This is a genomic window from Burkholderia sp. F1 (assembly GCF_050813845.1).
In the GTDB taxonomy this organism is placed as follows: domain Bacteria; phylum Pseudomonadota; class Gammaproteobacteria; order Burkholderiales; family Burkholderiaceae; genus Burkholderia; species Burkholderia ubonensis.
Genome location: NZ_CP172421.1, coordinates 57,672 through 170,846 on the forward strand (window position 1 = coordinate 57,672; position 113,175 = coordinate 170,846).

Sequence of the window (113,175 nt, forward strand, 5' to 3'; positions counted from 1 at the left end):
TTTGCTCAGGTGGTAGAAGATCGAGCCGTAGATCGTCTCCTTGAAGCCGTTGCCGACGCCGTTGGTCAGGCTGAACGCGCCGAGGTTCGCGTTCGGCGTGAAGCCGTCCGCGTTGTATGCGGCGTTCTTGATGCGCATCTGCTGGTAGCCGAGCTCGTAGTCGAGCGGGCCCTGCGGCGCGATCTTCATCGAGACGGTCCACGAGTCGTCGTGACGCTGGCCGAGCGCGCCCTGGTCGCCGTTGTAGCGGAAGTAGCCGGCATTCAGGCGCACGATGCTGAACGTGTAGTTGCCGCCGGCCGAGAACGTCTGGTTCCTGAAGCCGTTGTGGTTCACGTGGCTGTAGAAGCCCGACACGTTGAACGGCCCGCCGTTGTAGCCGAGCGCGACCTGGTACGCGGAGCCGGTCGCGAAGCTGGTCGAGTTGCTGAACTGGTAGCCCGCGCTCGCGAAGATGCCGTTGCTGAACAGCTTCTTCCACGCGAGGCCGTTGTTGTAGCGCGTGCCGGTCGGGCCGGCCGCGTAGAAGATCATCTGCTTGAAGTTGTTCGAGTTGGTCCAGCCGCCTTCCTCGGTCGTCAGCTGCGCGGTGCCGTACGCGTCGCCGTAGATCGCCGACGCGTCGCGCGCGATCGTGTTCTGGAAGCCGGCCGTCAGCTTGCCGAAGCGGTCGTCCTGGATGCCGACCCATGCGTCGCGGTCGAAGATCTGGCCCTCGTCTTCCATCTGGCCGTTCGCGACCACGAATTCGCTTTCGAGGCGGAAGATCACCTTGGTGCCGCCGCCGATGTCCTCGGCGCCGCGCAGGCCCCAGCGGCTGCCGCTGAACCACGGCTCGCCTTCGTTGCCCATGCCGATCACGTGATTGCCGTTGGCGTCGGCGTGCGTGCGGTAGGTCGGGAAGCTCAGGTCCATCAGGCCATAGAGCTGCACGCTCGATTGCGCATGAGCCTGCGTCGCGGCGCACAGCCCCGCCGCGATGGAAAGGGCCAGGTATTTTCGTTTCAAGATCGTCTCCTCCGAGCTGCCGCATTGAAATTCGGTTTTTGGCACTACGTAATGTATGCCGTCTCCTGCCGGCCTTAGCGAGAGGACCGACGCCTAGCATCGTAGGTCGGGCAACCCTTCGCGCCGCTTTCGCGGGCTTGTGGATCGGATCAGTGAAAACACCGAACGACAGCGGTGCACCGGAGTCCTGAAGGGCGCCGAGGTCCGCGGGACGGGGCAGAGCGGGATCGTCGCGCCGCGCAGGCAATCGCGGAGCGTGTGCGTGAATACAACAGTGAGCGGGTTGCGATCGGGCCGTGTTGGCCCGCGATCCGCGGGCGTGCGCAAGCGCTGCCGCTCATGCGGCAGGCCGTGCGGACGCGCGGCGTCAGCCCTGCGCGGTCTTCGCGCGCAGGATGTAGCCGAGCCCGCGCAGCGTGATGATCTCCGCCGTGCTGAGCGCGAGATGCTTGCGCAGCCGGTGGATGTAGATGTCGATCGCGTCCGCGCTCGGCTCGTCGTCGAGCGCGAACACGCTGTCCATCAGCCGCGCCTTCGATACGGTCTTGTTCTGCTGCAGCATCAGCGTCTCGAGGATCGCGTGCTCGCGGCGGCGCAGCGCGAGCGGCGCGTCGTTGCAGCGGAACTCGCGCGTGCCGAACGCGTAGACGAGATCGCCGCACACGAGCTGGGTCGCGCCGACGCCCGCCTGGCGGCGAATCAGCGCGCGAATCCGCGCGACCAGCTCGCGCGATTCGAACGGCTTGACGACGTAGTCGTCGGCGCCCGCGCCGAAGCAGTCGACCTTGTCGTCGACCGAGCCGTGCGCGGTCAGCATCAGCACCGGCACGTTGTCGTTGCGGCGCCGCAGGCGGCCGAGCACTTCCTTGCCGCTGATGCCCGGCAGCCGCATGTCGAGCAGCACCGCGTCGTAGCGCTCGGTCTTCAGCACCGCGTCCGCGCGTTCGCCGTCGCCGACGCTGTCCACCGCGAAATCCTCGCCGCGCAGCAGGTTCACGATCCAGTGCGCGAGCTCGGCGTTGTCTTCGACCAGCAGGAGTTTCATCAGACGTTCTCTTCAAACATACGCAGGCAGCCGCACCGTCACGACGATCCCGCGGTTGCCGGGTCCCGGCGCGAGCGACGCCATGCCGCCGTGCGCTTGCGCGATCTCGCGCACGATCGCGAGGCCGAGCCCCGATCCTTCAGTATCGCTCGACACGCGGTAGAAGCGCTTGAACACGTGCGGGCGCGCCTCCGCCGGAATGCCGGGGCCGTTGTCGATCACGTCGAGCACGACCGTGTCGCCGTCGCGGCGCGCGGCGACCGTCACGCAGCCGCCCGGCTGCGTATAGCGTACCGCGTTGTCGACGAGGTTCATCACGAGCGCGGTCAGCAGGCTGTCGCTGCCCGTCACGTCGAGATGCTCGCCGAGCTCCGCGCCGAGGTCGATGTTGCGCCGCTGCGCGAGCACGATCGTCTCCTCGAACACGCTCGACACCACCGCGGCCAGATCGACGCGATGCGTGAGCAGCGTCGACGGCGTCGCTTCCGCGTGCGCGAGCAGCAGCAGCTTGTCGGTCACGTCCGCCATCTTGCGGCTGCTGCGCTGCATGCTGTCGAGCATCGCGGTCAGCTCCGGATCGTCGCGCTCGCGCTGCTGCGCATACTGGATCTGCGTGTCGAGCACCGCGATCGGCGTGCGCAGCTGGTGCGCGGCGTCCGCGATGAAGCGCCGCTGCGTCGCGGTGTGCGTGTTCAGCCGCGCGATGCACTGGTTGATCGCGTCGACGATCGGCCGCAGCTCGTGCTGCAGCCGCTCGGGGCGGATCGGCTCCAGCTCCATCGGGCCGCGGTCGGCAACGTCGTCCTTCAGCTTCATCAGCGGCCGCAGCTCGAAGGTCAGGCCGAGGTACACGAGCACGACCGCGAGCAGCAGCATCAGCGACAGCCGCGCGAGCTGCGGCCGCCAGATCGTGTCGAGCATCGCGCCGCGCGAGCGCGGCGTCTTCGCGACCGCGACCGTCACCGTCTCGACCTGGCCTTCGTTGTACAGCTGGCGATCGTACGCGACCGCGCGCAGCCCGATGCCGTCGAGCGCCGTGTTGTAGAGCGTCGGCTCGGCGCCGTGCCGCGCGGGCACCTCGAGGTCGGGATTGCCCGCGAGCAGCCGGCCATGGCCGTCGATCACCTTGTAGAACACCGAATCGCGCGACGGCGACTCGAAGATCTCCAGCGCGGCGGGCGGCACGTCGGCCGCCAGATAGCCGTTGCGCCACTCGACGTCCTCGCCGATCGTGCGCGCGGACGCGACGAGCGCGCTGTCCTGCACGAGGTCGGCGGTGCGGCGCGCGGTGTCGTACGACATCGCGCCCGCGATCAGCACGAACACCGCGAGCGGCAGCAGCAGCCACCAGAGCAGCCGCCCGCGCAGGCTGTGCGTCATCCGTTCCCGCTCCTTCTCCTCAATGCCGAACCGCGCCGGGGCCGGGAAGGCCTCAGGCGCGGTCGGGTCCATCCTTGTCTTGCGGCGGCGCTCAGAACTGCGCCGGACGCCACTTCAGCAGCCGCTTCTCCAGCCAGGTCAGCAGGTAGTCGGCCGCGAGCGCGACCACGGCCAGCACGATCATCGCCGCGAACACGCCGCTCGCGTTGAACGCGCCCTGGGCCGTGGAGATTAGCAGGCCGATGCCCTGCTTGGAACCCAGGAATTCGCCGACCACGGCGCCGACCAGCGCGAAGCCGAAGCTCACGTGCAGGCTCGCGAGAATCCAGCTCAGCGCGGACGGGATCACGACCGACGTGGTGATCTGCCGGCGCGACGCGCCGAGGATCTGCGCGTTCGCGATCAGGTAGCGGTCCGCTTCGCGCACGCCCTGGAACGCGTTGCCGAACACCACGAAGAACACCATCACGACGGCGAGCGCGATCTTCGACGCCATCCCGAGGCCGAGCGCGATCACGAAGATCGAGCCGAGCACGACGCGCGGGATCGAGTTCGCGATCTGGATGTAGAGGCCGAACACGTCGGACATCAGCTTGTTGCGGCCGAGCACGATTCCGCAGAGCACGCCGGCGACCGAGCCGATCAGGAAGCCGATCGTGGTTTCCTCGAGCGTCACCCAGACCTGCGTGAGCAGCGGCCCTTGCGACGTGCCGTTGGCGAACCAGTCCTGGAGCTGCGCGAAGATCAGCGTCGGCTGCGAGAAGAAGAACGGATCGATCCACTTGAGCCGCGCGGCGAGTTCCCAGCCGCCCAGCACGACGACGAGCACGGCGATCCGCAGGCCGATGATCAGTTGCCGGCGGCGGCGCAGCCGGGCCTGTGCGGCGCGCGACTCGTCCTCGAGCGTCGTCGCCGGAATGGCGGTGGGGGGAAGCGTCATGTCGGTCATGCTCCTGTCCTTGCTTTGTCCTTGCTTGCGTCAGCCGATCTGCACTTCTTCGCGCAGGTCGTGCCAGATGTCCTTGGAAATCTCGATGAAGTGCGGGTGATAGCGAATCTCCGACGTGACGCGCGGGCGCGGCAGGTCGATCGGGTACACGCGCTTCAGCGTCGCCGGGCGCGCGGTCAGCACGAACACGCGGTCCGCGAGCGCGATCGCCTCCTCGAGGTCGTGCGTGACGAACACCACCGAGCCCTTGTTCGCGGACCAGAGCTGCAGCAGCTCGTCCTGCATCAGCGTGCGGGTCTGCATGTCGAGCGCGGAGAACGGCTCGTCCATCAGCAGGATTTCCGGCTGGTTGATGAAGGTCTGCGCGAGCGCGACGCGCTTCCTCATCCCGCCGGACAGCTGGTGCGGGTAGTGCTTCGTGAACTTGTCGAGGCCGACCTTGCGGATCCACTCCTCGGCCTGCGCATACGCGACGTCCTTCGAGCGGCCGCGGAACAAGGGGCCTGCGGCGACGTTGTCGATCACGTTGCGCCACGGGAACACCGCGTCGGCCTGGAACACGAAGCCGATGCGCGGGTCGATCCCGTCGACCGGGCGGCCCATCACGCGCACCTCGCCGGAGGCGGGCTTGAGCAGCCCGGTGATCAGGTTCAGCGTCGTCGACTTGCCGCAGCCGGTCGGCCCGACGATCGCGATGAACTCGCCGCGCGCGACGCTCATGCTGAAGTCGCGCAGCGCGACGGTTGCCTTGCCTTCCGGCGAAATGAAGCGGCACGACACGTTGCGAAACTCGATCGCCGGTGTGCTCGGTGAAACTGCCTGGGTCATCGCATTCGTCCTGCGGGTGGAGCGCCGCCTGTCGGGCGGCGCCGGGGCCGGTCAGCCGGGCCGGAACGGGGGAGCGGGGCGCGCGGGATCGTCCGCCGCCGCGCTTACTTCGCGCTCACGTAGTCGTTGGTGTAGGTGCGCGCCAGGTCGATGTGCTTGCCCTTCACCGACGGGTTGAACGCCGACAGCACCTTCAGCACGGTCGCCGGGCCGTCGGCCGGCATCTTCGCGTCGGCGGTGTACATCGGCAGCGACGCCTTCAGCGCGGACACGTACAGCGACTTGTCCTTCTGGTAGTCGGCCGGCATCTTCGCGGCGATCTCCTCGGCGCTGTGCGTATGGATGAACTGCATCGTCTTCGCGAACGCATGCGCGAGCTTCGTCGCCTGCGCCTTGTGCGCATCCGCCCACGCGGACTGCACGTACAGGCTCGCGGCCGGATACGTGCCGCCGAGCGCCGCGCGCGTGCCTTCGAGCGTGCGCAGGTCGACCAGCACCTTCGCGTCGCCCATCTTCTCGAGCGCGGACACGGTCGGCTCGGTCGTCATCCCGGCGTCGATCCGGCCCTGCTTGATCGCGGCGATGAAGCTCGCGTCGGCGCCGACCGGCAGCATCGTGTACTGCGTCGACTGCACGCCGTGCTGCAGCGCGAGGTATTGCGTGAGGAAGCTCGTCGACGAGCCGAGGCCCGTCACGCCGAGCGTCTTGCCCTTCGCGTCGGCCATCGACTTGAAGGTCGGCGCGGACTTGGTCGACACCATCTCGACCTCGCCCGGCACCTGGCCGAACACGGCGATCGCCTTCACGTCCTTGCCCTTGCTCTGCAGGTCGATCGTGTGGTCGTAGAAGCCGACGACGCCCTGCACGGCGCCCGCGAGCAGTTCGTTCTCGGCGTCGACGCCGGCCGGCTGCGACAGCAGCTCGACGTCGAGCCCTTCGTCCTTGAAGTAGCCGAGTTCCTGGGTCAGGCGCGCGGGCAGGTAGATCAGCTTCGCGATCCCGCCGACCATGATCGTGATCTTGCCGCCGTCGTCCGCGGCGAGGGCGGGATGCGCGGCGAGCGCACAGGTCAGGGTGGCTGCAACGGCGAGGGGGCGCAGGATGGGTCGCATCGGGGGTGTCTCCGTTCGTTGTCCGTGTGGCGCGATGCTTTCTTGCATCGTTGCAACGAGTATAGGGACCCGAAACCTTCCGCTACCTTTCGCGGGGCGGCAATTCCTTTAGGGGTTTTCCAGCAATCCGGCAGCCGGCCGGGACAGGCGGCCGTCCCGCCACGCACGCCGCGACTTCCGTCACATCCCGGAAGCAGTGCATTATTCAGGTATGCGTGATGCAGCGATCTCGCAGTTCGTCTATTTCGGAGAAGTCCGTGAGTCGTTTCGTTCTTGTTTTTGTTGTCAGGATAGTCAATGCGATGTTCTCGTGCATTGCCGTCCATTTCATCAATATCAAATTCGCGATCTTGCCGGCAGGGACGGCCTCGACGCTATTCACCACGGCAATAGGCGTCGCATTCAGCGAGACTTTTTTTTATGTTTCCCAAAAAAGGAGTTGACCGAAGTGACATATGCGATCAGTCGCAGCAATGATGTTCTCGTGTGATTCGCTCGATACGCGCGATGCCGTCGGAGGTCTTCGCGTGCTATCCGACGACGATGACTCAAGCCATACGAGAACCGGCTGCCGAACGCATCGCCGGCAGCGGGCCTGAACGGGAGCGCGTCAGCGCAGGCCCGTGACGACCCGGCCCATCGCATCGATCCCCATGTCGAACAGCCGCCCGAAGAACGGCACCATGTTCGGCACCAGCAGTTGCACGAGCAGCAGGCCGACCAGCATCGTGACCGGGAAGCCAACCTGGAAGATCCCGACCTGCGGCGCCGCACGGTTCAGGATGCCGAGCGCGAGGTTGGCGATCAACAGCGCCGCGACGACCGGCAGCGCGAGCAGCAGCCCCATCTGGAACACCGTCGCGCCGAACGCGGCGAGCGTGCGCCAGCCGGGCGCGTGCAGCAGTTCGGCCGACACCGGCAGCGCCTGGAACGACGCGGCGAGCGCCGCGAGCACCTGCAGGTGGCCGTCGAACGCGAGGAACGCGAGGATCGCGACCGCGTTCAGGAAGCGGCCCATCACCGGCGTCGCGCCGTTCGAGTGCGGATCGAAGAAGGTCGCGAAGCCGAGGCCCATCGACAGGCCGATCGCGTCGCCGGCAGCCTGGGCGGCGGCGAACACGATCTGCATCGTGAAGCCCATCGCCACGCCGATCAGGAACTGCGTGACGACGATCCAGATGCCCTGCGCGGAAAACACGGTGACGGCCGGCAACGGCCCGAGCGTCGGCGCGACGACCAGCGCCATGAACGCCGCGATGCCGATCTTCACGCGCCCCGGCACCGACGCGTGGCCGGTCACCGGCGCGACCGCGACGAGCGCGAGCATCCGCACGAACGGCCACAGGAACGCCGTGAGCCATGCGTTGAGCTGCGCGTAGGTAACCGAGAACATCGCCGGAGCCGCGAAGCGTGCGCCGCTCAGCCCACGCCGAGCGTCGCGACGTGCAGCAGGGTCTGCCGCAGGTAGTCGAGCACCGTCGTCATCATCCACGGGCCGGCGATCACGAGCGTGGCCAGCACCGCGAGCAGCTTCGGGATGAACGACAGCGTCGATTCGTTGATCTGCGTCGCGGCCTGGAACAGGCTCACGATCAGGCCGACCGCGAGCGCGACGAGCAGCAGGGGCGCCGAGACCAGCAGGCCGATCACCATCGCGTGGTGCGCGAGCGTCATCACTTGTTCGGGCGTCATCGCATGCTCTCCGGCGTGATCAGGTAAAGCTCTGCGCGAGCGAGCCGAGCAGCAGCTGCCAGCCGTCGACGACGACGAACAGCATCAGCTTGAACGGCAGCGACACGGTAGACGGCGACACCATCATCATCCCCATCGACATCAGCACGCTCGCGACGACCATGTCGATGATCAGGAACGGGATAAAGATCGTGAAGCCGATCTGGAAGCCCGTCTTCAGCTCGCTGGTGACGAACGCGGGCACCAGCAGCGACAGCGGCACGTCCTCCGGCCCCTGCATCGGCGCGGCCTTCGAGATCTTCGCGAACAGCGCGAGATCGGTCTCGCGGGTCTGCTTCAGCATGAAGCCCTTGAACGGCGCGACGCCGCGCTGCACCGCCTGCTCCATCGGCACGCTGCCGTCGGAGAACGGCTTGTAGCCGTCGGTGTACGCGCGGTCGAGCACCGGCGACATCACGAAGAAGGTGAGGAACATCGCGAGGCCGACCAGCACCTGGTTCGGCGGCGTCGACGACGTGCCGAGCGCCTGCCGCAGCAGCGACAGCACGATGATGATGCGCGTGAAGCTCGTCATCATCAGCAGCATCGCCGGCAGGAACGACAGCATCGTGAGCAGCAGCATCGTCTGCACGCTCAGCGAGTAGGTCGTGCCGCCGTTCGGGCCGGGGGCCGCGTTGAAGGCGGGCAGGCCCGCCGCCTGCGCGCACGCGAGCGCGGGGGCAAGGCCGAGGATCAGGGCGGGCGCGATGCGCGCCGCGCGGCGCAGGAAGACGTGTTTCATCGGAATGCGGTGAGTGAAAGGGCGCGCGAGCGCATCTCAGCGGTCCTTGCCGCGCCCGAATCGTTTCGCGGCCTCGCCCGCGAGCGCATCGCGAAAACGCTGGCCGAACGTGCCGGGCAAATCGCCGCCGGGCGCGGAGGCCGGCGGCGCATCGGCCGCGACGGCCGCACCGGCAGGCGCGGAGCCGGCCGGCAGCGTGTGCAGCAGCCGGACGTTGCCGGGCGCGACGCCGAGCACCAGCCACGTATCGCCGATCTCGACGATCGTCGCGCTTTCTTTCGTGCCGACCGCGACGCTCGACACGACCTTCAGCGGGCCGCCGCGCCGCGCCGGCTGGAAGCCGAAGCGGCGCGCGAGCCACGCGCAGCCGAACACGAGGCCGATCACGACCGCGAGCCCGACGAGCGTCTGCAGCACCGCGCCGACGCCGAGCGACGGCGCGGCCGAGCCGACCACCACGCTCGACGCGATCGCGCCGGCATGGTTCACCGCGTTCAGGTCGGCGGCCGCGGCCGCCTCGGCGACGAGCGCGCTGGCGGCCCCCGCCGCGGCGAACGCGGCCGCGCGGCGGCCGGACGGCGCGAATCTCATCGATTCAGTTTCCGGATGCGCTCGGACGGCGTGATGATGTCGGTCAGGCGGATGCCGAACTTGTCGTTCACGACCACCACTTCGCCCTGCGCGATCAGGCAGCCGTTGACCAGCACGTCCATCGGCTCGCCCGCGAGGCCGTCGAGCTCGACGACCGAGCCCTGCGCGAGCTGCAGCAGGTTGCGGATCGCGATCTTCGTGCGGCCGAGCTCCACGGTCATCTTGACCGGGATGTCGAGGATCATGTCGATGTCGTTGTGCGTCGACGTCGCCGCGGCCTTCGACAGCGGCTGGAACACGCCGGCGCCCGTCGCGCCCGGCTGGACCGCCGGCTGCTCGTTCTGCTCGGCGAGCGCGGCCGCCCAGTCGTCCAGCCCCTGCTCGTCATCGGCGTCGGCGGCAGCCGCGGGGGTCGCCGCGGGGGCCGCCTCCGCCAGCGCGGCATCGGCCAGTGCCTGCGCGTCGAGCTCGTCCGTCTGATTCAGCTCACTCATATCCACCTTCCTTCATCGTGTCGTTCGCGCTGATCATCTTCTGCACGCGCAACGCATATTGACCATTGAAAATCCCGTAACCGCATTCCATGACCGGCACGCCGTCGACCTTCGCGGTAATCGTGTCCTCGATCGCGAGCGGCAGCACGTCACCCGCGCGCAGGTTGAGGATCTGCTCGAAGGTCACCGGAATCTCGGCGAGATTCGCGGTCAGCTCGACCTCGGCCGTCTGGACCTGCTGCGACAGCACGCGCACCCAGCGGCGGTCGACTTCGAGCGCCTCGCCCTGGATCGGCGACGCGAGCACGTCGCGAATCGGCTCGACCATCGAATACGGCATGCAGATGTGCAGCGTGCCGCCCGTCGGCCCGAACTCGATCGAGAACTGCGTGACGATCACGATCTCGTTCGGCGTCGCGACGTTCGCGAACTGCGTGTGCATTTCCGAGCGCACGTATTCGAACTGCAGCGGCCGCACGCTCTTCCACGCGGTCGTGTAGTGCTCGAACACGAGGTTCAGCAGCTTGCCGATGATGCGCTGCTCGGTCGCGGTGAAGTCACGGCCCTCGACGCGCGTGTGGAAGCGCCCGTCGCCGCCGAACAGGTTGTCGACGACGAAGAACACGAGGTTCGGGTCGAACACGAACAGCGACGTGCCGCGCAGCGGCTTCACGTGCACGAGGTTCAGGTTCGTCGGGATCGGCAGGTTGCGGGTGAACTCGCTGTACTTCTGCACCTTCACCTGGCTGACGGAGATTTCCGCCGTGCGCCGCATGAAGTTGAAGATACCGATGCGCAACAGACGCGCGAAGCGGTCGTTGATGATCTCGAGGCCGGGCATCCGGCCGCGGACGATCCGCTCCTGCGTCGCGATGTTGTAGGGGCGGATGCCGGACGCGTCGCGCTTTTCGTCATCCGAGTCGGCTTCGCCCGTGACGCCCTTGAGGAGTGCATCGACCTCCTCCTGGGACATGAACTCCGAGTGGCCCATCTGCGTTCCTTTGTCGGCGAGTTACTGGACGACGAACTCGGTGAACAGCACGTCGTCGACCTTCGCGTGCTGGTTGCCCGGCTGCGTCGGCTGCTCGATCAGTTTCTTCAGCTCGCCGGAGAGCGCGCGCTTGCCGTCGGGCGTCGCGAGTTCCTCCGGGTGCTTGTTGCTCAGCGCGAGCAGGATGCGGCTGCGGATCTCCGGCATGCGCGCGGTCAGCTGCTCCTGCGCCTTCGCATCGGTGATCTTCAGCGACAGCCCGACGCGCAGGTAGTGCTGCACGCCATCGTCCGACTGGAGGTTCACGGTGAGCGGGTCGAGCGGGAAGAACACCGGCGCGGCGAGCGGCGGCGGTTCGACGGGGCCGCTCGCATGGCCGACGCCCTGCTTGCTCAGGAACACGTACATGCCGCCCGCGGCGGCGGCCGCGGCGCCGAGCGCGATGACGGCGAAAAGCGCGATGCGCTTGAGCTTGCCGGACGAAGCCGGCTTGTCGGCGGGCGGATTTGCGGTCGTGGAGGCCATGTGAATGCGTGCGTGGTGACTCGTAGCATGCATTGTTCGGCATCCGGCCCGAAGCCGATGGGCGGAAAAGAGGGGGGATTTGCGGTTATCTCAGGCGATTGTCGGGCGGGCGGGGCGGTGAGGCCCGGTGCGACGGGCGGCCGCGCCGGCGTGCCCGGCCGCCGCCGTCAGATCGGCAGCAGCGTCAGCAGCGGCGCGAGCAGCACCATCGCGACGCCCGCGATCATCATCGTCAGGCTCGACACGACGCCTTCCTCGCGGCCGATCTCGCGCGCCTTCGCGGTGCCCACGCCATGCGCGGCCGCGCCGAACAGCGCGCCGCGCGCGAGCCGCGTGCGCATCGGCACGAGCGCGAGCACGATCTCGCCGAGCAGCATCCCGCAGATGCCGGTCGCGATCACGAACAGCGCGGTCAGGTCCTTCGGCGCATGGATCTTGTCGGAGACGGCCAGCGCGAACGGCGTCGACACCGAGCGGGTCATCAGCGAGCGCTGCAGCTCCGGCGACAGGTGCAGCAGCTTCGCGAGCAGCAGCGACCCGCAGACCCCGGCGGCGATGCCGACCACGACGCCGACCGACAGCGACAGCCAGTGCCGGCGGATCAGGTCGCGGTAGTCGTAGATCGGCACCGCGAACGCGATGGTCGCCGGGCCGAGCAGCCACATCAGCCAGCGCGTGTCGCGGAAGTAGACCGAATACGGGATGCCCGTCAGCGCGACGAGCGTAACCAGCACGCCGGGCACGAACACGAGCGGCGAGAACAGCAGCGTCTTCTTGTACGCATAGAGCCGCTTCGACGCGAAGTACAGCGCGACCGTCAGCACGAAGCAGCCGACGGAGATCGCGGCGTTCGCCTGGTCGGCGGACAGGTTCGACAGCGGGGCAAACATGATCGGGCGCTCCGGCGGCAGGGGATCAGGGCGGAATCAGGCGCGCACGCGGCGGCGCCCGGCCAGCACGCGCTGCGCGGCGAGCTTGCGCTCGAGCTTCGCGGCAAGGTCGACCGCGACGGCCACCGCGACCATCACGAACGCGGTGCCGGCGACGACGACGAGCGCGAGCCGCCAGCCGTCCTCGCGGAACAGGCCGCCGTACTGCACGGCCGCGACCGCGGCCGGCACGAAAAACAGCAGCATGTCGGACAGCAGCCAGTTCGCGCCGTCCTTCACCCACGCCGGCGCGACGCCGCCGGAGAACAGCAGCACGAGCAGCACCGCGAGGCCGATCACGCCGGACGGGACCGGCAGCCCGACCGCGCGCACCGCCCAGTCGACCGCCATCCACAGCGCCGCGAGCGCGGTCGCCTGCAGCGCGATCCGCCCGGTGTGCGCGACACCGGCCGTGGACACGGGCCGGACGGCGGCAACGGCGATCGACTTGTTCATGGCGGGACTCCCATACAGATAATTCATTGATGGCGCAAGTATAGAATTCCCTCATCCATAAATAAAATGACTTGTCTCTATTCTTGTCATTCCATTTCGGAATTCACGGTAATTGCACCAATTTGGGGAGGTGCCGATGGAGTTGCGCGCACTGCGGTATTTCGTCGAGGTGGTTCGCCAGCAGAGCTTCACCGCGGCCGCCGACAAGCTGTTCGTGACCCAGCCGACCATCAGCAAGATGGTGAAGGCGCTCGAGGACGAGATCGGCTCGCCGCTGCTGCTGCGCGACGGCCGGCAGATGGTGCTCACCGATGCCGGGCGGATCGTGTTCCAGCGCGGGCAGGACGTGCTCGCCGCGCAGGCGCAGCTGCAGTCGGAGCTGAACGACCTCGGCACGCTCGGCCGCGGCGAGCTGACGATCGGCATCCCGCCGCTTGGCGGGTCGCTGTTCACGCCGATCATCGCCGCATACAAGCAGCGCTACCCGAACATCGAGCTGAAGCTGTTCGAGCAGGGCGCGCGGATGATCGAGGCCGCGCTGGTGGCGGGCGAGCTGGAGCTGGGCGGGCTGCTGGAGCCGGTCGATCCGGACACGTTCGACCGGCTGCCGATGGTGCGCGCGCCGCTGTGGCTTGTCGCGCCGCGCGAGTCGCGCTGGGAGGACCATCCGGCGGTGCAGCTCGCCGACCTCGCGCGCGAATCGTTCGTGTTCTACGCGGAAAGCCTCGCGCTGCACGACGCGGTGCTCGACGCGTGCCGGCAGGTCGGCTTCACGCCGTCGATCGTGAGCCGCAGCGGGCACTGGGATTTCATGGCCGCGCTCGTGCACGCGGGGGTCGGCATCGCGCTCCTGCCTGAGCCTTACTGCCGGCGGCTCGATCCCGACCAGTTTACGTGCCGGCCGATCGTCGAGCCGGAAATCACCTGGGCGATCGCGCTCGGCTGGCTGAAGAAGGGCTATCTGTCGCACGCGGCGCGCGCGTGGCTCGAGGTCGCGCGCGCAACGCTGCCGGGCGCGCCGGGCGACGATCTCGCGTTCGGCGGGTTGCGCTCGCGGTGACGGGGAGCTGCGTGCGACGCGCGATCAAACGTGCTGGATGGGCCCCGGATACCGGGCGACGGTGCGGTCGTGCGTGACCAGCGTGACCCCTTCGGTAATCGCCTGCGCGACCAGAAGGCGGTCGAACGGGTCGCGATGGATCGGCGGCAGTTGCTCGACCGCGAGCATATGCGCGCCCGTGACAGGCAGCTCGACGTAGCCGACATCAAGCAGATTGCGGCGAAGCACGTTCGGATCGACCTGGAAGTCCTCGCGATCGAGACCGCGCTTGATGACGATCTCCCAGATGCTCGCCACGCTGAAGAGCGGCGTGCAGGCGGGCTCCTCGATGAGCGCACGGGCGCGGTCCGGCAGTTCGGCCGCGCCTGCAGCCGCCCAGAGGATCAGGTGTGTGTCGAGCAGCAACTTCATGCGTCGCCCTCGAACAGCTTCCGGATTTCGTCACTGCCCATCGAGTCGAAATCGTCCGGGACACGGATCTGCCCCTTCATGAAGCCGATCCGGCTCGGCGGAGCAGGCTCGGGCGCATCGATCGGCACGACCTTGACGAGCGGCTTGCCGGCTTTCGCGATCACGAACGGCTCACCGGTGTGAACCGCTTCGTCGATCAGCCGTGACAAGTTCGTCTTCGCGTCATGCATGTTGTAGGTCTGCATCACATCCCTCAAATGAACTAAGTTCATTGAAATAGTTGGCTTAGTTTAATTTGGAAATGCGGGCAAGGCCGATCACGCCGACATCAATGCCCCATCGCCGGCCCCGCGCCCTTCCTTGGCTTGGTGACCCAGACAAGCGCCGCGAGCGCGATGAACATGATCGCCGACAGGTGGAAGAAGTCGTTGGTCGCCATCATGAAGCCCTGCTGCGTGACGATCTGGTTGAGCTGCGCGTTGGCCGTCTGCCCGACGATGCCGAGCTGCGACAGCGCGCCCTGGTAGTCGGTCGTGCTCTGCGCATAGACGCTCACCGATTCCGACAGCCGCGCATGGTGGTAGATCGCGTCGTTCTCCCAGAACGTCGAGCTGGCCGCGGTGCCGATCGCGCCGGACAGCGTGCGCAGGAAGTTCGACAGCCCCGACGCGCTCGCGAGCCGCTCGTCGGGCACGCTCGACAGCGTGATCGTCGTCATCGGCACGAAGAAGCACGCGACGCCGATCCCCTGCACGAGCCGCGGCAGGATCACGTGGTTGAACGGCACGTCGAGCGTGAACGTCGAGTTCCAGATCGACACGCCGGCGAACACCACGAACGCGAAGCTCGCGACCATCCGCAGGTCGAGCCGGTGCATGTTGCGGCCGATCAGCGGCGACAGCACGAGCGCGAGCAGCCCGACCGGCGCGGTCGCGAGGCCGGCCTTGCCGGCCGTGTAGCCCATCACCGTCTGCAGCCACAGCGGGAAGATCACGACCGAGCCGAAGAACGCCATGAAGCCGAACGAGATGATCATCGCGCCGAGCGCGAAGTTGCGGTCCTTGAACAGCGACAGGTCGACCACCGGCTCCTTCTCGGTCGCCTCCCACACGAGCATGAACGCGAGCGACACGACCGCGATCAGCGCGAGCGCGACGATGAACGTCGAGTTGAACCAGTCGCGGTCCTTGCCGAGGTCGAGCATCATCTGCAGGCACGACACGCCGATCACGAGCAGCGCGAGCCCGACCGCGTCGATCCGCTGCCTGGTCGTCTTCGTCTCGCGGCCGCGCAGCAGCACGAACGCGCAGATCGCGGAAAACACGCCGATCGGCAGGTTGATGTAGAAGATCCACGGCCACGTGTAGTTGTCGCTGATCCAGCCGCCCAGAAGCGGGCCGAAGATCGGCGCGACGATCACCGTCATCGCCCATAGCCCGAGCGCGAGGCCGCGCTTCGCGGGCGGGTAGCTGCGCATCAGGATCGTCTGCGACAGCGGCACCATCGGCCCCGACACGAGCCCCTGCAGCAGCCGGAACGCGATCAGCGTCTCGAAGTTGTTCGCGAGGCCGCACAGCGCGGACGCGATCGTGAACGCGAGCACCGACAGCGTGAAGAGGCGCACCTCGCCGACCCGCCGCGCGAGCCAGCCGGTGAGCGGCACCGCGATCGCGGACGCGACCGAGTACGACGAGATCACCCACGTGCCTTCGCTCGTCGCGACGCCGAGGCTGCCCGAGATCGTCGGCACCGCGACGTTCGCGATCGACGTGTCGAGCACTTCCATGAAGGTGCCGAGCGCGAGCCCGACGGTGAGCAGCGCGAGGGCGCCGCCGGACAGCGGCGCCGGTTCGGCGGCGGGGGACGCGGGCGAGCCCGCGGAGGCCGTGGTGGCGGACATCGGAATCTCCTAGGTGCGGCGCGCGCAAAGCGCATGTCGCGCGCGCCCGGCCGGGGGCGGGGGGAAGTACGTGGAGAGGAGCGTGTGACGCGTCATCTTCTGCCCAGACAGATAAATAAGCGAATGCTTAACCCAAATATTGACGCGTCGTGCGGCATCAGCAGTCCGGCTCGCCGGACGCCTCGCACCCGAGGGTGCCGGGGCTGTTCGCGATGAAGCGCTGCAACAGGCCCGTGAGCGTCGCGAGCTCGTCGGCCGAGAAGCCGGCAAGCTGCGCGTTCAGCGCGGTCGCGATCAACGACGGCAGTGCGCGGGCGGCATCCGCGCCGCGTTCGGTCAGCGTCAGCTCGATCACGCGGCGGTCCTGCTCGCTGCGCGCCCGCGCGATGAAGCCCTTGCGCTCGAGCCGGTCGAGCATCCGCGTCATCGAGCCGCTGTCATACGCCATCTTGCGCGACAGCTCGAACGGCGTGCGCACGTATCCGCGCGACAGCAGCAGGATCACGCCGACCTGCTGCGCGGTCAGGTCGAGCGGCTCCAGCGCGCGGTCCATCCGCTCGATGAGCGCCTGGCGCGCCTTCGTCAGGTAGTAGCCGAGGCTCGATTCCAGCTCGATGCCGTCGGGATCGTAGAGACCGCCGTTCATTCTCGATTGCGCGCGCAGCAATAGTGCCTTGTCGGAAAAACGCGACCAGTATCTTGAAAATTAATTGCTTAGTCAATATTATTTCAGGCAACCAGTTACGACGTGCGACCTGCACTGCCGGAGACGATGTTCTGACCTGCCTTGCCCGCGCTGCGGGCGCCCCGAGGATGTTCGCGATGCTGTTCCTGAAAAACGCCGCCGGCGCGCTGCGCCGCAACCTGACCGATACCGCTCACCATGTGTTCTCCGGGCCGCACCGCGGCTGGAAGCTCGCGCTGTACGTCGCGATGCTGGTGTTGCCGGGCGGCTCGCTCGCGGCGCTCGGGTTCGCGTGGTTCGATCATCGCCGGCAGCGCAACGCGAAGGGGGCACGCAATGGCGAACGCAAGGCGGCGGCCGCCGCGGAGCCGTCGTCATGGCGCGCGGCCGCCATCGAACCCGCACGCTGCCACTGACTGACCGGCCGGCAAGTGCCGACGATGGGCGCGCCCGCGTGTGCCATCCGCCGCAAGCGATCCGTAATGCCCGGTAAACCGGCCTGCCGCGCCGGTAACACATTCCCGCCGCCGCGCGCCTTACCCTAGCGGCTGCGCAGCTTCCCCGCCGTCAGTTACCATTTGTCCGCCTGCGGCCTACCGGCCGCATCGCGTGCCCGCGCGCCGGGCCGCGCCCAGACAGGAATCACACGCATGCCGTACGTCCCATCCCCGCGCGCCCGCCGCCCGCTCGCCGCTGCCGTCGCCTTCGCGACCGCCGTGCTGCTCGCCGGCTGCGCCGTCGGGCCCGACTATCATCGCCCCGACACGCCGATGCCCGCCGCGTTCAAGGAAGCGCCCGCCGGCTGGAAGATCGCGCAGCCGGCCGACGGCGCCGATCGCGGCGCTTGGTGGCGCGTCTACCGCGATCCGCAGCTCGACGCGCTGATCGACAGGCTCAATGCGTCGAACCAGACCATCGCGCAATCGGCGGCCGCGTACCGGCAGGCGCGCGCGCTCGTCGCCGAGGCGCGCGCTGCGTATTTCCCGACCCTCGGGCTCACCGCGTCGGGCTCGCGCGCCCGCACGCCGCGCGCGTCGCTGTCGTCCGGGTCGTCATCGAGTTTCAGCGGCGGCAGTTCCGGATCGATCAGCAACAGCTACAGCGTCGGCCTCGACGCGTCGTGGGAGCCCGACCTGTGGGGCAAGGTGAGCCGCACGGTCGGCGCGCAGCACGCGGGCGAAGCGGCGGCCGCCGCCGATCTGGCGAACGCGCGGCTGTCGCAGCAGGCGACGCTCGCGCAGACCTACTTCCAGTTGCGCACCGCCGACGCGCTGCAGAATCTGCTCGACGACACCGTCGCGTCGTACGCGCGCTCGCTGCAGCTCACGCAGAACCGGTACGCGCAGGGCGTCGCCGCGCGCTCGGACGTGATCCAGGCGCAGACGCAGCTGCAGAGCGCGCAGGCGGCCGCGATCGACAACGGCGTCGCGCGCGCGCAGTACGAGCACGCGATCGCGACGCTGATCGGCGAACCGGCGTCGACGTTCTCGCTGCCGCCGCTGCCGCTCGCCGCCGAGCCGCCCGTCACGCCGGTCGACGTGCCGTCGGCGCTGCTCGAGCGGCGGCCCGACATCGCGGCGGCCGAACGCCGCGCAGCCGCTGCCAACGAGCAGATCGGCGTCGCGATCTCGGCGTTCTTCCCGACGCTCACGCTGTCGGCGCAGGGCGGCGTGCAGAGTTCGGTGTGGTCGAACCTGTTCACGCTGCCGGCGCGCTTCTGGACGGTCGGCCCGCAGCTCGCGGCGACGCTGTTCGACGCGGGCCTGCGCGCCGCGCAGACCGAGGCCGCACGCGCGACCTACGACCAGGACGTCGCCGCGTACCGGCTCTCGGTCCTCACCGCGTTCCAGGACGTCGAGGACAACCTCGCGTCGCAGCGCATCCTCGCGCAGGAAATCGACGTGCAGCGGCAGGCGGTGGACAGCGCCGAACATGCGCTCGCGATCGTGACGAACCAGTACAAGGCCGGCACGGTCGGCTACCTGAACGTGCTGACCGCGCAGACGACCGCGTTCACCGCGCACCAGAAGCTCGCGACGATCGCGGGGCAGCGGATGGTGTCGTCGGTCGGGCTCGTGAAGGCGCTCGGCGGCGGCTGGAACGTGTCGCAGATCGCGCGCGAGACGGGCGGCGTGGCCGCGCCTGCGCCGGCAAGCGGCGCGGCGGCTGTGCCGGTCGCGCAGAAGTGAAATGCGCGCGGCGCGCGCGTCAGCGCGCCGCGTCTCCGTAGATCAGCGACACCGAGCCGTCGCCGACCGGGTGGCCGAGCAGGTTCAGCAGGCCCGCGAGGTTCGCCAGCTGCTCGGGCGCCGCATGCGCGGTGCCGCGGAACGACCCGCTGCCCGCGCCAAAGGCGCCGTGCCCGTCGAGAAACAGCGGCCCTTTCGTCGTCGCCAGGTCGAGATCCGCGCCCGAACCCTTCGCCTGCAGCACCGCGCGATACGAGCCGAGCGGCTTCACGCGCGACACGCGCGAGCTCATGTCATCGATCGTCACCGTCAGCTGGCCGAACGCGTTGCTGCCGATCAGCCGCCAGTCGCTCCAGCCGACCCGCACGTCGCCCTGCAGGTCGAGCGTGTTGAACGGCGTGCCGAGCCCGGTCAACAGCGACGCCGGCACCGCCATCCCGCCCGCGGACAGCACCGCGCCGCGCCACGTCGCGTCGAGCGTGACCGGCTCGGGCATCGCCTCGGTCTGACGCATCCGCATCTGCACGCGCCCGGTCAGGAGCGGCCAGAAGCCCGTCGTCCACTCGACTCGCCCCGGCAGCAGCGTCGCCGCGCTGCGGTCGGCGCCCGGCGCGAGCATCAGCGTGCCCGAGCCGTGCCACAGCGAGCCGTCCGGATCCACGAGGTTCACGTGGCCGCCCGTCGCCCGCGCGAATTGCGGCGCGATCCACGCGGCCGGCGCGAGCGCGATCAGCGTGACGCCGGTCGCGAGCCCGCCCGCCGCGAGCCACGGCAACGCGGCCAAGAGCCGTCTCGACCACGGCTTCATCGGCCGGCCGCCGCTTGCATCGTCCATTGCGTCATTTCCGCATCATTTCTGCGTCGACGGCTGCATCACGGCCGTCAGGTCGACCTGGCCGTCGTCCTTCAGCGCGGTGACGTGCGCCTCGCCGACCTGCACCTTGAACTGCTTGCGCGCGTCGTCGAGCCATTGGGTCCACGCCGGGAACGACGCGTTCTTCAACTGGATCTGCACGCCGTTGCCGACCACCTGGATCTGCCCGCCGGGCATCCCGTGGTCGGACAGCGATGCCGTCAGCGCATCCTTCAGCGCAGCGCCGGTCGGCGCGACGCCCTGCGCGGCCGCCGTGAGCGAGCGCGCCTCGTTCGCCTGCGCGGTCATCTTCGCGAGCTCCGCGCGCATCGCCGGCAGCGCGCGTGTGATCCGCGCACGGCCGTCCTGCGCGGGCGACCACAGCACCGAATAGGCGATCGCGACCGCCAGCACGGCGCCCCCCCAGCCGAGCAGATTTTTTTCCCGCGGAGTGCGCTCACCCCAGAATTGCGTGAGGGTCTGGTTCAGTTCAGCCTTCATGACCGGCTCCGGATCGTCCATTTGCCCGTGCTGCTGTCGACTTCGCCGGCCAGCCCGTTGCGCGCGAGGCGCTGCGTGAAGTCGGGATCGACCGTCACGCCCTGCTTGAAGCCGACGTCGAGCCGCCGGTCGTGATAATCGAGCGACGCGATGCCGTTCAGCGGCAGTGCGCCCATCGAGCGCGACAGCCCGCTCGCGAGCGCGAGGAAATCGTTCGGCGACAGCTCGCCCGCCGCGAGGCGCAGCTGGTCGAGCTGGCGCTGCATCTGCGCGGACGGATCGAGCACCGTCGTGGTCTTCGGGAACGCGGACAGCAGCGTCTCGGTGATCTGCGCGGACAGCGCATCGCGCTCGCGCGACAGCTTCCACCAGTGCACGTTCATCCCGATCACCGCGACGCCGAGCGTCGCCGCGACGAGCGCGACCGGGATCCGCAGCCGCTTGAGCGTCGCGCGGTCGAAGCGCCACGGCTGCGACTCGAATTCGAACTGGCACAGATCGAAGCGCTCGGCCAGCGCGCGGCGCGCGAACGTGTCGAACGGCAGCGGCGCCGCGCCCGGCAATGACGGCTCGACATCCGTGCGCTTGACCGACGCGAGCTGCGGTTCCGCGCCCGGCTCGCCGAGTTCGTACAGCTCGACCGGAGCGCCGCCCGCGAGCGCGGCGAGCGTGCCGGACGCGCGCTGCGCGGGCGCCGCGAAGCCTTCGCCCAGCGCGCCGCGCGCGACCGCCAGCTCGAGCCGCGGCGGGCCGGATGCGTCCGGCTGCGCGCCCGCCTCGACGAGCACGGGCTCGACCGACGCGGCGACGCCCAGCACCGCGGCGACCGCGGTCGGGCGCGACGGCGGGGCGGCGTCAGTCTCGGCTTCGGCGACGGCTTCACCGGCCGGCGCCGGATCGGCCGCAGCCGTGACCGCCGCGAGCGGCGACGGCAGGCAGCGCGTCGCGGGCACCGCGCGCAGATGCCGGTGGCCGGCCGCGGCAAACGCGTCGCAGATCGCGCGGAACCACGCGCGATCGACGACCGCGAGCACGCGGCGCCCGTCGGGCAGCGCGGCCGGATCGACCGCGACATGGCAGCCCTGCGGATCCTGGATCAGCTGGTCCTCGACGATGTTGGGCAACGCCTGGCGCAGCTTCGGCCCCTTGAGCGGCGGCACCGTCGCGGCCAGCAGCAGCACGTCGCGCGCGGCGACGACCAGGACCGTCGCGGCCGCGCGCGGCAGCAGCGCGAGCGCGGCGCGGCCGGCCCGCTGCGTCTGGCCGGCCTTGTCGACGAGCATGAACGGCAGCTCGGGCCATTGCCATTCCTGCAACGGCACGGCGGGCTCGCGCGGCGGCAGTAAAACAATCAGCGTGCTCAAGGGCTCCTCTCCCGAATGGCGTCGTTATAGCTGGTCGCGGATGCGCACGACCCGCGTCGAGTGCGTGGTCGGATCACGATACACGAGCGAGGTGCGGTCGACCTCGGCGCGATCGTGCTGGATCCGGCCATGCACGATGAAATAGTTCGAATTGACGTCGATCAGGGTCGAGTCGGGCGTCACGTTCGGCGGCGCGCCGGCGCCGCGCAGCGCGAGCTGCACGTCGCCGACGTTGCGGAAGAACACGGTCTCGCGGCGCGACACGAGCGCCTGCGCCGACGCCACGCTCATCCCCGGCACCAGCGCCGCGATCACCTCGGCGGGCGCGGTGTTCATGTTCACGGGCGTCGTGGTCGGCAGCACGGTGACGAACGGGCGCAGCCGCTCGACCATTTCCGGCGTGACGCCGTCGACGTCGAGCAGGCTGTCGACGCTCGTCATGATGAGCGGCGCCGGCCCGCGATCGCTGTCGGCAAGGCCGAGCTCGTCGGTGAAGGTCGTGCCCTGCGTGCCCGTGCCCGCTTCCGGCAACGGCGCGCCCGCGGCGCCGGGCAGCGTCGCCATCTGGAAGCGCGACGCCGAATGCTTCAGGCCCGCGCGCACCTGCAGCGCGATCCGCTTCGCGAACGCGCCGTCGTAGCCGAGCGTCGTCAAGAGGCGCTGGAACGCCTGGAGCTGCGCGGCGTTGAGCTGCAGCACGCCGGGCGCGGGCGTCGACACGAGGTTGCGCAGGTTGAACTTCGCCTGCGCGTCCTCGATCGCGCCGGACAGATAGGTGTCTTCGCCGCCGTCGCCGCCGCCCATGCCGATCCGGCCCATGAAGTCCGACAGCTTCGTCTTCGCGATCGGCACGCCCCAGATGCCGCCGAGATACGTGATGCCCGGCGCCGTGTCGCCTTCCGAGCGCAGGATCATCCGCGTCCAGTCGAGCGCGCCGCGCGCGACCCACTGCGCCTGCGCGATCAGGCGCTGGTTCTCGATGCGGCGGATCTGCACCTGCTCGCGCCACAGCATCCCCGATACGAGGATCGCCGACAGCGCGACGACGAGCAGCGCGGTGATGATCGCGGCGCCGCGTTGCCGGCGCGCGGAAGGACGCGCGCCCTGGGCGCGCGCGGGGTGGGGGGCCGAAAACGGGGCAGGCGCGCGCATCGTCATTCCCCGACGAGGAAGATACGGGTCACCGGCACGCGCAGCGACGTCGCGCCGATGCTGACCTGCAGGCCCGTCACCGCGCGCGGCGGCGGCGCGTTGCCGAGCTGCGGCACCTTGATCGCATCGTTGTTCTGCGCGAGCGCTTCGTCGGCCGTCTGCAGGTTCGTGGTCCAGCCGACGCGCGGCACGTAGAGCTTCGCGTCGATCGCGCCGACTCCGCCCATCAGCGCCACCGAGCTCCAGCCGTCGACGTCGGGGCTTTTCAGCGTGTCGCGCAGCCGGTTCGCGTCGGCGAGCGGCGGCGACGCGTAGCGCACCACGCGGCCGCCCGCGATCCGGTAGCGGATCACCTGCAGCCGCGGCGCGGCGCCCGGCACATCGAACTCGCGGACGATCTGCAGCGTGTTGCCGGCGACGCCGAGCGCGGGCTGGCCGGCCTCGTCGTCGGTCGCCGCGCGGCGCGCGTCGATGCGCATCTGGTCGAACATCTGCGCGAAGATGCGTTCGTCTTCCATCGCCGACGACACCTTGTCGCGGCCGCGCATGATCTGGTCGAGCCCGCGCCATGCGAGCACGGCGACGACCGCGAGAATCGCGATCGCGATCATCAGTTCGATCAGCGTGAAGCCGCGCGTGCGGGCGCGCCGCGCGGATTCAGAGCGAGCGGCTGGTTTCATTCGCGACCACCGTGACCATCTGCGCGAGCGCGCCTTTGCTGTCCGGCGCACTCACCGATACCTGGACGCGCCGGAACACCGGATTCGGCGTCGCGCTGACGCGCTGCGTGCAGACGAGCTGCACGTTGCCCTGCGAGCAATCGAAGCTCTGCTCGCCGATCTCCGGCCACGCATGCGTGAGCCGCAATTGCGCGAGCGCGTTGTCGGCGCTCCAGCTGGCCAGCAGCCGGCGATGCAGGTCCGACGAGCCGGTCGCCAGCGTGCCGACCGCGCGAATCGATGCGGCGAGCGCGACCGCGATGATCGCAAGCGCGACCAGCACCTCGATCATCGTGAAACCATGCGCCGCTGACCGTCCCGTGCGGGGACGCATCGCGGGAGCAGGGGAAGGGGAGAAGAACGGCCGGCGATGCATCGTCACTGCACCTCGTAGCGGCCGTTGCCGGTGCCGACGATCGTCACGCTGCCGACGGTCGAACGCAGCGTCACGCGCACCGGCGTGTCGATGCTCTCGGTGCCGAACACGACGCGGTTCACGCGGGTATCCGAACCCGGGTAATCGATATCGGCGCCCGTCACGCCGCCGTCCCAGTCGCGCGGGCGCAGCAGGTCGTCGCGCAGCGTGCGCCAGCCGTCGGCGCTCCTCATGTCGAAGCGGAAGCCGCTCGCGGTCGGCTGCCATGCGATCGGACGGGCGCGCACCTGCGCCTCGTCACCGGCCGTCTCGAACAGCAGCGCGAGCCGCTGCGCTTCCTCGCGCAGGTCGGTGCGCGGATTGCGCGTCAGCGACAGCGACGCGAGCGACACCAGCAGGCCCGCGATCACGAGCACGACGAGCATCTCGAGCAGCGTGAAGCCGCGCTGCGACGCCCGCATGCCATCCGCGCGCGCCGGAGCCCGGCGCACACGGCAGCCGCGCCCGAAGCGGGAAGTCGTGCGGATGGCAAGCATGGGGATCAGAAAAGAGACGTCGGGCCGGTCAGCGATCGTTTACTGCCACGAACCGATGTCGGCATCGTTGGATTCGCCGCCTTCCTTGCCGTCGGCGCCATAGCTGAACACATCGATCTCGCCGTGCACGCCCGGGTTCAGGTACTTGTACCCGTTGCCCCACGGATCGTTCGGCAGGCGCTCGAGATAGCCGCCGTCCTTCCAGTTGTTCGGAATCGGATCGGTGCTCGGCTTCTGGATCAGCGCCTGCAGGCCCTGGTCCTGCGACGGATAGCGGCCGTTGTCGAGACGGTACAGCTTGAGCGCCTGCATGATGGTGCCGATGTCCTGCTTCGCGGCGATGCGGCGCGCCTCGTCCGGACGGCTCATGATCTTCGGCACGATCAGCGCCGCCAGAATCCCGAGAATCGCGACCACCACCATGATCTCGATCAGCGTGAAACCGCGCTGACGGCGAACAGCTCCGTTGCGTCGAGTGATCCACGTTTGCATGCTGACTTCCTCTTTCCAAAAAAATGTCGTCGATTGAGTGACGTTTCCGAAACAACCGGGTCAGGTCCCTGCGGGACTTCTGCGCCGATTGCGCCGGGCACGGAGCACGCATTGTAAGGCGCGGCCAGCAAAGGGCTTTCACTCAACGCAAATTTCACATACATCCGTACAATAGCGCGCATGAACGCGATCTCGATCCGGATACTCTCCCTCGCACTCTTCGCGGCGTTGTGCGCGACGGCCACCTACTGGGTCGTCACGCTGTCGGCCCGCGAAGCGCCGCTGCCCGCCGCCGCCGCGCGGCCCCCGATCCGCACCGAGGACGCCGCGGCGCTGTTCGGCGGACAGCTCGACAAGAATCCCGTGCAGGACATCCACCTGTTCGGCATCCTCGCGCTCCAGCGCGGCGCCGCCGCGATCGTCGGCGTCGGCGGCGAGCCGCCGCGCGCGGTGTCGCTCGGCGCCGAGGTCGCGCCCGGCGCGAAGCTCGCCGAAGTCCGCGACCGCTCGATCATCGTCGAGCGCAACGGCGCCCGTGCCGAAGTCGCGTTGCCCGCCAACACGCCGTCTCCGGCGATCTACATGCGCTGAGCGTCCGGTGACGGCCGACACGGCCGTCACTGCACCATGTTGTTCAGCTCGATGATCGGCAGCATCACGGCCAGCACGATCACGAGCACGATGCCCCCCATCGCGAGAATCAGCAGCGGCTCGAGCAGGCTCGTCAGGAACATCGTGCGGCGTTCGAGCTCGCGCGCCTCGCCTTCGGCCGCGCGATCGAGCATCGTCGTCACGTCGCCCGTCGCCTCGCCCGAACGAATCAGGTGCACCAGCACCGGCGGAAACGTCTTCACGTTGTTCAGCGCGCGCGACAGCGCCGAGCCTTCGCGCACGCGCACGATCGCGTCGTCGATGTTCGCGCGCATCGCGCGGTTCGACAGCGTCTCGCCGGCCGCCTGCAGCGCGCGCAGGATCGGCACGCCGGCCGCGGTCAGGATGCCGAGCGTGCTCGCGAAGCGCACCGTGTTGTAGCCGCGCACCAGCTTGCCGGCGAGCGGCGCGGTCAGCAGCCAGCGGTCGAACGCGAGGCGCGGCCCGTCGCGCGACAGCGTCGCCCTGACGAACCAGACGACGAGCACGACCGCGATCACGATCGCCCACCACCAGTGCCGCACGAAATCCGACAGCGCCATCATCACGACCGTCAGGATCGGCAGCTGCTGTTTCGTGCTCGCGAACACGTTGACGACCTGCGGCACCACGTAGCTCAGCAGGAACGTGACGATGCCGAACGCGATCAGCGTGACGATCCCCGGATACGTGAACGCGAGCAGGATCTTCTGCTTCAGCGCGTTGCTCTGCTCGATGTAGTCGGCGAGGCGCGACAGCACGATGCCGAGCTTGCCCGTGTGCTCGCCCGCCGCGACGAGCGCGCGGTAGATTTCCGGAAAATCGCGCGGATGCTGCGCGAGCGCGTTCGCGAGCGAATGCCCGCCCAGCACCTCGGCGCGGATGGCGGCCATCAGTTCGCGGATGTAGTCGCGCTCGGCCTGCTCGGTCAGCACGCCGAGCGATTCGTCGAGCGGCAGCCCGGCGATCAGGAGGCTCGCGAGCTGGCGCGTGAGGATTGCCTGCTCGCGCTGCGACAGCTTGCGGCCGAGCGCGAGGCGCTGGCTGCGCGCGCCGCGGGTCGCGCTGGCCGCCGGCTCGACGACGAGCGGCGTCAGCCCCTGCGTGCGCAGCTGGCCGCGCGCGGCGCGCGCGCTGTCGGCTTCGACGACGCCTTTTTGCGCATGACCCGCCGCATCGATCGCTTCGAAACGGAATGCCGGCATCGCGCTATGCGCCTCCCGTCACGCGCAACACTTCCTCGAGCGACGTCGCGCCCGCCGCGAGCCAGCGCTCGGCGTCGTCGCGCAGCGTGCGCATCCCTTGCGCGCGGCCCGTCGCGAGAATCTCCGCGTCGGCCGCGTTGCGGTGGATCAGCGTGCGGATCGACTCGTCGACGATCAGCAGTTCGTATACGCCGCGCCGGCCCGCATAGCCCGAATGCCCGCACTTGTCGCAGCCGACCGGATGCCACACCGTGCGGCCTTCCTCATGCCGCTCCTCCTTGCAGGCCGGGCAGAGCTGCCGCACGAGCCGCTGCGCGAGCACGCCGAGCAGCGACGACGCGAGCAGATACGGCTCGACGCCCATGTCGGTCAGGCGCGTGACGGCCGATGCCGCATCGTTCGTGTGCAGCGTCGCGAGCACGAGGTGGCCCGTCAGCGACGCCTGCACCGCGATCTGCGCGGTTTCGAGGTCGCGGATTTCGCCGATCATGATCACGTCCGGGTCCTGCCGCAGGATCGAGCGCAGCGCGCGTGCGAAGGTCATCCCGATCCGCTCGTTCACCTGCGTCTGGCCGATGCCGGACAGGTCGTATTCGATCGGGTCCTCGACGGTCATGATGTTGGTCGTCGCGGTTTCGAGCCGCGACATCGACGCGTACAGCGTCGTCGTCTTGCCCGAGCCCGTCGGGCCCGTGACGAGCACGATGCCGTGCGGGCGCGCGATCAGCTTGTCGAACTGCGTGAGCGTGTCGCGGCCCATCCCGAGCGCTTCGAGGTTCAGCCGCTGCGCGTCCTTTTCGAGCAGACGCAGCACCGCGCGCTCGCCGTGCCCGGTCGGCAGCGTCGACACCCGCACGTCCACCGGCCGGCCGCCGACCCGCAGCGTGATGCGGCCGTCCTGCGGCAGGCGCTTCTCGGCGATGTCGAGCTGCGCCATGATCTTGATCCGCGAGATCAGCGCGCCGTGCAGCGCCTTCTTCGGCCGCACGACGTCGCGCAGCGTGCCGTCGACGCGAAAGCGCACGACCGACGCGTTCTCGAACGGCTCGATGTGGATGTCCGACGCCTGTTCGCGCGCCGCTTGCGTGAGCAGCGCGTTGATCATCCGGATGATCGGCGCGTCGTCTTCCGATTCGAGCAAATCCTCGACTTCGGGGATGTCCTGCATCAGCCGCGACAGGTCGACTTCGCCCTCGACCTCGCCGACCACCTGCGCGGCGCTGCCGTCCTGGCGCGCGTACGCCTGGTTGATCGCGTGCGCGAGTTCGTCGGCGGGCAGGCGCAGCACCGAGATCGAGCCGAAGTTGCGCGCGATCTCCGCGAGCGCCGCGTCGCTCGTGCGGTCGCTGATCCACACTTCGAGCGTGTCCTCGTGCTGATGCGCGATCAGCACCTGGCCGCTCTTCGCGAAGCCGTACGGCAAGAGCCGCGCGGCGAGCGGCGACGGCGGCGGGCGTTCGCCCGGCGCGCCTTCGTGGGCGGAGGCGAGCACGTCGCTCACTGCGAGGCTCCCGACGGGGCCGTCAGCGGCTGTTGCTGCATCTGCTGCTGCGGGACGGCTTGCGGCTGCGCTTGCTGCGCCGGCTGTTGCGGCGCGGGCTGCTGGCCCTGCTGCTGGCGGCGCATCTTGTCGAGATCGAACAGGTTCATCGCGGGCGAGCCGCCCTTGCTCGGGCCGAGCGGCATCGGCGGCACGACCGGGTCGTCCTTGTCCTTGATGATGTTGTTGTCCGACCTGTACGCGCCCGTCACGCCCTGGATGTAGTCGTACCGATTCGCCGTGACGGCCTGCGCGGTCTCGCGGTCGCTGATGATCACCGGGCGCAGGAACACCATCAGATTGGTCTTCTGCCGGGACTTGGACTCCGATCGGAACAACTGGCCGATCCACGGGATGTCGCCCAGCAGCGGCACCTTGCTGTTCGACACGTTGTAGTTGTCCTGCATCAAACCGCCGAGCACGATGATCTCACCGTTGTCCGCGAGCACGGTCGACTGGATCGAGCGCTTGTTGAACGTCGGCCCGGGATTATTGGCGGTCGTCGAAACGGTCGACTGAACCACCGACGAATCTTCCGTGTAGAGCTGCAGCTTCAGGATGCCGCCATCGGTGATCTGCGGCTTCACGTGCAGCGTGAGGCCGACGTCGCGGCGATCGTACGTGTTGAACGCATTGCCCCCCGTGCTGCTCGTCAGGTTCGAGTACGAACCTGTCGGGATCGGCACGTTCTGGCCAACGACGATCTTCGCTTCTTCGTTGTCGAGCGTGACGAGGTTCGGCGTCGACAGCACGTTCGCGTCGCTCGAGCCGGCGAAGTACTGCAACAGCGCGCCGAGCCCCTGGACGCCGAACATATTGCGCAGCCAGCCGATGTTCAGGCCCGGCGTGAGCGCGCCGACCGCAGTGAGCGGCGACGTCACGGCCTTGCCGGTCAGATCGACGATGCTGTTGCCGAGCCCCGCGCCGCTTATCGATGCTCCGCTCGGCAGGTTCGTGCCCGCAAAGAGCGCGTTGTTCGCCACCTGCCACTGGATCCCCAGGTTGCCGGACGTCGTCGCCTGCAGCTCGACGACGAGCGCCTCGATGTACACCTGCGCGCGCCGCGCGTCGAGCTGGTCGATCACCGCGCGCAGGTTCCGGTACACCGGATCGGGCGCCGTGATGATCAGCGAGTTCGTCGCCGCGTCGGCCTGGATCATCCCGCCCGGCTGGTTGTCGTCACCCTTGTCCTTGTCGCCGCCCAGGAGGCCGCCGGTGCCGAGGCCGCCGCCTTGCGACGAGCCGCCACCGCCATAGGATGACGACGACGAGCCGCCGAGACCGCCCGACGGCAGCGGCGGAGTGCCCGCGGTGCCGGTCGAGAAGTTGCCGCTCGACGACGAGCCGCCCTGGTTGAACGCGTTCGCGTCGTTTGACGTCGCCGACGCGCCGCTGTCGCTGCCGCCCTTGCCGAGCATCCCGCGCAGCGTCTTCGCAAGCTTCACTGCTTCGGCGTTCTTCAGCGGCACCACGTGCATGTTGCCCGGCACGCCGCTCGGCGCGTCGAGCTGCTGCACGAGCCGCTTCGCGGCCGCGAGGCGCGACGCGCTCGACGCGCGCAGCATCAGTGAATTGGTGCGCGGGTCGGCGATGACCGACACCTTCAGCGTCGCGTCGCTGTTGCCGATCGCGCCGGGGTCGAGCATCTTCTGCAACTGCGCGGCCAGATCGATCGCGTTCGCGTTCCTGAGCGGCACGACCAGCACCTGCGCGCCGGCGGCGCTGTCGACGCCCGCGATGATCTGCGCGATCCGGCGCACGTTGTCCGCATAGTCGGTGACGACAATCGTGTTGTTGGCCGGATACGCGGTGACCGTGTTGTTCGGCGAGATCAGCGGCCGCAGCACCGGCAGCAGGTTGTTCGCCGATTCGTTACGCAGCTCGAACACCTGCGTGACGACCTGGTCGCCGCGCGCCTGCGGCGCGTTGCCGATATAGGTCGGCACGCCCTGCAGCTTGGCGTCGGCCTCGGGCACGACCTTCAGCACGCCGTGATCCTGCACGAGCGCGAAGCCCTGCATACGCAGCGCGGACTGCAGCGTCTTCAGCGCCTGGTCTTCCGGCACCGCGCGCTCGGCGACGAGGTTGAGCTGCCCCTTCACGCGCGGATCGACGATGATCGTCTTGCCGGTCGCGGCGCCGATCGCCTTGGCGACCTGATCGATATCCGCGTTCACGAAGTTGAGCGTGACCTGAGCATGGGCGGCCTGCGAGACGATGATGCCGGCGACCATCAGCGTCGCGGCAACACGCCGCATAACGAAGCGATTTCTTGTCATGGATGAATGGGTCGATGCCGGCTCAGGCCACATCCGGCGGTGGTACTGGATCCAATTCCGAAAACAGCGACATTAGCAGTTTTTCATGTCCGAAATATCACATCGATCCGAATACTGTCTCATATACGACAGCATTCCTGATGGATGTATGCGAGATGTAAGATTTCGTGTTTGCTTCCGCTTGTTCGGTCTTCGTCATCATTTCAGGATGAATTGAAACGAAAATGCGGTATAACCCGGCATGCGGCGCCACGCTTGCCGCAACGCGACCGGCTGCCGGTATGATACGGGCGTCGCATTGCATATCGCGCGAATTCCGTTCCGGCTGCGGGTTTTCCCGCCCCCGTTTTCTGCCTTTTTCGATCAATGAACAGACGGCTCGTTTCGATTGCGTTGATTACTGCCGGCGCATGGCTCGCCAGCGGCAACGCTCGCGCCGATTGTTTCGACGAAGCGGCCAAATACCAGCAGGTCAATCCGCTGATCCTGCGCGCGATCGCATGGCAGGAATCGCGCAACCGTCCGGACGCAAGGAACAAGAATGCGAACGGCTCGACCGACTACGGGCTGATGCAGATCAATTCGATCCATCTGCCGGTGCTGTCGCGCTACGGGATCGGCCGCGACACGCTGATGGAGCCGTGCAAGAACGTCTATATCGCGGCGTGGCACCTGCGCCAGAAGATGAACCGGTACGGCAACACGTGGCAGGCGGTCGGCGCCTATCACTCGGAAACGCCGTCGCTGCGCGACAAGTACGCAAAGCAGATCGCCGGCATCCTCACGCAATGGAAATTGCTGCCGCCGCAGCCGTGACCCGGCGCGATGCCGGCCGGCCGGCGCGCGTTTGATGCACAATGCGGGCTCACGCCGCGAATTTGCCCCGGCGCCCGGCCCCGGCCGATGGCGCTCCGATCGGGCCGCCGCGGCCGCTTTTTCCTCTTTTCCGTTGGTGCGTATCGTTATGAATCCGGCAATGAACCAGCCGTTGCCCGTCACCGTGCTGTCCGGTTTTCTCGGCGCCGGCAAGACCACGCTGCTCAACCATATCCTCGCGAACCGCGCGGGCCTGAAGGTCGCCGTGATCGTCAACGATCTCGCGGCGGTCAACATCGACGCGTCGCTCGTGCGCGATGCGCAGGCGCTGTCGCACGTCGAGGAGCGACTCGTCGAGATGTCGAACGGCTGCATCTGCTGCACGCTGCGCGACGACCTGCTCGTCGAGATCCGCAAGCTCGCCGGGGAAGGCCGCTTCGACGCGATCCTGATCGAGTCGACCGGGATCGCCGAGCCGATGCCGATCGCCGAAACCTTCACGTTCGTCGACGACGACGGCACGTCGCTCGGCGAGCTCGCGCGGCTCGACACGCTGGTCACCGTCGTCGACGCTTTCAATTTCCTGCGCGACTACGGTTCGGACGACGCGCTCGCCGCACGCGGCATCGCGGCCAGCGAGGACGACGACCGCACGCTCGTCGAACTGCTGATCGAGCAGATCGAATTCTGCGACGTGCTCGTGATCAACAAGGCCGACCTCGTCGGCGCGGACGAACTGGCGCGACTGCAGCACATCCTCGCGCGGCTGAACCCGCGCGCGCACCAGGTCGTGTCGACGTTCGGCAACGTGCCGCCCCGCGAGCTGCTGAACACCGGCCGCTTCGATTTCGACGAGGCGGCGAACGCGCCGGGCTGGCTCGCGTCGCTCGAGCACGCGCATGACCACGATCATGATTGTGAGCACTGCGACGACCATGACCATGCGCATCCGCACGTGCATGGCGAGGCGGACGAATTCGGCATCGGCAACTTCGTGTACCGCGCGCGCCGGCCGTTCCATCCGGCGCGCCTGTGGGCGCTGCTGCATCAGGAGTGGCCGGGCGTGCTGCGCAGCAAGGGGTTCTTCTGGCTCGCGACGCGCAACGACATCGCCGGCTCGCTGTCGCAGGCGGGCGGCGTGTGCCGGCACGGGCCGGCAGGCTTGTGGTGGGCCGCGCAGGATCGCGCGGAATGGCCGGACGACGACGCGCTGCTCGCCGAGATCCGCACGGAGTGGCAGGGCGACCTCGATGACCGCTCGGTCGGCGACCGGCGCCAGGAACTCGTGCTGATCGGCATCGATCTGGACGCGGGCGCATGGCGCGCGAAGCTCGACGCGTGCCTGCTGACCGACAAGGAATTCGCGCTCGGCGCCGCAGGATGGACGGAGCTGTTCGACGACCCGTTCCCGGCCTGGGACATCGACTCGCACGACGATGAAGACCACGGCGACGCGCAGATCCTGCATCGTTCGTAACAACCGTTAAATCTTGCAAATGCGGCGCGAAGTGTGGCGAAAAAGCCGCGCGCCGCACGAAAAAAACCCGCCGAATGGCGGGTTTTTCCTGACAGGCGCTGAACTTAACGCTTGTTGACGGCGTCCTTGAACGCCTTGCCAGCCGTGAACTTGACGGTCTTGGCTGCCGGGATCTTGATGGTTTCACCCGTCTTCGGGTTGCGGCCCGTACGTGCCGCGCGCTTGCCCGAACCGAAGCTGCCGAAGCCGATCAGCTGAACCGCGTCGCCCTTCGACACGGCTTTCTTGATGACTTCGAGCAGCGTGTCCAGCGTTTCGCCGGTTTGAGCCTTGCTGGCGCCCGTTTGGGCGGCGACGGCGTCGATCAGTTCCTGTTTGTTCATTAAGGTTCCTTTTTCAGGTTAGGTTGACACGAACAGCGCGAACGCGCCGATTATACGTGCGCGAACCGTGCCGTCGAGAGTCGGACTCCGACGGCACTCCGCCGAATCCTGGCCCCGCAGGACGGCCTCCGGCATGCCGAAGGCCGCCCCGCAGAACGGCGCTTGCTATGATAGCGCAGCGCAAACCCAATAACGACAAGGGTTTCAAAGATTTTCATCGGTATTTCGCCGAATGAATCACTGCTTGCGGGTTTTTTGACCTGCGCCAACCGGACAGGATACGCAGCGCGATCGGCCCATGCGCAGCGCCGTTGGTTTTTGCCAACGGCGTGCCGGGCCGGTCCGCGCAATCCCTTGCCAGGCTTGGCCGCCACGATATTTGTTTCGCATGCCAGACCGACTCGTTCCCGCCACGCTCGCGTTCCGCGACGACGGCACCCTCGTCTCGCCCGCTTACGGCGACATCTATCACAGCACTGCGGGCGCGCTCGCGCAGGCGAACCACGTGTTCGTCGCAGGCAACCGCCTGCCCGCGCGCTGGCAGGGCAGGCGCACGTTCACGATCGTCGAGACCGGCTTCGGCGCCGGCGTCAACTTCCTCGCGACCTGGGCCGCATGGCGCGACGATCCCGCGCGCTGCGAGCGGCTCCATTTCGTGTCGGTCGAGAAGCATCCGTTCACGCGCGACGACCTGCGCCGCGCCGCATCGCATGTCGTTGCAGATGCAACGACATCGGCGGACGTCGACGCGCTCGCCGACGCGTGGCCGATGCTCGTGCCGGGCCTGCACCGGCTCGAATTCGATGGCGGACGCGTCGTGCTCACGCTCGTGTTCGGCGATGCGCTCGCGATGCTGCCGAAGCTCGCGGTGCGCGCCGACGCGTTCTATCTCGATGGCTTCGCGCCGTCGAAAAACCCCGACCTGTGGTCGGTCGACGTGTTTCGCGCGCTCGCGCGCCTCGCCGGCGACGGCGCGACGTTCGCGACGTATTCGAGCTCGGGCGCCGTGAAGCACGCGCTCCTGGAAGCGAGCTTCGCGTATCGCAAGATCGGCGGCTTCACCGGCAAACGCGCGATGCTCGTCGGTGAATTCGCGCCGCGCTGGCAGATGCGCCGCCACGAGCCGCCGCGTGCGCTGCCGGTCGAAACGCGCCGCGCGATCGTGATCGGCGCGGGCCTCGCGGGCTGCGCAGTGGTCGAGCGGCTCGCCGCGCGCGGCTGGGACGTCACGCTGATCGAGCGGCGCGAACGCATCGCAAGCGAAGCGTCGGGCAATCCCGCCGGCGTGTTCCATCCGCTGATGACGCGCGACGACAACGTCGCGAGCCGGCTCACGCGCAGCGGCTTCCTCCACGCGCTCGCACGCTGGCGCGCGCTCGAACGCGCGGGCTACGGGTTCGGGCGCAGCACGCGCGGAATAATCCAGCTCGCGGAATCAGCCGACGATTTCGAGCGGATGCGCGCGGCCTTCGACGCGCTCGGCGTGCCGCCGGACTATGCGCGGCTGCTGAACGTCGACGAAGCGCGCGCGCGCCTGTTGCTGCCGGTCGCGCACGGCGGCCTGCTGTTTCCGCATGGCGGCGCGGTGCGGCCGGCCGAGTTGTCCACCGCGCAGTGCGCGGCGGCCGGTGAGCGCGTGCAGATCCTGACGCGCACCGAAGTCGCTCGGCTCGAGCGGCATGGCGCCAACTGGCGCGCGCTCGACGCCGCCGGCCGGACGCTCGCCGAAGCACCGGCCGTCGTGCTCGCCAACGCCGGCGACGCGGTGCGGCTTGCCGGCCTTCGGCACGTCGCGCTGCAGCCGGTGCGCGGGCAGCTCACGCTGCTGCCGCCGGGCAGCACGGCGCCGCTCGACTGCCCGGCGATCGGCGACGGCTATGCGGTGCCGCTCGACGACGGCACGCTGCTGATCGGCGCGACGTTCGAACCCGACGACGTCGACCCGGCGCTGCGTCCGGCGGGTCATGCCGAAAACCTGGAGCGGGTCCGGCGCCTGCTTCCCGGCCTGATCGGGGACGCGCCCGGCGTGGACCAGCTACCCGGCCGTGTCGCGTTCCGCTGGGTCGCCGGCGACCGGCTGCCGCTGATCGGCCCGCTCGCGGACGAAGCGCAGGCGCTTGCCCACGCGAAGGCGCTCAGCGGTGCGAAAGCGCGCGACCTGCCGCGCACCGAGGGCCTTTACGGCGCGTTCGGCTACGGTTCGCGCGGCCTCGTCTGGGCGGCGCTCGGCGCCGAGCTGATCGCGTCGCAACTCGAAGGCGAGCCGTGGCCGCTCGAGCGCGAGCTCGCCGAAGCGATCGATCCGGCCCGCTTCCTGATCCGCGCACTGCGCGCCCGACAGGTGGGCGCGGCCAACTGACGCGCCGCACTTCCGCATCACAGTGATCGCAGTTCGTCGCGCGATGTTATCCACGCTCACCTGTGGATAACCGCGCGAAATCCGTGCGTACTCCGTGTGCAATCACAGTGGACGTAAACTGGGCAAGTCGGCACAGCTGTGAAACGGCCAAAAGTTGCTCAACTCAAACCGCTGTGCGCGCACAGCCTGTGCAGCGGGTTATGGTTTCGCCAACGTGTTGATCCGTCTACGTAAACCGAAGTTATCCACAGAACTGTGCGGTTCTTGTTAACTTCTACTACGTATATATACAGGTAAACCTTTGAATCGAAAGGCAAGCCCGCCCGCTGGACGGCCGGTCTGCCAGGCAATCGGTTCCAGAGCGAAAAACCTGTGGCACAATCGGTTTCCTTCGCGTTCGTCCGGCCAGGCGCCGGACATGCTTCAATGGAACGGTCGGCACAGTTTCGAATCTGAATCTTCGAGATCGCGCAGACCATTCACACACCAGGCCGACAATCCAGATCGGCATACCTGAGCGACATTGCCGCCGGATGGCGGAGCAGGCTGTTCCCATGTCCTGCCGTCGTGCACAACAATCACATTTCGGGGCAATACCCAGCCGGCGCGCATCTCGACGTTGACGCTTGACCCCGTGTCGCTGGCGGTTGCTTCCAAAGGAGAAGTCACCACGATGAAGTCGGCGTTCTCATTCCTGCCCAATTGGCCGCTCGCGCCGGATGCCGTGTTCTGGGCCGGGCTCGCGCTGTTCGCCGCCGGCCTGTGCGGCGAGCTCTGCTATCGCGCGTGGCGGCTGCCGCGCATCACCGGCTACGCGGTGATCGGCCTCATTGCCGGCTCGTTTGGTTTCGGCGTGATCGACGCCAGCACGAACGAAACGTCGCGACTGCTGATCGACGTCGCGCTCGGCCTGCTGCTGTTCGAGCTCGGCAGCCGGCTCGACTTGCGCTGGATCCGCCGCAATCCGTGGCTGATCGCGTCGAGCCTCGCCGAAGCCACGCTCACGTTCGTGCTCGTGCTGTTCATGCTGCTCGCGCTCGGCGTGTCGGGCATGGTCGCGCTCGTGCTGTCGGCGATCGCGATCGCGACGTCGCCGTCGATGGTGATCCAGCTGAAGACCGAGCTGCGCGCGGAAGGGCAGGTGTCGCAGCGCCTGATCACGCTGACCGCGCTCAACAGCGTCTATGCAGTCGTGCTGACCAAGCTCGTGACGAGCTGGCTGCACCAGGAGGCGTACGGCAACGTGTTCGCGACGGTCCTGCAGCCGGTCTACCTGCTGGTCGGCTCGTTCATCGTCGCGTACCTCGTCGCGCGCGCGTGCATCTACCTGTTTCGCCACATGACCGCGACGATGCGCAACGAGCATTCGTTCGTCGCGCTGTTCGGGCTGGTGATGCTCGCGATCGCGGTCGCGCAGGCGCTGAAGCTGTCGACGCTGCTCACGCTGCTGCTCGCCGGCATCATCGTGAAGAACCTCGAGGCGCGTCCGCAGCTCTGGCCCGAGCACTTCGGCACCGCCGGCTGGCTGCTGACGGTCATCCTGTTCGTGCTGACGCTGACGTCGTTCACGTGGGGCGACATCGCGCTAGGCGGGCTGTTCGCCATCGCGCTGATCGTGACGCGGCTGGCCGCGAAACTGGCCGGCGTCGTCGCGTTCGCGAAGCCGAGCGGCATCGGGATGAAGCAGGGCGTCGCGCTTGGCATCGCGCTGTCGCCGATGTCCGCGCTCGCGTACCTGCTCGTCGACGATACCTACCAGCTGTACCCGAATTTCGATCCGCACCTGCGCGCGATCGTGATGTGCTCGATCGTGGTGCTGCAGCTGGTCGGCCCGTTCCTCGTCTACCGCTGCCTGTCGGCGGTCGGCGAACGCAGCGACAGCAACTGACTCCGGAAACTGCCATGGCACTCGAAACCTTCGTCAATTCCGAACCGTTCACGTTCGGCGTCGAACTGGAAATCCAGGTCGTCAACACGCACAACTACGATCTGACGAAAGCGGCGTCCGACCTGATGCGGCTGATCCAGGGCGAAAAATTCCCGGGCAACATCACGCCGGAAATCACCGAGAGCATGATCGAGCTGTCGACCGGCATCTGCCATACGCACGAGCAGGCGGTCGGCGAGCTGCATGCGATCCGCGACGTGCTCGTCAAGGCGGCCGACCAGCTCAACGTCGGGCTGTGCGGCGGCGGCACGCACGCGTTCCAGCAATGGAGCGAGCGGCAGATCTACGACGCGCCGCGCTTCCAGTACATCTCCGAGCTGTACGGCTATCTGGCGAAACAGTTCACCGTGTTCGGCCAGCACGTGCACATCGGCTGCCCGGACCCGGACAGCGCGCTGTTCCTGCTGCACTCGATGTCGCGCTTCATTCCGCATTTCATTGCGCTGTCGGCGTCGTCGCCGTTCGTGCAGAACGTCGACACCGGCTTTCATTCCGCGCGCCTGAATTCGGTGTTCGCGTTCCCGCTGTCCGGCCGCGCGCCGTTCGTGCTGACCTGGAACGGCTTCGAGGAGTACTTCACGAAGATGGTGAACACCGGCGTCGTCAATTCGATGAAGGATTTCTACTGGGACATCCGGCCGAAGCCCGGCTACGGCACGATCGAGGTGCGCGTGATGGACACGCCGCTGTCGGTCGACCGCGCGGCGGCGATCGCGTGCTACATCCAGACGCTCGCGCGCTACCTGCTGACCGACCGGCCGCTGACGCTGTCCGAGGACGACTATCTCGTCTACACGTTCAACCGCTTCGAGGCGTGCCGGTTCGGGCTCGAAGGCACCTGCGTGAATCCTCAGACCGGCGAGCGCCGCACGATCGCCGAGGATGTCCTCGACACGCTCGACCGGATTGCTCCGCATGCTGCAGAACTCGGCTCGCGCGCGGCGCTCGACGAGATCGGCGCGCTCGCGAAAGCGCGCGTGAACGACGCGTCGTGGCTGCGCACGGTCTTCAAACAGGAAAAATCGCTGAATGAGACCGTCCGCCAGCAGTGCTTACGTTGGCGCGAATGAAAAAATGTTTTGCGGATTGCAGGCTCGACCGCAAAGCAATTCGCTGAGCGAAGGTTGACGGAGTGCTGAGGGACGGTTGACGCAGGTCAATGGCGAAATCGTTTGCAGGTTTCTTCCAAATCTGTGGATAACCCGATATTCCTCTGCAAAGTCAACGGCCTGCCGAACGGATAACCCGGTGGATGGCAAGCTGGTGGCGGCTTGCCCGGCGATGCGGGAAAATGCTTGCCGGTCCGGTGGCGCCGATTGGAGAAAATCCGAGCACAACGTTTTCCGGTCTTATTCAGCCGTTATCCACAGATTGAAGGGGATAACTTAGCTGTGCGATTTTCCGCTCTCGCTTAGAATGTCGGCTTTGCGGACGCCGGAACGACGTGTGTCTCACCGGTTGCCGCGATGGCGGCCGCCGTGTGTGCCTCGCGACGGCCGTGTCGGGTGCGTGAGGTCTTGCGCGCCTCTTTTGAGACAGAGATTCGATCTCCACACTACGGCTGCCCGGGAAGACGGGCGGCGGCAAAGCGAAAAGACTATGAGCGAAGGCGTTTACGGGAACCAGGCTGCGGGTCGTGTCACCCACAGTCTGCTGCGGTTGAGTACGGCCATGCGGAGCCAGGCATGGGATTGGGCGGAAGGTGCCGGCCTCACGCCGACGCAGGGCGAGATCCTCGTGCTGCTGCTGCAACGCAAGGGCCCGATGCGGCTCGGCGAGATCGCGCGCGAGACGCAGCTCACCGCGGCGACGACGAGCGATGCGGTCAGCACGCTCGAGACCAAGGGGCTGGTCGAAAAGCGTCGTGCGCTGGACGACGGCCGCGCGCTCGCGGTGCGGCTCTCCGCCCGCGGCCGCACCGCGGCGAAGAAGGCGCTGCAGTGGCCCGAGTTCCTGACCAAGGCGGTCGGCACGCTCGGCGCGGACGAGCAGGGCGCGCTGTACCGCGCGCTGCTGAAGACGCTGCGCGAGCTGCAGGTGGCCGGCGCGACGCCGCCGCACCGGATGTGCGTGACGTGCGCGCACTTCCAGCCGTCGAAGGCGTCGAAGAAGGCGGCCGCCGCGCACTACTGCGCGGCGCTCGACCTGACGCTCGCCGACAGCGACCTGCGCCTCGATTGTTCGGTACACGAAGAAGCTGACGCGGCGACGCAGAAGAAGATCTGGAAGATTTTCGCGGCCTGACGTCCGTCGATCGACCGGGAGGCCGATGATGAACGCTGAAGTCGTGGCAATCCGCCACGTGCATTTCGAGGACCTCGGGAGTTTCGAGCAAGTGCTCGGCGAACGGGGGAGGCGGGTGCGTTACGTCGACGTCGGATCATCCCGGGTCGAGGTGCTCGACGTGCTCGAGCCATCGCTCTTCGTTGTGCTCGGCGGACCGGTCAGCGTGTACGACGACGCGCAGTATCCGACGAACGCGCCGCTCGCGGCGCTCGTCAAGCAGCGCATCGACGCGGGCCTGCCGATCCTGGGCATCTGCCTCGGTGCGCAGTTCATCGCGCGCGCGCTCGGCGCGCGCGTCTATCCGGCCGCGCACAAGGAGCTCGGCTGGACGCCGCTCACGCTCACCGACGCGGGCCGCGCGTCCGCGCTGCGTCATCTCGACGGCGCGGCGACGTCGATGCTGCACTGGCACGGCGATACCTTCGACCTGCCGGGCGGCGCGATCCATCTCGCGTCGACGCCCGCATGCCCCCACCAGGCGTTCGCATGGGGGCAGCACGTGCTCGCGCTGCAATGCCATCCGGAAATCCGCGCCGATCGCTTCGAACCCTGGCTGATCGGCAACGCCGGCGAAATCGCTGCGACGCCGGGCATCGACGCGCGCCAGCTGCGCGCCGAGACAGCGCAACACGGCCCCGCGCTCGAAACGGCCGCGCGCCGCATGTTCGCGGAATGGCTCGACAGCGTCGGGATTTGAGCCCGCGCCGGCCTTACCTGGGCGGCCCCACCTGACCAATCGCTTACCGTCGAACCCGCGTCCTGCACGCAACGGACGCGCGTGCTACGCTCAGCCGCTGTTTCCCTTTCCGAGCGAGCGCCACCATGACTGCGCTGTTTTCACCGTTCACGCTGCGCGGCGTGACCCTTCCGAACCGGATCGTCGTCTCCCCGATGTGCCAGTACTCCGCCGAGCGTGGCGAGGCGACCGACTGGCACATGATTCATCTCGGCCACCTCGCGCTGTCGGGCGCGGGGCTGCTCTGCATCGAGGCGACCGCGGTCGAGCCGGACGGGCGCATCACGCACCAGGACCTCGGCCTCTGGGACGACGCGACCGAAGCCGCGCTGAAACCGGTGCTGGCGGCGATCCGCAAGCATGCGCCGATCCGCGTCGCGATGCAGCTGTCGCATGCGGGCCGCAAGGCGTCGAGCCAGGTGCCGTGGGACGGCGGCCAGCTGATTCCGGTCGCCGACGGCGGCTGGCTTCCGCATGCGCCGTCGGACGTGCCGCACAAGGATGGCGAGACGCCGCCGCTGGCGCTCGACACCGCGGGCCTGAACCGGATCCGCGACGCGTTCGCGGCGGCCGCGAAGCGCGCTGCGCGGCTCGGCATCGACGCGATCGAAGTGCACGCGGCGCACGGCTATCTGCTGCACCAGTTCCTGTCGCCACTCGCGAACCGGCGCACCGACGAATACGGCGGCTCGCGCGAGAACCGGATGCGCTTTCCGCTCGAGATCTTCGAGATCGTGCGCGCGGCGTTTCCGGAGGATCGGCCGGTCGGCGTGCGCGTGTCCGCGACCGACTGGGTCGAGGGCGGCTGGGAGCTCGACGATACGATCGCGTTCGCGCACGAGCTGAAGCGCCGCGACTGCGACTGGATCGACGTGTCGTCGGGCGGCGTGTCGCCGCTGCAGAAGATTCCGCTGTCGCCGGGCTACCAGGTGCCGTTCGCGCAGGCGGTGAAGCGCGCGGTCGGCATGCCGACGATCGCGGTCGGCCTGATCAACGAGCCGGCGCACGCGAACCGGCTGATCGACGCGGGCGACGCCGACTTCGTCGCGATGGCGCGCGCGATGCTGTACGACCCGCGCTGGCCGTGGCACGCGGCCGCCGAACTCGGCGCGGAGGTGACGGCGCCGCCGCAGTACTGGCGTTCGCAGCCGCGCGAGCACAAGACGCTGTTCGGCGACATTGCGTTCGGCCAGCGTTGAATGCCGCGTTCGCGGTTGAATGTTGCAATCCCGACCGTGTAGGATGCGAGTGATTCGCCGCATGCCCTGACGCGGCGCCGATCGGCGCCGCGTTTTCATTTGGCGGGCCCGCGGCGGCCCTTTCCTTTTCAAGTCGACTTCACAAGGATTCGTTCGATGAGTTCACGCAGGATCGCGGTGCGCCGCTCGGGAGTACACGGCAGGGGCGTGTTCGCCGTGGCGCCGATCAAGGCCGGCGAGCGCGTTGTGGAATACAAGGGCGAGCGAATTTCGTGGAAGGAAGCGCTGCGCCGCCATCCGCATGATCCGAACGAGCCGAATCACACGTTCTACTTCGCGCTCGAAGAGGGCGGCGTGATCGACGGCAAGGTCGACGGCAACAGCGCGCGCTGGATCAATCATTCTTGCGCGCCGAACTGCGAAGCCGAGGAGCTCGACGGCCGCGTATACATCCATGCGCTGCGCGACATCGAGCCGGAAGAGGAGCTGTTCTACGACTACGGTCTCGTGATCGACGCGAAGCTGACGAAGAAGCTCAAGCGCGAATACGCGTGCCATTGCGGCGCGCAGTCGTGCCGCGGCACGCTGCTCGCGACGTCCGACACGGACGCGGACGCGAAGAAGAAAAAGAAGAAGAAGGACGACGCGAAGTCGAAGGACAAGAAAAGGAAGAAGTAAGCGATAGCGCGCGCGATGCGCGCCGACGGGCCGGCGAACGTGCGTTGCCGGCTCCGTCCTCGGTGCTCAGTGCGTCGGCGCCGTGGCCGGCGCGGCGTCGCTCGCCGGCTGCGCCGCCTGCGCGGCGAGCGGCACCTTCACCACGAATCGCGAGCCGCCTTCCGGCGCGTCCGCATACGACACGCTGCCGCCGTGCATCGCGATGATGTCGTGCACGATCGCGAGGCCGAGCCCCGCGCCCGTCTCGACGCCGTTGCCGCTTTGCGCATCCCCGCGGAAGAACCGCTTGAACAGGTCCGCCTGCTGGCTCGCGGGCACGCCCGGGCCGTTGTCCTCGACGACGATCTCGGCTGCCGGCGCGCCGTCGGCGAGCATCGCGCGGCCGACGTTCACCGTGATCCGCGCGCCGTGCGGCCGCGCGAGCGGCACGTACTTCAGCGCATTGTCGAGCAGGTTCGCGATCACCTCGCGCAGCAGCACCGGGTTGCCGCGCACGAGCAGCGCGTGGTCGTCGTCAGACGGCTCGTCGCTGCGCTGGAAGCCGAGGTCGACGTGCGAGGCGAGCGCGCGCGGCACCCATTCGGCGCCCGTCTCGAACGCCATCGCGGCGAGGTCGACGTCGACGAAGCGCGCGGCCTGTTCGCCCGGTTCCGCGCGCGCGAGCGACAGCAGCTGGTTCGACAGCCGCACCGCGCGATCGGCGGCCGCGCGCAGCTCGCGCACCGCCGCGAAGGTCTGCTGCGGGTCGCGCGCGATGGCCGCCTGTTCCGCATGCAGCTTCACCGCGGTGAGCGGCGTGCGCAGCTGGTGCGCGGCGTCGGCGATGAACTTGCGCTGCGCGTCGAGCGCGGTCTTCAGGCGCCCGAGCAGCGCGTTCATCGCGCTCGTCAGCGGCCGGATCTCGAGCGGCACGTCGGTTTCGTCGACCGGCTCCAGCGACGTATGGGTCTGCCGGTTCAGCGAATCGGCGAGATGCGTGAGCGGGCCGAGCTGCTGATTGACGACCCGCCACACGATGCCCCAGCCGGCGAGCAGCAGCAGCAAGAGCGGCATCATGATCGCGACGAGGAATTCGGCCGCGATCCGGTAGCGGTGCCGCACCGGCTGCGCGACCTCCACGACCATCGGCTTGCCGCCGTCGACTTCCTCGACGCGCACCTGCGCGACCCGCACCGCGCGGTTGTCGTATTCGGCCTCGAACACGTACGCGTAATGCATGCGCCGCACGTTGGTGCCCTGCAGCGGCAGCTTCGGATCGCCGGCGAGTTCCTGCTCGCCGTCGCTGATCCGGTAGATCAGCGCTTCGGCGGGATCGGAGAACATCGCCTGCGCGAGCGGCGGCACCGTAAATGGCGCGTCGGGGCCGGCGATCTGGATCTGTTTCGAGATGGCGGTCGCGAGATCCGCGAGCGAGCGGTCGATCACGTGCTGCGTGTATTGCCACGCGAGCCAGTACGCAATCAGGCCGCTCATCAGCGCCAGCATCGACAGCGGCGCGGCGAGGCGCCGCAGCAATGAGCGGCGCAGGCTGGTCACAGCCGGATCAGAAGACATTTCGAGAATGAAATGGATGAACGCCGCTCACGGGGAGCGGCGCGGGCGCAGGCCGGTCGACGGGACGGGCAGGGGGCTGGCGGTGCAAGCGGGTTGCCGCCGGGCGTCCGGAGGTGGACGCCCGTCACCGGAAACCCGCCGGCGCTTGCCGTCGCCTCGCTCAAACGCTCGCCGTCTGGCGGATTTCCTGCAGCAGGTAGCCGAAGCCGCGCACCGTGACGATCTCGACCCGGCACTGCTCGAGTTTCTTGCGCACGCGGTGCACGTAGACTTCGATCGCGGTGTCGCCGAGATCGCCGCCGAAGTGCGTCAGGTGGTCCTGCAGCTGGGCCTTGCTGACGACGCGGCCGTGACGCAGCAGCAGCATTTCGAGCACCGCGAATTCGCGCGGCGACAGCTCGAGCGGCTTGTCGTCGTTGAAGATGCGGCGATCGACGCCCGACAGGCGGACGCCGCCGAGCGACACTTCCGGACGCGGCATGTCGCTGTGCGGGCCGCTGCGGCGCATCACCGCGCGGATCCGCGCTTCCAGCTCGGCCGGCTCGAACGGTTTCAGCATGTAGTCGTCGGCGCCCGAGTTCAGGCCCTGGATCCGGTCGTTCAGCTCGTCGCGCGCGGTCAGCACGATCACGGGCGTGTGACGGTTGGTCTGGCGGAAACGGGTCAGGAGCGTCATCCCGTCGATGCCGGGCAAGCCGAGATCGAGGATCACGAGCTCGTGGCGGTTCTGCGCGAGCGCCTGCTCGGCAAAGATGCCGTCGTGCACCATGTCGACGGTGAAGCCAGCCTGTTCGAGGCTGCTCTGGATACCGCGTGCGATGGGGCGGTCGTCTTCGATCAGAAGGAGTCGCATGAAGTTCGCTCAAGTACAATGGGTTGGCGGTTCAGGCACGCGGACAGCACGACGCCGTTTCCACAGGGGCGCCGCGAGCCAGACGTCAAGCAGGCGGCCAGCGAACGAATCAATCCAACAACCATGTCCGATATTTCGATCCACGACCTCGAAGCCGCGATCAATTTCTGGCGCGCCCGCTCGCCGTCGAGCGGCGACGAACTCAAACTCTGCGAAGAGGCTAGCGCGCTCTCCAAGCCGTATGCGCTGCTGATTGTACAGCGGCAAAGCGCCATACAACTGGAAGGTTTGGACCCTAAGGCACGGAAAGCGTGGGACGCTTACATGCGCCTTAAGGATGGCTTGGAAAGCTGAAGGCTTTCGCTCACTACATCGTAGAAAACGTTCATCGAAATGAAAAGTTGACGCGCCGCGCGCCCGAATTGCGCGCGGCGGAAAGACGTCAGGCGACGGGCGTCGCGTGCGCGCCGGCCTGGTCGATGAAGTGGGCGAGCGCGATGTCGCGTTCGGTCAGGCCGTCCGCGTCGTGGGTCGACAGCGTGACGTCGACGCGGTTGTAGACGTTGAACCATTCCGGATGATGGTTCATTTCCTGCGCCTTGATCGCGACGCGCGTCATGAAGCCGAAAGCCTCGTTGAAATCGGCGAAGCGCAGGCTGCGCTGGATCGCGTCGCGGCCCGGCACGGCCGTCCAGTGCGGCAGGCGCTCGAGTTGGGTCTTGCGTTCTTCTGATGTGAGTTTGTGGATCATCGTGCACCTCGTTCGGTAACGGCGGGCTGCGCGCGACGTCCGTCGCCCGGAGCACTGCCGGCACCGATCATTCTTCCATAGTTGTGTGTCAGGCGTAGGCGGCGCGCGCGCCGGATCGCGTCATGCGTGCGCGTCGTCCGGCCAGCCGGCGCCGGTGCCGCGATGCAGCACGCGGTCGGTGTCGAGCACCGCGCCGGCCGGATGTTCGGGCAGGTTGGCGAGCCGGTCGGCGAGCGCGCGTCCGTCGACGTGCGCGAGCGCGAACAACTGCGCGAAGTCGTCGATCACGAAGTAGGTCTGCTGGAACGCGTCGATCCGGTATTGCGTGCACATCACGCGCTCGAGGTCGAAGCCGAGCCGGTTCGGCGCCGCGCTTTCCAGGCTGTACAGGCTCTCGCCCTTGCTCGACACGATCCCCGCGCCGTAGATCGACAGCCCGTTGGCGCCGCGCGGGTCGCGGATCAGCCCGAACTCGACGGTGTACCAGTAGAGGCGCGCGAGCCGCGCGAGCGCGTCCGGATCGTCGGCGACCGCGAGCGCGACGCGGCCGTACGCCTGCATGTAGTCGGCAAACACCGGGTCGATCAAGAGCGGCACGTGGCCGAACAGGTCGTGGAAGCAGTCCGGCTCCTGCAGGTAGTCGAGCTGGTCGGGGCGGCGCATCCACCAGGTCACCGGAAAGCGGCGGTTCGCCAGATGCTCGAAGAACACGCGGTCGGGCACGAGCCCCGGCACCGCGACGATCTCCCAGCCGGTCGCCGGCTTCAGCTGGCGGTTGACGTCGGCGAACGACGGCACGCGGCCGGCCGGCAGGTCGATTTTCGCGAGCCCCGACACGAACGCGTCGCACGCGCGTCCCTGCAGCAGCACGGTCTGGCGCGCATAGAGCTGGCTCCACACCGCGTGGTCGACCTGCCCGTAGCGTTCGAGCGGCTGGTCGATGGTGAAATCGGCGCGGGTTTCGAGGCCCGCGTCGAACTGCTCCTGCAGTTTCGCGGTGACGACGGTGGACATGTTCGGCTCTGCACGTTGCGGTTGGGATGCATGCAAGTGTAGAGCGGCATCCGCGCGGGATGGGCGCAAAGTTGGTGATGATTTGCCCGTTGATGCGATAATCGCGCACCAAAACGCAAAATCACGCGGAGAAATTTCATGTTGGAACTCGATCACTTCGATCTGGCGCTGCTGGACGTGCTGCAGCGCTTCGGGCGGGCCACGCATCAGCAGCTCGGCGAGGAAGTGCCGCTGTCGCCGTCGCAGATCGGCCGGCGCCTGCAGCGGCTCGAAGCCGCGGGCGTGATCGAAGGCTACCGCGTGATGCTGCGCCCGGAGAAGCTCGGGCTCGGCGTCACCGCGTTCACGAGCCTGAAGCTCAAGCATCACGGCGATTCGATCATCGAGCAGTTCCAGCAGCAGATCGACGTGCTGCCCGAGGTGCTCGAATGCCACGCGGTGGTCGGGGACGCGGACTACCTGCTGCGGATCGTCGCACCGGACCTGAACGCGCTGTCGCAGTTCGTGATGAAGAAGCTGATGCGGGTGCCGGGCGTCGACAGCGTGCGCTCGAACATCGTGCTGACGACGTTCAAGCGCAACGGGCCGCTGCCGCTCGCGCACCTGGAGCCGGGCGCCGCGTGAGCGCGCGCGGCCGCGGAGGGTGAAGCGGGCGGCGGCGCGGGTTCAGGCGGCCGTCTCCGGCGCGCCGGCGTTCAGCAGGTCGACGTACGCGACCGCGACGAGATCGTCGTGCGACACGCCGAGCTTCGCGAACACGTCGTGCGCTTCGGCTTCGCCGCCCGCTTCGTCGTCGTCCGGCGCGAGCACGACTTCCAGCTCGATGAAGTCGCCGAGGCCGTCGACGCGGTCGAGGTGAATGCGGGTGCGGCCCGCCAGGTACACGTGCCGCTCCTTCGTGACGATGCCGCGCGTCGTCAGCGCGGTCGCGAGCAGCGCATGCATCGCGTCCGGATTCGTCACCGGGCTGCGGGTGTAGTAGGACGCCTTCGGGCCGTCGCGGTCGTCGCGCTGGTAGAAGATCAGCTCGGCGGGCGTGCCGTCCTCGAAGCGGCGCAGCTTCAGCCGGCCGCGCGGCACGTCGTAGAAGAAATCCTGCTGGCGGTAGAACAGCGGCGCTTCGGTGGCGAGCGCCGCCGCGCGTTCGCGCAGCTGGTCGAATTCACGGGCGCGGGCTTTGATTTCGATGTTGCGGGCCATGCGGGTCTCCTTCGATCGACAAGGGTCTCGCGAATGCGAACGCACAATCTAGCAAAAAGCAGATGAAGGCGGCGTGACGCGGAACGTCGCGGGATTATCAGCGGTGCTCATATCAGGCGGGTGACGTGCGCGACTAGCAGGGCGGTGCGGGGCCGCGTAGTTGTCCACCGGCGCGCGTTCGTCGAAAGGGTGAGCGCGCGCAGACCGGATTTCGCACCGCAGCAATGCGCGGGTGGCAGTGGATAACGCGCCGTACCCATCTCCGCGCGCTTACCCGGCCCACTGGGTCTCGATCAGCCGCAGCGCCGCCGCGATCGCGGGCTCGTCGCGCCGCGCGGCGAGCGTCACGAACGTCAGCTCGGTCGGCACCGTCACGCGTTCGACGATCGTCAGCGCGTGCGCGTGCGCTTCGGCCAGCGCGGTGGAGTCGCGCGAGAGCGTGAGCCCGATCCCCGATTTGACGAGATCCAGCATCGACTGCTCCTGGTCGACCTCGGCGACCTTCACCGGCTGCGCGCGCGCATCCGCGAACCGGCGCGTCAGCAGCCGGTGATGCGCGGATTGCGGCGGCGTCCAGATCCACGGCAGCGCGGCGAGCGCGCGCCAGTCCTGCGCGCGCTGCACGCGGTCCTTCCAGCCGGCCGGCGCGAGCACCCGGTACTGGAAATGCGTGAGCGTGACGGTATGGAACAGCGCACCGTCGCGCGGGTCGTCCTCGCCGGGCTGGCCGATGTAGTAGCCGACGTCGAGCGCCTGCACGCGCACCTGCTCGAGCACCCAGCCCGACATCCCGTGGCGCAGCGCGGTCTCGATCTGCGGATGGGTCTCGACGAGCGTGCGCAGGAAGCCGCCCAGGCGCAGGAATCCCGGATCGAGGATGGTGCCGATCCGCAGCCGGCCGCGCACCTCGTGGCGCAGCGCGGCGGCCGCGCGCTGCACGTCGGCCGCCGCCGCGAGCGCGCGTTCCGCGTGCGGCAGCAGCGTCTGGCCGTCGCGCGTGAGCGCGAGCCCGCGCGACGTGCGCGTGAACAGCACGACGCCGAGCGTCTCCTGCAAATGCTTGATCTGCAGGCTGACGGCCGGCTGCGTGAGGTGCAGCTGCTCGGCGGCTCGCGTCAGGTTGCCTTCGCGGGCCACCGCGGCGAAGGCGCGGAGCAGGGTGAGGTCCACCATCGTGATCGGTCCTGATATAAGCGCGGCTTATGACGCAATTGAGCATAACTCATTGGATCGGCGGCCGGCTGCGGCGGTACGCTTCATCGGCCACGTCATCCGACGTATCCCACCCAACGAGCGAGACCTGGAGAGAGAGATGAGCGAGACCGAGCTGCGCCCCCGCCTGCTGACCCACTTCATCGGCGGCCGCGCGGTCGACGGCGCGAGCGATCGCTACGGCGACGTGTTCAACCCGGCGCTCGGCGAGGTTGCCGCACGCGTGCCGCTCGCGAGCGCGGCGGAAGTCGGCGCGGCGGTCGCGGCCGCGCAGGCCGCGTTCCCGGCCTGGAGCGAGACGGCGCCGATCAAGCGCGCGCGGGTGATGTTCCGCTTCAAGGCGCTGCTCGACCGCCATCACGACGAGCTGGCCGAGCTGATCACGCGCGAGCACGGCAAGGTGTTCTCCGACGCGAAGGGCGAGGTGATGCGCGGCATCGAGATCGTCGAGTTCGCGTGCGGGATCCCGAACCTGCTGAAGACCGATTTCACCGACCAGATCGGCGGCGGCATCGACAACTGGAACCTGCGGCAGCCGCTCGGCGTCGTCGCGGGCGTGACGCCGTTCAACTTCCCGATGATGGTGCCGTGCTGGATGTTTCCGGTCGCGCTCGCGTGCGGCAACACGTTCGTGCTGAAGCCGTCCGAGCGCGATCCGTCGGCGTCGCTGCGGCTCGCGGAACTGCTGAAGGAGGCCGGGCTGCCGGACGGCGTGTTCAACGTCGTGCACGGCGACAAGACCGCCGTCGACGCGCTGATCGCGCACCCGGACGTCGCCGCGCTGTCGTTCGTCGGCTCGACGCCGATCGCCGAGACCATCTACACGGAAGGCACGAAGCGCGGCAAGCGCGTGCAGGCGCTCGGCGGCGCGAAGAACCACCTCGTCGTGATGCCGGACGCCGATCTCGACCAGGCCGTCGACGCGCTGATCGGCGCCGCCTACGGCTCGGCCGGCGAGCGCTGCATGGCGATCTCGGTGGCGGTCGCGGTCGGCGACGTCGGCGACGTGCTGGTCGAGCGCCTCGTGCCGCGCGTGAAGGCGCTGAAGATCACGAACGGGATGGACCCCGCCGCGGAAATGGGGCCGCTCGTCACCGCCGCGCATCGCGCGAAGGTCGCCGGCTACATCGACGCGGGCGTGGCCGCCGGCGCGAAGCTCGTCGTCGACGGCCGCGATCACGTCGTGCCGGGCCACGAGAAGGGCTTCTTCCTCGGCGGCACGCTGTTCGACCGCGTGACGACCGACATGTCGATCTATCGCGACGAGATCTTCGGGCCGGTGCTCGCGATCGTGCGCGTGCCGGATTTCGCGAGCGCGGTGCAGCTGATCAACGCGCACGAGTTCGCGAACGGCGTGTCGTGCTTCACGTCCGACGGCGGCATCGCGCGCGCGTTCTCGCGGCAGATCCAGGTCGGCATGGTCGGCATCAACGTGCCGATTCCGGTGCCGATGGCGTGGCATTCGTTCGGCGGCTGGAAGCGCTCGCTGTTCGGCGACCACCACGCGTACGGCGAGGAAGGCGTGCGGTTCTATACGCGCTACAAGAGCATCATGCAGCGCTGGCCGGACAGCATCGCGAAGGGCGCGGAATTCACGATGCCGGTCGCGAAGTAGGCGGCGGGCAGGCGGGACGGATCGGGCGGCGGCCGCCGGCGTGAATCCTGCGGCCACCGCCCGAAGCACTATGCTGGAACTGTCGCGCGATGCCGAATCGGGCGGCGGACAACAAACGAGCCTTGCATGGGACCGGCGTAAGCGCCAAAGCGCCAACGCTGGTCGACCGCGAAGCATGGGACCCGCGTAAGTGCCAAAGCACCAACGCTGGTCGACAGGGGACAGGGGGCAGGCTGTGAACACTGAACGGACGCTCGAGGGCGAATTCGATTACGTGATCGTCGGCGCGGGCACCGCGGGCTGCGTGCTCGCGAACCGTCTGACCGAAGATCCGGACATCAGCGTGCTGCTGCTCGAAGCCGGCGGCAAGGACGACTATCACTGGATCCATATCCCGGTCGGCTATCTGTATTGCATCGGCAATCCGCGCACCGACTGGCTCTACAAGACGCAGCCGGAAGCGGCGCTGAACGGCCGCGCGCTGTCGTATCCGCGCGGCCGCGTGCTCGGCGGCTCGTCGTCGATCAACGGGATGATCTACATGCGCGGCCAGCGCGAGGACTACGACGGCTGGGCGCGCGAGACGGGCGACGCGGGCTGGTCGTGGGACAGCGTGCTGCCGATCTTCAGGCGCAGCGAGGATCATCACGCGGGCGCAAGCGACGTGCATGGCGCGGGCGGCTGCTGGCGCGTCGAGAAACAGCGGCTGCGCTGGGAGATTCTCGAATCGTTCGCGCACGCGGCGCAGGAAACCGGCATCCCCGCGACCGACGATTTCAACGGCGGCGACAACACCGGCGTCGGCTATTTCGAGGTGAACCAGAAGCGCGGCGTGCGCTGGAGCGCGTCGAAGGCGTTCCTGCGCCCGGCGATGTCGCGGCCGAACCTGACCGTGATCACCGGCGCGCACGCGCAGCGCGTGATCGTCGACGGGCGGCGCGCGACCGGCGTCGAATATCGCGGCGGCGGCACGGCGTTCGTCGCGCGCGCGCGCGCCGAAGTGCTGCTGACGTCGGGTGCCGTCAATTCGCCGCAGCTGCTCGAACTGTCCGGCATCGGCGACGGCCGGCGGCTGCAGGCGCTCGGCATCGACGTCGTGCAGGACCTGCGCGGCGTCGGCGAAAACCTGCAGGATCACCTGCAGCTGCGGATGGCGTTTCGCGTCGAGGGCGTGCGTACGCTCAACACGCTGGCCGCGCACTGGTGGGGCAAGCTCGCGATCGGCGTCGAATACGCGCTGCTGCAGCGCGGGCCGATGTCGATGGCGCCGTCGCAGCTCGGCGCGTTCGCGAAATCCGATCCGGACGACCCGACGCTCACGCGGCCCGATCTCGAATACCACGTGCAGCCGCTGTCGCTCGAGCGCTTCGGCGAGCCGCTGCACAGCTTCAATGCGTTTACCGCATCGGTCTGCCACCTGCGGCCGACGTCGCGCGGCAGCATCCACATCGCGAGCGCCGATCCGGGCGCGGCGCCCGCGATCGCGCCGAACTACCTGTCGACCGACTACGATCGCCACGTCGCCGCGAACGCGCTGCGGCTGACGCGCCGGATCGCGTCCGCGCCGGCGCTCGCGCGATACTGCCCCGAAGAAATCCTGCCGGGCCCGCGCTACCGGACCGAAGCGGAGCTGATCGAAGCGGCCGGCGCGGTCGGCACGACGATCTTTCATCCGGTCGGCACCTGCCGGATGGGGCGCGCGGACGACGACGGCGCGGTGGTCGACAGCCGGCTGCGGGTGCGCGGCGTCGCCGGGCTGCGGGTGGTCGACGCGTCGGTGATGCCGTCCATCACGTCGGGCAACACCAACTCGCCGACGCTGATGATCGCGGAGCGCGCGAGCGACATGATCCGCGCGGACCGGCGCGCATCGCGCGACGCGGCGCTGGTGGGGCGCGATGCGGTCGTATCTGCCGGATGACCGTGACGACAATGGAACGACAGGCGGGCGCCAGCTAGTTCGCCATGCATATCAAGCCGGCGCCGGCCGATTATTTCGGTTAGGAAAATATTCGCTGTTATGCCGTGCGTGAGCGTGACGGGCTTTTGTTGCGTAATCGCGCGCAAATCGAATGCGATTTGCGCCGCCAGCGCGTGTGCGAGCGGCTGCGCAGGCGTGACGCAATCGGCATGCCGGCCCAAAAATATTCCGTAAAACGCTGTTCCGATTCGTCCGATATGGCGGCCAGCCCTATAAGTGCAAATCCCGATGAATGCACTGCACCAACGGCGCGACAATGTTGCGCAGTGTGAATACGCGTCGGCGCGGGAGACCACCCACGAGGCGTGACGCAAAGCTCGGGGGCAGCCTTCTCATCCGCTGACATGTTTGCGGCCGTTTGCGCGAACCCTCCCAGTGCTTCGCCTGATTTCGTACGGAAGGGAACATGATTCTCGGCGACACGATTCTCGAAACACGCGGACTGACGAAGGAATTCAAGGGCTTCACCGCCGTGAACGGGGTCAACCTGCGCGTGCGCCGCGGGTCGATCCACGCATTGATCGGACCGAACGGCGCGGGCAAGACCACCTGCTTCAACCTCCTGACCAAATTCCTGACGCCGACGGCCGGCCAGATCGTCTTCAACGGCATCGACATCACCGACGAGCGGCCCGCGCAGGTCGCGCGGCGCGGCATCATCCGTTCGTTCCAGATTTCCGCGGTGTTCCCGCACCTGAGCGCGCTGCAGAACGTGCGCCTCGGCCTGCAGCGCGCGCTCGGCACCGAATTCCATTTCTGGCGCAGCGAGCGCTCGCTGAAGGTGCTCGACGACCGCGCGATGGACCTGCTCACGCAGGTCGGCCTCACCGATTTCGCGCACGTGCCGACCGTCGAGCTCGCCTACGGCCGCAAGCGCGCGCTCGAGATCGCGACGACGCTCGCGATGGAGCCGGAGCTGATGCTGCTCGACGAGCCCACGCAAGGGATGGGCCACGAAGACGTCGATCGCGTGACCGCGCTGATCAAGAAGGTCGCGAGCGGCCGCACGATCCTGATGGTCGAGCACAACATGAACGTGATTGCCGGCATTTCCGACACGATCACCGTCCTGCAGCGCGGCGAGGTGCTCGCCGAGGGCTCGTATGCGGAGGTGTCGAAGAATCCGCTCGTCGTCGAGGCGTACATGGGCAGCGCCGATGCGGCGCTCGCGGGGGCGCATGCATGAAGCGCAGCGAACGGGAGGAACGCGAATTGAGCGGTGTCGAAACCGGCACGCCCGCGCTGGAGATCTCGGGCCTCGAAGCGTGGTACGGGGAATCCCACATATTGCACGGCGTCGACCTGAGCGTGCACCGCGGCGAGGTCGTGACGCTGCTCGGCCGCAACGGCGCGGGCCGCACGACGACGCTGCGCGCGATCATGGGCCTGACGGGCCGCCGCAGCGGCTCGATCAAGGTCGCCGGCCACGAGACGATCGGCCTCGCGACGCACCGGATCGCGCATTACGGCGTCGGCTATTGCCCGGAGGAGCGCGGCATCTTCTCGAGCCTGTCGTGCGAGGAGAACCTGATGCTGCCGCCGCCGATCGGGCCGCGCGAGCACGCGATGTCGCTCGACGACATCTATGCGATGTTCCCGAACCTCGCATCGCGCCGGCAGAGCCAGGGCACGCGGCTGTCCGGCGGCGAGCAGCAGATGCTCGCGGTCGCGCGGATCCTGCGCACCGGCGCGAACCTGCTGCTGCTCGACGAGATTTCCGAGGGTCTCGCGCCGGTGATCGTGCAGACGCTCGCGAAGATGATCGTCGCGCTGAAGGCGCGCGGCTACACGATCGTGATGGTCGAACAGAATTTCCGCTTTGCCGCGCCGCTTGCCGACCGGTTCTACGTGATGGAGCACGGCCGGATCGTCGAGCATTTCGGCGCGCGCGAACTCGCAAGCAAGATGCCGGTGCTGCACGACCTGCTCGGCGTCTGACGCCCCCGCGCCGCTAGCCGTGGCGGCCTTCGAACAACCACAACGCAACAGAAGAACAGGAGACGTCAATGAAAATGAAGACCCTCGCACGCGCCTGTCTTGCGCTCGCGGCCGCCGCGTTCACCGCCGGCGCCGCACAGGCCGCGGATACCGTGAAGATCGGTTTCGTCACCGACATGTCGGGGCTTTATGCGGACATCGACGGGCAGGGCGGCCTCGAGGCGATCCGCATGGCGGTCGCGGACTTCGGCGGCAAGGTGCTCGGCAAGCCGATCGAGGTCGTGTACGCGGATCACCAGAACAAGGCGGACATCGCGGCGTCGAAGGCGCGCGAGTGGATGGATCGCGGCGGGCTCGACCTGCTCGTCGGCGGCACGAACTCGGGGACGGCGCTGGCGATGAACCAGGTCGCGGCGGAGAAGAAGAAGGTCTACATCAACATCGGTGCGGGCGCCGACACGCTGACCAACGAGCAGTGCACGCCGTACACGGTGCACTACGCGTACGACACGATGGCGCTCGCGAAGGGCACGGGCTCGGCGGTGGTGAAGCAGGGCGGCAAGACGTGGTTCTTCCTGACCGCCGACTACGCGTTCGGCAAGGCGCTCGAGAAGAACACGTCGGATGTCGTGAAGGCGAACGGCGGGCAGGTGCTCGGCTACGTGCGCCATCCGCTGTCCGCGTCGGATTTCTCGTCGTTCCTGCTGCAGGCGCAGGCGTCGAAGGGGCAGATCCTCGGCCTCGCGAACGCGGGCGGCGACACGATCAACGCGATCAAGGCGGCGAAGGAATTCGGCATCACGAAGACGATGAAGCTCGCCGCGCTGCTGATGTTCATCAACGACGTGCACAGCCTCGGCCTCGAGACGACCCAGGGCCTCGTGCTGACCGACAGCTGGTACTGGAACCGCGATGCGGCGTCGCGCCAGTGGGCGCAGCGCTACTTCGGCAAGATGAAGAAGATGCCGTCGAGCCTGCAGGCGGCCGACTATTCGTCGGTGACGACCTACCTGAAGGCGGTGCAGGCGGCCGGCACGACCGACTCCGACAAGGTGATGGCCGAGCTCAAGAAGGCGAAGGTCAACGACTTCTACGCGAAGGGCTACATCCGCGCGGACGGCAGCATGATCCACGACATGTATCTGATGGAGGTGAAGAAGCCGTCCGAATCGAAGGAGCCGTGGGATTACTACAAGGTGCTCGCGACGATTCCGGGCGATCAGGCGTTCACGACCAGGCAGGAGACGCGCTGCGCGTTGTGGAAGTAAGCGCGCGGCGGCGGCGGGCAGCGCAGGGCGGCACGACCGCGCCCGGCGTCCCGCCGCCTGCGCGCACCGCGCGTCGGTTGCGCGCGCAACGAACCTCACTCTGACGGCGGAAGCGATGGAAATCTTTGGCATTCCGTTGCCGGCGATGCTGAGCCAGTTGTTGCTCGGGCTCGTCAACGGCTCGTTCTACGCGATCCTGAGCCTCGGGCTCGCGGTGATATTCGGGCTGCTCAACGTGATCAACTTCGCGCACGGGGCGCTGTTCATGCTGGGCGCGATGCTCGCATGGATGGGGCTGTCGTATTTCGGGCTGCCCTACTGGGCGATGCTCGTGATCGCGCCGGTGATCGTCGGCGTGTTCGGCGTCGTCGTCGAGCGCTCGATGCTGCGCTGGCTGTACAAGCTCGACCACCTGTACGGGCTGCTGCTGACGTTCGGCCTGACGCTTGTCGTCGAGGGCGTGTTCCGCTCGATCTACGGCGCGTCCGGACAGCCTTACGACGTGCCGTCGCAGCTTGCCGGCGCGACCAATCTCGGCTTCATGTTCCTGCCGAACTATCGCGCGTGGGTCGTCGTCGCGTCGCTCGCGGTGTGTCTCGCGACCTGGTTCGTGATCGAGAAGACGCGCCTGGGCGCATACCTGCGCGCGGGCACCGAGAATCCGAAGCTCGTCGAGGCGTTCGGCGTGAACGTGCCGATGATGATCACGCTCACCTACGGCTTCGGCGTCGCGCTCGCCGCGTTCGCGGGCGTGCTGGCCGCGCCGGTGATCCAGGTGTCGCCGCTGATGGGCCAGCCGATGATCATCACCGTGTTCGCGGTGGTCGTGATCGGCGGGATGGGCTCGATCCTCGGCTCGATCCTCACCGGCCTGATGCTCGGCGTGATCGAGGGCTTCACGCGGGTGTTCTATCCGGAGGCGTCGGCGACGGTCGTGTTCGTGATCATGGCGATCGTGCTGCTGATCCGTCCGGCGGGCCTCTTCGGCAAGGAAAGATGATGCAGAGAAAAGTGCTCTACGGCGTGCTGCTCGCCGCACTGATCGTCGCGCCGTTCGCCGGCGCGTATCCGGTGTTCGTGATGAAGGTGCTCGCGTTCGCGCTGTTCGCGGCCGCGTTCAACCTGCTGATCGGCTATACGGGGCTGCTGTCGTTCGGCCACGCGATGTTCCTCGCGACGTCGGGCTACCTGACGGGCTATGCGCTGCAGACGCTCGGCTTTACGCCCGAGCTCGGCGTGCTCGCGGGCACCGCGGCCGCGACGCTGCTCGGCCTCGTGGTCGGCCTGTTCGCGATCCGCCGGCAGGGGATCTACTTCGCGATGATCACGCTCGCGTTCGCGCAGATGATCTACTTCATCTACCTGCAGGCGCCGTTCACGCACGGCGAGGACGGCCTGCAGGGCGTGCCGCGCGGCCGGCTGTTCGGCGTGCTCGACCTGTCGTCGGACCTGGTGCTCTATTACGTCGTGCTCGCGATCATCGTCGCGGCCTGCGCGTTCATCGTGCGGATCGTCCATTCGCCGTTCGGCCAGGTGCTCGTCGCCATCAAGGAGAACGAAGCGCGCGCGGTCTCGCTCGGCTACGACACCGACCGCTTCAAGCTGCTCGCGTTCGTCCTGTCGGCCGGGCTCGCGGGGCTGGCGGGCTCGCTGAAGGTGCTCGTGCTCGGCTTCGAGACGCTCAGCGACGCGTACTGGACGATGTCGGGCCTCGTCGTGCTGATGACGCTCGTCGGCGGGATGGGCACGTTGTTCGGCCCGTTGCTCGGCGCCGCGCTGATCGTCGCGCTCGAGGATCGGCTCGGCGACATCGGCGAATGGCTCGCGACGCTGACCGGCATCGGCTGGTTCCACTCGCTCGGCGAATCGGCGACGATCGTGACCGGGCTGATCTTCATCGCCTGTGTGCTGGCGTTCCGGCGCGGCATCGTCGGCGAAATGATCGCGCGGTTCAAACCGCTGAAAGCATCGTGACGCGTTGATGCGAAGCACCATCGGGCACCGGTTCCGGACCGCGCTCAGGCGCGCTCCGGCAGGCGCTGCGCGGCAGACTGGTGCCCCATTTTCGTGCGGCGATGCACCATAGGGGTAAATGCTAAGTTGCCGCAGTGTGAAAGGTCCTTTAATCTTCGTCTCAGTTCTGATGCACCGCGAAACGAATTTTGCAGGTGGAGAACGAGGAGACAATCGAGGCACAAAGTGCCCGGACCCAAAGCGCTGTTGGACGGAATCCAACAGCGCTTTTTCATTTGAGCGCGCAACTTTCTTTCTGCCGATCGCGCAGCGGCCGGCTTCGCATGCGGTCCATGTTGTCATTTCATGCGTTTGGCGCGGCTGTCTTTCTGTCCTGTTTCCCCGCAATACGATTGCTGCATGCGCTTCGGGCTTACCCGGTTAGCGCACGCAGGGCACGTCCGTTACACTCGCCTTTCGCCGACCAGGCGGTCGGGAATACAGTCCGGTCGGCAGTTCTCCTACAAGCAGAATCCAGAAAACGGAGTGCGGTTTGATGAAAAGCGCAGCGCGGTGGAGCGAAGTCGGACGGGCGGCGGGGGCCGCCAGACGCGTTCTTGCGCGGCTGCAGCGGCTTGTCGCGACGCCGCTCGAACCGGCCGATGCGCAGCGCGCATGAGCGTCCGGTGCGCGGCCGGACGACCAGCGCCGCGCGCGATGCGCAAGCGGCGCATCGCGCCCACATCACAGTGGACAGAGTCTGTTTCGCGATCGATTTCAACCCGGTTATCCCCACCATCCCGACGGCAGGCCGGCCCGGACGCGTCGCGGGAAAACGAGCGTAGGCGCGGCCATGCGAGATAGTTAAATTATTAACTTGTTTGAGACCGGGCGCCGCCCGAGCGCCCCGATGATTTTTCGAGCAGCGTTTGGAGACACCTGATGAAAATGAATCGATGGATGGTGGCCGTGCTTGCCGCGGGCCTCGTGTGCGCGGCGGCGACGGCGTCGGCGCAGGTGAAGATCGGCGTCACGCTGTCGGCCACCGGGCCGGCCGCGTCGCTCGGCATCCCGGAAAAGAACACGATCGCGCTGCTGCCGAAGCAAATCGCGGGCAAGAGCGTGCAGTACATCGTGCTCGACGACGCGTCCGACACGAGTCGCGCGGTGCAGAACGTGCGCAAGCTGATCGACGAGGACCACGTCGACGCGATCATCGGCTCGTCGGTCACGCCGAACTCGCTCGCGATGCTCGATCCGGTGTCGCAGGGCAAGACCCCGGCGATCTCGCTCGCTGCGAGCGCGCAGATCATCGCGCCGATGGACGCGAAGCGTGCGTGGATGTTCAAGGTGCCGCAGAACGATCGCCTGATGGCCGACGCGATCGCGGGCTACATGGCGAAGCACGGCGTGAAGACGGTCGGCTTCATCGGCTTCGCGGACGCGTACGGCGACAGCTGGTACAGCACGTTCAGCGCGGCGGCCGCCGCGAACGGCCTCAAGATCGTGTCGAACGAGCGCTACAACCGCACCGACGCATCGGTGATGGGGCAGGTGCTGAAGCTGACCAGCTCGAATCCCGACGCGATGCTGATCGCCGGCTCCGGCACGCCGGCGGCATTGCCCGCGAAGACGCTGAAGGAGCGCGGCTACAAGGGCAAGGTGTACCAGACCCACGGTGTCGCGAACAACGACTTCCTGCGCGTGTGCGGCAAGGACTGCGAAGGCGAGATCCTGCCGGCAGGCCCGGTGCTCGTCACCGACCAGCTGCCCGACTCGAACCCGGTGAAGAAGCCGTCGCAGGGGTACAAGGCGGCTTACGAGAAGGCGTACGGCGCGGGATCGGTGTCGACGTTCGGCGGCCATGCATGGGATGCCGGCTTGTTGCTGCAGCGGGCGATTCCCGATGCGCTGAAGAAGGGCCAGCCGGGCACCGAGGCGTTCCGCGAAGCGCTGCGTGCGGCGCTCGAGAACGTGAAGGACCTGCCGGTGTCGCACGGCGTGATCAACATGACGCCGGTCGATCACAACGGCTTCGATGCACGGGCGCGCGTGATGGTGCAGATCGTCGACGGCAAGTGGAAGCTGCAGGCCGACTGAGTTCCACGTGAATGACGAAGGCGCGCGCGGGCGGCAGGACGCCGCGCGTGCCGTCGGCCGGTGACCGTGCTTTGACGGTCATCCTGCCGCTTCCGGAACGGGATCCGCCCGATCCTGCGCGCACACCGCAGCATGATGCGCGCCGGCCGGCGGTCGCCGTTTCCCCGCAGCCTTTTCGACACACGAAACGTATGGATCTCTCGATTGCGGCGATCCTCGCGCAAGACGGCATCACGACCGGCGCCATCTATGCATTGCTGTCGCTGGCGCTCGTGCTGGTGTTTTCCGTCACGCGGGTGATCTTCATTCCCCAGGGCGAGTTCGTCGCCTACGGTGCGCTGACGCTCGCCGCGTTGCAGGCGCAGAAGTTTCCCGCCACCTGCTGGCTGCTGTTCGTGATGGGCATCGCGTGCTTCGTGCTCGAAGTCGGCGGCCTGATCCGGCATCGCGCGCGTCGTCACCAGCTCGGCCGCACGCTGACGACGCTCGGCAGCCGCTACGTGCTGCTGCCGCTAGCGGTGTTCGCGGTCACGCGCAGCTACGCCGCGCAGCCGCTGCCGATGCTCGCGCAGATCGCGCTGACGCTCGCGATCGTGGTGCCGATGGGGCCGTTCGTCTACCGGCTCGTCTACCAGCCGGTGGCGGAGGCGACGACGCTGCTGCTGCTGATCGTATCGGTCGCGCTCCATTTCGCGATGGTGGGCCTCGGGCTCGTGATGTTCGGCGCGGAGGGCTCGCGGACCAACGCGTTCTCCGATGCATCGCTGTCGGTCGGCAGCCTGACGATCTCGCTGCAGAGCGTGCTGGTGGTCGTCACGGCGCTCGTGCTGATCGCGGCGCTCTACGTGTACTTCGGCCGCACGATCGCCGGCAAGGCGCTGCGCGCGACGTCGGTGAACCGGCTCGGCGCGCGGCTCGTCGGCATCGGCACGACGGAAGCGGGGCGGCTCGCATTCACGCTCGCGGCAGGGCTCGGCGTGCTGTCGGGGATCCTCGTCGGGCCGTTGACGACGATCTACTACGACTCCGGTTTCCTGATCGGCCTGAAGGGCTTCGTCGGCGCGATCATCGGCGGCCTCGTCAGCTATCCGCTCGCGGCGGCCGGCTCGCTGCTCGTCGGCGTGCTCGAATCGTATTCGTCGTTCTGGGCGAGCGCGTACAAGGAGGTGATCGTGTTCACGCTGATCATTCCGGTACTGCTGTGGCGCAGCTTCGCGACGCCGCACGCGGAAGAGGGCGAGGAGTGACGCGATGAAGAAGATCGTGCGCAACAAGACGTTCTGGCTGTTTCTCGTGGTGCTGTTCGCGCTGCCGGTGCTGCCCGGCGTGCTGCGGGTGCCCGAATACTGGATCACGCTGCTGAACTACATCGGCCTGTACGCGATCGTCGCGATCGGGCTCGTGCTGCTGACGGGCGTCGGCGGGATGACGAGCTTCGGGCAGGCGGCCTTCGTCGGTGTCGGCGCGTATGCGACCGCGTACCTGACGACGCGCTACGGCGTGTCGCCGTGGCTCGGGCTGATCGCCGGCGTCGTACTGACGGCGCTCGTCGCGCTCGTGCTGGGTGCGGTGACGATGCGGCTGTCCGGGCATTTCCTGCCGCTCGGCACGATCGCCTGGGGCCTCGCGCTGTTCTACCTGTTCGGCAACCTCGAGCTGCTCGGCAAGTACGACGGGATCAACGGCATTCCGGCGCTGAACCTGTTCGGCGTCGTGCTGGACAGCGGACGCAGCCTGTATTTCCTGATCTGGGCGGTCGTGCTCGCGGCGATCGTGTCGGTGCAGAACCTGCTGAACAGCCGGCCGGGCCGCGCGATCCGCGCGCTGCGCGGCGGCGGCGTGATGGCCGAGGCGATGGGCGTGAACACCGCGTGGATGCGCGTCGTGATCTTCGTCTACGCGGCGGTGCTCGCGGCGGTTTCCGGCTTCCTGTATGCGCACCTGCAGCGTGCGGTGAACCCGACGCCGTTCGGCCTGAACCACGGGATCGAATTCCTGTTCATGGCGGTGGTCGGCGGCGTCGCGCATGTGTGGGGCGCGGTGCTCGGCGCGGCGATCCTCACCGTGCTGCAGGACTACCTGCAGACGCTGCTGCCGAAGCTGCTCGGCTCGGAAGGCAACTTCGAGATCATCGTGTTCGGCGTGCTGATGGTGCTGCTGCTGCAGTACGCGCGGCAGGGCGTGTGGCCGTTCGTCGCGAGGCTGTTTCCACGTGGATCGCGCGTGCACGTGCCGCACGACGCCGATCCTTTGCCGCAGCGCACCAGGCCGGCGACGGGAGAAGCGCTGCTGGTCGTCGACAACGCGCGCAAGCAGTTCGGCGGGCTGGTCGCCGTCAACGACGTCAGCTTCGAGGTCAACGCGGGGCAGATCATCGGCCTGATCGGCCCGAACGGCGCCGGCAAGTCGACGACGTTCAACCTCGTGACGGGCGTGCTGCGGCCGACCAGCGGCGCGATCACGTTCCGCGGCGAGCGGATCGACGGCCTGACGTCGCGCGAGATCGTCCGGCGCGGCATCGGCCGCACGTTCCAGCATGTGAAGCTGCTGCCGGGGATGACGGTGCTCGAAAACGTCGCGCTCGGCGCGCATCTGCGCGGCACGACCGGCGTCTGGCGCAGCGTCGCGCGGCTCAATGCCCACGAGGAGGCGCGGTTGCTGGCCGAAGCGGCGCGCCAGATCCGCCGCGTCGGGCTCGAAACCCATATGTACGACGAAGCGGGGAGCCTCGCGCTCGGCCAGCAGCGGATTCTCGAAATTGCCCGCGCGCTGTGCTGCGACCCGACGCTGCTGCTGCTCGACGAGCCGGCCGCCGGGCTGCGCTACAAGGAGAAGCAGCAGCTGGCGGATCTGTTGCGGCGGCTGAAATCGGAAGGGATGAGCGTGCTGCTCGTCGAACACGACATGGATTTCGTGATGAATCTCACCGATCGGCTGGTGGTGATGGAGTTCGGCACGCGAATCGCGGAAGGGCTGCCGCAGGACGTGCAGCAGGATCCGGCGGTGCTCGAAGCGTATCTGGGCGGGGTGGAATGATGGCGGACACGATGCCGATTCTCGATGTGCACGGGCTCTCGGTCCGGTACGGCAAGGTGGAGGCGCTGCACGGCGCGGCGATCAAGGTCGGCGCGGGGCAGATCGTCAGCGTGATCGGGCCCAATGGGGCCGGCAAATCGACGCTGCTGAACGCGATCATGGGCGCATTGCCGGTCACCGGCCATGCGTCGGGCGCGGTCGTCTATCGCGGCACAGACGTCGGCGCGCTGCCGGTCGAGCAGCGGGTGGCGCGCGGCATGTGCCTCGTGCCGGAAAAGCGCGAGCTGTTCGGCACGATGTCGGTCGAGGACAACCTCGTGCTGGGCGCGTACCGGCGCAAGCAGGCGGGCGAACCGAGCTTCCTCGACCAGCTCGATCACGTGTTCGCGCTGTTTCCTCGGCTGAAGGAGCGGCGTAACCAGGCGGCCGGCACGCTGTCCGGCGGCGAGCGGCAGATGCTCGCAGTGGGGCGGGCGCTGATGGGCAAGCCGGACCTGCTGATGCTCGACGAACCGAGCCTCGGCCTCGCGCCGCTGATCGTGAAGGAGATTTTTCATATCATCAGCGCGCTGCGCGGCACCGGTGTCGCGACGCTGCTGATCGAGCAGAACGCGCGGGCGGCGCTGCAGATCTCGGACTATGGCTACGTGCTCGAGACCGGCGAGTTTGCGCTGGAAGGGCCGGCGGCAGAATTGGCGCAGAATCCGCAGGTGATCGAAACGTACCTCGGGTTGGCGAAGAAGACGGCTTGAACGATAGGTTTGGCGGGAAACGAACGGCGGGGACGGCGTGTTTCACGTGAAACACGCCGTTTTTGTTTGAGGGGTGGGTGCGTCGATGCAGTTGTTCCGCCCGGGAGTGATCGTAGCCGGGACGCAAGACTCGTCGGCACAGCGTTGGGATAAGTGCCAGGCAAACAGCCCGAAATTCTGTGAGATGGGCCGGGTGCGGCGGGCGCGGTGCCGCTGCCGGGTATTCGCACGGGTGAGAGTCGATCATCTCTGATTCCGCAAGCCGGCTTCCCGGGCGCATGTCCGCACAGTGCCAACGGTGTGCAGAACACGCTTGGACGGGCCACTGGGCCGGCCGGACGGCACAGATTCGCCGATCGACCAGGGGGAAACCCGCGAAATGAACGGACCCTACCATTCGGACGGCCTTCGGGTGAAAAGCGAACCCGCTATAATTCGGCCCATACATTTCTCAGATAGGTTCGTGCGCAGTCCTGCGTGCGGAATCCACCATGCTTTTTCCCACAGAATTTGACGTCATCGTCGTCGGTGGCGGTCATGCCGGCACGGAAGCCGCGCTTGCGTCCGCCCGCATGGGCGTGAAGACGCTGCTGCTGACGCACAACATCGAAACGCTTGGGCAGATGAGCTGCAATCCGTCGATCGGCGGCATTGGCAAGGGGCATCTGGTCAAGGAAGTCGACGCGCTGGGCGGCGCCATGGCTGCCGCGACGGACGAGAGCGGCATCCAGTTCCGGATCCTCAATTCGTCGAAGGGGCCGGCTGTGCGTGCGACGCGTGCACAGGCCGACCGCATCCTGTACAAGGCCGCGATTCGTCACCGCCTCGAGAACCAGCCCAATCTGTGGCTGTTCCAGCAGGCAGTCGATGACCTGATGGTCGAAGGGGACCGCGTGGTGGGGGCCGTGACGCAGATCGGCATCCGTTTCCGCGCCCGCGCGGTGGTGCTGACCGCCGGGACTTTCCTCGACGGCAAGATCCACGTCGGCCTGAACAACTACACGGGCGGCCGTGCCGGCGATCCGGCGGCCGTGACGCTGTCATCGCGCCTGAAGGAACTGAAGCTGCCGCAAGGGCGGCTGAAGACCGGTACGCCGCCACGCATCGACGGCCGCACGATCGACTTTTCGAAGCTGGAAGTGCAGCCGGGTGATCTGGACCCGATTCCGGTGTTCTCGTTCCTGGGCCGCGCGGAGCAGCATCCGCAGCAGATGCCATGCTGGGTCACGCATACGAACGAGCGCACGCACGACATCATTCGCGGCGGTCTCGATCGTTCGCCGATGTATACGGGCGTGATCGAAGGCGTCGGGCCACGCTACTGCCCGTCGATCGAGGACAAGATTCACCGTTTTGCATCCAAGGAATCGCATCAGATCTTCCTGGAGCCGGAAGGGCTGACGACCAACGAGTTCTACCCGAACGGGATCTCGACGAGCCTGCCGTTCGACGTCCAGCTCGAGCTCGTGCACTCGATGCACGGCCTCGAACAGGCCCACATCCTGCGCCCGGGCTACGCGATCGAGTACGACTACTTCGATCCGCGCGCGCTGAAGGCATCGCTTGAAACCAAGGCGATCAACGGGCTGTTCTTTGCGGGCCAGATCAACGGGACGACGGGTTACGAGGAAGCGGCGGCTCAAGGGCTGCTGGCCGGCGTCAACGCGGGTCTGTACGTGCAGGAGAAGGACGCATGGTGCCCGCGTCGCGACCAGGCATATCTGGGCGTGCTGGTCGACGATCTGGTGACGCGTGGTGTCGCCGAGCCGTACCGGATGTTCACGAGCCGGGCCGAGTACCGTCTGAGCCTGCGTGAAGACAATGCGGACATGCGTCTGACCGAGATCGGCCGCGAACTGGGCCTCGTGGACGACGTGCGCTGGGATGCGTTCTGCCGGAAGCGCGACGCTGTTTCACGTGAAACCGAGCGCCTGAAATCGACATGGGTCACGCCGAAGACGCTGCCGGCCGACGAAGCCACAGCACTGCTCGGCAAGGCAATCGACCACGAATACAGCCTCGCCGAACTGCTGCGCCGCCCGGGCGTCAGTTACGACGGCGTGTGCGGCCTGAAGGGCGGCGAATGCGGCCCGGCGGAGCCGTTGACCGACGATCCGGTGCTGCTCGAGCAGATCAAGGAGCAGGTCGAGATCGGCATCAAATATCAGGGCTATATCGAGCGTCAGGCGAACGAGATCGAGCGCAACGACGCAAACGAAAACACCCGCCTGCCGGAAGGCATCGACTACCGCGAAGTACGCGGCCTGTCGTTCGAAGTGAGTCAGAAGCTGAATCAGTTCCGACCGGAAACGATCGGCCAGGCGTCGCGCATTTCGGGCGTCACGCCGGCGGCGATCTCGCTGCTGATGGTGCACCTGAAGCGCCGTGGCCTGGGTCGCCGCAACGGCAATGCCGCCGACGCAGTGGAGCAGGGGGACGGCAGCGTCCCGACGCAACAATGACGGCGCGTCGCGCGCCGGCGGTTAATCGGGATGACCTGGAGAGGATGCTCGTCGAGGGCGCGAACGCACTCGGCGTCGCGCTGACGGATGCGCAGCGGAACCAGCTGCTCGACTATGTCGCGCTGCTCGGGAAGTGGAACGCGGTCTATAACCTGACCGCGATTCGCGATCCGCGGCAGATGCTGATTCAGCACATCCTCGATTCGCTTTCGATCGTGCCTCATCTGCGTGGCCGCGCGTCGGCGCGCGTGCTCGACGTCGGGTCGGGCGGCGGGCTGCCGGGCATCGTACTGGCGATCGTGCTGCCGGACTGGCAGATCACGCTGAACGATATCGTCCAGAAGAAGTCTGCATTCCAGACGCAAACCCGGGCCGAGCTGAAACTTGCGAACCTGTCGGTCGTGACCGGGCGCGTGGAAACGCTGCAGCCGGGCGTCGAAGTGCCGGAAAAATTCGACGTAATCGTATCGCGCGCTTTCGCGGATCTCTCCGACTTCGTTAAACTTGCTCGACATCTGGTCGCGCCTGGCGGATCGATCTGGGCGATGAAGGGCGTGCACCCGGATGACGAGATTGCACGGCTGCCCGACGGCAGCCACGTGAAGCAGACCATTCGGCTGGCGGTGCCGATGCTCGATGCCGAACGGCATCTGATCGAAGTCGCCGTCGACGAGGCGAATTGACGGCGCGCTGTCGGCGCGCCGATTGTTTGAAGTTAGAAGGACACACGAACGATGGCAAAGATCTTCTGCGTTGCGAACCAGAAGGGGGGCGTCGGCAAGACGACGACAACGGTCAATCTCGCCGCGAGCCTTGCAGCGCAGGAGCAACGTGTCCTGCTGATCGATCTCGACCCGCAAGGCAACGCGACGATGGGTAGCGGGATCGACAAGGCGGGCGTCGAGTCGACCGTGTACGAGGTGCTGGTCGACGGCGTCACGGTTGCCGATGCGCGTGTGCGCCCCGAAGCGGTGACGTACGACGTGCTGCCGGCGAACCGCGAGCTGTCCGGCGCTGAAATCGAGCTGATCGGCATCGACAATCGTGAGCGCCGGTTGAAGGCGGCGCTCGAGCGCGTGGCTGACGATTACGATTTCGTGCTGATCGATTGCCCGCCGACGCTGTCGCTGCTGACGCTGAACGGCCTGTGCGCGGCGCACGGCGTCGTGATTCCGATGCAGTGCGAGTACTTCGCACTCGAGGGCCTGTCGGATCTCGTCAACACGATCAAGCAGGTGCACGCGAACATGAACCGCGACCTGAAGATCATCGGCTTGCTGCGGGTGATGTTCGATCCGCGCATCACATTGCAGCAGCAGGTTTCCGACCAACTGAAGGCGCACTTCGGCGACAAGGTGTTCGACGTGGTGATTCCGCGCAACGTTCGCCTCGCGGAAGCGCCGAGTTACGGGTTGCCGGGCGTCGTGTTCGACCGCGGCTCGCGCGGTGCGCAAGCCTATCTCCAGTTCGGCGCCGAAATGATCGAGCGCGTGCGCGCATTCGATGCGTGATCCGGACATGAGCGAAGCGAGGAAGAAAGACATGAACGCGGTGCCGAAGAAGAAAGGGTTGGGTCGTGGCCTCGAAGCGCTGCTCGGCGGCAGTGCCGACATCACCGAAGCGGTGAAGATCGAGGGCGCGCCGAACACGCTCGCGCTTGCGAAGCTGCAGGCCGGCAAGTACCAGCCGCGGACGCGAATGGACGAGGGCAGCCTGCAGGAACTGGCGGCGAGTATCCGTGCGCAGGGCGTGATGCAGCCGATCCTGGTTCGCCCCATTTCGTCAGACAAATACGAGATCATCGCGGGCGAGCGGCGTTTTCGTGCCGCGCGTCTCGCCGGCCTCGAAGAGGTGCCGGTGCTCGTGAAGGACGTATCCGATCAAGCCGCCGCCGCGATGGCGCTGATCGAGAACATCCAGCGCGAAGACCTGAATCCGCTGGAAGAGGCGCACGGCATCCAGCGCTTGCTCGACGAATTCCACTTCACGCACGAGCAGGCCGCCGAATCGGTCGGCCGTTCGCGCAGCGCGGTGTCGAACCTGCTGCGCCTGCTGAATCTCGCGGCGCCGGTACAGACGATGCTGCTCGCCGGCGATCTCGACATGGGCCATGCGCGCGCGCTGCTGGCGGTCGATGCGGCGACGCAGATCACGCTCGCGCACCAGGTCGTGAACAAGCGCATGTCGGTGCGCGAGACCGAGAAGCTCGTCACGCAGACGACGAAGGAAGCGCCTGCCGTGAAGGCGCGCGCGAAGGACGACGGTGGCCGCGACACGCGCCGTCTCGAAGAGGAGTTGTCCGACCTGCTGGCGTCGACGGTGAAGATCAAGCTCGGCCGGCGCGGGCGAGGGCAGGTGACGATCGATTTCGGCAACCTCGATGCGCTCGAGGGCATCCTCGCGCGTTTGCGCGGCAACGTGACGGCGGACGAGTAACGGAACGTCGCCGATGGACAACGGGGGCGCATCGGCGCCGCGCCGGTGGCTGGGCTGGCTCGCGCAGGAGCCGGTGCTGTCCGTGCTGGCCGCCGGCTTCATCCTGCTGCAATGGATGCATCCGCAACCATTCGGAGTGCTGTTCGATCGCGTCGACTGGCAGACGGTCGCGACGCTTGCCGGCCTGCTGATGCTGACGAAGGCGCTCGAGCTGTCCGGGTGCCTGATGTGGCTGGCCCATCGCATCGTGCATCACGTGCATTCCGAGCGCGCGCTCGCGATGCTGCTCGTCGGGTTCTCCGCCGCGCTCGCGATGTGGCTCACCAACGACGTCGCGCTGTTCGTCGTCGTGCCGTTGATGGTGTCGCTGCGCGCATTGACGCCGCTGCCGTTCCGGCGGCTCGTGATCATCGTCGCGCTGGCCGTCAACGCGGGGTCGATCGCGACGCCGCTCGGCAATCCGCAGAATCTGTTCCTGTGGCAGTTGAGCGGTGTGTCGTTCGGCCGCTTCGTGCTCACGCTCGGGCCGCTTGCGATTGCGTTGATGATCCTGCTGCTCGCGGTGACTGCTTGTGCGTTTCGTGCGAAGCCGCTCGACCTGTCCGCCGATGTCGTCGCGTTGCCGGTGCAGCGCATGCAGGCACTCGTCGCGGCGGCCCTGTTCGCCGCGTTCGTGCTGCTTGCCGATGCGCATCATGCGCTGCATGGCCTGGTCGCCGTTGCCGTCGTGCTGGCGGTCGTGCGGCGCGACGCGGTATTGAGAATCGACTGGCTGCTGCTGCTGATATTCGTGCTGATGTTCGTCGTGCTGCGTACCGCGGCTGAGCTGCCCGCGATACACGACGCGATCGCGCATGCGCGTCTCGACACACCGCTGCGCGTGTTCGCGGCCGGCGCGATGTTGTCGCAAGGGATCAGCAACGTGCCTGCCGCGATCCTGCTGTCGGAGTTCACGCGGGACTGGCGCGCGCTTGCGTTCGGGGTATCCGTCGGCGGCTTTGGCGTCGCGATCGGCTCGCTCGCGAACCTGATTGCGGTGCGGCTCGCGAAGGAGCCGCGCATGTGGCTGCCGTTTCACCTCGTGTCGATTCCGTTTGCGATCGCAAGCGCTGTGCTCGGCGGATGGCTGCTCGTTCACGGATGAGTCGCGCAACACGATCTCGATGCTGTGACACATCGAAAGCAGGGCGTCCACAGCGACTCATCCACAGCGATTCATCCACAGCGATTCATCCGCAGTGGCCCACCAACCGCGCCATACGCCATCGTCTGCCCATCCGGTTCGCGACCTTCCTCGCACACGAAATACTGTTCAAAAAATTGTCCTTACAACTGTCATCGTACCTCGTGGATTCACGCGTTTTTCACATCATGAGGCGACGTTTTACGCAGGTTTTTGTCGCGTCTAAAGCCTTGAATCACCTGCAACTATCGCTTACAATCGCCCGGATTTGTTAGCTAGGCGCCCCTGAAAGCTTTCGGAAAGCTTGGGGCCGGGTTCAGGGATTTTGCGGAAGACTGCGATGGCGGGTCAGGCGCCGAAAAATGGGCACGATGATCACCGCGCGCAACGCACCGCTTCAGCGGCCGGCGAGCGGCGCGAATCCTCCGGCGACGACTGGGACGCCGAGCTGCAAGATGACAACATCGTTCCGCTCACGCGGGCAGAAGCCGAGAAGCTGTTCGGCCCGAACGTGAGTCGGCCCTCGCGTATCACCCCCTACAAGGTGGTGGTCGCGCAAGTGGCCTTGTCCCTGGTTGCAACGCTGGCGTGGTGGCTGTTTTCGAAGTCGCCGGGCGCCGCTGCGCAATCCGCGTTTCTGGGCGGAGCGATCGGCTGGGTGCCGAGTGCGTTGTTCGTGGCACGACTGAAGGCAGGTGGCTCGGCCACCGTGATGAGCTGGGTGGCAGGCGAAGCCCTCAAGCTCGGCGTGACGATCGGGATGTTCGCCGCAGTGGCGTTCGGCTATCCGGGCGTGCACTGGGTGCCGCTCCTCGTCACGTACCTCGTCGTGTTGAAGACGTACTGGATCGCACTGGCCTGGCGGTAAGGAACAAGCAGCGCGCGGTTTCGACTCGAAAACGCGCCGGCCCGTTCCCGCAATAGCGTATTGCGGAATCGGGCAAAACGATTTTCGACAATTTGGGTGGCATTAACGATATGGCAGCTAGCGAAGGCACGCGCGGTCCGGATCCGTCCGAGTACATTGCGCACCACTTGCAGAATTTCTCCACCTCGCATCAGACGTCGATTTTCGACATCCATGTCTGGAATCTCGACACGCTGTTCTGGTCGATCGTGTGTGGCGTCGTCACCATCCTCGTGCTGCGACTGGCTGCCCGCAAGGCGACGTCCGGCGTGCCGGGCCGCTTCCAGTGCGCGATCGAGATGCTCGTCGAGATGGTCGAAGACCAGTCGAAGGCGATCGTCCACGGCAACCGCGCGTTCATCGCTCCGCTCGCACTGACCGTGTTCGTATGGGTCGCGCTGATGAACTCCCTCGACTTCCTCCCGGTCGACCTGCCGGGCCGCGTGATCGGCCTGCTCGGTCTGTCGGACGTCATTTCCCACCATCGCATCGTCCCGACGGCCGACCTGAACGGCACGCTCGGCATCGCGCTCGGCGTGTTCGTCCTGATGATCTACTACAGCATCAAGATCAAGGGCGCGGGCGGCTTTGCGCATGAGCTGCTGTCGGCGCCGTTCGGCGGCCACCCGCTGCTGTGGATCCCGAACCTCGCGCTCAACATCGTCGAATACGTTGCAAAGACCGTCTCGCTCGGCATGCGGCTGTTCGGCAACATGTACGCGGGTGAGCTGTTGTTCCTGTTGATCGCCCTGCTCGGCAGCATGTGGAGCTTCGGCGGCGACGCATCGTTCCTCGGTTTCATTGGTCACGTGATCGCGGGCAGCGTCTGGGCAATCTTCCACATCCTGATTGTTCTGTTGCAGGCATTCATTTTCATGATGCTGACGCTGGTGTATCTCGGCCAGGCGCACGACAAGCACTAAGCGCGTCGAGCAAACAAGAGTCTTCGTTTTAGTTTTTTTAAATCTCAGTTCCAAGTCTTTTCACAAAGGAGTGATCATGCAAGCTTACATCGCCAACATCCAGGGTCTGACCGCCATCGGTATCGGCATCATCATCGGCCTGGGTGCGATCGGCGCCTGTATCGGTATCGCGCTGATGGGTGGCAAGTACATCGAAGCCTGCGCACGTCAGCCGGAACTCATCAACCCGCTGCAAACGAAGATGTTCCTGCTGGCTGGTCTGATCGACGCGGCGTTCCTGATCGGTGTTGGTGTCGCCATGCTGTTCGCATTCGCGAACCCGCTCCTGTCGAAGCTCGCCTAAGGTTCCTCGGAAACATGCGCCCGGCGCAAGCCGGCGCAGGGCGGAACGGAGACTTGGGGCGCTGATCGAATGCAACTCGATGAGCGCCTTCCCGTTTCATTTTTCCCCGGAATAGCAGATAAGGAAACACCGTGAATCTCAACGCAACTCTGTTTGCGCAAATGGTCGTGTTCCTGGTCCTCGCGTGGTTCACGATGAAGTTCGTGTGGCCGCCGTTGATCAACGCCCTTGACGAGCGCGCGAAGAAGATCGCCGACGGCCTCGCCGCCGCGGAAAAGGGCAAGGCGGAACTCGACGCAGCGCACAAGCGCGTGGACCAGGAACTCGCGCAGGCCCGCAATGACGGCCAGCAGCGCATCGCCGACGCTGAAAAGCGTGCCCAGGCGGTCGCCGAGGAAATCAAGGCCAATGCCCAGGCTGAAGCCGCCCGCATCGTCGCTCAGGCGAAAGCGGAAGCAGAACAGCAAATCGTGAAGGCGCGCGAAGCGCTGCGTGGCGAAGTCGCTACGCTGGCCGTGAAGGGCGCCGAGCAGATCCTGAAGCGCGAAGTCGATCAAACGGCCCACGCCCAACTGCTGAATCAACTGAAAGCCGAGCTCTGATCATGGCCGAACTTGCAACCATCGCCCGCCCTTACGCAGAAGCGCTGTTCCGCGTGGCCGAGGGAGGTGACATCGCCGCCTGGTCCACGCTCGTGCAAGAGCTGGCCCAGGTTGCGCATCTGCCCGAAGTGCTCTCCGTGGCGTCGAATCCGAAGGTGACCCGCGCGCAAGTGGCCGAGCTGCTGCTTGCCGCGGCGAAGTCGCCGCTCGCGACGTCCGCCGAGGCGAAGAACTTCGTGCAGATGCTGGTCGACAATCATCGCATCGCGCTGCTGCCGGAAATCGCCGTGCAGTTCGACGCGCTCAAGAACGAGCGCGAAGGCGCCGCAGACGCAACGATCGTCAGCGCATTCCCGCTGAACGGTACGGACCTTGAAGGTCTCGTCGCGAGCCTCGAGCGCAAGTTCAAGCGCAAGCTGAAGCCGACGGTCGAAGTCGATTCGTCGCTGATCGGCGGCGTGCGCGTGACGGTCGGCGACGAAGTGCTCGACTCTTCGGTTCGCGCGCGCCTTGCTTCGATGCAGGCTGCCTTGACCGCCTGAGCGCCACGCCGGCACGCAACAGAATTGACTATCAGGAGCGAATAATGCAACTCAATCCCTCTGAGATCAGCGAGCTGATCAAGAGCCGGATCCAGGGCCTTGAAGCGAGCGCGGACGTTCGCAACCAGGGCACCGTGATCTCCGTGACCGACGGTATCGTGCGCATCCACGGCCTGTCGGACGTGATGCAGGGCGAAATGCTCGAGTTCCCGGGCAACACGTTCGGCCTCGCGCTGAACCTCGAGCGCGACTCGGTCGGCGCGGTGATTCTCGGCGAATACGAACACATCTCGGAAGGCGACATCGTCAAGACGACGGGCCGCATTCTCGAAGTCCCGGTCGGTCCGGAACTCGTCGGCCGCGTGGTCGACGCACTGGGCAACCCGATCGACGGCAAGGGCCCGGTCAACGCGAAGCTGACCGACGCGATCGAAAAGATCGCCCCGGGCGTGATCTGGCGCAAGTCGGTGTCGCAGCCGGTGCAGACCGGCCTGAAGTCGATCGACTCGATGGTGCCGATCGGCCGTGGCCAGCGTGAGCTGATCATCGGCGACCGTCAGTGCGGCAAGACCGCGGTGGCGCTCGACACGATCATCAACCAGAAGGGCAAGGACCTGATCTGTATCTACGTCGCGATCGGCCAGAAGGCTTCGTCGATCATGAACGTGGTTCGCAAGCTGGAAGAAACCGGCGCGATGGAATACACGATCGTCGTCGCCGCTTCGGCATCGGATTCCGCCGCGATGCAGTACCTCGCACCGTACGCGGGCTGCACGATGGGCGAATACTTCCGCGATCGCGGCCAAGACGCGCTGATCATCTATGACGACTTGACCAAGCAAGCCTGGGCATACCGTCAGATCTCGCTGCTGCTGCGCCGCCCGCCGGGCCGTGAAGCGTACCCGGGCGACGTGTTCTATCTGCACTCGCGTCTGCTCGAGCGCGCGGCTCGCGTGTCGGAAGAGTACGTCGAGAAGTTCACGAACGGCGAAGTGAAGGGCAAGAGCGGCTCGCTGACGGCACTGCCGGTCATCGAAACGCAGGCGGGCGACGTGACCGCGTTCGTTCCGACGAACGTGATCTCGATCACCGACGGCCAGATCTTCCTGGAAACCGACCTGTTCAACGCGGGCATCCGTCCGGCAATCAACGCCGGCGTGTCGGTGTCGCGAGTCGGTGGCGCCGCGCAGACGAAGGTCGTGAAGAAGCTGTCGGGCGGTATCCGTACCGACCTCGCGCAGTACCGTGAACTCGCAGCGTTCGCGCAGTTCGCGTCGGACCTCGACGAAGCGACCCGCAAGCAGCTCGAGCGCGGCCGCCGCGTGACGGAACTGCTGAAGCAGCCGCAGTACCAGCCGCTGCAGGTGTGGGAACTGGCCGTGTCGCTGTACGCCGCGAACAACGGCTACTTCGACGACCTCGACGTCAAGCAAGTGCTGCCGTTCGAGAAGGGCCTGCGCGAATTCCTGAAGACCAGCCACGCTGACCTCATCAAGCGCATCGAAGACACCAAGGACCTCTCGAAGGACGACGAAGGCGCGCTGCGCGCGGCGATCGAATCCTTCAAGAAGTCGGGTGCCTATTGATCCGCGCGTGAACACTGAAGCCGCGCGGGCCGCTTGACGCGCCCGCGCCGCTTCGGTCAAGGAGCAAGCTATGGCTGGAATGAAGGAAATTCGCGGCAAGATCAAGAGCGTGCAGAACACGCGCAAGATCACGAAGGCGATGGAGATGGTGGCCGCATCGAAGATGCGCCGCGCGCAGGAACGCATGCGCGCCGCTCGTCCGTATGCGGACAAGGTCCGTGCCATCGCCGCGCACATGAGCCGCGCGAACCCGGAGTACCGCCACCCGTTCATGGTGGCGAACGAAGGCGCGAAGACGGCCGGCATTATCCTCGTCACGACGGACAAGGGTCTGTGCGGCGGTCTGAACACCAACGTGCTGCGCGCGACGGTGCAGAAGTTCAAGGAGCTGGAAGAGAAGGGCCAGAAGGTCGAAGCCACCGCGATCGGTAGCAAGGGCCTCGGGTTCCTGAACCGCTTCGGCGCGAAGGTGATGTCGCAGGTCGTGCACCTCGGCGACACCCCGCACCTCGACAAGCTGATCGGCGCGGTGAAGACGCAGCTCGACCTGTACTCGGAAGGCAAGCTGTCGGCCGTTTATCTCGCGTACACGCGCTTCGTCAACACGATGAAGCAGGAAGCGGTGATCGAGCAGCTGCTGCCGCTGTCGTCGGAGCACTTCGAGGCGAATGACGGCACGCCGGCCACGTCGTGGGACTACATCTACGAGCCGGATGCGCAGGCTGTCGTCGACGAGCTGCTGGTGCGCTACGTCGAGGCGCTGGTGTACCAGGCCGTCGCGGAAAACATGGCGTCGGAGCAATCGGCGCGGATGGTCGCGATGAAGGCTGCGTCGGACAACGCGAAGACCGTGATCAGCGAGCTGCAGCTGGTGTACAACAAGAGCCGTCAGGCCGCGATCACGAAGGAACTGTCGGAGATCGTCGGCGGCGCCGCAGCTGTTTAAGCGCGAGCCCCGAACGTCCGAAACTGCGCCTTTGCGCGAGTAAAGAATCAGGTATTTAAAGGAAAAGCGATGAGTACTGCTGCTTTGGTAGAAGGCAAGATCGTACAGTGCATCGGCGCCGTTATCGACGTGGAATTCCCGCGCGAAAGCATGCCGAAGATCTACGACGCGCTCATTCTGGAAGGCTCGGAACTGACGCTCGAAGTCCAGCAGCAGCTGGGCGACGGCGTGGTCCGCACCATCTGTCTGGGTGCATCCGACGGCCTGCGCCGCGGTCTGACGGTGAAGAACACGAGCAAGCCGATCTCGGTGCCGGTCGGCAAGCCGACCCTCGGCCGGATCATGGACGTGCTCGGCCGTCCGATCGACGAGGCTGGCCCGATCGTGAGCGAGCACACCCGCTCGATCCACCAGAAGGCGCCGGCGTTCGACGAACTGTCGCCGTCGACCGAACTGCTCGAAACGGGCATCAAGGTCATCGACCTGATCTGCCCGTTCGCAAAGGGCGGCAAGGTCGGTCTGTTCGGCGGTGCGGGCGTGGGCAAGACCGTCAACATGATGGAGCTCATCAACAACATCGCGAAGGAGCACGGCGGTTACTCCGTGTTCGCGGGCGTGGGCGAGCGTACCCGTGAAGGGAACGACTTCTACCACGAAATGAAGGACTCGAACGTTCTCGACAAGGTCGCGCTGGTGTACGGCCAGATGAACGAGCCGCCGGGCAACCGTCTGCGCGTCGCGCTGACCGGCCTGACGATGGCCGAGCACTTCCGTGACGAAGGCCTCGACGTGCTGTTCTTCGTCGACAACATCTACCGTTTCACGCTGGCCGGTACCGAAGTGTCGGCACTGCTCGGCCGTATGCCGTCGGCAGTGGGCTATCAGCCGACGCTGGCTGAAGAAATGGGCAAGCTGCAAGAGCGCATCACGTCGACCAAGAAGGGCTCGATTACGTCGGTCCAGGCCGTGTACGTCCCTGCGGATGACTTGACCGACCCGTCGCCGGCAACCACCTTCGGCCACCTGGACGCAACCGTCGTTCTGTCGCGTGACATCGCTTCGCTGGGTATCTACCCGGCGGTCGACCCGCTCGACTCGACGTCGCGCCAGATCGACCCGAACGTGATCGGTGAAGAGCACTACTCGATCACCCGTCGCGTTCAGCAGACGCTGCAGCGCTACAAGGAACTGCGCGACATCATCGCGATTCTGGGCATGGACGAACTGTCGCCGGAAGACAAGCTGTCGGTCGCGCGCGCACGTAAGATCCAGCGTTTCCTGTCGCAGCCGTTCCACGTCGCTGAAGTGTTCACGGGCTCGCCGGGCAAGTACGTGCCGCTGAAGGAAACGATCCGCGGCTTCAAGATGATCGTCGACGGCGAGTGCGATCACCTGCCGGAACAGGCGTTCTACATGGTCGGCACGATCGACGAAGCCTTCGAGAAGGCCAAGAAGATCCAGTAAAGGTCTGAGTGGTAGCACGCTGGCGCGATCCGGCCGCAGTGTAGCGAATCGCTGTTGTCGATTTGCTTCATGGCCGGTCGCGCCGACCGCAACACGCTCAACCAGGAGTCGATATGGCAACCATCAAAGTAGACGTCGTCAGCGCGGAAGAGCAGATCTTCTCGGGCGAGGCGAAGTTCGTCGCGCTGCCGGGCGAAGCGGGTGAGCTGGGCATCCTGCCGGGTCACACGCCGCTGATCACGCGGATTCGTCCGGGTGCGGTGCGCATCGAAACCGAAAGCGGCAACGACGAATTCGTGTTCGTCGCGGGCGGCATTCTCGAAGTGCAGCCGGGCGCCGTGACGGTGCTCGCCGACACCGCGATTCGCGGCAAGGATCTCGACTCGGCGAAGGCCGAGGAAGCGCGCAAGCGCGCCGAGGAAACGCTGCAGAACGCGAAGTCGGACATCGACCTCGCGAAGGCGCAGTCCGAGCTGGCGACCGCGATGGCGCAGCTCGAAGCGATCCAGCGTCTGGCGAAGATCCGCAGCCGTCACTGAGCCGCGCTTCATGCGTCATGCGAAAGAAAGCAGCCTCCGGGCTGCTTTTTTTTTCGCCCCGGTTTCGTCAGGGTTTCGTCCGAGCGTGCTATTTCGCCCGATAGCCGAGAATCGATGTCAGAGTGTCGTCAGCGGAGCGCGCTATCGTCCGCTGCATCAGACTGACAAAAGAGACGGAGACATTCATGGCTGCAGACCCTGGCGTGCGGGCGCTGATTGCGCCCGAGAACGGATTGTCGTACGTGCGCGGCACGACCGACGTGCCGCTTTCCGAAGCGACGATCGGGCAGTTCCTGCGGGATACCGCCGAACGCTTTCCCGACCGTCCGGCCGTGGTGTTCCGCGAGCAGCACGTGCGCTGGAGCTGGCGCGAATTCGCCGACGAGGTCGACGTGCTGGCCACGGGCCTCGCCGTGCTCGGCATCGCGAGGGGCGAGCGCGTCGGCATCTGGTCGCCGAACCGCAGCGAATGGCTGCTGACCCAGTTCGCGACCGCGCGCATCGGCGCGATCCTCGTCAACCTCAATCCCGCCTATCGGCTCGCGGAACTCGAATACGCGCTGAACAAGGTCGGCTGCAAGGCGGTGATCGCCGCCGAGCGCTTCAAGTCGTCCGGCTATGTCGACATGCTGCAGGCGATCGCGCCGGAACTCGCGCGCTGCGCGCCGGGCGACCTGCACGCGGTGCGCGTGCCGAGCCTGCGCACGGTCGTGTCGATGGGCGAGGTCGCGCCCGCCGGCATGTTCCGCTTCGCCGACGTGATGGCGCGCGGCCGCGCCACGCTCGACCGGGCCGCGCTCGACGCGCTCGGCGCAACGCTCGCGTCGGTCGATCCGATCAATATCCAGTTCACGAGCGGCACGACCGGCAGCCCGAAGGGCGCGACGCTCTCGCACCGCAACGTCGTCAACAACGCGCGCTCGATCGCGCAGGCGATGCGCTTCAGCGAGCAGGATGCGCTGTGCATTCCGGTGCCGCTCTATCACTGCTTCGGGATGGTGCTGGCCGTGCTCGCGTGCGTGTCGACCGGCGCCGCGATGGTGTTCCCCGGCGAGGCGTTCGACCCGGCCGCGACGCTCGCCGCGGTGTCCGACGAACGCTGCACCGCGCTGCACGGCGTGCCGACGATGTTCATCGCGGAGCTCGATCATCCGGACTTCGCGAAGTATGAGCTGTCGACGCTGCGCACGGGCATCATGGCCGGTTCGCCGTGCCCGATCGAGACGATGAAGCGCGTCGTGTCGCAGATGCACCTGTCGGAGATCACGATCGCGTACGGGATGACGGAGACGAGCCCCGTGTCGTTCCAGAGCTCGACGGACGACCCGCTCGAGATGCGCACGACGACCGTCGGCCGCATCCAGCCGCATCTGGAAGTGAAGATCGTCGATCCGAGCGGCGGCATCGTGCCGGTCGGCGCGACGGGCGAGCTGTGCACGAAGGGCTACTCGGTGATGCGCGGCTACTGGGACGACGACGAGAAGACGCGCGACGTGCTGATCGACGGCTGGATGCACACCGGCGATCTCGCGACGCTCGACGCGGACGGCTACTGCAACATCGTCGGCCGGCTGAAGGACATGCTGATCCGCGGCGGCGAGAACATCTATCCGCGCGAGATCGAGGAATTCCTGTTTCGTCATCCGAAGATCCAGAGCGCGCAGGTGTTCGGCGTGCCCGACGCGAAGTACGGCGAGGAAGTGTGCGCGTGGATCGTGCCGCGCGCGGGCGAGCAGCTGACCGAGGATGACGTGCGCGCGTTCTGCCAGGGGCAGATCGCGCACTACAAGATTCCGCGCTACATCCGCTTCGTCGACGAACTGCCGATGACGGTGACGGGGAAGGTGCAGAAGTTCGTGATGCGCCAGCGCATGATCGACGAGCTGAAGCTCGACGTGCAGAAGACCGCATGATGCGGCTCGAGCGGCTCGGCGGAGGAAAAGCGCGGCGGCCTGCGGGCCGTTGCGTTTTCGATGGACGAAAAAAAGCGGGCTTATTAGCCCGCTAAAAACCACACGCTACGGGGTTAGCGCGAGGAGACCAAAGATGGAACGCGTCCGGTCCTAGGACCGGAAACGACTCCAACAAGGATGCCCCCCGGAAGGGCTTCGGCATATAACCGACGGGCTCGCAGTGCTTTGCGTCCGCTCACACTTGGCACACGAGACCGCATCCGTGTTGAAACCGTTGAAAGGCATTGTGGGCGAATTGATGTGCCCTCGCGGTAACAAAGTGTTTCAGGTTGTAACGCCCGCCGGATAAGGCTTCCCGGGATTTTTTGCTGTTTTAAGGGGCGCTATGGAGGTCATTTTTACCAATATTTTCGAAAGTGTTTTCATCGCGTGCGCGTGATGCGTTTTTCATGCGTGATAGGCTCGGCGAAGTCCACAAATGCACGCGAAAAAGTGCAACGCGCAGAGGATTCGATGTCTGACGATTCAATCATCAGAAAGATTTTGAAACGTGATCGGGTGATCGCGGTAGTCGGCCTTTCGGATAAACCTCACCGCCCGAGCCACGGCGTCGCAGAAACCATGCAGCAGGCGGGCTACCGGATCGTGCCGGTCAATCCGGCGCTCGACGGCCGGCATGTGCTCGGCGAGCGCTGCTACGCGTCGCTGCCTGCCGCCGCGGCCGCGCTCGCGCGCGACGGCATCGCGATCGGGATGGTCGACGTGTTCCGCAAGTCATCGGAGGTATCGGCGGTTGCCGACGACGCAATCGCGATCGGCGCGCAGTCACTGTGGCTGCAACTCGGCGTGATCGACGGGGCCGCGGCCGCACGGGCGCGCGCGGCGGGCCTCGACGTCGTGATGGATCGCTGCGTGCTGATCGAGCATCGGCGGCTCGGAGTGAATTGACGGGCGGCCGGTGCCGCGCCGGCCTGCGTCACTTCAGCCACTTGTCCGAGATCGCCCGGAACTCGCCGTTCGCGAGCGACAGGTGCAGCCATTGATCGACGTACTGCTGGAACACGACGTCGCCGCGCGGCACCATGTACGCCTTCTCGCCGAACTGGAACGGCTGGTCCGGATGCACCGAGCACAGGCCCGGATTCAGTTTTTGCTGCAGCAGCGTCTCGGACGCGTCGGTCACCATCACGTCCGCCTTGCCGGCGAGGATCTGCTTGAAGATCGTCACGTTGTCCGGGTAGACCGTGACGTTCGCGTGCGTGAAATGCTGCTTCGCAAAACGCTCGTTGGTGCCGCCGGGATTCACGATCACGCGGGTCTCGGGACGGTCGATCTGCGCGACGGTCTGGTATTTGTCGGCGTCCGCGCAGCGCGCGATCGGGGTCTTGCCGTCGGTCATGTACGGCTGCGTGAAGAACGCGCGCTTCTGGCGCTCGAGCGTCGTCGATACGCCGCCGACGGCGATGTCGCACTTCGCCACGAAATCCGCGGTCAGGTTCGGCCAGCTCGTCTTCACGTAGTCGGCCTTCACGCCGAGCGATTTCGCGAGCGCGTCGGCCATGTCGATGTCGATGCCTTCGAACCGGCCGTCGGCGCGGTAATACGAATACGGCTTGTAGTCGCCCGTCGTGCAGATGCGCAGCGTGCCGCGCGCGAGCACGTCGTCGAGCCGCGAGCTGGCGCCTGCCGCGCCGCTGCCGCCCGGGGCCGTCTGCGCGTGCGCGGCCGCGGCGGCGCATGCCAGCGCGGCGACGGCGGCAATCTTGGCGAGCTGCTTCATCGGGTCTCCTCCTTCGTTCGTTTCGATATGGGTGTCCGATCATAACGGAGCCATCGCGCGCGTCATATGGCCGCCATCGGCGCCGCGTACACGGCGGGATGGCCCCGGTCCGGTAAAATGCGCTTTTGCCTCTTCCGCATCGTCGCCTCCACCGTGGCTCATACCCTGCTCAACGACACCTTCCTGCGTGCGCTCCTGCGCGAGCCGACCGACTACACGCCGATCTGGCTGATGCGCCAGGCCGGCCGCTACCTGCCCGAATACAACGCGACGCGCGCGCGCGCAGGCAGCTTCCTCGGACTCGCGAAGAATCCCGACTACGCGACCGAAGTGACGCTGCAGCCGCTCGAGCGCTTCCCGCTCGACGCCGCGATCCTGTTCTCGGACATCCTGACGATTCCGGACGCGATGGGCCTCGGCCTCGACTTCCAGGTCGGCGAAGGGCCGAAGTTCGCGCATCCGGTGCGCACCGAGGCGGACGTCGCGAAGCTCGCGGTGCCGGACATCGGCGCGACGCTCGGCTACGTGACGGACGCGGTGCGCGAGATCCGCCGCGCGCTCACCGACGGCCAGGGCCGCCAGCGGGTGCCGCTGATCGGCTTCTCGGGCAGCCCGTGGACGCTCGCGTGCTACATGGTCGAAGGCGGCGGCTCGGACGACTTCCGCACCGTGAAGTCGATGGCGTATTCCCGGCCGGACCTGATGCACCGGATCCTCGACGTCAACGCGCAGGCGGTCGCCGCGTACCTGAACGCGCAGATCGAAGCGGGCGCGCAGGCCGTGATGATTTTCGACACGTGGGGCGGCGCGCTCGCCGACGGCGCGTACCAGCGCTTCTCGCTCGACTACATCCGGCGCGTCGTGTCGCAGCTCAAGCGCGAGCACGACGGTGAGCGCGTGCCGGTGATCACGTTCACGAAGGGCGGCGGGCTGTGGCTCGAGGAAATCGCGGCGACGGGCGTCGACGCGGTCGGGCTCGACTGGACGGTCAACGTCGGCGCCGCGCGCGAGCGCGTCGCGGGGCGCGTCGCGCTGCAGGGCAACCTCGATCCGACGATCCTGTTTGCGCCGCCGGCCGCGATCCGCGAGCAGGCGCGCGCGGTGCTCGACAGCTACGGCAACCATCCGGGCCACGTGTTCAACCTCGGGCACGGCATCTCGCAGTTCACGCCGCCCGAGCACGTCGCCGAACTGGTCGACGAGGTGCACAACCACAGCCGCGCGATCCGTAGCGGAGCCGCGTGCTGATTGCAAGCGCGGGCGTGCTGCGGTGCGGAGCGGCAGTGTTTCGCGTCCTGAGCTAAACAGGACGCAACCCCGCCCGGGCGGGTGATCGGCAGCTTGTCAAGACTTGACTTATACACATTTTCCACGTTGCAGCGCGGTAGAGCCCCGTATCGGTCAATTTGCCCCGCTATGGTCTGAGAATTTGAATAGCAGCCTTATGGAATAAGGCTTCGCGGGCCCCGGTTCCGAACCGGAAAAAGCAGCGGCAGGCTCGGCCCGACACGCTTTCCGCGTGATGCGTGACAAGTTCTCAACAAAGTTATCCACAGGCCGGTCAGGGTATACGGCGATTCCTAATGCGAATCCAAAACTTAGCGCCGAATCTGAAGTTTTACTTTAAGTTTGCCGCCGCCGCCCCCGTATTGAGGGGCGGAACCTGGATCGCTCGCACGCGCACGGGAGGCCCGTGACCGACGGCACCTACCTGCGGGTGGCGCTCGACCATCCGCTTGCGACCCTGTTCGATTACCGCTGCAACGCACAGCCGGCGCCCGGGCCCGGCACGCTCGTGCAGGTGCCGTTCGGCAAGCGGCAGGCGGTCGGGCTCGTCTGCGAAGTGACGACTCACACTGACGTGCCGCCGTCGCGGCTGCGCGCGGTCGACGCGATCTGCGCGGACCTGCCGCCGCTGTCCGCCGACTGGCTCGCGCTCGTCGCGTTCGCCGCCGACTACTACCAGCGCGGCCGCGGCGAGGTCGCGCTGCCGGCGCTGCCGCAGGCGCTGCGCGATGCCGGACGCTGGGGCCGGCTGCTGGCGCCGGAGATCCGCTATCGGCTGACGGACGCCGGCCGCGCCGCGCTGCCGGATGCGTTGCCCGCGCGCGCCGCGGCGCTGCGGCGGCTGGCCGAGGCGCTCGCCGACGCCGACTCGCTGAGCCTGCCCGACGCCCGCGCGCTGCATCCGAAGGCGGCCGCGACGCTCGACGACTGGGCCGCACAGGGCTGGGTCGACGTCGACGAGATCGGCTGGGCGGATAACCCTGTGCCCAAGCCTGTGGACAACCTGTCGACAAGCGGTGGACAGAGCGCTGGACGAACCGTGCCGCCGCCGCTGACCGATCAGCAGGCCGAGGCGCTCGACGCGATCCGCGCCGCGCAGGGGTTCGCGCCGTTCCTGCTGCACGGCGTGACGGGCAGCGGCAAGACCGAGGTCTACCTGCATGCGCTCGCATCGCTGCTGGACGCGCGGCCCGACGCGCAGGCGCTCGTGCTCGTCCCCGAAATCAACCTGACGCCGCAGTTCGAGGCGGCGTTTCGCGCGCGCTTTGCCGGCACGCTCGCGTCCGACGCGATCGTCACGCTGCACAGCGGCCTCGCCGAAGGCGAACGCGCGCGCAACTGGCTGGCCGCGCACACGGGCCGCGCGCGGATCGTGCTCGGCACGCGCCTCGCGGTGCTCGCGTCGCTGCCGGCGCTCGCTTTGATCGTCGTCGACGAGGAGCACGAGCCGGCATACAAGCAGCAGGAAGGGCTGCGCTATTCGGCGCGCGACCTCGCGGTCTGGCGCGCGAAGCAGCTCGGCATCCCGGTCGTGCTCGGCTCCGCGACGCCGTCGCTCGAAAGCTGGTGGCAGGCCGAGCAGGGGCGGTACGCGTTGCTCACGCTGTCGCGGCGCGCGGTTGCCGACGCGGTGCTGCCGAGCGTGCGGCTGATCGACCTCGAAGAGGAGCGGCGGCGCGGGCGTGCGTCGATGGGCGGGCTGTCCGGGCCGCTCGTCGCGGCGCTGAAGGCGCGGCTCGAACGCGGCGAGCAGAGCCTCGTGTTCCTGAACCGGCGCGGCTACGCGCCCCAGCTCGCGTGCGACGCGTGCGGCTGGGTGGCCGGCTGCCCGCGCTGCAGCGCGTACGTCGTGCTGCACAAGCCCGAGCATGCGCTGCGCTGCCACCACTGCGGCTGGGAGGCGCGCATTCCGCGTTCGTGCCCCGAATGCGGCAACGTCGACATCGCGCCGCTCGGCCGCGGCACGCAGCGCGTCGAGGAAGCGCTCGTCGAGGCGGTGCCCGGCGCGCGCATTCTGCGGATCGACGCGGACAGCACGCGCCGCAAGGGCAGCGCGCAGGCGCTGTTCTCGGACGTGCATGCGGGCGAGATCGACATCCTGGTCGGCACGCAGATGATCGCGAAAGGGCACGATTTCCAGCGCGTGTCGCTCGTCGGCGTGCTCAACGCCGATACCGCGCTGTTCTCGCACGACTTCCGCGCGAGCGAGCGGCTGTTCGCGCAGCTGATGCAGGTGAGCGGCCGCGCGGGCCGCGCCGGGCTGCCGGGCGAGGTGCTCGTGCAGACGCGCTATCCGCGCCACGCGCTGTACCACGCGCTCGCGCGGCACGATTACATCGGCTTCGCGAATTCGACGCTCGGCGAGCGCCGCGACGCGCATCTGCCGCCGTTCGTCTACCAGGCGCTGCTGCGCGCCGAAGGGCGCACGCTCGACGCGGCGCTCGAATTCCTGCAGCGGGCCGCGGCGGCACTGCCGGGGCTGCCCGGCGCGGACCGCGTGACCGTCTACGACGCGGTGCCGATGACGATCGTCAAGGTCGCGAACGTGCATCGCGCGCAGCTGCTGCTCGAAAGCGCGTCGCGGGCGGCGCTGCAGCACACGCTGCGCGCGTGGCAATTCGAGCTGCGCGCGCTGAAGGGCGTGCTGAGGTGGAGCGTCGAGGTCGATCCGCTGGATGTCTGACGGGCCGGCGCAACCGGCCTTTCATGCGCGCGGCAGACGGCTCGCGTGGCCCGCGCGTGTCCGCACGCCGCGGATCAGGGAAAATACCGATCCTCGCGGCACGGGCAACCCCTAGGTTGCGATGACATAAGCTACTGATTATATTGGATAAGTTTTAGGTGCAACCCCGCTTGCAATTTGGTTGCACCTTTTTATTGTGTGCCGTAGGATTTCGCGCATCCTCTCACGTCACTGGCCGGCTTTCGTCCGGCGCACGAACCCATCATGGCAAGCACCACCCTTGGCGTCAAAGTCGACGATCTGCTCCGCTCGCGCCTGAAAGACGCGGCGACGCGGCTCGAACGCACTCCCCACTGGCTGATCAAGCAGGCGATCTTCGCGTATCTCGAACGCATCGAGCACGGCCAGCTGCCGCCGGAGCTGTCCGGCCACAGCGGCGTCACCGAGCTGGCCGACAGCCAGGCCGGCGACGGCGACGACGACAACTCGCCGCACCCGTTCCTCGAGTTCGCGCAGAACGTGCAGCCGCAATCGGTGCTGCGCGCGGCGATCACCGCCGCGTACCGCCGCCCCGAGCCGGAATGCGTGCCATTCCTGGTCGGCCAGGCGCGGCTGCCCGCGAACCTGCAGGCGGACGTGCAGGCGCTCGCGACGCGGCTCGTCGAGGCGCTGCGCGAGAAGAGCTCGGGCGGCGGCGTCGAAGGGCTGATCCATGAATTCTCGCTGTCGAGCCAGGAAGGCGTCGCGCTGATGTGTCTCGCGGAAGCGCTGCTGCGCATCCCCGACCGCGCGACCCGCGACGCGCTGATCCGCGACAAGATCAGCAAGGGCGACTGGCGCTCGCACGTCGGCCACGCGCCGTCGCTGTTCGTCAACGCGGCGACCTGGGGGCTGATGATCACCGGCAAGCTCGTCACGACGAACAGCGAAGCGGGCCTGTCGTCGGCGCTCACGCGCCTGATCGGCAAGGGCGGCGAGCCGCTGATCCGCAAGGGCGTCGACATGGCGATGCGCCTGATGGGCGAGCAGTTCGTGACCGGCGAGACGATCTCCGAAGCGCTCGCGAACAGCCGCAAGTATGAAGCGCGCGGCTTCCGCTACTCGTACGACATGCTCGGCGAAGCGGCGACGACCGAAGAGGACGCGCAGCGCTACTACGCGTCGTACGAGCAGGCGATCCACGCGATCGGCAAGGCGGCCGGCGGCCGCGGCATCTACGAGGGCCCCGGCATCTCGATCAAGCTGTCGGCGCTGCATGCGCGCTACTCGCGCTCGCAGCAGGAGCGCACGATGGTCGAGCTGCTGCCGCGCGTGCGCGCGCTCGCGCTGCTCGCACGCCGCTACGACATCGGCCTGAACATCGACGCGGAGGAAGCGGACCGTCTCGAGCTGTCGCTCGACCTGCTCGAGGCGCTGTGCTTCGATCCGGAGCTGGCCGGCTGGAACGGCATCGGCTTCGTCGTGCAGGGCTACCAGAAGCGCTGCCCGTTCGTGATCGACTACCTGATCGATCTCGCGCGCCGCAGCCGTCACCGCCTGATGATCCGCCTCGTGAAGGGCGCGTACTGGGATACCGAGATCAAGCGCGCGCAGGTCGACGGCCTCGAAGGCTATCCGGTCTACACGCGCAAGATCTACACCGACGTGTCGTACCTCGCGTGCGCGAAGAAGCTGCTCGCGGCGCCGGACGCGGTCTATCCGCAGTTCGCGACGCACAACGCGTACACGCTCGCGGCGATCTACCAGCTCGCGGGCCAGAACTACTACCCGGGCCAGTACGAATTCCAGTGCCTGCACGGGATGGGCGAGCCGCTGTACGAGGAAGTCACCGGCCGCGACAAGCTGAACCGCCCGTGCCGCGTGTACGCGCCGGTCGGCACGCACGAGACGCTGCTCGCGTACCTGGTGCGCCGCCTGCTGGAGAACGGCGCGAACACGTCGTTCGTGAACCGCATCGCCGACAAGACCGTGTCCGTGAAGGAGCTGGTCGCCGATCCGGTCGAGGAGGCGCTGAAGGTCGTGCCGCTCGGCGCGCCGCACGCGAAGATCCCGCTGCCGCGCAACCTGTACGGCGACGAGCGCTCGAATTCGATGGGCCTCGACCTGTCGAACGAGCACCGCCTCGCGTCGCTGTCGTCCGCGCTGCTCGCGAGCGCGCACCATCCGTGGCGCGCCGCGCCGCTGCTCGCCGACGACGCGGTCGCCGACGCGCCGGCCCGCGACGTGCGCAACCCGGCCGACCAGCGCGACGTCGTCGGCGCGGTCAGCGAAGCGACCGCCGAGCACGTGAGCGCCGCGCTCGCGCATGCGGTGGCCGCCGCGCCGATCTGGCAGGCGACCCCGGTCGACGCGCGCGCCGACTGCCTGGCACGCGCGGCCGACCTGCTCGAAGCACAGATGCACACGCTGATGGGCCTGATCGTGCGCGAAGCGGGCAAGTCGCTGCCGAACGCGATCGCGGAAATCCGTGAAGCGGTCGATTTCCTGCGCTACTACGCCGCGCAGATCCGCGACGAATTCTCGAACGACACGCACCGTCCGCTCGGCCCCGTGGTCTGCATCAGCCCGTGGAACTTCCCGCTCGCGATCTTCATGGGCCAGGTGGCGGCAGCGCTCGCGGCCGGCAACACGGTGCTCGCGAAGCCGGCCGAACAGACGCCGCTGATCGCCGCGCAAGCGGTGCGCATCCTGCGCGAGGCCGGCGTGCCGGCCGGCGCGGTGCAACTGCTGCCGGGCACCGGCGAGACGGTCGGTGCGGCGCTCGTCGCCGACGCGCGCACCCGCGCGGTGATGTTCACGGGCTCGACGGAAGTCGCGCGCCTGATCAACAAGACGCTGTCGGCGCGCCTCGATCCGGACGGCAAGCCGATCCCGCTGATCGCCGAGACGGGCGGCCAGAATGCGATGATCGTCGATTCGTCGGCGCTCGCCGAGCAGGTCGTCGCGGACGTGATGCAGTCGTCGTTCGATTCCGCCGGTCAACGGTGTTCGGCGCTGCGCGTTCTGTGTTTGCAGGACGATGTCGCGGACCGCACGCTGACGATGCTGAAAGGCGCGATGCAGGAGCTCGCGCTCGGCAACCCGGACCGCCTGTCGACCGACGTCGGCCCGGTGATCGACGGTGACGCGAAGCAGACGATCGACACGCACGTCGCGGCGATGAAGGACAAGGGTCACGGGGTCACGCAGCTGTCGATGCCGGAAGCGTGCGCGTACGGCACGTTCGTGCCGCCGACGCTGATCGAGATCGGCAGCGTCGACGAGCTGAAGCGCGAGGTGTTCGGCCCGGTGCTGCACGTCGTGCGGTATCGCCGCAGCGCGCTGGACAAGCTGCTCGAGCAGATCCGCGCGACCGGCTATGGGCTGACGCTCGGCATCCACACGCGGATCGATGAGACGATCGCGCACGTGATCGAGCGCGCGCACGTCGGCAACATCTACGTGAACCGCAACGTGATCGGCGCGGTGGTCGGCGTGCAGCCGTTCGGCGGCGAAGGGCTGTCGGGCACGGGCCCGAAGGCGGGCGGCGCGCTGTACCTGCAGCGCCTGCTCGCGACGCGTCCGTCCGGCCTGCCGCGCTCGCTCGCGGACATGCTGGTCGCGGACGAGGTTGCCGAAGGCGAGAAGCATGACCATCCGGCGGCGGCGCTGACGGCGCTGCGCGACTGGCTGATCGAGCAGCGCGAGCCGACGCTGGCGGCGCGTTGCGACGGCTACCTCGCGCAGGTGCCGGCGGGCGCGACCGCGGTGCTGGCGGGCCCGACGGGCGAGCGCAACACGTATACACTCGGGCCGCGCGGCACGGTGCTGTGCGTCGCGGCGACGCCGAGCGGCGCGCGCGCGCAGTTCGCGGCGGTGCTGGCGACCGGCAACCGCGCGCTGTTTGCGGGCGCGGCGGGCGAGGCGCTCTTCGCCGCGCTGCCGGCGGCGCTGAAGGCGCATGCGGGCGTGCGCAAGCAGGCCGATGCGGCGTTCGACGCGGTGCTGTTCGAAGGCGACAGCGACGAACTGCAGACGCTGGTGAAGGAAGTCGCGCAGCGGCCGGGCCCGATCGTGTCGGTGCAGGGCGTGTCGGCGGGCGCGTTCGAGAACGGCGACGCGGAAGACTACGCGCTCGAGCGCCTGCTGACGGAGCGCTCGGTCAGCGTGAACACCGCGGCGGCGGGCGGCAATGCGAATTTGATGACGATCGGCTGAACATCCTTGCCGTTCGGATCAAGAAAAGGAAGCGGCAAGGCGATCCCGAAGCCGCTCCATTTATACCTGGTACCTAGGAGAAGCTATGCAACACACGATGAAAAAGCTGGCAGGCGCGACGTTCGTTGCGGTCATGTCGCTGGCGGGGACTGCGCATGCGGATGACGTGAAGGTCGGCTACGCAGGGCCGATGACGGGTGCGCAGGCGCATTACGGCAAGGATATGCAGAACGGCATCGTGCTCGCGATCGAGGACTTCAACGCGACCAAGCCGATGATCGGCGGCAAGCCGGTGAAGTTCGTGCTCGACACGCAGGACGACCAGGCTGACCCGCGCACGGGCACGACGGTCGCGCAGAAGCTCGTCGACGACGGCATCAAGGGCATGCTCGGCCACTTCAACTCGGGCACGACGATCCCGGCATCGCGCATCTACGCGAACGCGGGCATTCCGCAGATCGCGATGGCGACCGCGCCGGAATACACGCAGCAGGGCTACAAGACGACCTTCCGCATGATGACGTCCGACACGCAGCAGGGCTCGGTGGCCGGCACGTTCGTCGCGAAGGATCTCGGCCTGAAGAAGATCGCGATCGTCGACGACCGCACCGCTTACGGCCAGGGTCTCGCCGACCAGTTCGAGAAGGCGGCGAAGGCCGCCGGCGCGACGATCGTGATGCGCGAATTCACGAACGACAAGGCTGTCGACTTCAAGGCGATCCTGACGAAGCTGAAGTCGGCGCAGCCGGATATCGTCTACTACGGCGGCGCGGATTCGCAGGCGGCGCCGATGGTCAAGCAGATGAAGGCGCTGGGCTTCAAGGCGCCGCTGATGGGCGGCGAAATGGTGAAGACGCCGACGTTCCTGAAGATCGCGGGTGACGCGGCCGACGGCACGATCGCTTCGCTCGCGGGCCTGCCGCTCGACGAGATGCCTGGCGGCAAGTCGTACGCCGACAAGTACAAGAAGCGCTTCGGCGAGGACGTGCAGACCTATTCGCCGTATTCGTACGACGGCGCGATGGCGCTGTTCAACGCGATGAAGAAGGCGAACTCGACCGATCCGGCGAAGTACCTGCCGCTGCTCGCGAAGACCGACATGGCCGGCGTCACGTCGACCCACCTCGCGTACGACGCGAAGGGCGACCTGAAGAACGGCGGCATCACGATGTACAAGGTCGAGAAGGGCGAGTGGAAGCCGCTGAAGAGCATCGGCGGCAAGTAAGCATCACGTCGGCGGGCGGCGGCTGCCGCCCGTGCGGCACATCGAAAGCCACCGGGCCGCAAGGTCCGGTGGCTTTTTTTTCGGCTTGACAGCTCGCGTTCAACCGTCCCGCCGGCGCAGTAGGAACTTCTGCAGCTTGCCCGTCGGCGTGCGCGGCAGCGCATCCGCGAACACGACCTCGCGCGGCACCTTGTACGCGGCGAGCCGTTCCGCGCAGAACGCGCGCAGCGTGTCCGCGTCGCGCGCCGCGCCGGCGCGCACGACGACGTGCGCGACCACCGTCTCGCCCCATTCCGGATGCGGGATGCCGACGACAGCCGCGTCGATCACGTCCGGATGCGCGCCCAGCACGTCCTCCACTTCCTTCGAATAGACGTTCTCGCCGCCCGTGACGATCATGTCCTTCAGCCGGTCGACGAGGAACAGGTAGCCATCCTGATCGATTCGCGCGACGTCGCCGGTGCGATACCAGCCGTCCGGCGCGAACGCGGCGCGCGTCGCGGCCGGATCGTCGAGATAGCCGAGCATCATGCTGTCGGTCTTCAGCCAGATCTCGCCGGTCTCCCCGGGCTGCGCGTCGGCGCCGTCCGTGCGCACGACGCGCAGGTCGACGCCGGGGCCGCCGTGGCGGCCGATCGAGCCGGCCTTCGCGACCTGCTCGTCCGGATACAGCGAGGTGCCGGCAGGTCCCGTCTCGGTCATGCCGTACACCTGGAAGAATGCGCCGCCCCGGTACGCGTGCGCGAGCCGCTCGGCCTGCGCGGCGCCGATCGGCCCGCCGCCGTAGATCCATGCGCGCACGCTCGTCAGGTCGAACGCGGCGAAGCCTTCGACCAGGTCGAGCGGCAGCGTGTACGACACCGGCGCGCCGAAATAGAGCGTCACGCGCTCGCGCTCGACCGTTTGCAGGAAGCGCAGCGGATGGTACTCGCGCAGCAGCACGACGGTGCCGCCCGCCATCAGCGTGCCGCCGAACCAGTTGTTGAGCGGCGACGAATGCCAGATCGGCATCGCCATCAGCGTGCGCTCGTCGCGCGTGATCGACAGCGCGAGCGCGGCCTGCATCGCCGCGAGCGTCACCGTGCGATGGCTGTGCATGCAGCCCTTCGGGCGGCCGGTCGTGCCGGACGTGTAGAGGATCTGCGCGAGATCGCCGTCGGCGGGCTCGATGCCGGCGACGCCGTCCGCTGCCGCGAGCATCGTGTCGAAGCACGGCAGGCCGGCCGGCGCGCCTTCCGTCACGATGCGCTGCGCGGGGTGCGCGACGCGTTCGAGCACGGGCGCGACGGACGCGTCGAACAGGATCACCTTGCTGCCGCTATGCGCGAGCACGTAGTCGATTTCGGCCGCCTGCAGCTTGTGATTGACGGGCACGAACGCCGCGCCGAGCCGCCACGCGCCGAACAGCAGGTCGACGAACGCGGGCGTGTTGAAGCACATTGCCGCCACGCGGTCGCCCGCCGCGACGCCGAGCGCGCTCAGCACGGCCGCCGCGCGGTGCGAGCGGTCGCGCGCTTGTTCGTACGTGATCGTCGCGCCGTCGTGGCGCAGGAGCGGTTTGGTCGGCGTGGCGCGGGCGGCGCGGTCGAGGGCGGCGACGAGGTTCATCGGGTTCTCCGGAGCCAGTCCGCGGCGCGGCCATCACGCGGGATACGCGCGCTGCAGCAGCGCGGCGACGTCGACGCCGAGCGGATCGAAGCCGCCCGCGATGCGGCCCCACGCCGGCTCGGCGAGCCGCGTCGCGACGAACGCGTCGGCCACCGCCGCCGGCGCGTCGCGCCGCAGCAGGCATGCCTGCGCGGCGAGCACGAGACGCTGCGCGAACAGGCGGCCGGATGCTTCGAGCGTATCGGGCGGCGCGACGAGCATCGCGCGCAGCGCGTCGAGCGCGGCGCGGATGCGCGGCTCGTCGCCGCCCAGTTCGCGCAACTCGTCGAGCAGCGCGGCGGCGGCGTCCGGCTCGCGCGACACCGCGCGCAGCACGTCGAGGCACATCACGTTGCCGGAGCCTTCCCAGATCGAGTTGACGGGCGCTTCGCGGAACAGCCGCGCGATCGGGCCGTCGTCGACGTAGCCGTTGCCGCCGAACACTTCCATCACTTCGCCGGTCAGCTCGACCGCGCGCTTGCAGACCCAGAACTTCGCGGCGGGCGTGACGATCCGCTTCCACGCGCGCTCGCCCGGCGTGTCGTCGCGTTCGAACGCGGCGGCGAGCCGCATCGCCAGCGCGAGCGCGGCCTCGCTTTCGAGCGCGAGATCGGCGAGCACGGTGCGCATCAGCGGCTGCTCGGCGAGCGCGCGGCCGAACGCATGACGCTGCCGCGTGTACGCGATCGCCTGCACGACGCCCTGGCGCAGCATCGCCGCGCTGCCGAGCACGCAGCTCAGGCGCGTGTAGGTCGCCATCTCGATGATGGTCGGGATGCCGCGGCCTTCGTCGCCGAGCATGATGCCCCACGCGTCGTCCAGCTCGATCTCGCTGCTCGAGTTGCTGCGGTTGCCGACCTTGTTCTTCAGGCGCTGGATCTCGACCGCGTTCTTCGTGCCGTCGGGCCGCCAGCGCGGCACGTAGAAGCACGACGGGCCGCCGGCGTCGGTGCGCGCGACGACGAGGTGCGCGTCGCACATCGGCGCGGAGAAGAACCACTTGTGGCCGCGCAGCCGGTATTCGCCGCCGCGGCCGCCCGCGCCGACCGGCGTCGCGAGCGTCGTGTTCGCGCGCACGTCGGAGCCGCCCTGTTTCTCGGTCATGCCCATGCCGATCCAGATCGAGCGCTTGTCCGCGACCGGCACGTCGCGCGGGTCGTAGACGTCGCTGTAGAGCTTGTCGCGCAGCATCTCCCACAGCACGGGCTCTTTCTGCAGCACGGGGATCGCGGCCTGCGTCATGGTCGCCGGGCACAGCGTGCCGGCCTCGATCTGGCCGTGCAGGTAGAAGCCGGCCGCGCTCGCCGCCCAGCGGCCGGGCCGCGTGTCGCGGAATGCGAGCGACACGAAGCCTTCGTCGCGATACAGGCCGAGCAGCGCGTGCCAGGCCGGATGGAAGTCGACGCGGTCGATGCGCCGGCCGCGCCGGTCGAACGCGTTCAGTTCCGGCGAATGGCGGTTCGCGTCGTCGGCGAGCTGTGCGGTGTCGGCGCTGCCGAGCCGCGCGCCGTAGGCGTCGAGCTGGGGCGCGGCCCAGTCGGCGCCGGCGCGCGCGAGCGCCTCGCGCAGCGCGGCGTCGGTCGTGAAGAGGTTATAGTCGACGAGTTCGTCGAACTGGTTCGAGACTGCGTGCGTCGGGCCTGTCATCGATGTGTCTCCTCATCCGGGGCTTCGTCCTGTCCTGATTCCAGAGTAGCAAATATGCCGCCGCGACATGTTCAGGTTCCGGCGCCGCCCGGCCCGCCGGCGGCGCAACCCCGGCCCGCGCTGCGCCGCCGGCCGCGCCAGCCGCGCGCGCGGGCGAGCTCCGACGCGCTGCAGCAGGCGTTCGTTCAGCTTTTGCTCGAGCGCGGCTACGCGAAGGCGACGATTCGCGAGATCGCGGCGGTGGCGGGCGTGAGCGTCGGCACCTTCTACGAGTATTTCGCCGACAAGCAGAGCCTCGCGGCGCTGTGCATCCACCGGCGCGTGCAGGCGATGGCCGACCAGCTGCGCGCCGCGGCGCAGGCGTTGCGCGGCCGGCCGCGCGCGGAGGTCGCCGCCGCGTTCGTCGCGCTGCAGGTCGACGTCGTGAACGCGGACGCCGGGTTGTGGAGCGCGCTGTTCGCGCTCGAGCGGCAGGTGTCGCCGCTCGCCGCGTACCGGCGTCATTACGACGGCTACGTCGAACTGTGGCGCGACGCGCTGGCGCACGCGGCCGATCCGCCGCCGGCCGAACGGCTCGGCGAAGTCGCGCGGCTCGCACATTCGCTCTGCTACGGCTGGGTGTCGCAGTCGCTGCTGACGCGCGGGCCGGCGCCCGGCGCCGCCGCGCTGCGCGACGAACTGCACGCGGCGCTGCAGGCCTATCTCGCCGCCGTGCCGGAGGCAGCGCGCGGCCAGCGCCGCTGACGGCCGCGCGCCTGCAACGCGAAATGCGCCCGGTGCATGACGGGCGCCGTCAATCCTCGCAGGAATACCTCTAGTGTGAAGCAGCCCATGAGCTGAATGCATGGCTGTCATGACTATCTTTCGATTGCCGCGCGATATTGGCTGCGGCTAAATCGGTTGCACGATCCGGACGCGCCCGCCGCGTCCGCCAGCGCTACAACCAGGAGGAGTCATGAGAAGCGCCACCGCGCCCCGTTCGAAGCTGCCCGACGTCGGGACGACGATCTTCACCGTGATCGGCCAGCTCGCCGCGCAGCACGATGCGCTGAACCTGTCGCAGGGCGCGCCGAATTTCGCGCCCGATCCGGCGCTCGTCGAAGGCGTCGCGCGTGCGATGCGCGACGGGCACAACCAGTACGCGCCGATGGCCGGCGTCGCGCGGCTGCGCGAGCGGCTCGCCGACAAGACCGAGGCGCTCTACGGCACGCACTACGACCCGGCCACCGAGATCACGGTGATCGCGAGCGCGAGCGAGGGGCTGTACGCGACGATCAGCGCGCTCGTGCATCCGGGCGACGAGGTGATCTACTTCGAGCCGTCGTTCGACAGCTACGCGCCGATCGTGCGGATGCAGGGCGCGACGCCGGTCGCGGTCAAGCTGTCGCCCGAGTACTTCCGCGTCGACTGGGACGAGGTGGCCGCGGCGATCACGCCGCGCACGCGGATGATCATCGTCAACACGCCGCACAACCCGACCGCGACGGTGTTTTCCGAAGCCGATGTCGCGCGTCTCGCGCAGCTCACGCGCGGCACCGACATCGTGGTCCTGTCCGACGAGGTCTACGAGCACGTCGTGTTCGACGGCGCGCTGCACCAGAGCATGGCGCGGCATCGCGAGCTGGCCGAGCGCAGCGTGATCGTGTCGTCGTTCGGCAAGTCGTTCCACGTGACCGGCTGGCGGGTCGGCTACTGTCTTGCGCCGGCCGAGCTGATGGACGAGATCCGCAAGGTGCACCAGTTCATGGTGTTCTCGGCCGACACGCCGATGCAGATCGCGTTCGCCGAGGTCCTCGCGCAGCCCGACAGCTATCTCGGCCTGTCGGCGTTCTACCAGGCGAAGCGCGACCTGCTCGCGCGCGAGCTGGCCGAATCGCGCTTCGAGCTGCTGCCGAGCGAAGGCTCGTTCTTCATGCTCGCGCGGTTCCGGCATTTCTCCGACGAGCGCGACAGCGATTTCGTGCTGCGCCTGATCCGCGACGCGCGCGTCGCGACGATTCCGCTGTCGGCGTTCTATACCGACGGCACCGACGCCGGCGTGATCCGGCTCAGCTTTTCGAAGGACGACGCGACGCTGATCGAAGGCGCGCGCCGGTTGCGCGGCATCTGACATCACTCCGGTCGACGAGGAAAACCCGATGAAACACCTGAAACTCTGGCTCGCGCTCGCCTGCGCGTTCGGCTCCGGCGCGGCGTGCGCCGACGGGCAGCAGACGCTGCGCTTCGGCCTCGAGGCCCAATATCCGCCGTTCGAATCGAAGGCGCCGAACGGCGACCTGCAGGGCTTCGACATCGACGTCGGCAACGCGGTCTGCCAGACCGCGAAGCTGTCGTGCAAATGGGTCGAGACGTCGTTCGACGGGCTGATCCCCGCGCTGCAGGGCCGCAAGTTCGACGCGATCAACTCCGCGATGAACGCGACCGAGCAGCGGCGCCAGGCGATCGACTTCACGACGATCATCTATCGCGTGCCGACGCAGCTGATCGCGCGCAACGGCAGCGGCCTGCAGCCGACGCCGGAATCGCTGAAGGGCAAGCGGGTCGGCGTGCTGCAGGCGTCGATCCAGGAAACCTATGCGAAGGCGCACTGGGAGCCGGCCGGCGTCTCGGTCGTCGCGTACCAGGACCAGAACCAGGCTTACGCGGATCTCGTGGCGGGCCGCCTCGACGCGACGCTGGTGCTCGCGCCGTCCGGCCAGCGCGGCTTCCTGTCGCGCCCGGACGGCAAGGACTTCTCGTTCGCCGGGCAGCCGGTGCGCGACGACCGGATCCTCGGCAACGGCATCGCGTTCGGCCTGCGCAAGGGCGACGACGCGCTGAAGGCGAAGCTGAACGCCGCGATCGACAAGCTGAAGGCCGACGGCACGGTCAAGACGCTGGGCCGGAAGTACTTCGGCGATATCGACATCTCGACAAAGTAAGGATAACGACGCGATGCCCAGCAGCGATCAGGCGGCCGGCAGCGGCGCGGCGCACGGCGGCGACGCGATCGTCGCCGCGCTCGCCGCGGAGCTCGGCGCGGAATGCGTGACGCCGTCGGCCGACATCGAGCCGCGCTTTTTCACCGCGTACAACGAGCCGCCCGGCGTGCGGCCGCGCGCGCTGGTGCGTGCGCGCAGCGTCGACGACGTGTCGCGCGCGCTCGCGCTGTGCACGCGGCTCGGGCAGCCGGTCGTGCCGCAGGGCGGGCTGACCGGGCTGGCGCGCGGCGCGGTGGCGCTCGGCGGCGAGGTGGTGCTGTCGATGGAGCGGTTCGCGGGCGTCGAGTCGCTCGACGCCGCGGCGGGCACGATCACGGTGCGCGCCGGCACGCCGCTGCAGACCGTTCAGGAGGCAGCGGACGCGGCGGGCTTCACGTTCGGCGTCGACCTCGGCGCGCGCGGGTCGTGCCAGATCGGCGGCGCGCTCGCGACCAACGCGGGCGGCACGCGCGCGATCCGCTACGGGATGATGCGCGAGCAGGTGCTCGGGCTCGAGGCGGTGCTCGCGGACGGCACCGTCGTGTCGTCGATGAACCGGATGCTGAAGAACAACGCCGGCTACGACCTGAAGCAGCTGTTCATCGGCAGCGAAGGCACGCTCGGCGTCATCACGCGCGCGGTGCTGCGGCTGCATCCGCAACTGGCGGCGCCCGCGACCGCGCTATGCCGGGTTGCCGGCTACGACGCGGTGGTCGGGCTGTGGAACCGCGTGCGCGCGTTGCCCGAGGTGGTCAGTTTCGAGGCGATGTGGCCGGCGTTCTACCGGTATGTCGCGGCTCACACGCCCGGGGTCGTCGCGCCGTTTGCGGCCGACGACGGCTTCGCGGTGCTGATCGAATGCGCGACGAGCGCGCCGGGCGGCGACGCGCGACACGCGCTGGAGACGTGCCTCGCCGACTGCTTCGACGCGGGGCGCGTCGACGACGCGGCGCTCGCGACGTCGGAGCGGCAGGCGCGCGACATGTGGACGCTGCGCGAAGGCCTCGCGATCGACGCGCTGCCGAATCTCGTCAACTTCGACGTGAGCCTGCCGACGGGCGAGCTCGGCACGTTCGCCGAGCGCTGCGAGGCGGCGCTGCGCGCGCGCTGGCCGGCGGCGGTGTGCCTGTTCTTCGGGCACGTCGGCGACGGCAACGTGCATATCGGCGTGTCGCTCGCGGAGCACGACGCCGAGACCGGCGACGAACTGGATTGGACCGTCTATGCAGTCGTGCAGGCGATGGGCGGCTCGATTTCCGCCGAGCACGGGATCGGCGTGCTGAAGCGCCGGTATCTCGGCTGCACGCGCAGCGACGCGGAAATCGGCCTGATGCGCCGGCTGAAGGACGCGCTCGATCCGCGTCACATCCTGAATCCAGGCAAGGTGCTGTGACGCGCGGCGCGAAGCCGGCCGCCGGCCCGGGTTCGATCAGCCGTCGACCCAGCGCAGCGCGCCGATCCGCAGGTGCTCGACGACGCTGCGCATCCAGCCGAGCTCGGCGTCGAGCAGCACGAGCGCATGCTCGTTCTGCAGCAGGAACAGGCGCGGCACCTGGTCGGCCTGCGCGGCGTTGCGCAGCGATTCGAGGCGCGCGCGTTCGGCTTCGAGCGCGGCGATGCGGCGCTCGAGCTGCTGACGGGCGTCGTCGGCGTCGAGCAGCGGCAGGAACGCGAGCCCGGCGCCGAACGCCGGAAACTCGCGCGCGGGCTCCGCGAGCTGCGCACGCAGCCACGTCTCGCCGGCGGCGCGCCCGGCATCGGTGAGTTCGTAGCGCGTGCGTTCGGGAAACGCGCCGTCGCGCTCGGTGTCGTGCACGGCGATCAGGCCGTCGCGCAGCAGGCGGTCGATCGTCTGGTACAGGCTCGTGCGCTGCCGCACGTTGACGACTTCATCATGACCGCGCGCTTTCAGTTGCTGCAGCATCCCGTACGGATGCATCGGGCCTTCGGTGAGCGTCGCGAGGATCGCGAGCGCCAGCGGCGAGGGACGGCTCATGGAGATTAAATAGTCTTGCTATATCTAGTCAAATTATGACTAGTTTATTCGTGACTATCATATTCGACAAGGGTTTCAGCCGAGGTGCGTGCGTTTCGCGGCCGGCGCGACCGTCTCCATCGTCGCGAGACCGTGCACGATCCCGCAGTCCTCGACCGAGTGCTCGCCCACGCATTGGCGGCGCAATTCGGTCAGCTGGTCGCGCAGATGCGTCAGTTCGGCCAGCCGCGCGTCGACGTGGCCGATGTGCTCGTCGAGCAGCGCGTTGATCGAATCGCAGCGATCGCCGGGCGTATCGGTGAGGCGCAGCAGCGCGCGGATCTCGTCGTGCGCCATGTCGAGCGCACGGCAGTTGCGGATGAAGCGCAGCCGTTCGACGTGGGTTTCCGTGTAGTTCCGGTAGTTCGCGTCGGTGCGCTCCGCATCGGGCATCAGACCCTCCTTCTCGTAGAAGCGGATCGTCTCGGGCGTGCAGCGTGCCGCCTTGGCCAGTTCGCCGATCTTCATACTTTTCTCCTGCTGAAGGGTTGACCTTGTAGTGGCTTCAGGGTGTTAACTCTACACCGTCAAGCTATCAAGGAGGTTGTAATGACCGAGGCCCTGCGTACCCACGACGAACGAACCCGCGCGGCCGGCGAGGCCGGCGCATGCTGCGCCGATGCGCGCGACGTGTGCGCGGCGGGTGTCGCCGGCGCGCAAGCGGATACGCCGGCGAAGAAGTCGCGCGCGTGCGGCCATGACCACGGTCATGCGCATGAACACGGTGCGGGCGAAGCGCACGCGCACGACCACGACGGCGCGCACACGTGCAGCCACGGTGCGGCGCATGGTCACGACCACGATCATGCGCACGACCACGACCACGACCACGACCACGACCACGACCACGCGGCCGGCGACTGCTGCGCGCCCGCCGCGCTGACGCTCGCGCCGCTGCCCGTGTCGCAGGCCACCGCGTCCGGCAACGTGCGTTCGGCGTTCCGGATCATGCAGATGGACTGCCCGACCGAGGAGACGCTGATCCGCAAGAAGCTCGGCGGGATGCGCGAGGTGTCGTCGCTCGAATTCAACCTGATGCAGCGGATGCTGACGGTCGAGCATGCGCCCGGCGCGCAGGCGGCGATCGCCGGCGCGATCCGTACGCTCGGCATGACGCCCGAGGCGGCGTCCGCCGATGCGCCGCCGTCGCCCGCGCGCGCCGAGCCGGCGAAGCCGTGGTGGCCGCTCGCGCTGGCCGGCGTCGCCGCGATCGCGTCGGAGGCCGCGAGCTGGGCCGGCCTGCCGTCGTGGCTGTCGGCGGTGCTTGCGCTCGGCGCGGTGCTCGCATGCGGGATCACCACCTACAAGAAGGGCTGGATCGCGCTGCGCAACGGCAACCTGAACATCAACGCGCTGATGAGCATCGCGGTGACGGGCGCGATGGCGATCGGCCAATGGCCGGAAGCCGCGATGGTGATGGTGCTGTTCACGATCGCCGAACTGATCGAGGCGAAGTCGCTCGACCGCGCGCGCAACGCGATCCAGGGGCTGATGCGGCTCGCGCCGGATACGGCGACGGTGCGCGACGCCGACGGTGCGTGGCGCACGGTCGAGGCCGCGCAGGTCGCGCTCGGCGCGATCGTGCGCGTGAAGCCGGGCGAGCGGATCGGCCTCGACGGCGAAGTCGTGGACGGCCGCTCGACCGTGAACCAGGCGCCGATCACCGGCGAGAGCCTGCCCGTCGAGAAGGCGGCCGGCGATACCGTGTTCGCCGGCACGATCAACGAATCCGGCTCGTTCGAATACCGGGTGACCGCGGTCGCGTCGAACACGACGCTCGCGCGCATCATCCACGCGGTCGAGGAGGCGCAGGGCGCGAAGGCGCCGACGCAGCGCTTCGTCGACCAGTTCGCGCGCGTCTATACGCCGATCGTGTTCGCGATCGCGCTGCTGGTCGCCGTGGCGCCGCCGCTCGTCATGGGCGGCGCGTGGCACGAATGGATCTACCGCGCGCTGGTGCTGCTGGTGATCGCGTGCCCGTGCGCGCTCGTGATCTCGACGCCGGTGACGATCGTGTCGGGCCTCGCCGCCGCCGCGCGGCGCGGGATTCTCGTGAAGGGCGGCGTGTACCTGGAAGAGGGACGCAAGCTCGCGTGGCTCGCGCTCGACAAGACCGGCACGATCACGCACGGCAAGCCGGTGCAGACCGATTTCGCGCTGCGCGCGGCCGACGTCGACGCCGCGCGCGTGCGGCACCTCGCCGCGAGCCTTGCCGCGCGTTCGGATCACCCGGTGTCGCAGGCGATCGCGGCGGCGGCCCGCGCAGAGGACGCCGCGCCGTTCGCCGACGTGCAGGACTTCGAAGCGCTCGTCGGGCGCGGCGTGCGCGGCGCGATCGACGGCGCGCGCTACTGGCTCGGCAACCACCGGCTGGTCGAGGAGCTGGCGCGCTGCTCGCCGGCGCTGGAAGCGCAGCTCGACGCGCTGGAGCGCGAGGGCAAGAGCGTCGTGATGCTGATCGACGAGACCCGCGTGCTCGGCGTGTTCGCGGTGGCCGACACGATCAAGGACACGAGCCGCGCGGCGATCGCCGAGCTGCATGCGCTCGGCATCCGCACCGCGATGCTGACGGGCGACAACCCGCACACCGCGCAGGCGATCGCACGGCAGGCCGGCATCGACGACGCGCGCGGCAACCAGCTGCCCGAGGACAAGCTCGCGGCGGTCGAGGAGCTCGCCACGGGCGGCGCGGGCGCGGTCGGGATGGTCGGCGACGGGATCAACGACGCGCCGGCGCTCGCGCGCGCCGACATCGGCTTCGCGATGGGCGCGATGGGCACCGATGCCGCGATCGAGACCGCCGACGTCGCGCTGATGGACGACGACCTGCGCAAGATCCCCGCGTTCGTGCGGCTGTCGCGCGCGACACATCGCGTGCTGGTGCAGAACATCGGATTCGCGCTCGGCGTGAAGCTCGTGTTCCTCGGCCTGACCGTCGCGGGGCTCGGGACGATGTGGATGGCGGTGTTCGCCGACGCGGGCGCGAGCCTGATCGTCGTCGGCAACGGCTTGCGACTGCTGTCGCGCAACAAGGCTTCCTGACAGGCGCACCTATGGCGCAAAGGAGCGGACGATGGGTTTCCTGAAATGGATCACGGGCGGCCACGGGCAGCGTGGCCATCACGGCGGCGGCTACGGCAGCGGCCATGGCGGTGGCCACGGCAGCCGCGGCAACGACCACCACGAACGTGGCCGCGACCCGCACGGCTGGGGCTGGCAGGCGCCAGCCTCAGGCGGCGCGGGACAGGGCGCCGCGCCGCTGCGTCAGCTCGCGTGCGCGGGATGCGGCGCGCTGAACGACGCGCAGGCGCGCTTCTGCACGCAATGCGGCGCGGCGCAGCAAAGCGCCGCGTGCCGCCGATGCCATGCGGCGCTGGCCGCCGGCGTGCGCTTCTGCCCGGCGTGCGGCACGCAAACGGCCTAGCGTCCGCGCGTCAGCGCAGCGGCAGGTGGATTTCCGTGCGCAGGTCGGCCGGCGCCGTATCCATCGGCGTGTTCAGGTACAGCTCGAACGGCGGCGCGTCGGCGGCTTCGCGGCCCGAATGGCGCAGCCACTCGCCGTACAGCCACTGGTACGCGGTCTTCAGGTCCGCATAGGGCCCGGTGTGCAGCAGCACCGCGTACTCGCCGCCCGGCACGGTCACGCGCTCCACAGGCGCCGCCGGCTCGACGTCCGGCGCGCCGTCGGCCGGCACGAAGCACGCTCTCGCGCGCAGTTGCGCTTCGGGCGTGGTGTCCGGATCGTCGTAGAAAATTCCGATCATCTTCGCGCCTGGCCCGATGAGCCCGTGTTGCGCGACCCAGCCGCCGATCCGCGCGAACGCGTCGCCGACCTTCATGTACGACCCCGTGTGGCCGACCGCGTAGCCCTGCAGCGCCGGCAGGCGGCGGATCGAGACTTCATGCTTGAACATGTCTGCTTCTCCTCTCTGTAACGGATAGATCGGACGATGGACGCCGGCGCGCCGGTGCTGCGCGGGCGGCACGCCGTACGCATCGCGGAACGCGCGCGCGAACGCGGACGTCGAGCCGTAGCCTGCGCGCCGCGCGACCTGCTCGATCGGCAGCGCGGTGCAGGCGAGATCCTCGGAGGCACGCGTGATCCGCATCCGCCGCACCGTCGCCAGGATCGACTCGCCGTACAGCGCGCGATAGACGCGATGCCAGTGGTACGGCGACAGGCACGCGATCTCGGCGAGCCGGTTCAGGTCGAGCGTGTCGTCAAGGTGCGTGCGGATGTACTCGTGCACGCGCGCAAGACGCATCGCATAGCGGACCCAGCAAGGCGATTCTGCTTTCATCGGCGCACCCGGAACAGGACCGACGTCAAGGTAGCACGGCGCGCTTAGATCGGAATGCGTTTCAAATCCCGCGCTTCAGGGCGGGGAAGGATGGCCAAGGGCCACTTCCGTCGGGGCGTAGCGCGGACGCCGCAGGCGTCCTTGACAGCGCGCTTTCGCTGGCTGATAGGATCGGATCATGCAACGTCTTCAAGCCTTCAAGTTCGAACTGATGCCGACCGGCGAGCAGCGGCGCGATATGTGTCGCTTTGCCGGGTCGTGCCGGTTCGTCTTCAACAAGGCGCTGGCGTTGCAGCGGACGAACCATGAGGCGGGCGGCAAGTTCATCGGGTACGTGGCAATGGGAAAGCACCTGACGGCGTGGCGCAATGGTACGGAAACGCCGTGGCTCAAGGACGCCCCGGTGCATCCGCTCCAACAAGCACTCAAGAACCTGGAGCGAGCCTACAAGAATTTCTTTGCCGGACGCACGGCGTATCCGCGCTTCAGGAAGCGGGGCCGGTGCGACAGTTTCCGCTACCCGGACCCAAAGCAGATCAAGCTCGACCAGGTCAACAACCGTATCTTCCTGCCGAAGCTTGGCTGGCTGCGCTATCGCAACAGCCGGGATGTGTTGGGCGAAGTGCGCAATGCCACCGTGTCTCGGAACGCAGGCAGATGGTTCGTCTCAATCCAGACCGCACGGGAAGTCGCGCAGCCGGTGCCGAAGGCAACCAGCGCGATTGGCATCGACCTGGGCGTCGCACGATTTGCCACCATGAGCGACGGCAGCTTTCTTGCATCGCTGAACAGCTTCAAGCGGCACGAGGCCAGGCTGCACCGCGCGCAGCGGGCGATGAGCCGAAAGGCCAAGTTCAGCAACAACTGGAGGAAGGCAAAGGCCCGCATCCAGCGTATCCACGCCCGCATCGGCAACGCTCGCCGTGACTACCTGCACAAAGCCACGACCACGATCAGCCAAAACCACGCGATGGTGTGCATCGAGGACTTGCAGGTGCGAAACATGTCGAGGTCGGCGGCCGGCAGCCGCGATGCGCCGGGCAAAAGCGTTCGGGCCAAGGCCGGTCTGAACAAAGCCATCCTCGATCAGGGATGGTTCGAATTTCGTCGCCAGTTGGACTACAAGATGACGTGGCATGGTGGTTGGCTCATCGTCGTGCCGCCCGCGAACACAAGTCGTACGTGCCCGGTATGCCATTGCGTGAGTGCTGAGAACCGACAGACGCAGGCCGCATTCCGCTGCGTCGCGTGCGGACATGAAGCGCATGCCGATGTGGTCGGTGCGATCAACATACTGGCGCGGGGACACCGCGTTGCAGCTTGTGGAGAGCCGGTGCGGTCAGGCTGCTCAGTGAAGCAGGAACCCGCCGAGGCGATCTGAGACAGGCATCATCGTTTCAGACGCGGTAGGAATCTCCTGCCGTTAGGCAGGGGAGGATGTCAAAAATCTTGCTGAGTTGCGTCATGCGGAGTCGACCCGCCCCATTTATTTTTCGAAATGGGGTCTCGCCCTCAGCGATCTATGTCTAAAGTTAAAGACGGTGAAATCGGAGGAACGCGTCATTTTTCTGGGTTAAGTTGCAAGGGCAGGATCGCGCGTCATTTCGAAGTACGCAGGTAGTTCGTCGATGTTCAATCGCAACGCCACGTTTTCGGAGGGAAGAAATGGATGCATCCAGCTTCATCACAACGCTGCAGGCCACGCTAGGGGGATACCTGCCCAAGATCGCCGGCGCGATCGGCATCCTGGTGATCGGCTGGCTGATCGCCGTCGCGGTGCGGGCCGGCATGCTGCGGCTGCTCGGCGCGCTGAAGGTCGACCAGCGGATCGCCGAAAGCACCGGCCAGGGCGCGTACGTCGAGCGCATCGTCGCCGGCGGCCTGTTCTGGCTCGTGCTGCTCGTCACCGCGGTGGGCATCTTCAACGTGCTCAACCTGTACGCGGTGTCCAATCCGTTCTCGCTGCTCGTCACCCATATCGTCGACTACCTGCCGAACCTGATCGGCGGCGCGGCGCTCGCGCTGATCGCGTGGCTGATCGCGTCGCTGTTGCGCAGCCTCGCGAACCGCGCGCTGAAAGCCTGCAAGGTCGACGACAAGCTGACCGAAAGCGCCGGCATGCAGCCGATGAGCGGCTATCTCGGCGACGTGCTGTTCTGGCTGGTGATCCTGATGTTCCTGCCGGCGATCCTGTCCGCGTTCGCGCTGTCGGGCCTGCTGTCGCCGGTGCAGGGGATGGTCGACAAGCTGCTCGCGATCGTGCCGAACCTGTTCGCGGCGGCGGTGATCGGCGTCGTCGGCTGGATCGTCGCGCGCGTGCTGCGCGGGCTCGTCACGAACCTGCTGATCGCGGCGGGCGCGGACAAGCTCACCGAGCGCCTCGACAGCCCGACGCCGGTGCGCGTGTCGAGCTTCGTCGGCACGGTCGTCTACGTGTTCGTGTTCGTGCCGACGCTGATCTCCGCGCTCGACGCGCTGAAGATCGACGCGATCTCCGGCCCCGCGACCAACATGCTGAACCAGTTCCTGTCCGCGGTGCCGGACATCGTCGCGGCGCTCGTGATCGTGCTCGTCACGTTCTACTTCGCGCGCTTCGTCGCCGCGCTCGCGCAGAAGCTGCTGGTCGCGGCGGGCGTCGACGGCCTGCCGAAGGTGCTCGGCGTCGAGCCGGTGTTCTCGGGCATGCTGCAGCCGTCGGTGCTGGCCGCGCGGCTGATCGTGTTCTTCGCGATGCTGTTCGCCGCGGTCGAGGCGTCGAACCGGCTCGGCTTCTCGCAGGTGCGCGACGTCGTCACGCTGTTCATCGAGTTCGGCGGGCACGTGCTGATGGGCGGCGTGATCCTCGTGATCGGCTTCTGGCTCGCGGGCCTCGCGCGCCGCGTGATCCAGCAGGCGGACACGCAGCACAGCGTGCTGTTCGCGCGCATCGCGCAGTTCGCGATCCTCGGCCTCGTGTTCGCGATGGGGCTGCGCGCGATGGGCATCGCGAACGAGATCGTGCAGCTCGCGTTCGGCCTCGTGCTCGGCGCGATCGCGGTGGCGGTCGCGCTGTCGTTCGGCCTCGGCGGACGTGAAGCGGCCGGCAAGCTGCTCGACCGGTGGTTCAACCAGCGCGGCGGGGAATGAGCGGCGAACAAGCGGAGAGCCGCGCTGACGTTTCGCTTACGGAAACGGCCGCGCGGACCTTTGCCGAATTTCGATAACACGTCGATTAATGACTCACTAGCATCGATTCTCAGTCGTGCAGACCAGCCCGGCGGACGCGCCCTCATGGCGCGCCGCCGGACGGACACGCGGTCTGGCGCCCTTGAGGAGAAACCGATGAAAGCAGAGTCGAATGGCCGGCCCGCCGCCGGCGGCAAGTCGTCCGGCCAGCCCGCGCTGCAGCAGACGCTCGGGACCTGGCAACTGTGGGGCATTGCGGTCGGCCTCGTGATTTCCGGCGAGTATTTCGGCTGGAGTTACGGCTGGGCGAGCGCGGGCACGCTGGGCTTCGTGGTCACCGCGCTGTTCGTCGCGGCGATGTACACGACCTTCATCTTCAGCTTCACCGAGCTGACCACGTCGATTCCGCACGCCGGCGGCCCGTTCGCGTATGCACGCCGCGCGTTCGGCCCGACGGGCGGCTACCTGGCGGGCGCGGCGACGCTCGTCGAGTTCGTGTTCGCGCCGCCCGCGATCGCGCTCGCGATCGGCGCGTACCTGCACGTGCAGTTTCCGGGCCTCGAGCCGAAGCACGCGGCGATGGGCGCGTATCTCGTGTTCATGGCGCTGAACATCGTCGGCGTGCAGATCGCCGCGACCTTCGAGCTCGTCGTCACGCTGCTCGCGATCTTCGAGCTGCTGGTGTTCATGGGCGTCGTGTCGCCGGGCTTCGCGTGGAGCAACTTCATGAAGGGCGGCTGGTCGGGCGCCGATCACTTCAGCGTCGGCGCATTCCACGGGATGTTCGCGGCGATCCCGTTCGCGATCTGGTTCTTCCTCGCGATCGAAGGCGTCGCGATGGCGGCCGAGGAAGCGAAGAATCCGAAGCGCTCGATCCCGATCGCGTATGTCGCCGGCATCCTGACGCTCGTCGCGCTCGCGATCGGCGTGATGGTGTTCGCCGGCGGCGCGGGCGACTGGACCAAGCTCGCGAACATCAACGACCCGCTGCCGCAGGCGATGAAGTACATCGTCGGCGCGAACAGCGGCTGGATGCACATGCTCGTGTGGCTCGGCCTGTTCGGGCTGGTCGCGTCGTTCCACGGGATCATCCTCGGCTATTCGCGCCAGATCTTCGCGCTGGCCCGCGAAGGCTACCTGCCGGAGTGGCTCGGGAAGGTGCATCCGCGCTTCAAGACCCCGCATCGCGCGATTCTCGCGGGCGGCGTGGTCGGCATCGCGGCGATCTACAGCGACGAGCTGATCCAGTTCGGCGGCCAGACGCTGACCGCGAACATCGTCACGATGTCGGTGTTCGGCGCGATCGTGATGTATATCGTCAGCATGGCCGCGCTGTTCAAGCTGCGCCGCTCGCAGCCGAAGATGGCGCGGCCGTTCCGCGCGCCGCTGTATCCGTTCTTCCCGGCGTTCGCGATCGTGGCCGCGCTGATCTGCCTCGCTACGATGGTGTACTTCAACGGGCTGGTCGCGATGGTGTTCGTCGCGTTCCTCGCGCTCGGCTACGCGTACTTCCTCGCGACCCGCGCGCAGCGCGCGGAAGCGCCGGGCGACGCGCTGCTGGAGGAATGAAGGTGATGGGCCGTTGACACGGCATCCGGCGCGCCCGTGGCAAGGGCGCGCCGTCGGCTTTTGGCAAGGAGACTCGCACGATGTCCTACACGGAGACGATCGGTCCGCGCACCTACCGCTTCGCGGACCTGAAGACGCTGCTCGCGAAGGCGAGCCCGCTGCGTTCCGGCGACCAGCTCGCCGGCGTCGCGGCGGCAAGCGAGGAGGAGCGCGTCGCCGCGAAGATCGCGCTCGCGGGCGTGCCGCTCAAGGCGTTCCTGAGCGAAGCGCTGATTCCCTATGAAGACGACGAGGTCACGCGGCTGATCGTCGACGATCACGACGCGCACGCGTTCGCGGAGATCTCGCACCTGACGGTCGGCGACTTCCGCAACTGGCTCCTGTCGCCGGCGGCCGACGGCGCGGCGCTCGAGCGCATCGCGCCGGGCCTCACGCCGGAGATGGTCGCGGCCGTGTCGAAGCTGATGCGCAACCAGGACCTGATCGCGGCGGCGAGGAAGCGCCGCGTCGTCACGCGCTTTCGCAACACGGTCGGGCTGCCGGGCCGGATGTCGGTGCGGCTGCAGCCGAACCACCCGACCGACGACGTGAAGGGGATCGCCGCGTCGATGCTCGACGGGCTGATGTACGGCTGCGGCGACGCGATGATCGGCATCAACCCGGCCACCGACAGCCTCGCCGCGATCGTGAAGCTGCTCGCGATGATCGACGGCTTCCGCGAGCGCTATCGCGTGCCGACGCAGTCGTGCGTGCTCACGCACGTGACCAACACGATCGCGGCGATCGAGAAGGGCGCGCCGGTCGATCTGGTGTTCCAGTCGATCGCGGGCACCGAGAAGGCGAACGCGAGCTTCGGCATCTCGCTCGCGCTGCTCGGCGAGGCGCGCGAGGCGGCGCTGTCGCTCAAGCGCGGCACGGTCGGCAACAATCTCATGTACTTCGAGACGGGGCAGGGCAGCGCGCTGTCCGCGAACGCGCACCACGGCGTCGACCAGCAGACCTGCGAGGTGCGCGCCTATGCGGTCGCGCGCAAGTTCGAGCCGTTCCTCGTGAACACGGTGGTCGGGTTCATCGGGCCCGAATACCTGTACGACGGCAAGCAGATCATCCGCGCGGGGCTCGAGGATCACTTCTGCGGCAAGCTGCTCGGCGTGCCGATGGGCTGCGACATCTGCTACACGAACCACGCGGAAGCGGACCAGGACGACATGGACACGCTGCTGACGCTGCTGGGTGCGGCGGGCATCAACTTCATCATGGGGATTCCGGGCGCGGACGACGTGATGCTCAACTACCAGAGCACGTCGTTCCACGACCAGCTGTACGTGCGCGAGGTGCTCGGACTGCGCCGCGCGCCCGAGTTCGAGGAATGGCTGGAGACGATGGAGATCGCCGACGCGCACGGCGCGCTGCGCGCCGCGTCGGCGCGCGTGCCGCTGCTCGCGGGCGCGAACGAGTGGATGGGGATTTCCGCATGAGCGACGCCGTCGAAAAGAACCCGTGGGGGCAGCTGAAGTCGTTCACGAACGCGCGGATCGCACTCGGCCGTGCGGGCAACAGCCTGCCGACCGCGCCGCTGCTCGCGTTCAACCTGTCGCACGCGCAGGCGCGCGACGCGGTGCACCAGCCGCTCGACGCCGACAAGCTGCGGCGCGAGATCGAGGATGCCGGGCTGCCGACGCTCGGCGTGCAGAGCGCGGCGCCGGACCGCCAGCACTATCTGCGCCGGCCCGACCTCGGCCGCAAGCTGTCCGACGACAGCCGCGGGCTGCTCGCCGGCTACGGCGCGGCGCTGGACGACGCGCCCGACGTGGTGTTCGTGGTCGGTGACGGGCTGTCCGCGTTCGCGGCCGCGAAGCAGGCGCTGCCGCTGCTGGAGGCGGTGCGGCCGCGGCTCGACGCGGACGGCTGGCGGATCGGCCCGGTGGTCGTCGCGCGGCAGGCGCGCGTCGCGCTCGGCGACGAAATCGGCGAGCTGCTGCGCGCGACGCTCGTCGCGATGCTGATCGGCGAGCGGCCGGGGCTGAGTTCGCCGGACAGCCTCGGCGTCTATCTCACCTATGCGCCGAAGGTCGGCTGCCACGACGCGCTGCGCAACTGCATCTCGAACGTGCGGCCGGAAGGGCTGCCGTACGACGCGGCCGCGCACAAGCTGCACTACCTGCTGACGCATGCGCGCAGGCTCCAGCTGACGGGCGTCGGGCTGAAGGACGACAGCGACGCGCTGCTGCCGCAGGCGGAAGCCGAGCGGATCGGCGCAGTGTGACGGCGCGCCGCTACCTGAACAGCCGCTCGCACAGAAAGTCGACGAACACGCGCAGCTTCGGCGACAGCTGCCGGCTCGACGGCCACACGATCGAGAATTGCCCCGGCGCGATCCGGTAGTCGTCGAGCACGGTGACGAGCGCGCCGTGCGCCAGCGCGTCGCGCGCGAGAAAGTCGGGCATGTAGCCGATGCCGAGGCCCGCGAGCACCGCGCCGCGCAGCGCCTCCATGTTGTTGCAGGTCATCGCGGTGCGCAGCTTCAGCGGCGTGCCGTCGTCGGCCGCGAGCGCCCAGTCCTGCAGCTTGCCCGTGGTCGGGAAGCAGTAGCGCACGCAATCGTGCGCCTCCAGGTCGCGCGGCACGCTTGGCGTGCCCGCCTGCGCGAGATACGCGGGCGTCGCGCACAGCACGAACCCGAACGGGCCGAGCCGCCGCGACATCAGGCTCGAATCCGACAGCGGCCCGCTGCGGATCACCGCGTCGAACCCGCCTTCGACGACGTCCACCATCCTGTCGTTGAAATCGAGGTCCAGCTCGACATCCGGATAGTGCCGCCGGAATTCCGGCAGCACCGGCAGCAGGAACCGGTAGCCGATCACGGGCAGGCTCACGCGCAGCTTGCCGCGCGGCCGCTGCGCGGATGCGGTCACGGTCGCCTCCGCGTCGCGGAAGTCCTCGAGGATGCGCTGGCAGCGTTCGAAGAAGTGCCGGCCCTCGTCGGTCAGCGTGACGCGGCGCGTGGTGCGGTTGAACAGGCGCACGCCGAGCGACTGTTCGAGCTTCGCGATCGTCTTGCCGACCGCCGACGCCGAGATGCCGAGCGCGCGGCCGGCCGCGACGAAGCTCAGCGTTTCCGCGGTGCGCACGAACGCGACGATGCCGTTCAGGTTGTTCATCGAGATTCCGGAGGCGGGGCATGACGTTGCAATTCAGGAATTCTAATCCGTTATATAAGGAGTTCCGCGTGGTTTTTCGGTGATTGAATCCGAATTATCGTGTGTCGCTTCCGCGGCGCGTCTGCGCCAGGTTTCCGAGGAGCGATAGATGGACCACACGTTTTCCGCCGCCGCGTCGGCGCACCGCCGCACGCTCGTGCTGGCTGCCGTATGCGCGGCCGCGGTCGCGCTGCCGCTGGGCTTTTCCGGCGGCGCGGTCGCGACGCCCGCGATCGGCCGCGACCTGCACGGCGGGCCGGTTGCGCTGAACTGGATCACGAACGCGTTCATGCTCGCGTTCGGCAGCTTCCTGATGGCCGCCGGCGCGCTCGCCGACCAGTTCGGCCGCAAGCGCGTGTTCGCGATCGGCGTCGCCGCGTTCACGCTGTTTTCGGTCGCGCTCGCGTTCGCGCCGTCGATCGTCGCGCTCGACCTGCTGCGCGCCGCGCAGGGGCTGGCCGCCGCGGCGGCGCTCGCGGGCGGCACCGCCGCGCTCGCGCAGGAGTTCGACGGCCCGGCGCGCACGCGCGCGTTCAGCCTGCTCGGCACGACGTTCGGGGTCGGCCTCGCATTCGGCCCGGTGCTGGCCGGCTGTTTGATCGAGCGCTACGGCTGGCGCGCGATCTTCATGACGGGCGCGCTGGCCGGCGCGCTGTCGCTCGCATTCGGGCTGCCGCGCATGCGCGAGTCGCGCGACCCGCACGCGTCGGGGCTCGACTGGCCCGGCACCGCCACGTTTACCGCCGCGCTGACGCTGCTCACGTTCGGCGTGATCGAGGCCCCGGAGCGCGGCTGGACGAGCCCGCTCGTCGCCGGGCTGCTGGCCGGCGCGGCGCTGCTCGCGGCCGCGTTCGTCGCGATCGAGACCCGCGTCGCGCGGCCGATGCTCGACCTGTCGCTGTTCCGCATCCCGCGCTTCGTCGGCGTGCAGGTGCTGCCGGTGTCGACCTGCTGCTGCTACATCGTGCTGCTCGTCGTGCTGCCGCTGCGCTTCATCGGCATCGACGGCTTCAGCGAGATCGACGCCGGCTGGCTGATGCTCGCGATCTCCGCGCCGATGCTGGTCGTGCCGCTCGTCGCGGCGACGCTCGCGCGCTGGCTGTCGGCCGGCGTGATTTCCGGCATCGGGCTCGTGATCGCGGCGGCGGGGCTCGTGTGGCTGGGCGTCGCGTTGCGCCACGGCGCGGGGCCGGCGGCGATCGCGCCGATGCTCGCGATCGGCGTCGGCGCCGGAATGCCGTGGGGGTTGATGGACGGGCTGTCGGTGAGCGTCGTGCCGAAGGAGCGCGCCGGGATGGCGACCGGGATCTTCAGCACGACGCGGGTGGCGGGCGAGGGCATCGCGCTCGCGATCGCCGGCGCGGTGCTCGCGACGCTCGCGCAGGCGGGGCTGCGCGCGGCGTCCGTGGCGGGTGCGACGCCCGACGCGATCGTCCGCGCGTCCGCCCGGCTCGCGACCGGCGACCTCGGCGGCGCGGCGGCCGCGTGGCCGGCGGCCGGGCGCGCGGTGCTGCGGCACAGCTACATGCAGGCGTTCGACCATCTGCTGATCGGGCTGGCCGTCGTCACGCTGCTGTGCGCGGCGGTCGTGTTCGTGTTTCTGGGTGGGCGGCGTGGCGTGGAGTCCGGCGATGCATGCGCGCGGCGAGCCTGACTGACGGGCCGCTGCTCGCGAGCCGACGCGTCGTGCCGGCACCGGCGGCGGAGCGTCGCTCAACCGTTGCGCATCGTCGCATTCACAACTTTCGCTTGATTTTTCGGCATCCGTTCCGAAACTGTAAGACGACCGCGCCACGTACACGTCGATCTTTCGGTGAAGGCGATACGCAGCGTCTCGAAGCGCCGTAGAAA

The 113,175-nt window shown here is 67.8% G+C and carries 102 protein-coding genes (1 of these 102 cut by a window edge); 58 read left to right on the forward strand and 44 right to left on the reverse strand.

The window, feature by feature from the left end; genetic code table 11:
• From ACFIMZ_RS00230 to ACFIMZ_RS00300, 15 genes are all read right to left on the reverse strand, one after another.
• Nucleotides 1–1,008: the 5' portion of a porin gene (locus tag ACFIMZ_RS00230; RefSeq protein WP_431820902.1), read on the reverse strand. It extends 120 nt beyond the left edge of the window; 1,008 of the gene's 1,128 nt are visible here — the first part of the coding sequence; it begins with the start codon at nt 1,006–1,008; the stop codon falls past the left edge of the window.
• 367 nt (nt 1,009–1,375) lie between these two features.
• Nucleotides 1,376–2,053 (reverse strand): response regulator, encoded by a 678-nt coding sequence (locus ACFIMZ_RS00235; RefSeq protein ID WP_431820903.1) that lies wholly within the window; start codon nt 2,051–2,053, stop codon nt 1,376–1,378.
• Between the two features lie 12 nt (nt 2,054–2,065).
• Nucleotides 2,066–3,433, reverse strand: coding sequence for a sensor histidine kinase (locus ACFIMZ_RS00240; protein WP_431820904.1), 1,368 nt, complete (start codon nt 3,431–3,433; stop codon nt 2,066–2,068).
• Nucleotides 3,434–3,524: 91 nt separating this feature from the next.
• Complete coding sequence (locus tag ACFIMZ_RS00245) at nt 3,525–4,382, reverse strand: ABC transporter permease (RefSeq protein ID WP_431820905.1); 858 nt, start codon at nt 4,380–4,382, stop codon at nt 3,525–3,527.
• Nucleotides 4,383–4,412: 30 nt separating this feature from the next.
• Nucleotides 4,413–5,210, reverse strand: coding sequence for an ABC transporter ATP-binding protein (locus ACFIMZ_RS00250; RefSeq protein ID WP_059609507.1), 798 nt, complete (start codon nt 5,208–5,210; stop codon nt 4,413–4,415).
• A 104-nt stretch (nt 5,211–5,314) separates the two neighbouring features.
• Nucleotides 5,315–6,322, reverse strand: a complete 1,008-nt coding sequence (locus ACFIMZ_RS00255) for an ABC transporter substrate-binding protein (protein WP_431820906.1) — start codon at nt 6,320–6,322, stop codon at nt 5,315–5,317.
• A gap of 610 nt (nt 6,323–6,932) precedes the next feature.
• The gene (gene fliR / locus ACFIMZ_RS00260; protein ID WP_431820907.1) at nt 6,933–7,715 is read right to left on the reverse strand and encodes a flagellar biosynthetic protein FliR; all 783 of its coding nucleotides are present in this window, start codon (nt 7,713–7,715) and stop codon (nt 6,933–6,935) included.
• A gap of 26 nt (nt 7,716–7,741) precedes the next feature.
• On the reverse strand, nt 7,742–8,014 hold the full coding sequence (gene fliQ / locus ACFIMZ_RS00265; RefSeq protein ID WP_431820908.1) for a flagellar biosynthesis protein FliQ: 273 nt from the start codon (nt 8,012–8,014) through the stop codon (nt 7,742–7,744).
• Nucleotides 8,015–8,033: 19 nt separating this feature from the next.
• Nucleotides 8,034–8,795, reverse strand: coding sequence for a flagellar type III secretion system pore protein FliP (fliP, locus tag ACFIMZ_RS00270; protein ID WP_431820909.1), 762 nt, complete (start codon nt 8,793–8,795; stop codon nt 8,034–8,036).
• Nucleotides 8,796–8,831: 36 nt separating this feature from the next.
• Nucleotides 8,832–9,386, reverse strand: coding sequence for a flagellar biosynthetic protein FliO (fliO, locus tag ACFIMZ_RS00275; RefSeq protein ID WP_431820910.1), 555 nt, complete (start codon nt 9,384–9,386; stop codon nt 8,832–8,834).
• On the reverse strand, nt 9,383–9,880 hold the full coding sequence (gene fliN / locus ACFIMZ_RS00280) for a flagellar motor switch protein FliN (protein WP_431820911.1): 498 nt from the start codon (nt 9,878–9,880) through the stop codon (nt 9,383–9,385). Before fliN ends, fliO begins: the two co-directional genes overlap by 4 nt.
• Nucleotides 9,873–10,871 carry a flagellar motor switch protein FliM gene (gene fliM / locus ACFIMZ_RS00285; RefSeq protein ID WP_431820912.1) on the reverse strand — a complete coding sequence of 333 codons (999 nt, stop codon included), beginning with the start codon at nt 10,869–10,871 and terminating at the stop codon, nt 9,873–9,875. Before fliM ends, fliN begins: the two co-directional genes overlap by 8 nt.
• Nucleotides 10,872–10,892: 21 nt before the next feature.
• Nucleotides 10,893–11,429, reverse strand: a complete 537-nt coding sequence (fliL, locus tag ACFIMZ_RS00290) for a flagellar basal body-associated protein FliL (protein ID WP_431820913.1) — start codon at nt 11,427–11,429, stop codon at nt 10,893–10,895.
• A gap of 134 nt (nt 11,430–11,563) precedes the next feature.
• Entirely contained in the window at nt 11,564–12,286 is a 723-nt protein-coding gene (locus ACFIMZ_RS00295; protein ID WP_431820914.1) for an LrgB family protein, read from the reverse strand.
• A gap of 36 nt (nt 12,287–12,322) precedes the next feature.
• Nucleotides 12,323–12,781 carry a CidA/LrgA family protein gene (locus tag ACFIMZ_RS00300; protein WP_431820915.1) on the reverse strand — a complete coding sequence of 153 codons (459 nt, stop codon included), beginning with the start codon at nt 12,779–12,781 and terminating at the stop codon, nt 12,323–12,325.
• Between the two features lie 136 nt (nt 12,782–12,917).
• Here ACFIMZ_RS00300 and ACFIMZ_RS00305 point away from each other — a divergent pair, with 136 nt between their 5' ends.
• Nucleotides 12,918–13,841, forward strand: a complete 924-nt coding sequence (locus tag ACFIMZ_RS00305; RefSeq protein ID WP_431820916.1) for a LysR substrate-binding domain-containing protein — start codon at nt 12,918–12,920, stop codon at nt 13,839–13,841.
• Nucleotides 13,842–13,865: 24 nt separating this feature from the next.
• On the opposite strand, the gene ACFIMZ_RS00310 is transcribed toward ACFIMZ_RS00305, so the two are convergent.
• From ACFIMZ_RS00310 to ACFIMZ_RS00325, 4 genes are all read right to left on the reverse strand, one after another.
• Nucleotides 13,866–14,252: a type II toxin-antitoxin system VapC family toxin gene (locus ACFIMZ_RS00310; RefSeq protein ID WP_431820917.1), complete on the reverse strand. Its 387-nt coding sequence runs from the start codon at nt 14,250–14,252 to the stop codon at nt 13,866–13,868.
• Nucleotides 14,249–14,497, reverse strand: coding sequence for a type II toxin-antitoxin system Phd/YefM family antitoxin (locus ACFIMZ_RS00315; RefSeq protein WP_431820918.1), 249 nt, complete (start codon nt 14,495–14,497; stop codon nt 14,249–14,251). The genes ACFIMZ_RS00310 and ACFIMZ_RS00315 overlap by 4 nt, the downstream gene beginning before the upstream one ends.
• A gap of 83 nt (nt 14,498–14,580) precedes the next feature.
• Nucleotides 14,581–16,152, reverse strand: a complete 1,572-nt coding sequence (locus ACFIMZ_RS00320) for a DHA2 family efflux MFS transporter permease subunit (RefSeq protein WP_431820919.1) — start codon at nt 16,150–16,152, stop codon at nt 14,581–14,583.
• 157 nt (nt 16,153–16,309) lie between these two features.
• On the reverse strand, nt 16,310–16,798 hold the full coding sequence (locus ACFIMZ_RS00325; protein WP_431820920.1) for a MarR family winged helix-turn-helix transcriptional regulator: 489 nt from the start codon (nt 16,796–16,798) through the stop codon (nt 16,310–16,312).
• 167 nt (nt 16,799–16,965) lie between these two features.
• Here ACFIMZ_RS00325 and ACFIMZ_RS00330 point away from each other — a divergent pair, with 167 nt between their 5' ends.
• Entirely contained in the window at nt 16,966–17,253 is a 288-nt protein-coding gene (locus ACFIMZ_RS00330) for a multidrug ABC transporter ATPase (protein ID WP_431820921.1), read from the forward strand.
• Nucleotides 17,254–17,487: 234 nt separating this feature from the next.
• Entirely contained in the window at nt 17,488–19,026 is a 1,539-nt protein-coding gene (locus ACFIMZ_RS00335) for an efflux transporter outer membrane subunit (protein WP_431820922.1), read from the forward strand.
• A gap of 19 nt (nt 19,027–19,045) precedes the next feature.
• Here ACFIMZ_RS00335 and gspN read toward each other — a convergent pair whose 3' ends face one another.
• The 8 genes from gspN to gspG are packed head-to-tail and all read right to left on the reverse strand — an operon-like array spanning nt 19,046 to nt 25,019.
• Nucleotides 19,046–19,834, reverse strand: coding sequence for a type II secretion system protein N (gene gspN / locus ACFIMZ_RS00340; RefSeq protein ID WP_431822528.1), 789 nt, complete (start codon nt 19,832–19,834; stop codon nt 19,046–19,048).
• Nucleotides 19,835–19,876: 42 nt separating this feature from the next.
• Nucleotides 19,877–20,380 (reverse strand): type II secretion system protein GspM, encoded by a 504-nt coding sequence (gene gspM / locus ACFIMZ_RS00345; RefSeq protein ID WP_431820923.1) that lies wholly within the window; start codon nt 20,378–20,380, stop codon nt 19,877–19,879.
• Nucleotides 20,377–21,744: a type II secretion system protein GspL gene (gene gspL / locus ACFIMZ_RS00350; RefSeq protein ID WP_431820924.1), complete on the reverse strand. Its 1,368-nt coding sequence runs from the start codon at nt 21,742–21,744 to the stop codon at nt 20,377–20,379. Before gspL ends, gspM begins: the two co-directional genes overlap by 4 nt.
• A 24-nt stretch (nt 21,745–21,768) precedes the next feature.
• The gene (gene gspK, locus ACFIMZ_RS00355) at nt 21,769–22,896 is read right to left on the reverse strand and encodes a type II secretion system minor pseudopilin GspK (RefSeq protein ID WP_431820925.1); all 1,128 of its coding nucleotides are present in this window, start codon (nt 22,894–22,896) and stop codon (nt 21,769–21,771) included.
• Between the two features lie 2 nt (nt 22,897–22,898).
• Nucleotides 22,899–23,576: a PulJ/GspJ family protein gene (locus ACFIMZ_RS00360; RefSeq protein WP_431820926.1), complete on the reverse strand. Its 678-nt coding sequence runs from the start codon at nt 23,574–23,576 to the stop codon at nt 22,899–22,901.
• The gene (gspI, locus tag ACFIMZ_RS00365; RefSeq protein ID WP_431822529.1) at nt 23,554–23,949 is read right to left on the reverse strand and encodes a type II secretion system minor pseudopilin GspI; all 396 of its coding nucleotides are present in this window, start codon (nt 23,947–23,949) and stop codon (nt 23,554–23,556) included. Before gspI ends, ACFIMZ_RS00360 begins: the two co-directional genes overlap by 23 nt.
• A 44-nt stretch (nt 23,950–23,993) precedes the next feature.
• On the reverse strand, nt 23,994–24,527 hold the full coding sequence (locus ACFIMZ_RS00370) for a GspH/FimT family pseudopilin (RefSeq protein WP_431820927.1): 534 nt from the start codon (nt 24,525–24,527) through the stop codon (nt 23,994–23,996).
• Between the two features lie 39 nt (nt 24,528–24,566).
• Nucleotides 24,567–25,019, reverse strand: coding sequence for a type II secretion system major pseudopilin GspG (gspG, locus tag ACFIMZ_RS00375; RefSeq protein WP_431820928.1), 453 nt, complete (start codon nt 25,017–25,019; stop codon nt 24,567–24,569).
• Between the two features lie 180 nt (nt 25,020–25,199).
• Between gspG and ACFIMZ_RS00380 the strand changes: the two genes are divergently transcribed.
• Nucleotides 25,200–25,610, forward strand: coding sequence for a general secretion pathway protein GspC (locus tag ACFIMZ_RS00380; RefSeq protein WP_010090231.1), 411 nt, complete (start codon nt 25,200–25,202; stop codon nt 25,608–25,610).
• 26 nt (nt 25,611–25,636) lie between these two features.
• Here ACFIMZ_RS00380 and gspF read toward each other — a convergent pair whose 3' ends face one another.
• From gspF to gspD, 3 genes are read right to left on the reverse strand one after another with little or no spacing between them, the layout of a single operon-like run.
• On the reverse strand, nt 25,637–26,854 hold the full coding sequence (gene gspF, locus ACFIMZ_RS00385; RefSeq protein ID WP_059609486.1) for a type II secretion system inner membrane protein GspF: 1,218 nt from the start codon (nt 26,852–26,854) through the stop codon (nt 25,637–25,639).
• A gap of 4 nt (nt 26,855–26,858) precedes the next feature.
• Entirely contained in the window at nt 26,859–28,355 is a 1,497-nt protein-coding gene (gspE, locus tag ACFIMZ_RS00390) for a type II secretion system ATPase GspE (protein ID WP_084906302.1), read from the reverse strand.
• On the reverse strand, nt 28,352–30,652 hold the full coding sequence (gene gspD, locus ACFIMZ_RS00395; RefSeq protein WP_431820929.1) for a type II secretion system secretin GspD: 2,301 nt from the start codon (nt 30,650–30,652) through the stop codon (nt 28,352–28,354). Before gspD ends, gspE begins: the two co-directional genes overlap by 4 nt.
• Nucleotides 30,653–31,039: 387 nt before the next feature.
• On the opposite strand from gspD, the gene ACFIMZ_RS00400 reads away from it, so the two are divergent.
• Entirely contained in the window at nt 31,040–31,489 is a 450-nt protein-coding gene (locus tag ACFIMZ_RS00400) for a lytic transglycosylase domain-containing protein (protein ID WP_431820930.1), read from the forward strand.
• A 148-nt stretch (nt 31,490–31,637) separates the two neighbouring features.
• Nucleotides 31,638–32,966, forward strand: coding sequence for a GTP-binding protein (locus tag ACFIMZ_RS00405; protein WP_431820931.1), 1,329 nt, complete (start codon nt 31,638–31,640; stop codon nt 32,964–32,966).
• Nucleotides 32,967–33,070: 104 nt separating this feature from the next.
• Here the strand turns inward: ACFIMZ_RS00405 and ACFIMZ_RS00410 are convergent, their stop codons facing one another.
• Nucleotides 33,071–33,349, reverse strand: coding sequence for an HU family DNA-binding protein (locus ACFIMZ_RS00410; RefSeq protein ID WP_006401505.1), 279 nt, complete (start codon nt 33,347–33,349; stop codon nt 33,071–33,073).
• 388 nt (nt 33,350–33,737) lie between these two features.
• On the opposite strand from ACFIMZ_RS00410, the gene mnmC reads away from it, so the two are divergent.
• The 7 genes from mnmC (at nt 33,738) to ACFIMZ_RS00445 (ending at nt 42,555) form a co-directional block, all read left to right on the forward strand.
• Nucleotides 33,738–35,708, forward strand: coding sequence for a bifunctional tRNA (5-methylaminomethyl-2-thiouridine)(34)-methyltransferase MnmD/FAD-dependent 5-carboxymethylaminomethyl-2-thiouridine(34) oxidoreductase MnmC (gene mnmC, locus ACFIMZ_RS00415; protein WP_431820932.1), 1,971 nt, complete (start codon nt 33,738–33,740; stop codon nt 35,706–35,708).
• Between the two features lie 673 nt (nt 35,709–36,381).
• Nucleotides 36,382–37,596, forward strand: a complete 1,215-nt coding sequence (locus tag ACFIMZ_RS00420; protein WP_431820933.1) for a cation:proton antiporter — start codon at nt 36,382–36,384, stop codon at nt 37,594–37,596.
• 14 nt (nt 37,597–37,610) lie between these two features.
• The gene (locus tag ACFIMZ_RS00425; protein ID WP_431820934.1) at nt 37,611–38,726 is read left to right on the forward strand and encodes a YbdK family carboxylate-amine ligase; all 1,116 of its coding nucleotides are present in this window, start codon (nt 37,611–37,613) and stop codon (nt 38,724–38,726) included.
• Between the two features lie 529 nt (nt 38,727–39,255).
• Nucleotides 39,256–39,900 carry a MarR family winged helix-turn-helix transcriptional regulator gene (locus ACFIMZ_RS00430; RefSeq protein ID WP_431820935.1) on the forward strand — a complete coding sequence of 215 codons (645 nt, stop codon included), beginning with the start codon at nt 39,256–39,258 and terminating at the stop codon, nt 39,898–39,900.
• Nucleotides 39,901–39,928: 28 nt separating this feature from the next.
• Nucleotides 39,929–40,639: a glutamine amidotransferase gene (locus ACFIMZ_RS00435; RefSeq protein WP_431820936.1), complete on the forward strand. Its 711-nt coding sequence runs from the start codon at nt 39,929–39,931 to the stop codon at nt 40,637–40,639.
• A 125-nt stretch (nt 40,640–40,764) separates the two neighbouring features.
• Entirely contained in the window at nt 40,765–41,877 is a 1,113-nt protein-coding gene (locus ACFIMZ_RS00440) for an NADH:flavin oxidoreductase/NADH oxidase (RefSeq protein WP_431820937.1), read from the forward strand.
• A 156-nt stretch (nt 41,878–42,033) separates the two neighbouring features.
• Nucleotides 42,034–42,555 carry an SET domain-containing protein gene (locus tag ACFIMZ_RS00445; RefSeq protein WP_431820938.1) on the forward strand — a complete coding sequence of 174 codons (522 nt, stop codon included), beginning with the start codon at nt 42,034–42,036 and terminating at the stop codon, nt 42,553–42,555.
• A 66-nt stretch (nt 42,556–42,621) separates the two neighbouring features.
• Here the strand turns inward: ACFIMZ_RS00445 and ACFIMZ_RS00450 are convergent, their stop codons facing one another.
• The gene (locus tag ACFIMZ_RS00450; protein WP_431820939.1) at nt 42,622–44,109 is read right to left on the reverse strand and encodes a sensor histidine kinase; all 1,488 of its coding nucleotides are present in this window, start codon (nt 44,107–44,109) and stop codon (nt 42,622–42,624) included.
• A gap of 160 nt (nt 44,110–44,269) precedes the next feature.
• Nucleotides 44,270–44,962 carry a response regulator gene (locus ACFIMZ_RS00455; RefSeq protein ID WP_006401494.1) on the reverse strand — a complete coding sequence of 231 codons (693 nt, stop codon included), beginning with the start codon at nt 44,960–44,962 and terminating at the stop codon, nt 44,270–44,272.
• A gap of 123 nt (nt 44,963–45,085) precedes the next feature.
• Here ACFIMZ_RS00455 and ACFIMZ_RS00460 point away from each other — a divergent pair, with 123 nt between their 5' ends.
• Nucleotides 45,086–45,316, forward strand: a complete 231-nt coding sequence (locus tag ACFIMZ_RS00460; RefSeq protein WP_431820940.1) for a DUF3717 domain-containing protein — start codon at nt 45,086–45,088, stop codon at nt 45,314–45,316.
• Nucleotides 45,317–45,404: 88 nt separating this feature from the next.
• On the opposite strand, the gene ACFIMZ_RS00465 is transcribed toward ACFIMZ_RS00460, so the two are convergent.
• Both ACFIMZ_RS00465 and phhA read right to left on the reverse strand, forming a co-directional pair.
• Nucleotides 45,405–45,713 (reverse strand): 4a-hydroxytetrahydrobiopterin dehydratase, encoded by a 309-nt coding sequence (locus ACFIMZ_RS00465; RefSeq protein WP_431820941.1) that lies wholly within the window; start codon nt 45,711–45,713, stop codon nt 45,405–45,407.
• 120 nt (nt 45,714–45,833) lie between these two features.
• The gene (gene phhA / locus ACFIMZ_RS00470; RefSeq protein WP_431820942.1) at nt 45,834–46,727 is read right to left on the reverse strand and encodes a phenylalanine 4-monooxygenase; all 894 of its coding nucleotides are present in this window, start codon (nt 46,725–46,727) and stop codon (nt 45,834–45,836) included.
• A gap of 138 nt (nt 46,728–46,865) precedes the next feature.
• On the opposite strand from phhA, the gene ACFIMZ_RS00475 reads away from it, so the two are divergent.
• Nucleotides 46,866–47,351, forward strand: coding sequence for an Lrp/AsnC family transcriptional regulator (locus tag ACFIMZ_RS00475; RefSeq protein WP_010093131.1), 486 nt, complete (start codon nt 46,866–46,868; stop codon nt 47,349–47,351).
• Nucleotides 47,352–47,393: 42 nt separating this feature from the next.
• Here ACFIMZ_RS00475 and ACFIMZ_RS00480 read toward each other — a convergent pair whose 3' ends face one another.
• Together ACFIMZ_RS00480 and ACFIMZ_RS00485 are read right to left on the reverse strand one after the other, a co-directional pair.
• Nucleotides 47,394–47,927 (reverse strand): class IV adenylate cyclase, encoded by a 534-nt coding sequence (locus ACFIMZ_RS00480; RefSeq protein ID WP_010093130.1) that lies wholly within the window; start codon nt 47,925–47,927, stop codon nt 47,394–47,396.
• A gap of 270 nt (nt 47,928–48,197) precedes the next feature.
• A complete protein-coding gene (locus ACFIMZ_RS00485) occupies nt 48,198–49,097 on the reverse strand; it encodes a LysR family transcriptional regulator (RefSeq protein WP_431822530.1) in 900 nt (299 codons plus the stop codon).
• 142 nt (nt 49,098–49,239) lie between these two features.
• Between ACFIMZ_RS00485 and ACFIMZ_RS00490 the strand changes: the two genes are divergently transcribed.
• The 27 genes from ACFIMZ_RS00490 (at nt 49,240) to ACFIMZ_RS00620 (ending at nt 80,576) form a co-directional block, all read left to right on the forward strand.
• Nucleotides 49,240–50,754 carry a CoA-acylating methylmalonate-semialdehyde dehydrogenase gene (locus tag ACFIMZ_RS00490; RefSeq protein ID WP_431820943.1) on the forward strand — a complete coding sequence of 505 codons (1,515 nt, stop codon included), beginning with the start codon at nt 49,240–49,242 and terminating at the stop codon, nt 50,752–50,754.
• A gap of 235 nt (nt 50,755–50,989) precedes the next feature.
• Nucleotides 50,990–52,675, forward strand: a complete 1,686-nt coding sequence (locus tag ACFIMZ_RS00495) for a GMC family oxidoreductase (RefSeq protein WP_431820944.1) — start codon at nt 50,990–50,992, stop codon at nt 52,673–52,675.
• A 466-nt stretch (nt 52,676–53,141) separates the two neighbouring features.
• The gene (locus ACFIMZ_RS00500) at nt 53,142–53,921 is read left to right on the forward strand and encodes an ABC transporter ATP-binding protein (protein ID WP_431820945.1); all 780 of its coding nucleotides are present in this window, start codon (nt 53,142–53,144) and stop codon (nt 53,919–53,921) included.
• Nucleotides 53,918–54,673: an ABC transporter ATP-binding protein gene (locus ACFIMZ_RS00505; RefSeq protein ID WP_431820946.1), complete on the forward strand. Its 756-nt coding sequence runs from the start codon at nt 53,918–53,920 to the stop codon at nt 54,671–54,673. Before ACFIMZ_RS00500 ends, ACFIMZ_RS00505 begins: the two co-directional genes overlap by 4 nt.
• 68 nt (nt 54,674–54,741) lie before the next feature.
• Nucleotides 54,742–55,941 (forward strand): ABC transporter substrate-binding protein, encoded by a 1,200-nt coding sequence (locus ACFIMZ_RS00510; RefSeq protein ID WP_431820947.1) that lies wholly within the window; start codon nt 54,742–54,744, stop codon nt 55,939–55,941.
• Nucleotides 55,942–56,056: 115 nt separating this feature from the next.
• The gene (locus ACFIMZ_RS00515; protein WP_431820948.1) at nt 56,057–56,941 is read left to right on the forward strand and encodes a branched-chain amino acid ABC transporter permease; all 885 of its coding nucleotides are present in this window, start codon (nt 56,057–56,059) and stop codon (nt 56,939–56,941) included.
• Nucleotides 56,941–57,915: a branched-chain amino acid ABC transporter permease gene (locus ACFIMZ_RS00520; RefSeq protein ID WP_431820949.1), complete on the forward strand. Its 975-nt coding sequence runs from the start codon at nt 56,941–56,943 to the stop codon at nt 57,913–57,915. The genes ACFIMZ_RS00515 and ACFIMZ_RS00520 overlap by 1 nt, the downstream gene beginning before the upstream one ends.
• Nucleotides 57,916–58,836: 921 nt before the next feature.
• Nucleotides 58,837–59,994 carry an ABC transporter substrate-binding protein gene (locus ACFIMZ_RS00525; protein ID WP_431820950.1) on the forward strand — a complete coding sequence of 386 codons (1,158 nt, stop codon included), beginning with the start codon at nt 58,837–58,839 and terminating at the stop codon, nt 59,992–59,994.
• Between the two features lie 191 nt (nt 59,995–60,185).
• Nucleotides 60,186–61,241, forward strand: coding sequence for a branched-chain amino acid ABC transporter permease (locus ACFIMZ_RS00530; protein WP_431820951.1), 1,056 nt, complete (start codon nt 60,186–60,188; stop codon nt 61,239–61,241).
• A gap of 4 nt (nt 61,242–61,245) precedes the next feature.
• The gene (locus ACFIMZ_RS00535) at nt 61,246–63,030 is read left to right on the forward strand and encodes a branched-chain amino acid ABC transporter ATP-binding protein/permease (RefSeq protein ID WP_431820952.1); all 1,785 of its coding nucleotides are present in this window, start codon (nt 61,246–61,248) and stop codon (nt 63,028–63,030) included.
• Nucleotides 63,027–63,782, forward strand: a complete 756-nt coding sequence (locus ACFIMZ_RS00540; RefSeq protein ID WP_431820953.1) for an ABC transporter ATP-binding protein — start codon at nt 63,027–63,029, stop codon at nt 63,780–63,782. The genes ACFIMZ_RS00535 and ACFIMZ_RS00540 overlap by 4 nt, the downstream gene beginning before the upstream one ends.
• A 491-nt stretch (nt 63,783–64,273) precedes the next feature.
• Entirely contained in the window at nt 64,274–66,244 is a 1,971-nt protein-coding gene (gene mnmG, locus ACFIMZ_RS00545) for a tRNA uridine-5-carboxymethylaminomethyl(34) synthesis enzyme MnmG (RefSeq protein WP_431820954.1), read from the forward strand.
• The gene (rsmG, locus tag ACFIMZ_RS00550) at nt 66,241–66,927 is read left to right on the forward strand and encodes a 16S rRNA (guanine(527)-N(7))-methyltransferase RsmG (protein WP_431820955.1); all 687 of its coding nucleotides are present in this window, start codon (nt 66,241–66,243) and stop codon (nt 66,925–66,927) included. The genes mnmG and rsmG overlap by 4 nt, the downstream gene beginning before the upstream one ends.
• Nucleotides 66,928–66,978: 51 nt before the next feature.
• Nucleotides 66,979–67,755: a ParA family protein gene (locus ACFIMZ_RS00555; protein ID WP_010093111.1), complete on the forward strand. Its 777-nt coding sequence runs from the start codon at nt 66,979–66,981 to the stop codon at nt 67,753–67,755.
• A gap of 31 nt (nt 67,756–67,786) precedes the next feature.
• Nucleotides 67,787–68,680 carry a ParB/RepB/Spo0J family partition protein gene (locus tag ACFIMZ_RS00560; protein WP_059998682.1) on the forward strand — a complete coding sequence of 298 codons (894 nt, stop codon included), beginning with the start codon at nt 67,787–67,789 and terminating at the stop codon, nt 68,678–68,680.
• Nucleotides 68,681–68,693: 13 nt separating this feature from the next.
• Nucleotides 68,694–69,824, forward strand: coding sequence for an SLC13 family permease (locus ACFIMZ_RS00565; RefSeq protein WP_431820956.1), 1,131 nt, complete (start codon nt 68,694–68,696; stop codon nt 69,822–69,824).
• 379 nt (nt 69,825–70,203) lie between these two features.
• Nucleotides 70,204–70,731: an ATP synthase subunit I gene (locus ACFIMZ_RS00570; RefSeq protein ID WP_431820957.1), complete on the forward strand. Its 528-nt coding sequence runs from the start codon at nt 70,204–70,206 to the stop codon at nt 70,729–70,731.
• Between the two features lie 110 nt (nt 70,732–70,841).
• On the forward strand, nt 70,842–71,693 hold the full coding sequence (gene atpB / locus ACFIMZ_RS00575; RefSeq protein ID WP_431820958.1) for a F0F1 ATP synthase subunit A: 852 nt from the start codon (nt 70,842–70,844) through the stop codon (nt 71,691–71,693).
• Between the two features lie 76 nt (nt 71,694–71,769).
• On the forward strand, nt 71,770–72,036 hold the full coding sequence (atpE, locus tag ACFIMZ_RS00580) for a F0F1 ATP synthase subunit C (protein WP_084906312.1): 267 nt from the start codon (nt 71,770–71,772) through the stop codon (nt 72,034–72,036).
• Nucleotides 72,037–72,167: 131 nt separating this feature from the next.
• The gene (locus ACFIMZ_RS00585; RefSeq protein WP_010093101.1) at nt 72,168–72,638 is read left to right on the forward strand and encodes a F0F1 ATP synthase subunit B; all 471 of its coding nucleotides are present in this window, start codon (nt 72,168–72,170) and stop codon (nt 72,636–72,638) included.
• A gap of 2 nt (nt 72,639–72,640) precedes the next feature.
• Complete coding sequence (locus ACFIMZ_RS00590; RefSeq protein ID WP_042586703.1) at nt 72,641–73,180, forward strand: F0F1 ATP synthase subunit delta; 540 nt, start codon at nt 72,641–72,643, stop codon at nt 73,178–73,180.
• 44 nt (nt 73,181–73,224) lie between these two features.
• The gene (gene atpA / locus ACFIMZ_RS00595) at nt 73,225–74,766 is read left to right on the forward strand and encodes a F0F1 ATP synthase subunit alpha (protein WP_010093097.1); all 1,542 of its coding nucleotides are present in this window, start codon (nt 73,225–73,227) and stop codon (nt 74,764–74,766) included.
• 70 nt (nt 74,767–74,836) lie between these two features.
• Nucleotides 74,837–75,712 carry a F0F1 ATP synthase subunit gamma gene (gene atpG, locus ACFIMZ_RS00600; RefSeq protein WP_174960591.1) on the forward strand — a complete coding sequence of 292 codons (876 nt, stop codon included), beginning with the start codon at nt 74,837–74,839 and terminating at the stop codon, nt 75,710–75,712.
• A 69-nt stretch (nt 75,713–75,781) separates the two neighbouring features.
• Nucleotides 75,782–77,176 (forward strand): F0F1 ATP synthase subunit beta, encoded by a 1,395-nt coding sequence (atpD, locus tag ACFIMZ_RS00605; RefSeq protein ID WP_076481926.1) that lies wholly within the window; start codon nt 75,782–75,784, stop codon nt 77,174–77,176.
• Between the two features lie 113 nt (nt 77,177–77,289).
• Entirely contained in the window at nt 77,290–77,715 is a 426-nt protein-coding gene (locus tag ACFIMZ_RS00610) for a F0F1 ATP synthase subunit epsilon (protein WP_076481924.1), read from the forward strand.
• Nucleotides 77,716–77,900: 185 nt separating this feature from the next.
• Nucleotides 77,901–79,628 carry an AMP-binding protein gene (locus ACFIMZ_RS00615; RefSeq protein ID WP_431820959.1) on the forward strand — a complete coding sequence of 576 codons (1,728 nt, stop codon included), beginning with the start codon at nt 77,901–77,903 and terminating at the stop codon, nt 79,626–79,628.
• 438 nt (nt 79,629–80,066) lie between these two features.
• Nucleotides 80,067–80,576, forward strand: a complete 510-nt coding sequence (locus ACFIMZ_RS00620; RefSeq protein ID WP_431822531.1) for a CoA-binding protein — start codon at nt 80,067–80,069, stop codon at nt 80,574–80,576.
• Between the two features lie 28 nt (nt 80,577–80,604).
• Here the strand turns inward: ACFIMZ_RS00620 and ACFIMZ_RS00625 are convergent, their stop codons facing one another.
• Nucleotides 80,605–81,408, reverse strand: a complete 804-nt coding sequence (locus tag ACFIMZ_RS00625; protein ID WP_431820960.1) for a transporter substrate-binding domain-containing protein — start codon at nt 81,406–81,408, stop codon at nt 80,605–80,607.
• Between the two features lie 153 nt (nt 81,409–81,561).
• Between ACFIMZ_RS00625 and hemE the strand changes: the two genes are divergently transcribed.
• The 4 genes from hemE to ACFIMZ_RS00645 all read left to right on the forward strand — a co-directional run bounded on the left by hemE (nt 81,562) and on the right by ACFIMZ_RS00645 (nt 90,800).
• Nucleotides 81,562–82,656: a uroporphyrinogen decarboxylase gene (hemE, locus tag ACFIMZ_RS00630; RefSeq protein ID WP_088507063.1), complete on the forward strand. Its 1,095-nt coding sequence runs from the start codon at nt 81,562–81,564 to the stop codon at nt 82,654–82,656.
• A gap of 445 nt (nt 82,657–83,101) precedes the next feature.
• Complete coding sequence (locus tag ACFIMZ_RS00635; RefSeq protein WP_431820961.1) at nt 83,102–85,378, forward strand: primosomal protein N'; 2,277 nt, start codon at nt 83,102–83,104, stop codon at nt 85,376–85,378.
• Nucleotides 85,379–85,642: 264 nt separating this feature from the next.
• Entirely contained in the window at nt 85,643–89,575 is a 3,933-nt protein-coding gene (gene putA, locus ACFIMZ_RS00640; protein ID WP_431820962.1) for a trifunctional transcriptional regulator/proline dehydrogenase/L-glutamate gamma-semialdehyde dehydrogenase, read from the forward strand.
• Nucleotides 89,576–89,660: 85 nt separating this feature from the next.
• Entirely contained in the window at nt 89,661–90,800 is a 1,140-nt protein-coding gene (locus ACFIMZ_RS00645; protein WP_431820963.1) for a branched-chain amino acid ABC transporter substrate-binding protein, read from the forward strand.
• 99 nt (nt 90,801–90,899) lie between these two features.
• Here the strand turns inward: ACFIMZ_RS00645 and ACFIMZ_RS00650 are convergent, their stop codons facing one another.
• Together ACFIMZ_RS00650 and ACFIMZ_RS00655 are read right to left on the reverse strand one after the other, a co-directional pair.
• A complete protein-coding gene (locus tag ACFIMZ_RS00650) occupies nt 90,900–92,408 on the reverse strand; it encodes a class I adenylate-forming enzyme family protein (RefSeq protein ID WP_431820964.1) in 1,509 nt (502 codons plus the stop codon).
• A 33-nt stretch (nt 92,409–92,441) separates the two neighbouring features.
• Entirely contained in the window at nt 92,442–94,094 is a 1,653-nt protein-coding gene (locus ACFIMZ_RS00655) for an acyl-CoA dehydrogenase family protein (protein ID WP_431820965.1), read from the reverse strand.
• A 54-nt stretch (nt 94,095–94,148) separates the two neighbouring features.
• On the opposite strand from ACFIMZ_RS00655, the gene ACFIMZ_RS00660 reads away from it, so the two are divergent.
• The 4 genes from ACFIMZ_RS00660 (at nt 94,149) to ACFIMZ_RS00675 (ending at nt 98,447) form a co-directional block, all read left to right on the forward strand.
• A complete protein-coding gene (locus ACFIMZ_RS00660) occupies nt 94,149–94,838 on the forward strand; it encodes a TetR/AcrR family transcriptional regulator (RefSeq protein ID WP_431820966.1) in 690 nt (229 codons plus the stop codon).
• Nucleotides 94,839–95,049: 211 nt separating this feature from the next.
• Nucleotides 95,050–96,204 (forward strand): pyridoxal phosphate-dependent aminotransferase, encoded by a 1,155-nt coding sequence (locus ACFIMZ_RS00665; RefSeq protein ID WP_431820967.1) that lies wholly within the window; start codon nt 95,050–95,052, stop codon nt 96,202–96,204.
• A 28-nt stretch (nt 96,205–96,232) separates the two neighbouring features.
• Nucleotides 96,233–97,015: an ABC transporter substrate-binding protein gene (locus ACFIMZ_RS00670; RefSeq protein ID WP_042586715.1), complete on the forward strand. Its 783-nt coding sequence runs from the start codon at nt 96,233–96,235 to the stop codon at nt 97,013–97,015.
• Nucleotides 97,016–97,028: 13 nt separating this feature from the next.
• Nucleotides 97,029–98,447, forward strand: coding sequence for an FAD-binding oxidoreductase (locus ACFIMZ_RS00675; protein ID WP_431820968.1), 1,419 nt, complete (start codon nt 97,029–97,031; stop codon nt 98,445–98,447).
• Between the two features lie 36 nt (nt 98,448–98,483).
• On the opposite strand, the gene ACFIMZ_RS00680 is transcribed toward ACFIMZ_RS00675, so the two are convergent.
• Both ACFIMZ_RS00680 and cadR read right to left on the reverse strand, forming a co-directional pair.
• Complete coding sequence (locus ACFIMZ_RS00680; protein ID WP_431822532.1) at nt 98,484–99,056, reverse strand: helix-turn-helix transcriptional regulator; 573 nt, start codon at nt 99,054–99,056, stop codon at nt 98,484–98,486.
• A 69-nt stretch (nt 99,057–99,125) separates the two neighbouring features.
• On the reverse strand, nt 99,126–99,557 hold the full coding sequence (cadR, locus tag ACFIMZ_RS00685) for a Cd(II)/Pb(II)-responsive transcriptional regulator (RefSeq protein WP_010093078.1): 432 nt from the start codon (nt 99,555–99,557) through the stop codon (nt 99,126–99,128).
• An 81-nt stretch (nt 99,558–99,638) separates the two neighbouring features.
• Between cadR and ACFIMZ_RS00690 the strand changes: the two genes are divergently transcribed.
• On the forward strand, nt 99,639–102,131 hold the full coding sequence (locus ACFIMZ_RS00690) for a heavy metal translocating P-type ATPase (RefSeq protein WP_431820969.1): 2,493 nt from the start codon (nt 99,639–99,641) through the stop codon (nt 102,129–102,131).
• A gap of 31 nt (nt 102,132–102,162) precedes the next feature.
• Nucleotides 102,163–102,513, forward strand: coding sequence for a zinc ribbon domain-containing protein (locus tag ACFIMZ_RS00695; protein WP_431820970.1), 351 nt, complete (start codon nt 102,163–102,165; stop codon nt 102,511–102,513).
• Nucleotides 102,514–102,523: 10 nt separating this feature from the next.
• On the opposite strand, the gene ACFIMZ_RS00700 is transcribed toward ACFIMZ_RS00695, so the two are convergent.
• Nucleotides 102,524–103,390 carry an AraC family transcriptional regulator gene (locus tag ACFIMZ_RS00700; RefSeq protein WP_431820971.1) on the reverse strand — a complete coding sequence of 289 codons (867 nt, stop codon included), beginning with the start codon at nt 103,388–103,390 and terminating at the stop codon, nt 102,524–102,526.
• Nucleotides 103,391–103,568: 178 nt separating this feature from the next.
• Between ACFIMZ_RS00700 and ACFIMZ_RS00705 the strand changes: the two genes are divergently transcribed.
• The 5 genes from ACFIMZ_RS00705 to eutC all read left to right on the forward strand — a co-directional run bounded on the left by ACFIMZ_RS00705 (nt 103,569) and on the right by eutC (nt 110,390).
• Complete coding sequence (locus ACFIMZ_RS00705; RefSeq protein ID WP_431820972.1) at nt 103,569–104,771, forward strand: RNA-guided endonuclease InsQ/TnpB family protein; 1,203 nt, start codon at nt 103,569–103,571, stop codon at nt 104,769–104,771.
• Nucleotides 104,772–105,055: 284 nt separating this feature from the next.
• Complete coding sequence (locus tag ACFIMZ_RS00710; protein ID WP_431820973.1) at nt 105,056–106,516, forward strand: mechanosensitive ion channel; 1,461 nt, start codon at nt 105,056–105,058, stop codon at nt 106,514–106,516.
• Nucleotides 106,517–106,711: 195 nt separating this feature from the next.
• On the forward strand, nt 106,712–108,124 hold the full coding sequence (eat, locus tag ACFIMZ_RS00715; protein ID WP_431820974.1) for an ethanolamine permease: 1,413 nt from the start codon (nt 106,712–106,714) through the stop codon (nt 108,122–108,124).
• Between the two features lie 80 nt (nt 108,125–108,204).
• On the forward strand, nt 108,205–109,602 hold the full coding sequence (locus tag ACFIMZ_RS00720; protein WP_431820975.1) for an ethanolamine ammonia-lyase subunit EutB: 1,398 nt from the start codon (nt 108,205–108,207) through the stop codon (nt 109,600–109,602).
• A complete protein-coding gene (gene eutC / locus ACFIMZ_RS00725) occupies nt 109,599–110,390 on the forward strand; it encodes an ethanolamine ammonia-lyase subunit EutC (RefSeq protein ID WP_431820976.1) in 792 nt (263 codons plus the stop codon). Before ACFIMZ_RS00720 ends, eutC begins: the two co-directional genes overlap by 4 nt.
• 10 nt (nt 110,391–110,400) lie before the next feature.
• Here eutC and ACFIMZ_RS00730 read toward each other — a convergent pair whose 3' ends face one another.
• Complete coding sequence (locus tag ACFIMZ_RS00730) at nt 110,401–111,285, reverse strand: LysR family transcriptional regulator (protein WP_431820977.1); 885 nt, start codon at nt 111,283–111,285, stop codon at nt 110,401–110,403.
• 148 nt (nt 111,286–111,433) lie between these two features.
• On the opposite strand from ACFIMZ_RS00730, the gene ACFIMZ_RS00735 reads away from it, so the two are divergent.
• On the forward strand, nt 111,434–112,978 hold the full coding sequence (locus tag ACFIMZ_RS00735) for an MFS transporter (RefSeq protein ID WP_431820978.1): 1,545 nt from the start codon (nt 111,434–111,436) through the stop codon (nt 112,976–112,978).
• Nucleotides 112,979–113,175: the final 197 nt, after the last annotated feature.

Coding starts and splice junctions, on each gene's coding strand:
- ACFIMZ_RS00235 (WP_431820903.1), bottom strand. CDS start 2,053: ATGAAACTCCTGCTGGTCGAAGACAACGCCGAGCTCGCGCACTGGATC.
- ACFIMZ_RS00240 (WP_431820904.1), bottom strand. CDS start 3,433: ATGACGCACAGCCTGCGCGGGCGGCTGCTCTGGTGGCTGCTGCTGCCG.
- ACFIMZ_RS00245 (WP_431820905.1), bottom strand. CDS start 4,382: ATGACCGACATGACGCTTCCCCCCACCGCCATTCCGGCGACGACGCTC.
- ACFIMZ_RS00250 (WP_059609507.1), bottom strand. CDS start 5,210: ATGACCCAGGCAGTTTCACCGAGCACACCGGCGATCGAGTTTCGCAAC.
- ACFIMZ_RS00255 (WP_431820906.1), bottom strand. CDS start 6,322: ATGCGACCCATCCTGCGCCCCCTCGCCGTTGCAGCCACCCTGACCTGT.
- fliR (WP_431820907.1), bottom strand. CDS start 7,715: ATGTTCTCGGTTACCTACGCGCAGCTCAACGCATGGCTCACGGCGTTC.
- fliQ (WP_431820908.1), bottom strand. CDS start 8,014: ATGACGCCCGAACAAGTGATGACGCTCGCGCACCACGCGATGGTGATC.
- fliP (WP_431820909.1), bottom strand. CDS start 8,795: ATGAAACACGTCTTCCTGCGCCGCGCGGCGCGCATCGCGCCCGCCCTG.
- fliO (WP_431820910.1), bottom strand. CDS start 9,386: ATGAGATTCGCGCCGTCCGGCCGCCGCGCGGCCGCGTTCGCCGCGGCG.
- fliN (WP_431820911.1), bottom strand. CDS start 9,880: ATGAGTGAGCTGAATCAGACGGACGAGCTCGACGCGCAGGCACTGGCC.
- fliM (WP_431820912.1), bottom strand. CDS start 10,871: ATGGGCCACTCGGAGTTCATGTCCCAGGAGGAGGTCGATGCACTCCTC.
- fliL (WP_431820913.1), bottom strand. CDS start 11,429: ATGCATGCTACGAGTCACCACGCACGCATTCACATGGCCTCCACGACC.
- ACFIMZ_RS00295 (WP_431820914.1), bottom strand. CDS start 12,286: ATGTTTGCCCCGCTGTCGAACCTGTCCGCCGACCAGGCGAACGCCGCG.
- ACFIMZ_RS00300 (WP_431820915.1), bottom strand. CDS start 12,781: ATGAACAAGTCGATCGCCGTTGCCGCCGTCCGGCCCGTGTCCACGGCC.
- ACFIMZ_RS00305 (WP_431820916.1), top strand. CDS start 12,918: ATGGAGTTGCGCGCACTGCGGTATTTCGTCGAGGTGGTTCGCCAGCAG.
- ACFIMZ_RS00310 (WP_431820917.1), bottom strand. CDS start 14,252: ATGAAGTTGCTGCTCGACACACACCTGATCCTCTGGGCGGCTGCAGGC.
- ACFIMZ_RS00315 (WP_431820918.1), bottom strand. CDS start 14,497: ATGCAGACCTACAACATGCATGACGCGAAGACGAACTTGTCACGGCTG.
- ACFIMZ_RS00320 (WP_431820919.1), bottom strand. CDS start 16,152: ATGTCCGCCACCACGGCCTCCGCGGGCTCGCCCGCGTCCCCCGCCGCC.
- ACFIMZ_RS00325 (WP_431820920.1), bottom strand. CDS start 16,798: ATGAACGGCGGTCTCTACGATCCCGACGGCATCGAGCTGGAATCGAGC.
- ACFIMZ_RS00330 (WP_431820921.1), top strand. CDS start 16,966: ATGTTCGCGATGCTGTTCCTGAAAAACGCCGCCGGCGCGCTGCGCCGC.
- ACFIMZ_RS00335 (WP_431820922.1), top strand. CDS start 17,488: ATGCCGTACGTCCCATCCCCGCGCGCCCGCCGCCCGCTCGCCGCTGCC.
- gspN (WP_431822528.1), bottom strand. CDS start 19,834: ATGAAGCCGTGGTCGAGACGGCTCTTGGCCGCGTTGCCGTGGCTCGCG.
- gspM (WP_431820923.1), bottom strand. CDS start 20,380: ATGAAGGCTGAACTGAACCAGACCCTCACGCAATTCTGGGGTGAGCGC.
- gspK (WP_431820925.1), bottom strand. CDS start 22,896: ATGCGCGCGCCTGCCCCGTTTTCGGCCCCCCACCCCGCGCGCGCCCAG.
- ACFIMZ_RS00360 (WP_431820926.1), bottom strand. CDS start 23,576: ATGAAACCAGCCGCTCGCTCTGAATCCGCGCGGCGCGCCCGCACGCGC.
- gspI (WP_431822529.1), bottom strand. CDS start 23,949: ATGCGTCCCCGCACGGGACGGTCAGCGGCGCATGGTTTCACGATGATC.
- ACFIMZ_RS00370 (WP_431820927.1), bottom strand. CDS start 24,527: ATGCTTGCCATCCGCACGACTTCCCGCTTCGGGCGCGGCTGCCGTGTG.
- gspG (WP_431820928.1), bottom strand. CDS start 25,019: ATGCAAACGTGGATCACTCGACGCAACGGAGCTGTTCGCCGTCAGCGC.
- ACFIMZ_RS00380 (WP_010090231.1), top strand. CDS start 25,200: ATGAACGCGATCTCGATCCGGATACTCTCCCTCGCACTCTTCGCGGCG.
- gspF (WP_059609486.1), bottom strand. CDS start 26,854: ATGCCGGCATTCCGTTTCGAAGCGATCGATGCGGCGGGTCATGCGCAA.
- gspD (WP_431820929.1), bottom strand. CDS start 30,652: ATGCGGCGTGTTGCCGCGACGCTGATGGTCGCCGGCATCATCGTCTCG.
- ACFIMZ_RS00400 (WP_431820930.1), top strand. CDS start 31,040: ATGAACAGACGGCTCGTTTCGATTGCGTTGATTACTGCCGGCGCATGG.
- ACFIMZ_RS00405 (WP_431820931.1), top strand. CDS start 31,638: ATGAATCCGGCAATGAACCAGCCGTTGCCCGTCACCGTGCTGTCCGGT.
- ACFIMZ_RS00410 (WP_006401505.1), bottom strand. CDS start 33,349: ATGAACAAACAGGAACTGATCGACGCCGTCGCCGCCCAAACGGGCGCC.
- mnmC (WP_431820932.1), top strand. CDS start 33,738: ATGCCAGACCGACTCGTTCCCGCCACGCTCGCGTTCCGCGACGACGGC.
- ACFIMZ_RS00420 (WP_431820933.1), top strand. CDS start 36,382: ATGAAGTCGGCGTTCTCATTCCTGCCCAATTGGCCGCTCGCGCCGGAT.
- ACFIMZ_RS00425 (WP_431820934.1), top strand. CDS start 37,611: ATGGCACTCGAAACCTTCGTCAATTCCGAACCGTTCACGTTCGGCGTC.
- ACFIMZ_RS00430 (WP_431820935.1), top strand. CDS start 39,256: ATGAGCGAAGGCGTTTACGGGAACCAGGCTGCGGGTCGTGTCACCCAC.
- ACFIMZ_RS00435 (WP_431820936.1), top strand. CDS start 39,929: ATGAACGCTGAAGTCGTGGCAATCCGCCACGTGCATTTCGAGGACCTC.
- ACFIMZ_RS00440 (WP_431820937.1), top strand. CDS start 40,765: ATGACTGCGCTGTTTTCACCGTTCACGCTGCGCGGCGTGACCCTTCCG.
- ACFIMZ_RS00445 (WP_431820938.1), top strand. CDS start 42,034: ATGAGTTCACGCAGGATCGCGGTGCGCCGCTCGGGAGTACACGGCAGG.
- ACFIMZ_RS00450 (WP_431820939.1), bottom strand. CDS start 44,109: ATGTCTTCTGATCCGGCTGTGACCAGCCTGCGCCGCTCATTGCTGCGG.
- ACFIMZ_RS00455 (WP_006401494.1), bottom strand. CDS start 44,962: ATGCGACTCCTTCTGATCGAAGACGACCGCCCCATCGCACGCGGTATC.
- ACFIMZ_RS00460 (WP_431820940.1), top strand. CDS start 45,086: ATGTCCGATATTTCGATCCACGACCTCGAAGCCGCGATCAATTTCTGG.
- ACFIMZ_RS00465 (WP_431820941.1), bottom strand. CDS start 45,713: ATGATCCACAAACTCACATCAGAAGAACGCAAGACCCAACTCGAGCGC.
- phhA (WP_431820942.1), bottom strand. CDS start 46,727: ATGTCCACCGTCGTCACCGCGAAACTGCAGGAGCAGTTCGACGCGGGC.
- ACFIMZ_RS00475 (WP_010093131.1), top strand. CDS start 46,866: ATGTTGGAACTCGATCACTTCGATCTGGCGCTGCTGGACGTGCTGCAG.
- ACFIMZ_RS00480 (WP_010093130.1), bottom strand. CDS start 47,927: ATGGCCCGCAACATCGAAATCAAAGCCCGCGCCCGTGAATTCGACCAG.
- ACFIMZ_RS00490 (WP_431820943.1), top strand. CDS start 49,240: ATGAGCGAGACCGAGCTGCGCCCCCGCCTGCTGACCCACTTCATCGGC.
- ACFIMZ_RS00500 (WP_431820945.1), top strand. CDS start 53,142: ATGATTCTCGGCGACACGATTCTCGAAACACGCGGACTGACGAAGGAA.
- ACFIMZ_RS00505 (WP_431820946.1), top strand. CDS start 53,918: ATGAAGCGCAGCGAACGGGAGGAACGCGAATTGAGCGGTGTCGAAACC.
- ACFIMZ_RS00510 (WP_431820947.1), top strand. CDS start 54,742: ATGAAAATGAAGACCCTCGCACGCGCCTGTCTTGCGCTCGCGGCCGCC.
- ACFIMZ_RS00515 (WP_431820948.1), top strand. CDS start 56,057: ATGGAAATCTTTGGCATTCCGTTGCCGGCGATGCTGAGCCAGTTGTTG.
- ACFIMZ_RS00520 (WP_431820949.1), top strand. CDS start 56,941: ATGCAGAGAAAAGTGCTCTACGGCGTGCTGCTCGCCGCACTGATCGTC.
- ACFIMZ_RS00525 (WP_431820950.1), top strand. CDS start 58,837: ATGAAAATGAATCGATGGATGGTGGCCGTGCTTGCCGCGGGCCTCGTG.
- ACFIMZ_RS00530 (WP_431820951.1), top strand. CDS start 60,186: ATGGATCTCTCGATTGCGGCGATCCTCGCGCAAGACGGCATCACGACC.
- ACFIMZ_RS00535 (WP_431820952.1), top strand. CDS start 61,246: ATGAAGAAGATCGTGCGCAACAAGACGTTCTGGCTGTTTCTCGTGGTG.
- ACFIMZ_RS00540 (WP_431820953.1), top strand. CDS start 63,027: ATGATGGCGGACACGATGCCGATTCTCGATGTGCACGGGCTCTCGGTC.
- mnmG (WP_431820954.1), top strand. CDS start 64,274: ATGCTTTTTCCCACAGAATTTGACGTCATCGTCGTCGGTGGCGGTCAT.
- rsmG (WP_431820955.1), top strand. CDS start 66,241: ATGACGGCGCGTCGCGCGCCGGCGGTTAATCGGGATGACCTGGAGAGG.
- ACFIMZ_RS00555 (WP_010093111.1), top strand. CDS start 66,979: ATGGCAAAGATCTTCTGCGTTGCGAACCAGAAGGGGGGCGTCGGCAAG.
- ACFIMZ_RS00560 (WP_059998682.1), top strand. CDS start 67,787: ATGAACGCGGTGCCGAAGAAGAAAGGGTTGGGTCGTGGCCTCGAAGCG.
- ACFIMZ_RS00565 (WP_431820956.1), top strand. CDS start 68,694: ATGGACAACGGGGGCGCATCGGCGCCGCGCCGGTGGCTGGGCTGGCTC.
- ACFIMZ_RS00570 (WP_431820957.1), top strand. CDS start 70,204: ATGGCGGGTCAGGCGCCGAAAAATGGGCACGATGATCACCGCGCGCAA.
- atpB (WP_431820958.1), top strand. CDS start 70,842: ATGGCAGCTAGCGAAGGCACGCGCGGTCCGGATCCGTCCGAGTACATT.
- atpE (WP_084906312.1), top strand. CDS start 71,770: ATGCAAGCTTACATCGCCAACATCCAGGGTCTGACCGCCATCGGTATC.
- ACFIMZ_RS00590 (WP_042586703.1), top strand. CDS start 72,641: ATGGCCGAACTTGCAACCATCGCCCGCCCTTACGCAGAAGCGCTGTTC.
- atpA (WP_010093097.1), top strand. CDS start 73,225: ATGCAACTCAATCCCTCTGAGATCAGCGAGCTGATCAAGAGCCGGATC.
- atpG (WP_174960591.1), top strand. CDS start 74,837: ATGGCTGGAATGAAGGAAATTCGCGGCAAGATCAAGAGCGTGCAGAAC.
- atpD (WP_076481926.1), top strand. CDS start 75,782: ATGAGTACTGCTGCTTTGGTAGAAGGCAAGATCGTACAGTGCATCGGC.
- ACFIMZ_RS00610 (WP_076481924.1), top strand. CDS start 77,290: ATGGCAACCATCAAAGTAGACGTCGTCAGCGCGGAAGAGCAGATCTTC.
- ACFIMZ_RS00615 (WP_431820959.1), top strand. CDS start 77,901: ATGGCTGCAGACCCTGGCGTGCGGGCGCTGATTGCGCCCGAGAACGGA.
- ACFIMZ_RS00620 (WP_431822531.1), top strand. CDS start 80,067: ATGCGTTTTTCATGCGTGATAGGCTCGGCGAAGTCCACAAATGCACGC.
- ACFIMZ_RS00625 (WP_431820960.1), bottom strand. CDS start 81,408: ATGAAGCAGCTCGCCAAGATTGCCGCCGTCGCCGCGCTGGCATGCGCC.
- putA (WP_431820962.1), top strand. CDS start 85,643: ATGGCAAGCACCACCCTTGGCGTCAAAGTCGACGATCTGCTCCGCTCG.
- ACFIMZ_RS00645 (WP_431820963.1), top strand. CDS start 89,661: ATGCAACACACGATGAAAAAGCTGGCAGGCGCGACGTTCGTTGCGGTC.
- ACFIMZ_RS00650 (WP_431820964.1), bottom strand. CDS start 92,408: ATGAACCTCGTCGCCGCCCTCGACCGCGCCGCCCGCGCCACGCCGACC.
- ACFIMZ_RS00655 (WP_431820965.1), bottom strand. CDS start 94,094: ATGACAGGCCCGACGCACGCAGTCTCGAACCAGTTCGACGAACTCGTC.
- ACFIMZ_RS00660 (WP_431820966.1), top strand. CDS start 94,149: ATGCCGCCGCGACATGTTCAGGTTCCGGCGCCGCCCGGCCCGCCGGCG.
- ACFIMZ_RS00665 (WP_431820967.1), top strand. CDS start 95,050: ATGAGAAGCGCCACCGCGCCCCGTTCGAAGCTGCCCGACGTCGGGACG.
- ACFIMZ_RS00670 (WP_042586715.1), top strand. CDS start 96,233: ATGAAACACCTGAAACTCTGGCTCGCGCTCGCCTGCGCGTTCGGCTCC.
- ACFIMZ_RS00675 (WP_431820968.1), top strand. CDS start 97,029: ATGCCCAGCAGCGATCAGGCGGCCGGCAGCGGCGCGGCGCACGGCGGC.
- cadR (WP_010093078.1), bottom strand. CDS start 99,557: ATGAAGATCGGCGAACTGGCCAAGGCGGCACGCTGCACGCCCGAGACG.
- ACFIMZ_RS00690 (WP_431820969.1), top strand. CDS start 99,639: ATGACCGAGGCCCTGCGTACCCACGACGAACGAACCCGCGCGGCCGGC.
- ACFIMZ_RS00695 (WP_431820970.1), top strand. CDS start 102,163: ATGGGTTTCCTGAAATGGATCACGGGCGGCCACGGGCAGCGTGGCCAT.
- ACFIMZ_RS00700 (WP_431820971.1), bottom strand. CDS start 103,390: ATGAAAGCAGAATCGCCTTGCTGGGTCCGCTATGCGATGCGTCTTGCG.
- ACFIMZ_RS00705 (WP_431820972.1), top strand. CDS start 103,569: ATGCAACGTCTTCAAGCCTTCAAGTTCGAACTGATGCCGACCGGCGAG.
- ACFIMZ_RS00710 (WP_431820973.1), top strand. CDS start 105,056: ATGGATGCATCCAGCTTCATCACAACGCTGCAGGCCACGCTAGGGGGA.
- eat (WP_431820974.1), top strand. CDS start 106,712: ATGAAAGCAGAGTCGAATGGCCGGCCCGCCGCCGGCGGCAAGTCGTCC.
- ACFIMZ_RS00720 (WP_431820975.1), top strand. CDS start 108,205: ATGTCCTACACGGAGACGATCGGTCCGCGCACCTACCGCTTCGCGGAC.
- eutC (WP_431820976.1), top strand. CDS start 109,599: ATGAGCGACGCCGTCGAAAAGAACCCGTGGGGGCAGCTGAAGTCGTTC.
- ACFIMZ_RS00730 (WP_431820977.1), bottom strand. CDS start 111,285: ATGAACAACCTGAACGGCATCGTCGCGTTCGTGCGCACCGCGGAAACG.
- ACFIMZ_RS00735 (WP_431820978.1), top strand. CDS start 111,434: ATGGACCACACGTTTTCCGCCGCCGCGTCGGCGCACCGCCGCACGCTC.